This is a genomic window from Daejeonella sp. AP26 (genome assembly GCF_056680515.1).
Window position 1 is genome coordinate 2996941 of record NZ_CM155286.1, and the last position, 115343, is coordinate 3112283.

105 protein-coding genes, 4 tRNA genes, 6 rRNA genes and 1 pseudogene (2 of these 116 only partly in view) are annotated in these 115343 nt (G+C 42.1%); 41 read left to right on the forward strand and 75 right to left on the reverse strand.

All coding sequences use genetic code 11. The features are described 5' to 3' along the window. Nucleotides 1–373, reverse strand: the 5' portion of a protein-coding gene (locus tag AC1MCB_RS12785) for an SDR family NAD(P)-dependent oxidoreductase (RefSeq protein ID WP_479965113.1). Its footprint begins 329 nt before the window's first position; the window shows 373 of its 702 coding nt (coding positions 1–373); the start codon lies at nt 371–373; the stop codon falls past the left edge of the window. 155 nt (nt 374–528) lie between these two features. On the opposite strand from AC1MCB_RS12785, the gene AC1MCB_RS12790 reads away from it, so the two are divergent. From AC1MCB_RS12790 to msrA, 6 genes are all read left to right on the forward strand, one after another. After that, nucleotides 529–1263, forward strand: coding sequence for an MlaE family ABC transporter permease (locus tag AC1MCB_RS12790; protein ID WP_479965114.1), 735 nt, complete (start codon nt 529–531; stop codon nt 1261–1263). After that, entirely contained in the window at nt 1260–2012 is a 753-nt protein-coding gene (locus AC1MCB_RS12795) for an ABC transporter ATP-binding protein (RefSeq protein WP_479965115.1), read from the forward strand. Before AC1MCB_RS12790 ends, AC1MCB_RS12795 begins: the two co-directional genes overlap by 4 nt. 51 nt (nt 2013–2063) lie before the next feature. Further along, the gene (locus AC1MCB_RS12800; RefSeq protein ID WP_479965116.1) at nt 2064–2951 is read left to right on the forward strand and encodes a class I SAM-dependent methyltransferase; all 888 of its coding nucleotides are present in this window, start codon (nt 2064–2066) and stop codon (nt 2949–2951) included. Between the two features lie 95 nt (nt 2952–3046). Next, on the forward strand, nt 3047–4606 hold the full coding sequence (locus tag AC1MCB_RS12805; RefSeq protein ID WP_479965117.1) for an N-acyl-D-amino-acid deacylase family protein: 1560 nt from the start codon (nt 3047–3049) through the stop codon (nt 4604–4606). A gap of 16 nt (nt 4607–4622) precedes the next feature. Next, nucleotides 4623–5684, forward strand: coding sequence for a hypothetical protein (locus AC1MCB_RS12810; RefSeq protein WP_479965118.1), 1062 nt, complete (start codon nt 4623–4625; stop codon nt 5682–5684). Between the two features lie 85 nt (nt 5685–5769). Then, complete coding sequence (gene msrA / locus AC1MCB_RS12815) at nt 5770–6315, forward strand: peptide-methionine (S)-S-oxide reductase MsrA (RefSeq protein ID WP_479965119.1); 546 nt, start codon at nt 5770–5772, stop codon at nt 6313–6315. Nucleotides 6316–6384: 69 nt separating this feature from the next. Here the strand turns inward: msrA and AC1MCB_RS12820 are convergent, their stop codons facing one another. The 6 genes from AC1MCB_RS12820 to AC1MCB_RS12845 form a co-directional block, all read right to left on the reverse strand. Further along, on the reverse strand, nt 6385–8025 hold the full coding sequence (locus tag AC1MCB_RS12820) for a S8 family peptidase (RefSeq protein ID WP_479965120.1): 1641 nt from the start codon (nt 8023–8025) through the stop codon (nt 6385–6387). A gap of 171 nt (nt 8026–8196) precedes the next feature. Beyond that, nucleotides 8197–8308: ribosomal RNA gene (rrf, locus tag AC1MCB_RS12825) — 5S ribosomal RNA — on the reverse strand. A gap of 228 nt (nt 8309–8536) precedes the next feature. Beyond that, nucleotides 8537–11430 (reverse strand): 23S ribosomal RNA (locus AC1MCB_RS12830). A gap of 431 nt (nt 11431–11861) precedes the next feature. Beyond that, a tRNA-Ala gene (locus AC1MCB_RS12835) sits at nt 11862–11935 on the reverse strand. Between the two features lie 95 nt (nt 11936–12030). Continuing rightward, nucleotides 12031–12105 (reverse strand) — tRNA-Ile (locus tag AC1MCB_RS12840). Between the two features lie 174 nt (nt 12106–12279). Further along, nucleotides 12280–13801 (reverse strand): 16S ribosomal RNA (locus AC1MCB_RS12845). Together the 16S, 23S and 5S rRNA genes with 2 tRNA genes alongside form the textbook arrangement of a ribosomal RNA operon. Nucleotides 13802–15287: 1486 nt before the next feature. Between AC1MCB_RS12845 and AC1MCB_RS12850 the strand changes: the two genes are divergently transcribed. The 7 genes from AC1MCB_RS12850 (at nt 15288) to AC1MCB_RS12880 (ending at nt 22115) form a co-directional block, all read left to right on the forward strand. Then, complete coding sequence (locus AC1MCB_RS12850; protein WP_479965121.1) at nt 15288–16190, forward strand: outer membrane protein assembly factor BamD; 903 nt, start codon at nt 15288–15290, stop codon at nt 16188–16190. After that, complete coding sequence (locus AC1MCB_RS12855) at nt 16177–16503, forward strand: DNA-directed RNA polymerase subunit omega (RefSeq protein ID WP_479965122.1); 327 nt, start codon at nt 16177–16179, stop codon at nt 16501–16503. Before AC1MCB_RS12850 ends, AC1MCB_RS12855 begins: the two co-directional genes overlap by 14 nt. A 59-nt stretch (nt 16504–16562) precedes the next feature. Beyond that, a complete protein-coding gene (gene coaBC / locus AC1MCB_RS12860) occupies nt 16563–17762 on the forward strand; it encodes a bifunctional phosphopantothenoylcysteine decarboxylase/phosphopantothenate--cysteine ligase CoaBC (protein WP_479965123.1) in 1200 nt (399 codons plus the stop codon). Continuing rightward, complete coding sequence (gene porD / locus AC1MCB_RS12865; protein ID WP_479965124.1) at nt 17759–18658, forward strand: type IX secretion system protein PorD; 900 nt, start codon at nt 17759–17761, stop codon at nt 18656–18658. Before coaBC ends, porD begins: the two co-directional genes overlap by 4 nt. Before the next feature lie 59 nt (nt 18659–18717). Then, nucleotides 18718–20379, forward strand: coding sequence for a DNA repair protein RecN (gene recN / locus AC1MCB_RS12870; RefSeq protein ID WP_479965125.1), 1662 nt, complete (start codon nt 18718–18720; stop codon nt 20377–20379). A 36-nt stretch (nt 20380–20415) separates the two neighbouring features. After that, nucleotides 20416–21165, forward strand: coding sequence for a TonB family protein (locus AC1MCB_RS12875; protein WP_479965126.1), 750 nt, complete (start codon nt 20416–20418; stop codon nt 21163–21165). Nucleotides 21166–21299: 134 nt separating this feature from the next. Further along, a complete protein-coding gene (locus AC1MCB_RS12880) occupies nt 21300–22115 on the forward strand; it encodes an enoyl-ACP reductase FabI (RefSeq protein WP_479965127.1) in 816 nt (271 codons plus the stop codon). Between the two features lie 104 nt (nt 22116–22219). On the opposite strand, the gene AC1MCB_RS12885 is transcribed toward AC1MCB_RS12880, so the two are convergent. Further along, nucleotides 22220–24754: an ATP-dependent Clp protease ATP-binding subunit gene (locus tag AC1MCB_RS12885; RefSeq protein ID WP_479965128.1), complete on the reverse strand. Its 2535-nt coding sequence runs from the start codon at nt 24752–24754 to the stop codon at nt 22220–22222. Nucleotides 24755–24940: 186 nt separating this feature from the next. Here AC1MCB_RS12885 and ettA point away from each other — a divergent pair, with 186 nt between their 5' ends. Continuing rightward, nucleotides 24941–26623 carry an energy-dependent translational throttle protein EttA gene (ettA, locus tag AC1MCB_RS12890; RefSeq protein WP_479965129.1) on the forward strand — a complete coding sequence of 561 codons (1683 nt, stop codon included), beginning with the start codon at nt 24941–24943 and terminating at the stop codon, nt 26621–26623. A 247-nt stretch (nt 26624–26870) separates the two neighbouring features. On the opposite strand, the gene AC1MCB_RS12895 is transcribed toward ettA, so the two are convergent. Together AC1MCB_RS12895 and AC1MCB_RS12900 are read right to left on the reverse strand one after the other, a co-directional pair. Next, nucleotides 26871–27164, reverse strand: coding sequence for a hypothetical protein (locus AC1MCB_RS12895; protein ID WP_479965130.1), 294 nt, complete (start codon nt 27162–27164; stop codon nt 26871–26873). Between the two features lie 88 nt (nt 27165–27252). Beyond that, nucleotides 27253–28095: an alpha/beta fold hydrolase gene (locus tag AC1MCB_RS12900; protein WP_479965131.1), complete on the reverse strand. Its 843-nt coding sequence runs from the start codon at nt 28093–28095 to the stop codon at nt 27253–27255. A 113-nt stretch (nt 28096–28208) separates the two neighbouring features. On the opposite strand from AC1MCB_RS12900, the gene AC1MCB_RS12905 reads away from it, so the two are divergent. After that, nucleotides 28209–28682, forward strand: a complete 474-nt coding sequence (locus AC1MCB_RS12905) for a ribonuclease H-like YkuK family protein (RefSeq protein ID WP_479965132.1) — start codon at nt 28209–28211, stop codon at nt 28680–28682. A 33-nt stretch (nt 28683–28715) separates the two neighbouring features. Here AC1MCB_RS12905 and AC1MCB_RS12910 read toward each other — a convergent pair whose 3' ends face one another. The 3 genes from AC1MCB_RS12910 to mnmL form a co-directional block, all read right to left on the reverse strand. Further along, nucleotides 28716–29792: an outer membrane beta-barrel protein gene (locus AC1MCB_RS12910; protein WP_479965133.1), complete on the reverse strand. Its 1077-nt coding sequence runs from the start codon at nt 29790–29792 to the stop codon at nt 28716–28718. 43 nt (nt 29793–29835) lie between these two features. Beyond that, nucleotides 29836–31242 carry an ammonium transporter gene (locus AC1MCB_RS12915; protein WP_479965134.1) on the reverse strand — a complete coding sequence of 469 codons (1407 nt, stop codon included), beginning with the start codon at nt 31240–31242 and terminating at the stop codon, nt 29836–29838. Nucleotides 31243–31869: 627 nt separating this feature from the next. Beyond that, nucleotides 31870–32838 carry a tRNA modification radical SAM protein MnmL/YtqA gene (gene mnmL, locus AC1MCB_RS12920; protein WP_479965135.1) on the reverse strand — a complete coding sequence of 323 codons (969 nt, stop codon included), beginning with the start codon at nt 32836–32838 and terminating at the stop codon, nt 31870–31872. Between the two features lie 55 nt (nt 32839–32893). Here mnmL and corA point away from each other — a divergent pair, with 55 nt between their 5' ends. From corA to AC1MCB_RS12945, 5 genes are all read left to right on the forward strand, one after another. Further along, the gene (corA, locus tag AC1MCB_RS12925) at nt 32894–33847 is read left to right on the forward strand and encodes a magnesium/cobalt transporter CorA (RefSeq protein WP_479965136.1); all 954 of its coding nucleotides are present in this window, start codon (nt 32894–32896) and stop codon (nt 33845–33847) included. A gap of 87 nt (nt 33848–33934) precedes the next feature. Next, complete coding sequence (locus tag AC1MCB_RS12930) at nt 33935–37303, forward strand: methylmalonyl-CoA mutase family protein (protein ID WP_479965137.1); 3369 nt, start codon at nt 33935–33937, stop codon at nt 37301–37303. A 195-nt stretch (nt 37304–37498) separates the two neighbouring features. Continuing rightward, complete coding sequence (locus AC1MCB_RS12935; protein WP_479965138.1) at nt 37499–38629, forward strand: acyltransferase family protein; 1131 nt, start codon at nt 37499–37501, stop codon at nt 38627–38629. Nucleotides 38630–38656: 27 nt separating this feature from the next. Then, the gene (locus AC1MCB_RS12940; RefSeq protein WP_479965139.1) at nt 38657–39256 is read left to right on the forward strand and encodes a 3-keto-disaccharide hydrolase; all 600 of its coding nucleotides are present in this window, start codon (nt 38657–38659) and stop codon (nt 39254–39256) included. A 41-nt stretch (nt 39257–39297) separates the two neighbouring features. Next, complete coding sequence (locus tag AC1MCB_RS12945) at nt 39298–40665, forward strand: Gfo/Idh/MocA family protein (protein ID WP_479965140.1); 1368 nt, start codon at nt 39298–39300, stop codon at nt 40663–40665. Between the two features lie 69 nt (nt 40666–40734). On the opposite strand, the gene AC1MCB_RS12950 is transcribed toward AC1MCB_RS12945, so the two are convergent. The 7 genes from AC1MCB_RS12950 to AC1MCB_RS12980 form a co-directional block, all read right to left on the reverse strand. Then, complete coding sequence (locus AC1MCB_RS12950) at nt 40735–41715, reverse strand: acyl-ACP desaturase (RefSeq protein WP_479965141.1); 981 nt, start codon at nt 41713–41715, stop codon at nt 40735–40737. A gap of 199 nt (nt 41716–41914) precedes the next feature. Then, nucleotides 41915–44164: a helix-turn-helix domain-containing protein gene (locus AC1MCB_RS12955; RefSeq protein WP_479965142.1), complete on the reverse strand. Its 2250-nt coding sequence runs from the start codon at nt 44162–44164 to the stop codon at nt 41915–41917. A gap of 155 nt (nt 44165–44319) precedes the next feature. Next, nucleotides 44320–44431: ribosomal RNA gene (gene rrf, locus AC1MCB_RS12960) — 5S ribosomal RNA — on the reverse strand. A 228-nt stretch (nt 44432–44659) separates the two neighbouring features. Next, nucleotides 44660–47553, reverse strand: a 23S ribosomal RNA gene (locus tag AC1MCB_RS12965). A gap of 325 nt (nt 47554–47878) precedes the next feature. Continuing rightward, nucleotides 47879–47952: transfer RNA gene (locus AC1MCB_RS12970), tRNA-Ala, on the reverse strand. Between the two features lie 13 nt (nt 47953–47965). Next, nucleotides 47966–48043, reverse strand: a tRNA-Ile gene (locus tag AC1MCB_RS12975). Nucleotides 48044–48217: 174 nt separating this feature from the next. Continuing rightward, a 16S ribosomal RNA gene (locus tag AC1MCB_RS12980) occupies nt 48218–49739 on the reverse strand. A 1086-nt stretch (nt 49740–50825) separates the two neighbouring features. Here AC1MCB_RS12980 and AC1MCB_RS12985 point away from each other — a divergent pair. After that, nucleotides 50826–52190: a methyltransferase RsmF C-terminal domain-like protein gene (locus AC1MCB_RS12985; RefSeq protein WP_479965143.1), complete on the forward strand. Its 1365-nt coding sequence runs from the start codon at nt 50826–50828 to the stop codon at nt 52188–52190. Between the two features lie 8 nt (nt 52191–52198). Here the strand turns inward: AC1MCB_RS12985 and AC1MCB_RS12990 are convergent, their stop codons facing one another. From AC1MCB_RS12990 to AC1MCB_RS13000, 3 genes are read right to left on the reverse strand one after another with little or no spacing between them, the layout of a single operon-like run. Next, a complete protein-coding gene (locus tag AC1MCB_RS12990) occupies nt 52199–52558 on the reverse strand; it encodes a CoA-binding protein (RefSeq protein ID WP_479965144.1) in 360 nt (119 codons plus the stop codon). A 5-nt stretch (nt 52559–52563) separates the two neighbouring features. Further along, a complete protein-coding gene (locus AC1MCB_RS12995) occupies nt 52564–53028 on the reverse strand; it encodes a DinB family protein (RefSeq protein WP_479965145.1) in 465 nt (154 codons plus the stop codon). A gap of 12 nt (nt 53029–53040) precedes the next feature. Further along, on the reverse strand, nt 53041–54582 hold the full coding sequence (locus tag AC1MCB_RS13000) for an NAD(P)/FAD-dependent oxidoreductase (RefSeq protein WP_479965146.1): 1542 nt from the start codon (nt 54580–54582) through the stop codon (nt 53041–53043). Between the two features lie 91 nt (nt 54583–54673). Here AC1MCB_RS13000 and AC1MCB_RS13005 point away from each other — a divergent pair, with 91 nt between their 5' ends. The 5 genes from AC1MCB_RS13005 (at nt 54674) to AC1MCB_RS13025 (ending at nt 57826) form a co-directional block, all read left to right on the forward strand. Further along, nucleotides 54674–55252, forward strand: a complete 579-nt coding sequence (locus AC1MCB_RS13005) for a LemA family protein (RefSeq protein WP_479965147.1) — start codon at nt 54674–54676, stop codon at nt 55250–55252. 127 nt (nt 55253–55379) lie between these two features. Then, nucleotides 55380–55814, forward strand: coding sequence for a TPM domain-containing protein (locus AC1MCB_RS13010; RefSeq protein WP_479965148.1), 435 nt, complete (start codon nt 55380–55382; stop codon nt 55812–55814). A 29-nt stretch (nt 55815–55843) separates the two neighbouring features. Further along, nucleotides 55844–56632 (forward strand): TPM domain-containing protein, encoded by a 789-nt coding sequence (locus AC1MCB_RS13015; protein ID WP_479965149.1) that lies wholly within the window; start codon nt 55844–55846, stop codon nt 56630–56632. Between the two features lie 30 nt (nt 56633–56662). Further along, entirely contained in the window at nt 56663–57214 is a 552-nt protein-coding gene (locus tag AC1MCB_RS13020) for an NUDIX hydrolase (protein ID WP_479965150.1), read from the forward strand. A gap of 9 nt (nt 57215–57223) precedes the next feature. Next, nucleotides 57224–57826 (forward strand): hypothetical protein, encoded by a 603-nt coding sequence (locus AC1MCB_RS13025; protein ID WP_479965151.1) that lies wholly within the window; start codon nt 57224–57226, stop codon nt 57824–57826. Between the two features lie 5 nt (nt 57827–57831). On the opposite strand, the gene AC1MCB_RS13030 is transcribed toward AC1MCB_RS13025, so the two are convergent. The 6 genes from AC1MCB_RS13030 to AC1MCB_RS13055 all read right to left on the reverse strand — a co-directional run bounded on the left by AC1MCB_RS13030 (nt 57832) and on the right by AC1MCB_RS13055 (nt 63697). Then, nucleotides 57832–58299: a nuclear transport factor 2 family protein gene (locus tag AC1MCB_RS13030; protein ID WP_479965152.1), complete on the reverse strand. Its 468-nt coding sequence runs from the start codon at nt 58297–58299 to the stop codon at nt 57832–57834. 77 nt (nt 58300–58376) lie between these two features. After that, the gene (dnaA, locus tag AC1MCB_RS13035) at nt 58377–59804 is read right to left on the reverse strand and encodes a chromosomal replication initiator protein DnaA (protein WP_479965153.1); all 1428 of its coding nucleotides are present in this window, start codon (nt 59802–59804) and stop codon (nt 58377–58379) included. Between the two features lie 95 nt (nt 59805–59899). Continuing rightward, nucleotides 59900–60850, reverse strand: a complete 951-nt coding sequence (locus AC1MCB_RS13040) for a bifunctional metallophosphatase/5'-nucleotidase (RefSeq protein ID WP_479965154.1) — start codon at nt 60848–60850, stop codon at nt 59900–59902. Beyond that, nucleotides 60825–61598 carry a 5'-nucleotidase C-terminal domain-containing protein gene (locus AC1MCB_RS13045; protein ID WP_479965155.1) on the reverse strand — a complete coding sequence of 258 codons (774 nt, stop codon included), beginning with the start codon at nt 61596–61598 and terminating at the stop codon, nt 60825–60827. The genes AC1MCB_RS13040 and AC1MCB_RS13045 overlap by 26 nt, the downstream gene beginning before the upstream one ends. 12 nt (nt 61599–61610) lie before the next feature. Next, nucleotides 61611–63158, reverse strand: a complete 1548-nt coding sequence (locus AC1MCB_RS13050; RefSeq protein WP_479965156.1) for an acyl-CoA mutase large subunit family protein — start codon at nt 63156–63158, stop codon at nt 61611–61613. 5 nt (nt 63159–63163) lie between these two features. Then, nucleotides 63164–63697 (reverse strand): DUF7935 family protein, encoded by a 534-nt coding sequence (locus AC1MCB_RS13055; protein WP_479965157.1) that lies wholly within the window; start codon nt 63695–63697, stop codon nt 63164–63166. 94 nt (nt 63698–63791) lie between these two features. Between AC1MCB_RS13055 and AC1MCB_RS13060 the strand changes: the two genes are divergently transcribed. Next, complete coding sequence (locus AC1MCB_RS13060) at nt 63792–64145, forward strand: HesB/IscA family protein (protein ID WP_479965158.1); 354 nt, start codon at nt 63792–63794, stop codon at nt 64143–64145. A 30-nt stretch (nt 64146–64175) separates the two neighbouring features. Here the strand turns inward: AC1MCB_RS13060 and AC1MCB_RS13065 are convergent, their stop codons facing one another. Then, the gene (locus AC1MCB_RS13065; RefSeq protein ID WP_479965159.1) at nt 64176–65300 is read right to left on the reverse strand and encodes an acyloxyacyl hydrolase; all 1125 of its coding nucleotides are present in this window, start codon (nt 65298–65300) and stop codon (nt 64176–64178) included. A 132-nt stretch (nt 65301–65432) separates the two neighbouring features. On the opposite strand from AC1MCB_RS13065, the gene AC1MCB_RS13070 reads away from it, so the two are divergent. Beyond that, entirely contained in the window at nt 65433–66677 is a 1245-nt protein-coding gene (locus AC1MCB_RS13070) for an ABC transporter permease (protein ID WP_479965160.1), read from the forward strand. A 413-nt stretch (nt 66678–67090) separates the two neighbouring features. Further along, nucleotides 67091–68725 (forward strand): L-glutamate gamma-semialdehyde dehydrogenase, encoded by a 1635-nt coding sequence (gene pruA, locus AC1MCB_RS13075; protein ID WP_479965161.1) that lies wholly within the window; start codon nt 67091–67093, stop codon nt 68723–68725. A gap of 101 nt (nt 68726–68826) precedes the next feature. Here pruA and AC1MCB_RS13080 read toward each other — a convergent pair whose 3' ends face one another. The 4 genes from AC1MCB_RS13080 to AC1MCB_RS13095 all read right to left on the reverse strand — a co-directional run bounded on the left by AC1MCB_RS13080 (nt 68827) and on the right by AC1MCB_RS13095 (nt 72749). Beyond that, nucleotides 68827–69699, reverse strand: a complete 873-nt coding sequence (locus AC1MCB_RS13080) for a hypothetical protein (protein WP_479965162.1) — start codon at nt 69697–69699, stop codon at nt 68827–68829. Between the two features lie 347 nt (nt 69700–70046). Next, nucleotides 70047–70739, reverse strand: a complete 693-nt coding sequence (locus AC1MCB_RS13085; RefSeq protein WP_479965163.1) for a carbonic anhydrase — start codon at nt 70737–70739, stop codon at nt 70047–70049. A gap of 2 nt (nt 70740–70741) precedes the next feature. Then, nucleotides 70742–72349 carry a SulP family inorganic anion transporter gene (locus AC1MCB_RS13090; RefSeq protein ID WP_479965164.1) on the reverse strand — a complete coding sequence of 536 codons (1608 nt, stop codon included), beginning with the start codon at nt 72347–72349 and terminating at the stop codon, nt 70742–70744. A gap of 82 nt (nt 72350–72431) precedes the next feature. Then, nucleotides 72432–72749: a hypothetical protein gene (locus AC1MCB_RS13095; RefSeq protein ID WP_479965165.1), complete on the reverse strand. Its 318-nt coding sequence runs from the start codon at nt 72747–72749 to the stop codon at nt 72432–72434. 237 nt (nt 72750–72986) lie between these two features. On the opposite strand from AC1MCB_RS13095, the gene AC1MCB_RS13100 reads away from it, so the two are divergent. The 7 genes from AC1MCB_RS13100 to AC1MCB_RS13130 all read left to right on the forward strand — a co-directional run bounded on the left by AC1MCB_RS13100 (nt 72987) and on the right by AC1MCB_RS13130 (nt 82670). Further along, complete coding sequence (locus AC1MCB_RS13100) at nt 72987–74240, forward strand: porin (protein ID WP_479965166.1); 1254 nt, start codon at nt 72987–72989, stop codon at nt 74238–74240. Between the two features lie 65 nt (nt 74241–74305). After that, on the forward strand, nt 74306–75847 hold the full coding sequence (locus tag AC1MCB_RS13105; protein WP_479965167.1) for an acyl-CoA carboxylase subunit beta: 1542 nt from the start codon (nt 74306–74308) through the stop codon (nt 75845–75847). Nucleotides 75848–75892: 45 nt separating this feature from the next. Next, entirely contained in the window at nt 75893–76315 is a 423-nt protein-coding gene (locus AC1MCB_RS13110) for a GNAT family N-acetyltransferase (protein ID WP_479965168.1), read from the forward strand. A gap of 35 nt (nt 76316–76350) precedes the next feature. Beyond that, a complete protein-coding gene (locus tag AC1MCB_RS13115) occupies nt 76351–77457 on the forward strand; it encodes a M42 family metallopeptidase (protein ID WP_479965169.1) in 1107 nt (368 codons plus the stop codon). Nucleotides 77458–77509: 52 nt separating this feature from the next. Further along, complete coding sequence (locus AC1MCB_RS13120; RefSeq protein ID WP_479965170.1) at nt 77510–79930, forward strand: alpha/beta hydrolase family protein; 2421 nt, start codon at nt 77510–77512, stop codon at nt 79928–79930. 93 nt (nt 79931–80023) lie between these two features. Then, nucleotides 80024–81592 carry a helicase HerA-like domain-containing protein gene (locus AC1MCB_RS13125; protein WP_479965171.1) on the forward strand — a complete coding sequence of 523 codons (1569 nt, stop codon included), beginning with the start codon at nt 80024–80026 and terminating at the stop codon, nt 81590–81592. Between the two features lie 151 nt (nt 81593–81743). After that, complete coding sequence (locus AC1MCB_RS13130; RefSeq protein ID WP_479965172.1) at nt 81744–82670, forward strand: nucleotidyltransferase family protein; 927 nt, start codon at nt 81744–81746, stop codon at nt 82668–82670. Between the two features lie 93 nt (nt 82671–82763). Here AC1MCB_RS13130 and dnaK read toward each other — a convergent pair whose 3' ends face one another. The 30 genes from dnaK to rplC all read right to left on the reverse strand — a co-directional run bounded on the left by dnaK (nt 82764) and on the right by rplC (nt 99889). Beyond that, complete coding sequence (gene dnaK / locus AC1MCB_RS13135; RefSeq protein WP_479965173.1) at nt 82764–84686, reverse strand: molecular chaperone DnaK; 1923 nt, start codon at nt 84684–84686, stop codon at nt 82764–82766. A gap of 231 nt (nt 84687–84917) precedes the next feature. Beyond that, on the reverse strand, nt 84918–85448 hold the full coding sequence (gene rplQ, locus AC1MCB_RS13140; protein ID WP_479965174.1) for a 50S ribosomal protein L17: 531 nt from the start codon (nt 85446–85448) through the stop codon (nt 84918–84920). Between the two features lie 73 nt (nt 85449–85521). Further along, nucleotides 85522–86514: a DNA-directed RNA polymerase subunit alpha gene (locus tag AC1MCB_RS13145; RefSeq protein ID WP_479965175.1), complete on the reverse strand. Its 993-nt coding sequence runs from the start codon at nt 86512–86514 to the stop codon at nt 85522–85524. Nucleotides 86515–86584: 70 nt separating this feature from the next. Beyond that, nucleotides 86585–87193 (reverse strand): 30S ribosomal protein S4, encoded by a 609-nt coding sequence (gene rpsD / locus AC1MCB_RS13150; protein ID WP_479965176.1) that lies wholly within the window; start codon nt 87191–87193, stop codon nt 86585–86587. Between the two features lie 75 nt (nt 87194–87268). Continuing rightward, nucleotides 87269–87658, reverse strand: a complete 390-nt coding sequence (gene rpsK, locus AC1MCB_RS13155) for a 30S ribosomal protein S11 (RefSeq protein ID WP_479965177.1) — start codon at nt 87656–87658, stop codon at nt 87269–87271. 13 nt (nt 87659–87671) lie between these two features. Then, complete coding sequence (gene rpsM, locus AC1MCB_RS13160; protein ID WP_479965178.1) at nt 87672–88049, reverse strand: 30S ribosomal protein S13; 378 nt, start codon at nt 88047–88049, stop codon at nt 87672–87674. 81 nt (nt 88050–88130) lie between these two features. Beyond that, the gene (gene rpmJ / locus AC1MCB_RS13165; RefSeq protein ID WP_036678297.1) at nt 88131–88247 is read right to left on the reverse strand and encodes a 50S ribosomal protein L36; all 117 of its coding nucleotides are present in this window, start codon (nt 88245–88247) and stop codon (nt 88131–88133) included. A gap of 68 nt (nt 88248–88315) precedes the next feature. Further along, nucleotides 88316–88534, reverse strand: coding sequence for a translation initiation factor IF-1 (gene infA / locus AC1MCB_RS13170; protein ID WP_026897900.1), 219 nt, complete (start codon nt 88532–88534; stop codon nt 88316–88318). 93 nt (nt 88535–88627) lie between these two features. Then, a complete protein-coding gene (gene map / locus AC1MCB_RS13175) occupies nt 88628–89413 on the reverse strand; it encodes a type I methionyl aminopeptidase (RefSeq protein ID WP_479965179.1) in 786 nt (261 codons plus the stop codon). Between the two features lie 5 nt (nt 89414–89418). Then, complete coding sequence (gene secY / locus AC1MCB_RS13180; protein ID WP_479965180.1) at nt 89419–90744, reverse strand: preprotein translocase subunit SecY; 1326 nt, start codon at nt 90742–90744, stop codon at nt 89419–89421. Between the two features lie 3 nt (nt 90745–90747). Next, nucleotides 90748–91194: a 50S ribosomal protein L15 gene (gene rplO, locus AC1MCB_RS13185; RefSeq protein ID WP_479965181.1), complete on the reverse strand. Its 447-nt coding sequence runs from the start codon at nt 91192–91194 to the stop codon at nt 90748–90750. A gap of 2 nt (nt 91195–91196) precedes the next feature. Then, on the reverse strand, nt 91197–91376 hold the full coding sequence (gene rpmD, locus AC1MCB_RS13190; RefSeq protein ID WP_163402601.1) for a 50S ribosomal protein L30: 180 nt from the start codon (nt 91374–91376) through the stop codon (nt 91197–91199). Between the two features lie 5 nt (nt 91377–91381). After that, nucleotides 91382–91900, reverse strand: coding sequence for a 30S ribosomal protein S5 (gene rpsE / locus AC1MCB_RS13195; RefSeq protein WP_479965182.1), 519 nt, complete (start codon nt 91898–91900; stop codon nt 91382–91384). A 20-nt stretch (nt 91901–91920) separates the two neighbouring features. Beyond that, nucleotides 91921–92274: a 50S ribosomal protein L18 gene (gene rplR / locus AC1MCB_RS13200; RefSeq protein WP_479965183.1), complete on the reverse strand. Its 354-nt coding sequence runs from the start codon at nt 92272–92274 to the stop codon at nt 91921–91923. Between the two features lie 5 nt (nt 92275–92279). Beyond that, nucleotides 92280–92837, reverse strand: a complete 558-nt coding sequence (rplF, locus tag AC1MCB_RS13205; protein WP_479965184.1) for a 50S ribosomal protein L6 — start codon at nt 92835–92837, stop codon at nt 92280–92282. An 18-nt stretch (nt 92838–92855) separates the two neighbouring features. Further along, nucleotides 92856–93254 (reverse strand): 30S ribosomal protein S8, encoded by a 399-nt coding sequence (rpsH, locus tag AC1MCB_RS13210; protein ID WP_479965185.1) that lies wholly within the window; start codon nt 93252–93254, stop codon nt 92856–92858. Nucleotides 93255–93394: 140 nt separating this feature from the next. After that, complete coding sequence (gene rpsN, locus AC1MCB_RS13215; RefSeq protein WP_163402611.1) at nt 93395–93664, reverse strand: 30S ribosomal protein S14; 270 nt, start codon at nt 93662–93664, stop codon at nt 93395–93397. Next, nucleotides 93664–94233 (reverse strand): 50S ribosomal protein L5, encoded by a 570-nt coding sequence (gene rplE / locus AC1MCB_RS13220; protein ID WP_479965186.1) that lies wholly within the window; start codon nt 94231–94233, stop codon nt 93664–93666. The genes rpsN and rplE overlap by 1 nt, the downstream gene beginning before the upstream one ends. Continuing rightward, the gene (gene rplX, locus AC1MCB_RS13225) at nt 94233–94574 is read right to left on the reverse strand and encodes a 50S ribosomal protein L24 (protein ID WP_479965187.1); all 342 of its coding nucleotides are present in this window, start codon (nt 94572–94574) and stop codon (nt 94233–94235) included. Before rplX ends, rplE begins: the two co-directional genes overlap by 1 nt. A gap of 2 nt (nt 94575–94576) precedes the next feature. Beyond that, on the reverse strand, nt 94577–94945 hold the full coding sequence (gene rplN / locus AC1MCB_RS13230; RefSeq protein ID WP_010599900.1) for a 50S ribosomal protein L14: 369 nt from the start codon (nt 94943–94945) through the stop codon (nt 94577–94579). A gap of 1 nt (nt 94946) precedes the next feature. Further along, entirely contained in the window at nt 94947–95201 is a 255-nt protein-coding gene (gene rpsQ, locus AC1MCB_RS13235; protein WP_079702232.1) for a 30S ribosomal protein S17, read from the reverse strand. Nucleotides 95202–95215: 14 nt separating this feature from the next. Beyond that, complete coding sequence (gene rpmC, locus AC1MCB_RS13240; protein WP_479965188.1) at nt 95216–95443, reverse strand: 50S ribosomal protein L29; 228 nt, start codon at nt 95441–95443, stop codon at nt 95216–95218. A gap of 77 nt (nt 95444–95520) precedes the next feature. Then, nucleotides 95521–95943 carry a 50S ribosomal protein L16 gene (gene rplP, locus AC1MCB_RS13245; RefSeq protein WP_479965189.1) on the reverse strand — a complete coding sequence of 141 codons (423 nt, stop codon included), beginning with the start codon at nt 95941–95943 and terminating at the stop codon, nt 95521–95523. Between the two features lie 41 nt (nt 95944–95984). After that, nucleotides 95985–96878, reverse strand: a complete 894-nt coding sequence (rpsC, locus tag AC1MCB_RS13250; protein ID WP_479965190.1) for a 30S ribosomal protein S3 — start codon at nt 96876–96878, stop codon at nt 95985–95987. 3 nt (nt 96879–96881) lie between these two features. After that, the gene (gene rplV, locus AC1MCB_RS13255) at nt 96882–97244 is read right to left on the reverse strand and encodes a 50S ribosomal protein L22 (protein WP_479965191.1); all 363 of its coding nucleotides are present in this window, start codon (nt 97242–97244) and stop codon (nt 96882–96884) included. 3 nt (nt 97245–97247) lie between these two features. Beyond that, complete coding sequence (gene rpsS / locus AC1MCB_RS13260) at nt 97248–97514, reverse strand: 30S ribosomal protein S19 (RefSeq protein WP_479965192.1); 267 nt, start codon at nt 97512–97514, stop codon at nt 97248–97250. Then, nucleotides 97514–98338, reverse strand: a complete 825-nt coding sequence (gene rplB / locus AC1MCB_RS13265) for a 50S ribosomal protein L2 (RefSeq protein WP_479965193.1) — start codon at nt 98336–98338, stop codon at nt 97514–97516. Before rplB ends, rpsS begins: the two co-directional genes overlap by 1 nt. Before the next feature lie 7 nt (nt 98339–98345). After that, nucleotides 98346–98636, reverse strand: a complete 291-nt coding sequence (gene rplW, locus AC1MCB_RS13270; protein ID WP_479965194.1) for a 50S ribosomal protein L23 — start codon at nt 98634–98636, stop codon at nt 98346–98348. Nucleotide 98637: 1 nt separating this feature from the next. Next, nucleotides 98638–99267, reverse strand: a complete 630-nt coding sequence (gene rplD, locus AC1MCB_RS13275) for a 50S ribosomal protein L4 (RefSeq protein ID WP_479965195.1) — start codon at nt 99265–99267, stop codon at nt 98638–98640. Between the two features lie 4 nt (nt 99268–99271). Then, on the reverse strand, nt 99272–99889 hold the full coding sequence (gene rplC, locus AC1MCB_RS13280) for a 50S ribosomal protein L3 (RefSeq protein WP_479965196.1): 618 nt from the start codon (nt 99887–99889) through the stop codon (nt 99272–99274). A 448-nt stretch (nt 99890–100337) separates the two neighbouring features. Here rplC and AC1MCB_RS13285 point away from each other — a divergent pair, with 448 nt between their 5' ends. Continuing rightward, nucleotides 100338–100952: a hypothetical protein gene (locus AC1MCB_RS13285; RefSeq protein WP_479965197.1), complete on the forward strand. Its 615-nt coding sequence runs from the start codon at nt 100338–100340 to the stop codon at nt 100950–100952. Nucleotides 100953–101121: 169 nt separating this feature from the next. Beyond that, on the forward strand, nt 101122–101652 hold the full coding sequence (locus AC1MCB_RS13290) for a hypothetical protein (RefSeq protein WP_479965198.1): 531 nt from the start codon (nt 101122–101124) through the stop codon (nt 101650–101652). A 71-nt stretch (nt 101653–101723) separates the two neighbouring features. Here AC1MCB_RS13290 and AC1MCB_RS13295 read toward each other — a convergent pair whose 3' ends face one another. From AC1MCB_RS13295 to rpsL, 5 genes are all read right to left on the reverse strand, one after another. Then, complete coding sequence (locus AC1MCB_RS13295; RefSeq protein WP_479965199.1) at nt 101724–102983, reverse strand: NAD(P)-binding domain-containing protein; 1260 nt, start codon at nt 102981–102983, stop codon at nt 101724–101726. Between the two features lie 132 nt (nt 102984–103115). After that, on the reverse strand, nt 103116–103421 hold the full coding sequence (rpsJ, locus tag AC1MCB_RS13300; protein ID WP_002993539.1) for a 30S ribosomal protein S10: 306 nt from the start codon (nt 103419–103421) through the stop codon (nt 103116–103118). Between the two features lie 134 nt (nt 103422–103555). Beyond that, nucleotides 103556–105664 carry an elongation factor G gene (gene fusA / locus AC1MCB_RS13305; RefSeq protein WP_479965200.1) on the reverse strand — a complete coding sequence of 703 codons (2109 nt, stop codon included), beginning with the start codon at nt 105662–105664 and terminating at the stop codon, nt 103556–103558. 102 nt (nt 105665–105766) lie between these two features. Further along, on the reverse strand, nt 105767–106234 hold the full coding sequence (gene rpsG, locus AC1MCB_RS13310) for a 30S ribosomal protein S7 (RefSeq protein ID WP_163402644.1): 468 nt from the start codon (nt 106232–106234) through the stop codon (nt 105767–105769). A 15-nt stretch (nt 106235–106249) separates the two neighbouring features. Next, complete coding sequence (rpsL, locus tag AC1MCB_RS13315; protein WP_163402646.1) at nt 106250–106663, reverse strand: 30S ribosomal protein S12; 414 nt, start codon at nt 106661–106663, stop codon at nt 106250–106252. Between the two features lie 520 nt (nt 106664–107183). On the opposite strand from rpsL, the gene AC1MCB_RS13320 reads away from it, so the two are divergent. Continuing rightward, on the forward strand, nt 107184–108422 hold the full coding sequence (locus tag AC1MCB_RS13320; protein ID WP_479965201.1) for an exo-beta-N-acetylmuramidase NamZ family protein: 1239 nt from the start codon (nt 107184–107186) through the stop codon (nt 108420–108422). Nucleotides 108423–108471: 49 nt separating this feature from the next. Here AC1MCB_RS13320 and AC1MCB_RS13325 read toward each other — a convergent pair whose 3' ends face one another. The 3 genes from AC1MCB_RS13325 to AC1MCB_RS13335 form a co-directional block, all read right to left on the reverse strand. Next, complete coding sequence (locus tag AC1MCB_RS13325) at nt 108472–108993, reverse strand: Uma2 family endonuclease (RefSeq protein WP_479965202.1); 522 nt, start codon at nt 108991–108993, stop codon at nt 108472–108474. A gap of 239 nt (nt 108994–109232) precedes the next feature. After that, nucleotides 109233–110012 carry an NIPSNAP family protein gene (locus AC1MCB_RS13330; RefSeq protein WP_479965203.1) on the reverse strand — a complete coding sequence of 260 codons (780 nt, stop codon included), beginning with the start codon at nt 110010–110012 and terminating at the stop codon, nt 109233–109235. A gap of 188 nt (nt 110013–110200) precedes the next feature. Then, complete coding sequence (locus tag AC1MCB_RS13335) at nt 110201–110797, reverse strand: TMEM175 family protein (RefSeq protein ID WP_479965204.1); 597 nt, start codon at nt 110795–110797, stop codon at nt 110201–110203. A 105-nt stretch (nt 110798–110902) separates the two neighbouring features. On the opposite strand from AC1MCB_RS13335, the gene AC1MCB_RS13340 reads away from it, so the two are divergent. Together AC1MCB_RS13340 and AC1MCB_RS13345 are read left to right on the forward strand one after the other, a co-directional pair. Continuing rightward, nucleotides 110903–111541, forward strand: a complete 639-nt coding sequence (locus AC1MCB_RS13340; RefSeq protein ID WP_479965205.1) for a hypothetical protein — start codon at nt 110903–110905, stop codon at nt 111539–111541. 90 nt (nt 111542–111631) lie between these two features. Further along, nucleotides 111632–111910 (forward strand): hypothetical protein, encoded by a 279-nt coding sequence (locus AC1MCB_RS13345; protein ID WP_479965206.1) that lies wholly within the window; start codon nt 111632–111634, stop codon nt 111908–111910. A 51-nt stretch (nt 111911–111961) separates the two neighbouring features. Here AC1MCB_RS13345 and AC1MCB_RS13350 read toward each other — a convergent pair whose 3' ends face one another. The 3 genes and pseudogenes from AC1MCB_RS13350 to AC1MCB_RS13360 form a co-directional block, all read right to left on the reverse strand. Further along, nucleotides 111962–112318, reverse strand: coding sequence for an ArsC family reductase (locus tag AC1MCB_RS13350; RefSeq protein WP_479965207.1), 357 nt, complete (start codon nt 112316–112318; stop codon nt 111962–111964). A gap of 71 nt (nt 112319–112389) precedes the next feature. Further along, nucleotides 112390–114843: a TonB-dependent receptor gene (locus AC1MCB_RS13355; RefSeq protein WP_479965208.1), complete on the reverse strand. Its 2454-nt coding sequence runs from the start codon at nt 114841–114843 to the stop codon at nt 112390–112392. A gap of 129 nt (nt 114844–114972) precedes the next feature. Continuing rightward, nucleotides 114973–115343: pseudogene (locus tag AC1MCB_RS13360) on the reverse strand (aminoacyl-tRNA hydrolase) (its annotated part continues 7 nt past the right edge of the window); the annotation flags it as partial.

The window sequence follows — 115343 nt, forward strand, 5'->3', positions numbered from 1 at the left end:
TTTTACTGCCAAAGTATTTGCTCAAGAAGTGCGGCGCGTGAACATTGATTTGCATTTGTTTCTGCAGATCATCCTCACCTTCTTCCATTAATTTAGATGGGATGAATAATCCGGCATTGTTAATGAGTACATCTACAAAATCAAAGTTGGCAGCTACGAAGTTTGCAAATGACTGCACTTGTTCAGGATGATTAAAATCGGCTGTGTAAACGATAATAGTGAGATGAGGAAATTGGCTGCTCAATGCAGTTTTAATACTTTCAAGTTCGCCGGAATTACGGGCACACAAAGCCAGATTGTAATTGTTAGCAGCCAGGAGTTTAGCAATAGAAAGTCCCATGCCTTTTGTTGCACCAGTTATTATCGCATTCATGTGATAAATTTAAGAAAACAAGCATAGGTAGCAATTAATAAAATAGGATGCATGAATACTATACCCGATCAATGATGCTTTATTTTAGACCGACAGCGGGTCAGCCGAGTATTTTGTATTATTATTGCATATTTTCCCAGATAATTTAAGAATTAATGATATTTCATTCATTAGGTAGATATATTTTACTGCTTAAAGCAGTGTTCCGCCGCCCGGAAAAATGGAACATTTACCGAAAAGAGATCTTCAAAGAAATGGAGTCTATTGGTGTCGGGTCACTCGGCATCATCGCGATTATTTCAGTTTTCCTCGGAGCTGTAACGACCGTACAAACTGCATTTCAACTGGTAAGCGATCTGATCCCCAAATCGGTGATTGGAGGGATAGTCCGTGATTCAACAATACTGGAACTAAGTCCTACAATTTCAGCAATTGTACTGGCGGGAAAAGTTGGATCAAGCGTAGCATCTCAAATAGGAACCATGCGCGTCACGGAGCAAATTGACGCGCTCGAGATAATGGGAATTAACTCGCCGGGTTACCTTATCCTTCCTAAAATTATTGGTGCTGTTACTACCATCCCGTTATTGGTTATTATATCCATAGGCTTAAGTATTACCGGGGGTTATATTGCGGGTACAGCCTCTGGCGCTACAACATCTCAGGACTTTATCACTGGTCTTACTACAGGGTTTATTCCTTTCACTTTTACCGTATCAATGGTAAAGGCCATCATTTTTGCATTTATTATCACCTCCGTCTCAGCATACCAGGGTTTTTATACTAGTGGAGGTGCTTTAGAAGTAGGCCAGTCGAGTACAAAGGCAGTAGTGATTAGCTGTATTATGATTCTTTTTTCTGATTATGTAATTGCCCAGCTACTACTATGATAATAGTTAAAGACATTAATAAAACCTTTGGCGACAACCATGTACTGCGAGGGATTTCTTCTGAATTCAGGGACGGCGTTTGCAATCTGATCATTGGTGGTTCGGGCTCCGGAAAAACGACCCTACTAAAGTGTATGGTTGGCTTACACGAGCCTGAAATAGGATCTGTAATCTACGATAACCGGGATTTCACAAGGATGAAGTTTGAGGATCGTATTGAAATCAGGAAAGAGATTGGGATGCTGTTTCAAAGCTCTGCACTCTTTGATTCAATGACGGTTGAGGAGAACATCATGTTTCCGTTAAACATGTTTACAGAGCAAAACCGTAAGGAGAAGATAGAGCGGGTGAACTTCTGTTTAGAGCGTGTAAACCTGGAAGGAAAAAACAAACTTTTGCCTGCGGAGCTATCCGGAGGAATGAAAAAGAGAGTCGGGATTGCCCGGTCGATTGCAATGAATCCCAGATATTTATTTGTGGATGAACCCAATTCAGGACTAGATCCAAAAACTTCTATTGTTATTGATGAGCTGATTCAGGAATTAACCGAAGAGTACAACAGCACAACCGTTGTGGTTACTCATGATATGAACTCTGTAATGGGTATTGGCGAAAACATCATTTTCCTACACGAGGGCCAAAAATGGTGGCAAGGCTCCAATAAAGAAATCGCCCATACCGATAATAAAGAATTAAACGAATTTGTATTCGCGAGTAAGTTTATGGAGGCCGCTAAACAAAGATTGTAGTTTTTTAGATTTACTGATAACACAAAATAATATCACACACATTAGTACCTGATGATCCAACTTTTAACACCACGCCACTGGAAAGATTATGAACTAATTGATTGCGGTGATTTTGAAAAGCTCGAAAGATTTGGTAATGTTATTTTAATCCGGCCAGAGCCCCAGGCAGTATGGGGCAAGGCCTTGCCTGAAAGTGAATGGACAAAATTACATCACATCCGTTTTAAAGGGCGCTCTGCTACTTCGGGCGAATGGATTAAGAAAGACCAGAAAACACCTGATCGCTGGCATATTAATTACAACAATTCCGACATCTCCATAAAGTTCCGTCTTGCTTTAACTTCTTTTAAACACCTGGGTATTTTTCCTGAACAAGCAGTTAATTGGGATTACATCACAGAATGTATCAGCAAGTTTAAAACAAGCGAGCCGAAAATCTTGAACTTATTTGCTTATACAGGCGGAGCATCACTTGCCGCAAGGGCTGCAGGTGCAGATACTACACACGTAGACTCGATCAAGCAGGTAGTAACCTGGGCTAACGAAAACCAGGAGCTATCTAAACTAGAAAATATCCGCTGGGTGGTAGAAGATGCATTGAAATTTGTAAAGCGTGAGTTGAAACGCGGAAAGAAATACAATGGAATTATCTTAGATCCCCCAGCTTATGGTCATGGTCCGAATGGAGAAAAATGGAAACTCGAAGACAATATCAAAGAGATGATGCAGGACGTAGTGCAGCTTCTTGATGATAAAGAACATTTTCTAATTCTGAATACTTACTCTCTCGGCTTCTCTTCGGTCATTGTCGAAAACCTTATTCTATCTTCTTTTCCGAAAGCTGAAAACCTGGAGTGCGGTGAACTTTTTTTGCAGGCTAAGTCAGGCTGCAAATTACCGCTGGGGGTTTTCGGCAAATTCTGTAAAACCGCTGATTAGCAGGATAACGATATTCCACAGTTTTCCCTATCTGTGGATATCTTTAATTGCTATTATGCTCTAACTGAGTTAATTTCAGCAAAATTTATACATATTTGAAGCACCTTCTACTTTCACTTTTCTTTTTAACCCCTTGTTTTCTATTCGCGCAGAAGGCTGATATCCTGATAAAGAACGGCATGATCGTGGACGGGTCGGGCAACCCTTGGTTTTATGGAGATGTCGCAATCCGGAAAGGTAAAATTACTGGTATCGGGAACCTTACACACCTAAAGGCCAAACAAGTAATTGATGCTCAAAAGCAAATCATCGCACCTGGCTTTATAGATGTACACACTCACATTGAGGGAGACGAAAAGAAGACTCCAACAGCTGATAATTTCATCCATGACGGTGTTACAACCGTTATTACGGGTAACTGCGGGTCATCCAATGTAGACGTTAAAGACTATTTCAGGATGCTCGATAGCCTAAATGTTTCAATTAATGTTGCCACATTCATTGGCCATAATGATGTTAGAAAGGCAGTAATGGGTACGGCCAATCGAGAACCAGGTGCCGATGAATTAAAGAGAATGGAAACTCTTGTCGAAAAAGCGATGCGAAATGGTGCAGTAGGCTTTTCTACCGGTTTAATTTATATTCCCGGCACCTATGCGAAAACAGATGAGGTGATTGCTCTTGCCAAAGCTGCTTCAAAATACCATGGTACTTATACTTCACATATACGCAGTGAGAGCCAGCACGTTTTCGAGGCCATCAATGAAGCTTTAGACGTGGGACGGCAAGCTGACATGCCTGTGCAAATCTCTCATTTTAAAATTGGCAAACCCTATTGGGGTCGATCTGACAGTACTTTAAGCATGATTAAGAGAGCCAGGGAAGATGATTTGGACGTAACTATCGATCAATATCCTTATACAGCGAGCAGCACAAGCCTTAACTCGGTTATTCCATCATGGGTACTTTCAAATGGCCGGGATTCAATCAACTATCGGATTGAAGACCCCGCTATTCATAAAAAAATCGTTGAAGAAATGATTAGCGATATGGATAAACGCCAGCGGAGCAGTTTTGAGTATGCTATTGTTTCGAATTTCAAAAGCGATACCTCATATAACGGTAAAAGTATATCTGAAATCAATATTCTTCGCGGAAGAAATGCTACTATTCCGGATGAAATCGAAACTATTCTTGATCTGACTAAGGGTGGCGGCGCTTCTATGGTTTTTCATAGTATGGATGAAGCAGATGTAGAGAATATTATGAGTTATCCTTTCACAATGATTGCTTCCGACTCAGGAATCCGCGAATTCGGTAGTGGCATGCCTCATCCGCGTGGCTATGGAACCAACGCCCGGGTTCTGGCTAAGTATGTCCGCGAAAGAAAGGTTCTGGGACTGGAGGATGCGATCCGTCGAATGACCTCTTTACCAGCTCAAAAGTTTGGTTTTAAAAATAGAGGTCTTTTACGTGAAGGAATGGCCGCTGACATTATTATCTTTGATCCTGAAACAGTACAGGATCAGTCTACGTATGAAAAACCGCATGCATATTCTACCGGCATTCACTACGTTATAGTTAATGGAAAACTTACTTTAAAACAAATGCAACACACAGGTGTGCGTAATGGTAAAATCTTACGTGCCCGATAATTACCAAACAAAAAACATGATTAACGCAAAACATCTGGCCTTTACCCTGGCACTAGGCACTGCCTCCTTCGGACTATTTACAAACTGTACTGATGCCACCACTCAGGCTAATGGAAAAACCACTTCAGGAAATGACAGTCTTCGCGCCACCACTGCGTCGGTTGTAGAAGAGCCAAAAGAAGATGCTTATACTCCTGTAGATACCGCTAAGTACAATCAAAAATTATTGGCTATATCCAATGGCGATACCACTGGCAAATGGCCTGTAAAGAATCAGCCCTATCCTATTGCCGGTGCGATTTTACCTCATAAACGAATCGTAGTTTATTACGGGAATCTATATTCAAAAAAGATGGGTGCCTTAGGTGAGTATGCTCCAAAAGAGATGTGGAGTAAGTTAAACGCTGAAGTTAAACGCTGGGAGAAAGCAGATCCTTCAACCCCTGTACAAGTAGGGATACATTACATAGCCTCTGTAGCCAGTGGTACTCCAGGTAAGGACGGTATGTATATCAACCGCATGCCTGAGAAGCAAATCGACTCGGCAATAACGATTGCTAAAATGCATAACGCCATTGTATTCCTGGATCTACAAGTTGCTTTAAGCACTATACAAAAAGAATTGCCTCGTTATGAGAAATATTTAAAGATGCCGAATGTTCATTTAGGAGTAGATCCGGAATTCTCTATGAAAACAGGCGCCAAACCAGGTTCTAAGATTGGTACCTACGATGCAGCAGATCTTAACTACTGTACCGACTATCTGGCCAAGCTGGTTAAAGAAAATAATCTTCCGGCTAAGGTTTTCATTGTGCATCGCTTCACCCAGAAAATGGTTACCAATGCCAGTAAAATCAAATTACGTCCTGAAGTTCAGGTTGTAATGCACATGGACGGGTGGGGTGAGCCGGAACTTAAAAAGGGAACGTATCGCCACTTTATCTATTCTGAGCCCGTTCAATTCACTGGGTTTAAGTTGTTCTACAAAAACGATCTTAAGAAAGCTCCCAACCGTTTAATGACTCCCGAAGAGTTATTGAAATTAAAACCGCAACCGAGTTATATTCAATATCAGTAATCATATAAGCCGACTGATATCAGCCGGCTTTTTTTTGCAACATAATCATGTAAAACCAAAGTCAAAGACGATTCGTTTATTAGATATGAGATTAGAACAAGCAACATTTGGAGCAGGCTGTTTTTGGTGCACCGAAGCAGTTTTTCAAAACTTAAATGGAGTAATTAAAGTGGTATCGGGATACATGGGAGGCAGTAAGCCTGAGCCAACATATGACGAGATCTGTGGTGGAAATACAGGCCATGCGGAAGTTATACAGGTAGAATATGATGAGGATACGATCTCTTTCGACGAGTTGTTACTGGTATTCTTTAAGACCCACGACCCCACTTCCCTAAATCGCCAGGGAAACGATGTTGGTACACAATACCGTTCCGTAGTATTCTATCATAATCAGGAACAAAAGTTTAAAGCGCAGGATATGATTGATAGTTTGACAAAAGAGATGACATTCGAAAGGCCTATAATAACTGAGATATCCCCAGTATCACAATTCTATGAGGCGGAGAATTATCATCAGAATTACTTCAATCAAAACGCGAATAAACCGTATTGTGCCTTCGTTATTCAGCCTAAACTTGATAAATTTATTAAAGAGTTCAGAGATAAGGTCCAACCAGGACTCATATAAATCTTTCTATAAACTAAACAGAAAAGCCGTTTCAGATCTCTCTGAAGCGGCTTTTTTCCGGATCTCAGTCTATTTGCTTTTTGCTTCTGCACTTGAAGAAACAGCCCCCATCTTTTGGGCTAATTTCAAAGCCTCGTAAGCATTAATAACCCCTCCGGAAACGGAGAGTTCGCTGAAAGGTAGTTTCTTAGACGAGCCCTCTTCCTTCACCTTAACCTTGGTATCAACTTTAATAACAGACTTCATGATGGCATCCTTTACCTGCACTGCAGATAAAGCAGGATAATAAGACCGGATTAATGCGGCCAAACCAGCCACCACGGGTGAAGCCATACTCGTTCCGTCAATTGCCTTGTAGGTTGAATTCGGAAAAGTGGAATTGATTTTAACGCCTGGAGCAAACACATCAACAGATTTTTTACCATAGTTAGAGAAGTCCGCTAATAGCGACTCGTCGTTTTTCCAGCCAGATGCACCCACTTCCAACCAGGCCGAGGCTTTACCCATGTTAACACCCAAGCTGTCCACAAAATACCTGTTGGGGAAATTGTCTTCCTTATCGGTATTCAATGCATCATTCCCAGCCGCATGCACTAACAATACATCCTTATCCATGGCATACTTTACTGCCTCATCTACAACCTTCTTATCCCAGGAGTATGCCTTCCCAAAACTCATATTAATTACTTTAGCGCCATTATCAACTGCATATCGTATCGCGTTGGCTACATCCTTATCACGTTCGTCTCCGTCAGGCACTGCCCGTACAGTCATAATTCTTACATTATCCGCTACTCCGTTAATACCCACATCATTATTTCTGATGGCGCCAATTATGCCACTAACATGGGTTCCGTGCTCCGCATCGGGGCCGGTAACGTCTGCATTCCCGTATAAACGTTCATTACTGTTCGAGTAGTCGTCACCCACTGTGTCCCTTGAATTAAAATCAAGGTTTAAATGGTATTTAACCATGGCATCATAATACTTCAAGCCTTCCTCAACATCTTCCTTGAGCTTGCCAAAATCCGGGTTCTTCTTTAATTCGCTTTTTATTGCCTTGAGCACTTGTCCTTCAATATCATTGGCGGCTTTATATTTTTCGAAATCACTAAGAACAGGTTTGTCAATTTTCATTTTGGCAGTGATCTCTCCTATATATCTTTTAAAGATAGTCGTGTTAGCTAATCCCATCTGTGCTTCCTGTAATTTCTGCATGTAATCAGTTATGAGCTTTTGATACCGCAAAAATTCTTTCCTTTCCTTGTCACTAAAAGGAGTTGAATTAAGTGCTGTGGCATATTTGGGTTGTAGCTTCCGAATAAACCTTACAAGTTCAGTATTGTCATATTGTACACTTCCCTTTGCCGAGCCAATAAAGTTCCAGCCATAAATATCATCAACGTAACCGTTTTTATCTTCATCCTGATTATTACCCGGAATCTCCTTAGAATTTACCCAGATCACTTTCTTCAGATCCTCATGCTCTTCATCTATCCCTCCGTCTATTACCGCAACTATAACCGTCTTAGAGGTCTTTCCTTTCAATAATTCTTTATACGCTTTTTCTGTGCTGATTCCGAAGACCCCGTCAGTTTTTAAATCCAAATTCTGCCAATTGTCCTTAGGCTTTTCAATCTCCTGGGCAATTGAGGCGCAAGGCAGGATGGCCATCAATGCCAGGTAAACAAACTTGTTTATATAATTCATATTAGTGATAGTTAGTCGATTAAGAGTGATGAAGGTAGCTAATAATTATGCCAAGTGACAATGCTACAAATTATGGATCAAAAATATTACAGAATGATGGGATTGGAGTCCCAATAAAACTTTGTAACCAAAAAAAAACCCTCATCCGATTATGGACAAGGGTTTTATAAAATTGGGCACCGACCTACTCTCCCACCTTTTACGGCAGTACCATCGGCTCTGGCGGGCTTAACTTCTCTGTTCGGAATGGGAAGAGGTGGACACCGCCGATATAGGCACCTGAAGATTTTTGTCAGTAGTTAGTAGTTAGTATATAGTACTTAGATGAACTAGCGTACGGATACTGACCTTTACAGAGCGTGGTTAGTCCGTGTGAACGGTATCTAACTACTACGTACTCTGTACTAAGTACTCACATAATATCTTAACATACTGGAAAAAGTACTTGAATAAGAAAACAACAATATATACTACCTGCCTTATGCATGCCACTCCTCAAGGGAATGGGTGCATGAAGAAAGCTTCGGGTAATTAGTATTACTTGGCTATGATGTCACCACCTTTACACCTGTAACCTATCAACGTCGTAGTCTTCGACGACCCTCAATGGAAATCTCATCTCATGGCTAGTTTCGCACTTAGATGCTTTCAGCGCTTATCTATTCCCAACGTAGCTACTCTGCAGTACACCTGGCGGCATAACAGATTCACTAGCGGTTGGTCCAACCCGGTCCTCTCGTACTAAGGTCAGCCCCATTCAAATTTCCTACGCCCACAACAGATAGGGACCGAACTGTCTCGCGACGTTCTGAACCCAGCTCGCGTGCCACTTTAATCGGCGAACAGCCGAACCCTTGGGACCTTCTCCAGCCCCAGGATGTGACGAGCCGACATCGAGGTGCCAAACCTCCCCGTCGATATGAGCTCTTGGGGGAGATCAGCCTGTTATCCCCAGCGTACCTTTTATCCTTTGAGCGATGGCCCTTCCATGCAGAACCACCGGATCACTATATCCGTCTTTCGACCCTGATCGACTTGTCTGTCTCACAGTCAAGCAAGCTTATGCTATTGCACTCCTCGTACGGTTACCAAGCGTACTGAGCTTACCTTTGAAAGCCTCCGTTACCTTTTTGGAGGCGACCACCCCAGTCAAACTACCCACCAAACAATGTCCTCCACATAGTAGAGTTAGACACCGAATACAGAAAGGGCGGTATTTCAAGGTTGATTCCACGACTCCTAGCGAAGCCGCTTCACAATCTCCCGCCTATCCTACACATCCTGTATCCAATATCAATGTTAAGTTGTAGTGAAGGTGCATGGGGTCTTTCCGTCCCGTTGCGGGTAACCGGCGTCTTCACCGATACCACAATTTCACCGAGCTCATGGCTGAGACAGCGCCCAGATCGTTACACCATTCGTGCAGGTCGGAACTTACCCGACAAGGAATTTCGCTACCTTAGGACCGTTATAGTTACGGCCGCCGTTTACTGGGGCTTCAATTCAATGCGTCGCAGCTTGCGCCACTAACATCCCCTCTTAACCTTCCAGCACCGGGCAGGTGTCAGGCCTTATACCTCATCTTTCGATTTTGCAAAGCCATGTGTTTTTGTTAAACAGTCGCCTGGGCCTTTTCACTGCGGCTGACATTGCTGCCAGCGCCCCTTCTCCCGAAGTTACAGGGCCATTTTGCCGAGTTCCTTAGCCATGATTCACTCGAGCACCTTAGGATTCTCTCCTCGACTACCTGTGTCGGTTTACGGTACGGGTTTTTATAACCTGAAGCTTAGCGGGTTTTCTTGGAAGTCTGTTTACCTGCTCTATCCACTCACCCGAAGGCTCGCGGTACTATTGGGTTTCAGCTAGACCAGCGGATTTGCCTACCGGTCCAATACCTACGCCTTTTAACGATCTATTCCGTCAGATCGCGGCAGTGTCACTACTCCGTCACCACATCGCAGTTATAAAAAGTATGGGAATATTAACCCATTATCCATCGGCTTCCCCCTTCGGGTACACCTTAGGCCCCGACTAACCCTGATCCGATTAGCGTTGATCAGGAAACCTTAGTCTTTCGGTGGGCGGGTTTCTCTCCCGCCTTATCGTTACTTATGCCTACATTTGCTTTTCTGTCCTCTCCACCACGGCTAACGCCTGTAGCTTCACTGATGACAGAATGCTCCCCTACCACTCACGTACTATTTCAACGTAAATCCATAGCTTCGGTATACCACTTAATGCCCGTTTATTATCCATGCCCGATCGCTCGACTAGTGAGCTGTTACGCACTCTTTAAATGAATGGCTGCTTCCAAGCCAACATCCTAGCTGTCTGTGCAATCGGACCTCGTTAGTTCAACTTAGCGGTAATTTTGGGACCTTAGCTGATGGTCTGGGTTCTTTCCCTCTCGGCGCGTGACCTTAGCACCCCGCGCCTCACTGCCGTGTATATTTAATTAGCATTCGGAGTTTGTCTGGATTTGGTAGGATTTGACTCCCCCGCACCCAATCAGTAGCTCTACCTCTATTAAACTTAACCACGACGCTGTTCCTAAAAACATTTCGGGGAGTACGAGCTATTTCCCAGTTTGATTAGCCTTTCACCCCTACCCACAGATCATCCGGAAACTTTTCAACGTTTATCGGTTCGGTCCTCCAGTACGTGTTACCGCACCTTCAACCTGTCCATGGGTAGATCACAAGGTTTCGCGTCTACCCCCTCTGACTATACGCCCTATTCAGACTCGCTTTCGCTTCGGCTTCGTGTCTAAAACACTTAACCTTGCCAGAGAGGAGTAACTCGTAGGCTCATTATGCAAAAGGCACGCCGTCACAGAACAAGTCTGCTCCGACCGCTTGTAAGCACACGGTTTCAGGTTCTATTTCACTCCGTTATTCACGGTTCTTTTCACCTTTCCCTCACGGTACTAGTTCACTATCGGTCTCTCAGGAGTATTTAGCCTTACCGGATGGTGCCGGTAGATTCCCACAAGGCGTCTCCGACCTCGCGGTACTCAGGATCCTACTAGGTTATCATTGCTTACGCGTACGCAGCTGTCATGCTCTATGGCCAGGTTTCCCAACCTGTTCTGCTTCACTTTGATATACCATGTTGTAGTCCTACAACCCCAGTATTGCCGTAACAATGCTGGTTTGGGCTGTTTCCCTTTCGCTCGCCACTACTCAGGAAATCACTATTGTTTTCTCTTCCTCCGCTTACTTAGATGTTTCAGTTCAGCGGGTTTGCGCATATTTGCAACTAGTCTTCAACTAGTTAGGTTTCCCCATTCGGAAATCTTCGGATCAATTCATATTTGCTAATACCCGAAGCTTATCGCAGCTTATCACGTCCTTCATCGCCTCTGAGAGCCTAGGCATCCCCCGTGTGCCCTTTCTTACTTTCTTCTATCTTATACGCTTTTGCTCGTATAGATATGCTTTTATAAATGAGATCATATCTGATCAAAGATTTAGGAACAAGGATCAAAGACAAGTCTTTGCTCTTTGCTCTTTACTCCTGATTTCAACATGTCCCTACTGTTGTCTTCTCTTTCAATTACTTTTTTTCCAATATGTCAAAGAACGTTCTTGATGAGTACTGAGTAGTTAGTATTAAGTACAGAGATAAATCTCTCGTCTCATTTCTAATGTCTCACCTCTTATCAAACGTGGAGATTTGCGGAGTCGAACCGTATCCTATATAGTAGCTTTACTATAAGGCCAGCCCCTGTGGCTGAATTCCTGTTGTTAAAATGTCAAGTATTAACCCTCGCGGTTAATGGTACTGTGTACTTCAATTCGCTCATTAGCTCATTTGCTAATTTACTCATTGTTTAGTGGAGAATAACGGATTCGAACCGTTGACCCCCTGCGTGCAAGGCAGGTGCTCTAGCCAGCTGAGCTAATCCCCCAATTGATTGAGTAGTAAGTATCTAGTAGTTATTATTTAGTAATTTAGATCGTATGCTCTAAGTACTATGTACTTTATACTAAGTACTTCCCTCTGTAGTCCCGAGCAGATTTGAACTGCTGACCCCTACATTATCAGTGTAGTGCTCTAACCAAACTGAGCTACGGGACTGTGTAGTTAAAGAGTGAGTATCAGTTAGAGATTATTAAATCACATGATCCTGTTCTCATCTCATCCCCGGTCTCAAAATGGAGCACCCTGATGGCTCATCTTTTGGGTTGTCTTTTAATGTCTTTAATTAAAGAATATCAGTAGCATAACGAGTGTAGTCGGCACACTCTCTAGAAAGGAGGTATTCCAGCCGCACCTTCCGGTACGGCTACCTTGTTACGACTTAGCCCCAATTATCGGTTTTACCCTAGGACGCTCCTTGCGGTAACATACTTCAGGTACCCCCAACTTTCATGGCTTGACGGGCGGTGTGTACAAGGCCCGGGAACGTATTCACCGCAGCATTGCTGATCTGCGATTACTAGCGAATCCAACTTCATGAGGTCGAGTTGCAGACCTCAATCCGAACTGTGAACAGCTTTTTGAGATTGGCATCCTGTTACCAGGTAGCTGCCCTCTGTACTGCCCATTGTAGCACGTGTGTAGCCCCGGACGTAAGGGCCATGATGACTTGACGTCGTCCCCTCCTTCCTCTCTGTTTGCACAGGCAGTCTGTTTAGAGTCCCCACCATTACATGCTGGCAACTAAACATAGGGGTTGCGCTCGTTGCGGGACTTAACCCAACACCTCACGGCACGAGCTGACGACAGCCATGCAGCACCTAGTTTCCTGTCCTTGCGGACTGTTCCATCTCTGGAACATTCAGTAACTTTCAAGCCCGGGTAAGGTTCCTCGCGTATCATCGAATTAAACCACATGCTCCTCCGCTTGTGCGGGCCCCCGTCAATTCCTTTGAGTTTCACCCTTGCGGGCGTACTCCCCAGGTGGAATACTTAACGCTTTCGCTTAGACGCTAACTGTATATCGCTAACATCGAGTATTCATCGTTTAGGGCGTGGACTACCAGGGTATCTAATCCTGTTTGATCCCCACGCTTTCGTGCCTCAGCGTCAATTGCACCTTAGTAAGCTGCCTTCGCAATTGGTGTTCTGTGACATATCTATGCATTTCACCGCTACTTGTCACATTCCGCCTACCTCAAGTGTATTCAAGCTCATCAGTATCAAAGGCACTGCGATGGTTGAGCCACCGTCTTTCACCCCTGACTTAATAAGCCGCCTACGCACCCTTTAAACCCAATAAATCCGGATAACGCTTGGATCCTCCGTATTACCGCGGCTGCTGGCACGGAGTTAGCCGATCCTTATTCTTACAGTACATTCAGCTCTCTTCACGAAGAAAGGTTTATTCCCGTATAAAAGCAGTTTACAACCCATAGGGCCGTCTTCCTGCACGCGGCATGGCTGGTTCAGAGTTGCCTCCATTGACCAATATTCCTTACTGCTGCCTCCCGTAGGAGTCTGGTCCGTGTCTCAGTACCAGTGTGGGGGGTCATCCTCTCAGATCCCCTAGTCATCGTCGCCTTGGTGAGCCGTTACCTCACCAACTAGCTAATGACACGCATGCCCATCTTAATCCTATAAATATTTGATCATTGAATGATGCCATTCTTTGATTTTATGCGGTGTTAATCTCTCTTTCGAGAGGCTATCCCCCTGATTAAGGTAGGTTGCATACGCGTTACGCACCCGTGCGCCACTTTCCCAGAGAGCAAGCTCCCTGGTATCGTTCGACTTGCATGTATTAGGCCTGCCGCTAGCGTTCATCCTGAGCCAGGATCAAACTCTCCATTGTAAAAATGATGTTTGTCTTGACTCTATTCGTATCTCAAATAGAATCTGCTCTTCATCTTCCTGCCGAAGCATTCCAAATCGAGCGTGTTGTATCTATATTAGTCTACCGACTATAAAAAAACGAGTTTCTTATTTACTCGTTACGCTACTTGACATTTCTTTAAAGAACTTCTCGCCGGCGCCTCGCGGTTTGGCTGATATTTTTGATCGGTCGTGCAAGCATTGCTGCTCTCATTTCCCGTTTAAAATCTTGTTGTTGTCCTGTCCGGCATCGCGCCTTTCAGTGTTTGTTTTTTAGACTTGCTGTGTCTCTCCCTGTTTGGGATTGCAAAGGTAGAAAAGATTTTGTTATCTGCAAATTATTTGTGAAAATAATTCGGAGCCCTTTCTGTGTGAAAATCTGCACCAGCTTATTCACCAGTGCCATTTTTACTCCTTTACCTAACCTGTCTGAGAACGTCCGCTTTCCTTCGATTGCGGAGTGCAAAGGTAACAGCTTTTTCCATCCTGCCAAACTTTATTTGAAAATAATTTCCGGCTCCCTTTCCCTGCTGCTGAAAGACTTTCAATTCGGCCTAAACCGCCTCTCTAACTCTTTCTTTTAACCTCTAACTTCTCTAAGAACAATTCCGCTTTGCTTCCTTAGCGGGTTGCAAAAGTAGAAACATTTCCCAATCCGCGCAACTATTGTTTTAAAAAAGTCTCCCCGCTAAGGTAACCCCCTGAAAACGAGATCGAAAAAGTTTGATGCTTCGGCTTTTGCGCTCTGAATAACAACCGGTTCGACGAAAAGTTTAGCCGGTAACGCAACTTCCTCGTAGTTCACCATATACTGACTATATCCTTACAGGGTGCTTACAGGCTTTTGATCGAAGGATGACATAGTAAGCACATAGTAAGCACATAGTAAGTACATAGTAAGCATATAGTAAGTGGCGAGTCAAATAGATGCTTGGTATGAGGGCGGATAGAAGCTAGTTCAATAAACGCTCTTTAATCTTGAATCGAGAAATTCAGCAGAACGTTAAAATGTGTTAAACTGAAAACAGTTCTATTACATACTATTAATTTAGCCTTACTATAGAGGGGCTGCTATATGGAGCTGGCCTGACTCTACCTATACATATATGCTATACAGTAATATCCTGGGGGAATAGCGATCGCCGACAAACAGCACTTGCGTGGCATGCAGGAAACAGTGGTTTAAAGCTGCTTTAGCATTATGAAGGAATCAGCAATACGAGCAATAGGAAGCTGACTGGATAATAAGATCACCGGAAAGGTTATTGAAGCTGTAAGGCGGTGAAGAGTCAGTCAATCGTATATTATTTAACTAAACTAGATATGGAAATGCCAGCAGCATAAAAATCCACCCGAAGAACGACTATTACCCAGAAATAACTCCTTATTATATAGGAGTAAAAAAAGCCGGCTTCATGAGCCTTAATTATAATTGAAATTTTATCAAATAACCTTACCTTTGCAGGATGTTTAAAAATAAGCGCTTAATAGCTGTAAGCATATTCCTATTATTATCTGTCACCCTGATCAGCTGTAAAAGCAAATTTGAGAAGTTACGTTTAAGTAACGACACTGGTAAAAAGTACCAGGAAGCTCTCAGATTATATAACAACAAGAGTTACACCAAGGCTCTGATATTGTTTGATGATCTTGTTCAAAAGTACAGAGGAAGGTCTGAAGCAGAAGATCTGTCGTATTACTACGCCTATACCAACTACAAGCTGAAGGACTATACAACGTCAAGGTATCATTTCAAAATGTTTGCCGACAACTATCCTAATAGCCCGAAAGCAGAAGAGTGCAGATTCATGGCGGCCTATTGTTATTACCTGGAGTCACCAATTTACTCTCTCGATCAGGATAACACTTTGAAAGCGATTGAGTCTTTGCAGTTGTTCATTAACCTGCACCCAAAAAGCGAGCGTGTAGCCGAAGCAAGTAAGCTGATTGATAATCTTCGCGACAAGCTGGAGACCAAATCATTTGAAAATGCCAAGCTATTTTTAGATATTGGTGACTATAAGTCAGCTGTTATCGCATTCAGAAATTCGATGCGCGATTATCCGGATACAAAGTATGCCGAGCAAATGGAGTTCATGAGCATTCAGGCTCAATACCTTTATGCTAAAAACAGTTTTGAGAATAAACAAGTTGAGCGATATAACGAGGCGATAGCAATGTTCACCGAGTTTTCAGAAAAATATCCTTCAAGTAAATTTTTGAAACAAGCTCAGGCGCTTAAGAAGGACTCTGAAAGAAATATTGTTGTGGTTCAGAAGATAATGGCTTCCCAGCAACCCAAGCAGGAAAAAGATAAAGAAGAAGAAAAGAAAGAAGAAATTAAAAACGATACAAATGAGCAATCTTAAAAACACAACACCAACCAGCACCATCACTCGTGACGTTCGTCAGTTGGATCTGAAAACTGATAACATTTACGAATCGATCGTGATTATGTCGAAGCGTGCAAATCAGATTGCAAATAATGTGAAGGAAGAACTTCATGGCAAGCTTGCTGAATTTGCATCTTCAAATGATAACCTGGAGGAAGTATTTGAAAACCGCGAGCAAATCGAAATTTCAAAACACTACGAACGGATGCCTAAGCCAACCTTAATAGCTGTTGACGAATTTTTAAGCGACAAAATATACTACCGTAATCCCGCTAAAGAGCAGATTTAATATATAGAGCATGGGGCAAAGGGTTTGTGTTATGCGCTATGCTCCTTGCCCTGTGCCTTATGCTTAAAAATAAAAACATCCTTCTTGGCATTTGCGGCAGTATTGCTGCTTATAAAGCTGCTGCGCTAACCCGTTTATTCATTAAAGCTGGGGCTAATGTCAAGATTGTAATGACCAGGGAGGCTGCCAGCTTCATCACTCCCCTAACCCTGGCAACTCTATCCAAAAACCCCGTTTTAGTCGAATATTTCAAACCTGACACAGGCGAATGGAATAATCATGTAGACCTTGGTCTATGGGCAGACCTGATGATCATCGCTCCGGCAAGCGCCAACACCTTGGCTAAACTTGCTAACGGAATATGCGACAATCTCCTTTCCGCAGTTTACCTTTCGGCAAGATGTCCGGTTTACCTGGCGCCTGCAATGGATCTGGATATGTGGAAACACCCTTCCACTAAAAGTAATATTCGTAAGCTCATTGATTACGGTAATATTCTGATAAATCCTACCTACGGCGAACTTGCCAGTGGCTTAACGGGGGAAGGAAGAATGGCCGAACCCGAGACTATGATAGATTTTCTGGAAACCACATTGAGTGCGGGCAAGCCATTAGTAGGTAAAAAAGCACTTGTTACAGCAGGTCCCACTTACGAGGCTATCGATCCGGTTCGGTTTATTGGTAATCATTCCTCCGGAAAAATGGGCTTTGCCATAGCTGAAGAACTATCAGCATTGGGCGCATCGGTAACACTCATAGCCGGGCCCGTTTCTATCAACCTCGATAACGTACACATTAAACGTATTGATGTGACTTCGACTGAGGAAATGTTGGAGGCTGTTCAGCAGAACTTCCAAGGAAGTGATATTATGGTTATGAGTGCGGCTGTAGCCGATTATAAGGTAGAGAATCCCGCAGAAAACAAGATCAAAAAATCTACTCCTCTTCTGGATCTTCAACTATCCAAGACAACCGATATCCTGGCTACCATAGGTCAGCAGAAAAGAAACGACCAGCTATTAGTAGGGTTTGCTTTAGAAACCAATAATGAAGAGGATAACGCGATAAAAAAACTTACCTCTAAGAATCTCGATTTTATAGTACTTAACTCGTTACGGGATGAAGGTGCAGGATTCAAAGGAGATCAGAATAAGATCACGATTATTGACCGGCAGCTAAACAAGCAAAGCTTTGAATTGAAATCTAAATCAGAAGTAGCTGCCGACATCTGCCAAAAAATTGTAGATTTAATTCGATGAAAAACCTGCTCTTGCTTTTTGCCGGCTTGTTATTAACAAGCAGTCTATATGCTCAGGACCTTAACGCAAGGGTGCAGATCCTTTCCCCGCAAATACAGAATCCCAATCAACGGATCTTCACAGTACTAGAAACTGCCATTCGTGATTTCCTGAACAATAGAAAGTGGTCGGCTAATTCGCTGCAGGCGCAGGAACGCATTGACTGCAACATGATCATTACCATCAGCAATTGGGACGGCTCTGGCAGTTTTAAGGCAGAAGCCCAGATACAATCAAGCCGGCCAGTTTATGGAACCAGTTACAATACAACTGTTCTAAACATCAACGACAAGGACTTTGATTTTAACTATTCGGAGGGCCAGCCGATGGATTACACCGATCAGAGTTATACAAACAATTTAACTTCGCTGCTGGCCTTTTATGCTTATGTAATTACCGGCCTTGATTACGATACGTTTTCGAAGAATAGCGGTACACCTTATTTTACCAAAGCACAGCTAGTGGTTAATAACGCGCAGAACGCTCCTAATAAAGGGTGGAAAGCTTTTGAAAACCTACGCAACCGCTTCTGGTTGGTGGAAAACCTGCTCAGCCGTACATACGCCCCAGTGCGTGAGAGCTATTATGAGTATCACCGCGAGGGATTGGATGTGATGTCGGGAAACAAGCAAAAAGGCGAAAAGGCCATCCAGGGTATCTTGCCCAAACTCCAGAAATTAGATAAGCAAAAACAAGGTTCGATGCTGCCGCAGCTATTCTTTACTGCAAAGGCAGATGAGATGGTGCAGATTCTAAGTAGTGCTGCTCCACAGGATCGCATAAAGGCATATAATCTTTTAGCGGAGATTGATCCCGCAAACGTTTCTAAATACGAAGCGTTGAAAAAAGCAAAGTAATCTCCGTCCTATTCCTACATGGCAAATCTGTATTTTTGCCCCAACCTATTTTTGACTACATGCTTAACAGACTGGTTATACGCAATTATGCGCTCATAGATAATCTTGATATTTCTTTTTCTAAAGATCTGAATATCCTTACCGGCGAGACGGGTGCTGGTAAATCTATTATTCTCGGCGCATTATCCTTGCTTCTTGGGCAGCGTGCAGAAAGCAAGTATTTCTATAATCAACAAAAGAAATGTGTTATCGAAGGCACCTTCCAGGTTGGCGAGTTTCATCTTAGCGATTTCTTCAGCGAAAATGATCTGGATTATGATACCGAAACGGTTCTACGTCGTGAGATTTCATCAGACGGTAAGTCACGTGCTTTTGTAAATGATACGCCGGTTAACCTCACTACCCTCCGTCAGCTGGGGGAGCGATTAATCGATATCCATTCTCAGCACGCAACTATAGAAATTAACGACGAGTCGTTTCAATTGAATGTCCTCGATATTGTAGCAGGACATCAACCATTGCTGGAAAAATATAAGGATACTTTCAAGGCTCATCAAAAAGCAACCACAAGCCTTAAAAATCTTTTAGCCGAAAGTCAGCAATCAAAGGCTGATCAAAACTACTTTCAGTTTCAGTTTGATGAATTAGAGAGCGCCCGCCTCAGCTCCGGCGAACAGGAATTGATGGAACAGGAGCTCGATGTGCTTACTCATGCTGAAGAGATAAAGCGGAACCTAGCGCAGGTAACCTATTTATTAAACGATAGTGAGCAGTCGGTAGTTTCACAGCTAAAAGAAGTTCTTAATAGTTTACAGCAGACCGAAAAATACAGTCCGGCAATTGCAGAATTCTCTGAACGCTTAAAAAGCAGTCTGATCGAAATCAAAGATATCGCCGCCGAAACTGAGAGTATTGAACAGCAAACCGGTATTAATGAAGCGCGGACTGCCGAGCTCACCGAACGTTTAGATACACTCTATAACTTACAAAAAAAGCACCGCGTCAGTTCAGTGAATGAATTATTGGACCTTCAAGAGACTCTCTCAGAGAAACTGAACTCTATTCTATTTGCTGATGAGGATATTGAAAGATTGAAAGCTGAGATCACAGCTTTTAAATCTGAACTATTAATGTTAGCGGCTGACTTAACAAAGGGCCGCCAAAAAGTGATCCCTCAACTGGAAAAACAGGTTCAGGAGATACTGCAGGAAGTTGGAATGCCACAGGCGATGATAATAATACACCGGGAGGAACTGACTGACGACCAACTAAGACCAACAGGCCGCGACCAGGTGCAGTACCTGTTTAGCGCCAATAAAGGCCAGGCTCCTCTGCCCATGAATAAAGTCGCCTCGGGCGGCGAGCTGTCAAGACTAATGCTTAGTATCAAGTCACTAATAGCACGTTATACTTCCTTACCGACCATAATCTTTGATGAGATCGATACCGGTATTTCTGGTGAAGTGGCTTTAAAGGTGGGTAACATTATGGAAAACCTCGCTGAAAATATGCAGGTGATTGCTATTACCCATCTACCACAGATAGCCAGTAAAGGAACTTCTCATTACCAGGTCTACAAAGACGAACAACCGGACCGGACTTTAAGCAATATCAAGATTCTGAATGAGAGCGAGCGCACTATGGAAATTGCAAAGATGCTTAGTGGTGAGAATCCCGGGGAGTTCGCTTTACAAAACGCTCGTGAGTTGATGGGATTGTAATTATGGAATTAACGGAATAACGGCATCATAACGTTTATGAGCAGATCCCTTTTCCTTAGCCTTTCCCTGACCATTTGTCTATTGTCAATTTCCGGTTACGGTAAGCCGCTTTCATTAAACGATTCTATAGAAGTTGTATTTAAGGATACCATGCACGTGCGTGGTAAAATCGTAGACGAAAAAGGTAAGCCTTTAAGGGCTATCGCTGTTTCCACTGGTGGATATTCTAGAGGTTTAGTTAGCACAAGTACTAACTCAGACGGCAATTTCCTTTTAAAAAACGTTCAACCTAATGACACGCTTTTTTTCAATCTTGGTAACAGCTTTGCGAAGATCTATCCCGAGGGGAGCCGGATCTTAAATGTAGTCTTGCGCGAGGAACTTCTCAATTTGTCTGAAGCCACCGTTAGAGCGAAAAGGCATGTACCTAAAGAATTAAAGAACTCAATAGAAAAGTTCGAGAATTTTGCTGGATTCCCTAACTACGGGTATGAGCCCGAATACCCAGGCGGTATTGATAAATTTCACAAAAACCTTAATGCAAAAGTCGTTTATCCGGATAAAGCACGAATGGCAAACATCGAAGGTATGGTAGAGATCGAGTTCACACTTGATAGCCTAGGGCAAACCACAAACTTTAGAACCATCCATGGATTAGGCTATGGTTGCGAAGAAGCGGTAATAGAAGTTCTAAAAGAAACGAAATGGAAACGGGGTATCAAGAATGGCTACCCCTACGCCCCCTCGATGTCATTGAAAGTTTTGTTTAAACTGGAAGATCTATAATCAGGCTAACAAAGAAGACAAATCTTACTTCTTAGTATTAGTCAAATCCTTCCTGTCGTTTCTCACGCTGCATTTAAATTTTTTCAGGCTAATCAATTAGATTACCTAATTTAGCGCACTTAAATTCAAATACTATGGCTTATAACTTACTGAAAGGTAAAAGAGGAATTATATTCGGAGCTCTTAATGAACAATCAATAGCATGGAAAACAGCACAACGTTGTTTTGAAGAGGGTGCAGAGTTAGTACTGACTAACGCGCCAATTGCGTTACGTATGGGTGAAATTGATAAATTGGCCAAAGAATGTAATGCCCCTGTTATCCCTGCCGATGTAACCAGTATGGATGATCTTAACAATCTGTTCACCAAAGCCCAGGAACATTTCGGAGGTAAGGTTGACTTTATCCTGCACTCTATCGGGATGAGTATCAATGTCCGTAAAGGCGTTCATTACACCGAGAACAACTACGATTATACCATGAAAGGTATGGACATATCCGCACTTAGCTTACACCGCGTTTTGCAGGTAGCGATGAAGCAGGATGCCATTAGCGAATGGGGTTCGGTAGTTGCCTTAAGTTATATAGCAGCTCAGCGTGTTTTCCCTGACTATAATGATATGGCGGATAACAAAGCTCTGCTGGAAAGCATTGCACGCAACTTTGGTTATCAATATGGTGTTAAGAATAAAGTGCGTATCAATACCGTTTCTCAATCACCAACAATGACCACAGCAGGCTCGGGCGTTAAAGGATTTTCGGGCTTTGTGAGTTATGCAAATAAAATGTCTCCACTTGGAAACGCCGATGCAAATCAGTGCGCTGATTACTGTGTCACACTATTCTCTGATCTGACCAAGATGGTGACCATGCAGAATTTATTTCATGATGGCGGATTCTCCTACACCGGAGTAAGTCAGGCTGTTATTGATCAAATGGAGAAAGAATAGATTTGGCAAAAAAACCTCGGACAAATAGGTTGATTGTATTTAATACCAAATAAAAAAGGAGCCCTAAAGCTCCTTTTTTATTTGGTATTCGATTTTAGAATCGATTACTCGTCTTCCTTCTTTTCCTCTTTCTTTTTCTTACCCTTCGACTTACCAATAATGCGAATCTCTTCCTTCTCTTTATCGTAATCTACTTCCATTACATCACCTTCAACCAATTCGCCTTTAAGTATCTCTTCAGCAATCGGATCTTCCAGGTGTTTCTGGATCGCACGTTTTAATGGACGGGCACCAAAGTTCGCATCATATCCTTTATCAGCGATAAACTCTTTAGCGGCATCGGTTAACTTGATATCATAACCAAGTCCTTTAATTCTTTCGAACAATGATTTCAATTCGATATCAATAATCTTGAAGATCTCTTCTTTTCCTAAAGAATTGAATACGATCACATCATCCACCCGGTTCAAGAACTCAGGGGCGAATGCACGCTTTAAAGCATTTTCAATCACTCCGCGGGAATAAGTATCAGCCTGAGTTGACTTGGCAACTGTAGAGAAACCAACTCCCTGACCAAAGTCTTTCAACTGACGGGCTCCAATATTAGAGGTCATGATCACGATCGTGTTCCTGAAATCTACTTTTCGACCCAAACTATCAGTTAACTGACCTTCGTCCAATACTTGGAGAAGTATATTAAATACATCAGGGTGAGCTTTTTCTATCTCATCAAGTAAGATAACTGAATACGGCTTGCGGCGAACTTTCTCTGTCAGCTGACCACCTTCTTCGTATCCAACATAGCCCGGAGGCGCACCTACCAGACGTGAGACCGCAAACTTCTCCATGTATTCACTCATATCCACCTGGATCAAGGAATCCTCACTATCGAACATAAAGCGCGCAAGTTCTTTTGCTAACTCTGTTTTACCGACACCTGTAGGTCCAAGGAATATAAATGATCCAATGGGCTTTTTAGGATCTTTCAAGCCGGCCCTTGTTCTCTGGATCGCTTTCGTTAATTTCTTAACAGCATCCTCCTGACCAATGATCCGGGTATTGATCGAATCGAACATACCAAGCAACTTCATGCTGTCTGTCTGACCAACACGTTGTACCGGGATACCGGTCATCATAGAAACTACCTCCGCAACATTATCTTCTGTAACCGTATAACGCTTAGTTTTAGTTTCAGCTTCCCATTCAGTTTTTGCTCTCTCCAGTTCTTCAAGTAGATGTTTTTCAGTATCACGAAGCTTCGCGGCTTCCTCATATTTCTGACTTCTAACCACCTTGTTCTTTTCAACCTTGATCTCTTCAATCTTTCTCTCGATATCAATAATTGTTTCAGGAACGTGAATATTTGTCAAGTGAACTCTTGAACCTGATTCATCCAATGCATCAATAGCCTTGTCAGGCAGGAACCGGTCTGTAATATATCTCGAAGTTAAACTCACACAAGCCTGAATAGCTTCATCCGTATAAGTTACTCCATGATGCTCTTCATATTTATCTTTTATCCTTGTCAGGATCTCAATAGTCTCATCCGGCGTGGCTGGTTCAACCATTACTTTTTGGAAACGACGATCTAATGCACCATCCTTTTCAATATACTGGCGATACTCATCCAGTGTTGTTGCTCCGATACATTGAATTTCTCCCCTGGCCAATGCCGGCTTGAACATATTAGAAGCATCTAAGGAACCCGACGCCCCACCAGCGCCAACTATAGTATGAATCTCATCAATAAATAGAATTACGTCAGGTGATTTTTCAAGCTCGTTCATCACAGCTTTCATCCGCTCTTCAAACTGTCCGCGGTATTTAGTACCCGCAACCAATGAAGCCAGATCAAGTGTAACAACGCGCTTATTAAATAATACCCTGGACACTTTACGTTGAATGATACGCAATGCAAGTCCCTCTGCAATCGCAGATTTACCAACACCTGGTTCACCAATTAAAATAGGGTTATTCTTTTTACGTCTCGACAAAATCTGCGATACGCGCTCGATCTCTTTTTCACGACCAACAATCGGATCTAACTTACCATCTTCAGCAGCCCTTGTAAGATCGCGACCAAAATTATCAAGAACGGGGGTTTTTGATTTTATGTCTGAAACTTTCTTCGGCTGACTAAAGCTTTCCTCTTCGCGAAAATCATCATCACCCGCAGCAGAGCCCGGCGCTTCATCGCGAAAACCTTCTTTATTATTCTCTACTTCAGATTTAAACACGTCATAGTTAATATTGTATTGCAACAATATTTGCGAAGCGATATTATCCTCATCCCTTAAAATGGACAAGAGTAAATGCTCGGTGCCAATTACATCACTCTTAAATATCTTGGCTTCCAGGTAAGTAATCTTTAATACTTTTTCTGCTTGCTTTGTTAATGGGATGTTTCCCAAGTTTACAGTTGTGCTCGACGTACCTTTAACAGCATCTTCTATAGAACGTCTTAAACGTGATGTGTCAACGCCCGCACCCTTCAAAATCTTTATGGCCATACCATCCCCTTCGCGGATGAGGCCTAAAAGTAAATGCTCCGTGCCAATGTAGTCGTGCCCTAATCGCAAGGCTTCTTCCCTGCTATATGATATCACGTCTTTGACGCGCGGTGAAAATTTTGCTTCCATTTATAACCTTTCTTGCTCTTTAACGCCCTAATCTATCATTTTATGGTCAACCGATTAGCGCTTGTAGTAACAAAGTTATCAACAATTACGCCATTTACCCGCAAATGGTTTCCACTAATTTTCAGATATTTAAGTTGACACCTTTTTGACTTATTTGGCGATATTTGCCCAATTCAAAACGATAATATGGCAGACGAAAAGATCATTTTTTCTATGGCCGGGGTAAACAAGATATACCCGCCACAAAAACAAGTACTCAAAAATATATACCTGTCATTCTTCTACGGCGCCAAGATTGGCGTCATAGGATTAAACGGTTCAGGTAAGTCTTCTGTTTTAAAAATTATTGCTGGTCTTGATAAATCTTACCAGGGCGAGGTAGTGTTTGCGCCGGGCTATTCTGTGGGCTATTTGGCTCAGGAGCCCGAATTGAATCCCGAAAAGACGGTTAAAGAAATTGTTGAAGAAGGTGTCGCTCCCGTAAAAGCAGTGTTGCAGGAGTACGAAGACATCAATGAAAAGTTTGGTTTACCCGAAGTTTATGAGAACGCAGATGAGATGGATAAACTTCTTGCCCGCCAAGGGGAATTGCAGGATCAGATAGATGCTGTCGGCGCATGGGAACTGGATTCTAAACTTGAAAGAGCGATGGACGCATTGCGTTGCCCTGATCCCGATACTAAAATTGCCACTTTGTCAGGAGGCGAGCGCCGTCGAGTAGCACTTTGTCGGTTATTGCTGCAAGAACCCGATGTCTTACTGCTGGATGAGCCGACTAATCACCTGGATGCTGAAAGTATCGATTGGCTTGAACAACATTTGAAACAATATAAGGGAACCGTTATAGCGGTAACTCACGACAGGTACTTTTTAGATAATGTTGCCGGCTGGATACTTGAGCTTGATCGCGGCGAAGGCATCCCATGGAAAGGAAATTATTCTTCATGGCTTGATCAAAAATCAAAGCGCCTGGCTTCCGAAGAAAAGACAGAAAGCAAACGGCAGAAAACTTTAGAGCGCGAATTAGAGTGGGTACGAATGGCTCCAAAGGCACGGCATGCAAAATCAAAGGCTCGTTTATCTAATTATGAGAAACTGGCTTCCGAAGAAACGAAAGACCGCGAAGACAAATTAGAGCTGTTTATACCTCCGGGACCGCGCTTAGGTAATATTGTAATAGAAGCTCAGAATGTATCGAAGGCTTATGGGAATAAAGTGCTTTTTGAAAATCTAAGTTTTTCCCTTCCGCCAGCAGGTATAGTGGGGATTATCGGTCCGAACGGTGCAGGTAAAACCACTTTGTTCCGCCTGATCACCGGACAGGAAACTGCTGATTCCGGAACCTTCCGTGTAGGGGAAACAGTCGCGTTAGGTTATGTAGATCAAATGCATGATGACCTCGACCCGAACAAATCGGTCTGGGAAAATATTACCGATGGCCAGGAAACGATTCTCTTGGGAAACAAACCGATCAATTCAAGAGCCTACGTTTCAAAATTCAATTTCAATGGTGCTGATCAGCAAAAGAAAGTTGGCGTTTTATCAGGGGGTGAACGTAACCGCGTCCATTTATCTATCACATTGAAGAAAAGCTCCAATGTCCTTTTACTGGATGAGCCGACGAACGACATCGATGTTAATACATTGAGGGCTTTAGAGGAAGGGCTTGAAAACTTTGGTGGTTGTGCAGTCATTATCTCACACGACCGTTGGTTTTTAGACCGCATCTGTACACATATTCTGGCCTTTGAAGGCGACTCGCAAGTTTACTTTTTTGAAGGCAACTACTCTGAATATGAAGAAAACCGTAAGAAACGTACCGGGGATATTACTCCTCATCGAATACGTTACAAAAAGTTAGTTGAGTAAAACTAAAGAGCCGTCCCTTATCAAAAAAAGGACGGCTTTTTTAGTGTAAGATTTTGCCCTATTCCGATTTCAGGCTAGCTTTTTTCTTGCGATTGATCTTCACAAATACCCAAAATAGGCTTGATTCAATTCTTGCTCAGTTCTCACTCCTCTTCTGAAGTTAAGACGGGCTTTTGCTAAGCATAAACTGAAGCAGATCTGATCAGAGCTGATGAGTTGATTTAACATACCGTACATATGACGGGGATTACTTAGACAATTGAATATGATCGCTAGAGCTCGTTTGCGATACAGAGTTCATCTTCTTGAGCATATCATTCATTTCCTTCTGCAGTACGGTCATTTGCTTTCTCATCAAACGCATTTGCTTTTTCATGTCAAGCATCAAAGCTTTATAGTTTTTTTGAGAACTGTTCATTACATAATGCATAGGCCTGCTTACCTGAAATTTACGACCAGTTTCTTTCAAGCCTTCAATATCTTTAATCCTGCTACTCCATAGCAACATTAATTCTTGCTGCAATTCTGAGAAATTACTCATGATTTTTTTGTTTGAGATAAGAATAACAAACGGCCGAAGGCAAGGTTTTATTCTATTAAGGAGGAATAGAGTTTGAGAATAAGCTTAATTATAAATTTTCTGCCAGCCAGTTTTCACATTCAGTCAGCAAGCCAGGGACCTCGTCAAATTTAGCGTCGTGGCCCAGGTTTTCATAGGTAACCAACTTATTTTTAACGCCAAACTGATCAAGCCTGCCCTTTAATTCCTGAGACTGTTGGTAGGGTACAATAACATCTAATTTACCATGAAGTAACAGAGTAGGTTTAGAAGTTGAGGTTACGTGGCTAATTGGGCTGGCTTGTTGGTAGACGGAAGGGATATTTTCGGCAACATCTCCCAGAAACGCCCTTACGACCAGTTTCTGTTGAATACTTGCATTCGACATATTAACTAAACTGGTGGGTCCAGCCAGCGACACCACTGTTTTAACGTATCCACCAGTATTGTAGGTATAGGTATATAATAACGCAAGGTGACCACCGGCACTCGCTCCTACCAGTGCAACCTCATCGGCCGATATCTTCCATTCGGAGGCCTTGGTTTGGATGAATTCGATTGCTTCGCCAAGGTCTGAGACTTGCGCGGGATGAATGTTATTTTCTGCAGTGCCGGTTAGCCGATAGTTAACTGATGCAGTTGCATATCCTTTATCCCGAAACTGTTTAGCGATGGAGGACATTTCTGCTTTATCGCCGCTAAACCAAAAGCCGCCATGGATGAAGATGACCCCTTTTGTTTGAGAACTCCGGTTTGCAGGTAAGTATACGTCGACGGTTTGAGCTGAGTGACTCCCATATTTCAGGTCTAAGAGATCTGCACGCTTGGGTATGATAACGTCGACTGTATCTTTTTTACAACCTGCAACCAGAAAACAAACTATTAGGAAGTACTTGATGGTAACTTTTGTCATAGTTAAGCGCTGAATGTTAACTTGTTAACAAATAAATAACGAAAAGTTTATTTGCAATATTCTATCTTTAAGCATTCAGAATTAATATTTGTTTTTGCTAGAAATACCAAATTATGTCCTGGAAAAAATTTAGCGGTGAAATCATTCACACTCCCATCCTTGAGGAAGTCGAATCAGCTATCGAGAGGGAATATTTTGCAGGAAATAAATTAAAGGTTTGTATAGGAACTGACTCGCAGGTTAAAGGTAATACTATTGATTTCGCCACTGTTATCGTGTTTCTGCGCCAGCAAAAAGGCGGCTTTATGTTTATTCAACAGGAGCGCAGTATACAAAAAATGAGTATTAGGGAACGCATGCTAGCTGAAGTGCAAAAATCAATTGAATGTGCTTATGCTTTATGCGACCTATTGGATTTATACGATGTAGATCTGGAAGTTCATGCAGATATAAACACAAATCCCATGTTTAAGTCAAACCAGGCATTGCATGAGGCAATGGGTTATATCTTAAGTATGGGATTTGTGTTTAAAGCTAAGCCTGAGGCGTTTGCCAGTTCTGCTTGTGCCAATAAAATGGTGCAGTAATCTTATTGAATATTTATGCGGTTCTTTAAAACCCTAAAATTTATAATAAGCTCCAAAGAGAAAACTTGGCGCACTTCCGGCACTTCCGGACGATTTTGTAAAGATATCAGAGCTCGCGTTATCCACTCTAACTTCAGGAATTAAAACCAGGTTACTCAACCGGATATTTCCCGAGAGCGTAGCAGAGAAAACATCTCCTCCTGTGGTGCCTGCAAAAGGACTGGTAATTCCATCCGAATCAGAGAAATATTCAGTTCTTAGCGTTACACCAAATGCTGGTTTCGGATCATAGTTGAAATATACTGCAGATCCCCACCAATTTTGAGAACCCATCCAATCGCCGGCGATAGAGTCGCGGCTCTGGGAAGTGGCAACCGTTCCATTATAGCCTAAGCTAAACTTTTCTGATACCGCCCCTGTCAGCACCAAATCAAACTGATTGTTGCGGCTATCCTTATTCATCTTACCCGCCAGCGCATTTAAATAAAGCTTGACCTTATGCTCCGCCATTGCCAGGCTGTACTGACCAATAACATACTTCCGAGAGAAGCTCGCAGATTTAAAATCCGACGGGTTTACAAATCCAAGCATGAAACCACTTTTACCTGCAGTGACGTCGGCTTTCAATCCGGTATGGAAGAAAGGACCATAAGAAAACATGTAACTCATGCTGTAATTCCGGTTAGCAGGGGCATCAACCAGCTCATATCCGATATGAGTGGCCCAACTTCCGCCGGTAAATTTCACGTTTTCCCAAGGCGAATAGCTAAGATAAAGCTGTTTGATGGCCAGCATGCTCTCCTCATCATTGTAGGAAAAATCTCTCGCCCTTTTACCAAATCCAATATCACCTACCACCCCCACTTTCCCCATCGTATGCTCCAGTTTAACTGAGAGCATACCTAACTCAAAAGAGTTGTGCGAGTTGGTGAAGCTTGTGTAATTATCGAAGTTATTTTCCGAGGGTGCCGGATCGAGAAAGCTATACCGATAATATGCGTCCGCAAAACCTGATATAATGGGCTTTGCCACTTGTATTGAGTCCTGAGCGAAAGCGCATGAGGATCCCGTGACTGCTAGAATAGCAGCCGTAATTTTTCTGTTAAACATAACTTAGGTCTTTTAAGAGAGTTAATTAATAGATGCGCTCTGGCTACATGAACATTTCTTTATCGAATTTTTGAGCGTCTTTTTCTTCACTTACACCGTTGTGAGTAACCAGCAAGGTCCCTTGAACATATTTTTCATTGTGCTGGCTTTCATCAAGACCCATCTCTTCATCTTCAGAAGATACACGGATTGGCTGAATGAAATTTATGAGTTTGAATATGGCGAAGGATACTGTGAAACTATAGAGAACTACGATGGCCGCGCCTTTTAACTGAATCAGGAAGAATGCAGGGTCACCATAAAATAATCCGTCTGGTCCGGCAAGGTTTACTGTTTTAGTAGCAAATACGCCCGTTAAGATCATTCCAACGATACCACCTATTCCATGGCAAGGGAACACATCCAGCGTATCATCCAGGGAAGTTTTAGCTTTTAAGGAGATGGCAATATTTGATATTATAGCTGCTACAAAACCAATGAATATACTTTGAGGTATTGCGATGAAACCAGCTCCAGGTGTGATAGCTACAAGTCCTACTACCGCTCCAATACAAAAGCCAAGTACGGAAGGTTTCTTTCCTCTTATTACATCGAAAAACATCCATGATAAACCAGCTGAAGCGGCGGCGGCATTTGTTGCTGCGAAGGCTGAAACTGCTAAAGCATTTGCACCCAATGCCGATCCTGCATTAAAACCGAACCAGCCAAACCAGAGCAGACCGGTACCGATTAATACATACGGAATGTTAGCAGGTGGAATTTCTCTTTTTTCCATATGCACCTTGCGACGCTTTAATACTAAGGCACCTGCCAGGGCCGCGCAACCGGCAGAAATGTGAACCACTGTTCCTCCGGCAAAGTCAAAAACCCCCATTGCAAATAAGAATCCGTCAGGATGCCATGTCCAATGGGCCAGAGGAAAATAAACAAACAATCCAAACAGCGCGATAAACACAATGTAGGAAGTGAAACGAATCCGCTCTGCTACTGCACCAACTACTAAACCAGGAGTAATTATGGCGAACATTAACTGGAAAGTTGCAAATAAAGCCAACGGTATAGTTGGGGCAAGGCTCCATGGAGCGCCGGAACTAACGTCTTTGAAAAAAGCAAAAGTTAAAGGATTTCCAATAAAGCCGCCAATGGACTCACCGAAAGCCATGCTAAATCCTACGGTTACCCACAGGATGGTGGTAACGCCCGCGGCCACCACACTCTTTATCATGGTGGAAATCACATTTTTACGGTTTACCATTCCTCCGTAAAAGAATGCCAGACCTGGCGTCATTAAGAATACCAATGCCGTGGCTACAATAACCCATGCAATATCGGCCCCCACATACTTTCCGTCATCGACAAAAACAGGAAGCGAGGGGACAAACATCGCAGCGATTGCAATACCTGCCAAAATGGTGAACGGCGCAATTTGTCTGAAAGTAAGCTTTTTCATTTCCCTATCTTTTTAATTGAATTTAGTTTAACGACCTATTCGTTATGTCAAATTTAATAAAAGACAGGTATTTTTTTATAAAAATCATTAAAACAAGTAAACTTTTGTTAAAAATGCAATAAAATTTAGGTAATATTTAAAATAACATCAATTTAAAAGACAATTAATAACTAGTTTTTGCAATAATCGCAGAAAATAATAAGCAATAATTCTTTATAACCAAGTTATTTAGGGGATTTCAGTGAAATTATTAAATAAATGACCAAATTTTAGATCTAAAAACCTATAAATCCCAAAAAAAACAGAAGGTTAAATTGAAAGAACGGCTCCCGATTTAAAAAAAGTCGGTAATTTCTCTTAAAAAGAGGCAAGTGCATCAGTTCTTCGTGTTTTTGCAACGAATGAATTAAACGCATTAAAACCTTTTCTATTGAGTATGACGTTCGCCAAATACGGGTATTAATGTCGCTCGATAATACTTGGAAAATTAGTGGATCGTTTAGAGATGACCAGCTAATAGCGGCAGAAAAGTGAAAACCTGAGATGAAAAAGAAAACCAGAACTTTCTAGGCACGAAAGATCCTCCTGACTGGAAGATCAGGTAGGGAAATGCTTTACGAAAAGGGGTTATTGAAAAATACTTAGAGTAGAGGGCGCATACCTGCTTCCCTGCATCACTCCCATTCGCTCGAGCCTTTTATCTATATAGCTTTGAATTTCTGACTTCTTCATACCCCAGTTCGGCGCAATCAGCAAGTCATAATCAGACAGGCCAAAAATGCGTTGAAGAACAATGTCAGGTCTTAGCAATGGAATAAAGTCAGCGAGGAAGTCAGTATATTCATCGATAGTGAATAGCTTAAATGGATCTTTTGCAAACTTCGCTCCCATAATAGAGCCCTTAACCACATGCAGATGATGGAGTTTCACGAATTTAACCTGTGGAAAACGGTTAATCTCATGGGCATAGCGGAGCATCATTTCATGAGTTTCCCAGGGAAAACCAAAAATTGTGTGCAAACAGATATCGATCTTACTACTGTTCGCCAGGTTTAAGGCAATCTCAAGTTCCTGGTGGGTACATCCGCGATTAATCTTAAGAAGGGTTTCATCATATATGGATTCCATGCCCATCTCAAGATCCACATCAAAACGATCTGCGTAGCTTTCGAGCAAAGCGACTTTCTCGAAATCGATACAGTCGGGTCGGGTTCCAACGGATAAGCCGACTACATTTTCTGTATTTATACTTAAGGCCTCATCATAAAGCATCTTTAAATAATGCGTGGGGGCATAGGTATTCGTATTCGGCTGGAAATAAATAATGAACTTTTCGGCTTTATAATTTTTGAAGGCACGTTCCATACCCTGCTCAATCTGTTCACGAATGGTAGGTAACTTACGTGACAACTCGGGAGTGAAAGAATCTACGTTACAATAGGTACAACCCCCGTACCCTTTGCTTCCGTCGCGGTTCGGGCAGGTAAAGCCAGCATCGGCAATGATCTTATATACCTTTTTACCATCGTACTTATTTCGCAAATATGCGCCGTAATGATTGTAATTCTTATGCCCGAAATCTAATGGAGTGCTCAAATCTTTTATTTTTGCAAATATACGATTTCCACCCCGTACCAATTAAGCCCATTCTATGATCCGGATATACTATAAAAAGGAAAGAAGACTTGCAAAAGAAACTGATCTAGAACTGCTGCGAAGTATCCCCCTGGAAAGTTTGATTTGGGTGGATCTGCAAAATCCGACAGTTGAAGAAAAGGTGACGGTGGAAACCTATTTCGATATCAAGTACTCCTCTCATGAAGAAGCTTTAGAAATTGAGAGTTCCTCACGTTTTAATGAGGTGGAAGAAGAACTGATCATCAACTCAAATTTTTTATCTGTTAGAGATGGGGGCTTTAACTACTACCCCGTTTCAATTGTTCTTGAAAAGGGAATATTGTTCACTTACCGGGATAATGACCTGAAGACCTTTGGTGACTCCGTTAAAAGGATCCGGTCAAACCCCGGCGGTTATGAAAACGGTTATCATATACTTTTAACAATATTGGAAACAGGCATTGACCAGGATGCAGATATCATTGAAGGGCTTGCAAAGGAGATTGCTGATTTGAATCAGCAGCTCACCATCACTCAAAAGCGCGCAGATGAAAAAATACTTCATACGATCTCTCAGTACCAAAACAATAATATGATGATGAGGGAAAACATAATTGATAAGCAGCGTCTTGTATCCTCATTAATGAAAAGCGGATTATTCCCCGAAGATTATACCAGTGTTCTGCGGATCATGATTAAAGATATTGGCTCTTTGATTGAACACAATAAGTTCGCGTTTGAGCGGCTGGAGTATCTGCAAAACAATTTTATGGGCCTTGTTAATATTGAACAGAATCGGGTTATTAAAATTTTTACGGTAGCCACGGTCGCATTTATGCCGCCCACACTTATCGCCAGTATATATGGTATGAACTTTAGATTTATGCCTGAATTGTTGTGGAATTATGGTTATGCCGCTGCTATTATCCTGATGATCTTATCATCGGCAACCACTTTACTCTATTTTAAAAAGAAAAACTGGCTTTAATTCCCAAATGAATGGCTAATTGACAAATTAGCAAATTAACACATTAACAATTAAGGGTACATTTGTTATAGATTTTTCAAGCACGCTATGGATATTGTTGAAGTATATAAACCTAAAAATAAAATACGATTTGTTACGGCAGCCGCCTTATTTGACGGTCACGATGCGACAATCAATATTATGCGCCGCATCTTGCAATCATCTGGCGCCGAAGTCATACACCTTGGTCATAACCGGTCGGTTGATGAGGTTGTAAACTGCGCAATCCAGGAAGACGTGCAGGGTATAGCCATGACTTCATACCAGGGGGGCCATATTGAGTACTTTAAATATATGTACGACCTGTTGCAGGAGCGTGGCGCCGGACATATAAAGATATTCGCTGGCGGTGGCGGGGTAATCCTTCCGTATGAAATAGAAGAACTGAAAGAATACGGTATTTCTCAGATCTACTCTCCGGACGATGGTCGTAAAATGGGCTTGCAGGGTATGATCAATGACATGATGATGCAGTGCGACTTTCTGACCAGAACTAAGCTGAACGGTGAGTTCAAAGGAATTCTAAATAAAGAAACTAAAGCGATTGCGTCTGCTATAACTGTTGCTGAAAATCATCCGAAAGAAGCAGAGCAATTTTTAAGCGAGATAAAAAAGCTTATACAGGGAAAAATGATACCTGTGTTAGGTATTACAGGTACCGGAGGCGCAGGTAAATCATCTCTGGTTGATGAGCTGGTCCGTCGTTTTTTGGTAGAAACTGATAAAACGCTGGCTATTATTTCCGTGGATCCCTCCAAAAGAAAAACAGGAGGAGCTTTACTTGGAGACAGGATACGCATGAACTCAATTAACAATCCGCGGGTTTACATGCGTTCCTTGGCGACGAGACAAGCTAATCTGGCCCTTTCAAAATATGTACAGGAATCTATTGATATCTGCAAAGCGGGTGGCTTCGATCTTATTATAGTAGAAACATCAGGTATAGGGCAATCGGACACCGAAATAACAGAGCATTGCGATGTATCCTTATATGTAATGACTCCCGAGTTCGGGGCAGCTACTCAACTTGAAAAGATTGACATGCTTGATTTTGCTGACCTGGTAGCCATCAATAAGTTCGATAAACGGGGTGCACTTGACGGGATCAGGGATGTCCGGAAACAATTCAAAAGGAACCATCAACTATTTGATGCGAAGGATGAGGATCTTCCGGTGTTTGGCACCATGGCATCCCAATTTAATGATCCGGGTATGAATAACCTGTTCTCGGCAATCATGAGAACCATTACCGATAAAACAGGTGTAGATTTCAAGGCTCAGATGGAGTTGTCTGTTAATCAGTCTGAAAAGATTTACATCATCCCGCCTGATCGTACAAGGTATCTTTCTGAAATCGCCGAAGCAAGTCAGGATTATGATGAATGGGTGAACAAACAATGTAAGATCTCCCGGCAGATGTACCAGATTAGAGGAGTCCTTGATCTGGCTGAAGAAAGTAAGGATCTTTCCCTCGGAGAAGGTTTGAGTGAGACCTACAAACATCTTGAAGAAAACCTGGATGGAGAATGCAGACGCATGCTTCGTGAATGGCCAGAAACCAAGAAGCGCTATAAAGAGGATAATTTCATATTTAAAGTCCGGGATAAAGAGATTAAACAATCGCTTTATTACGAATCGCTGTCAAAGTTGCGCATTCCGAAGATTTCCTTACCAAGATATGAAGACTGGGGAGATATTTTACGCTGGCTTTTAACAGAAAACGTCCCCGGTGAGTTCCCTTATGCTGCCGGCGTTTTTCCTCTTAAACGCGAAGGTGAAGATCCTACCAGGATGTTTGCAGGAGAAGGCGGTCCGGAACGTACTAACAAACGATTCCATTATGTGTCTTTAGGTCAACCGGCACATCGCCTGTCCACGGCTTTTGATTCAGTTACCTTATATGGCGAAGATCCGCACATCCGTCCAGACATTTACGGTAAGATCGGAAATTCTGGAGTGAGCATTGCCACGCTGGATGACGCAAAGAAACTGTACTCAGGCTTCGACCTTTGCCATGCTTCTACGTCAGTGTCAATGACTATTAACGGGCCTGCACCCATGCTGCTTGGCTTCTTTATGAATGCGGCCATTGATCAGCAATGCGAAAAGTATATTAAGGAAAATGGTCTGGAGAAAGAGGTTGATGCAAAGATCAACGATATCTACCGCGCCAGAGGTGCTAAGCGTCCTTACTACCAGGGTGAACTTCCACAGGGTAATGATGGTTTAGGCCTGATGCTTTTAGGAGTTACCGGTGACCAGGTTTTGCCGAAAGATGTTTACGGAAAAATCAAAGCTTACGCTATAGCGAGTGTTCGTGGAACAGTGCAGGCCGATATTTTGAAAGAAGACCAGGCTCAGAATACTTGCATATTTTCTACAGAGTTCGCTTTGCGGATGATGGGTGACATTCAGAAGTACTTTATCGACAACAAGGTGCGAAACTTCTATTCGGTTTCTATATCCGGGTATCATATTGCCGAGGCTGGAGCTAATCCGATTTCGCAATTAGCGTTTACTTTGAGCAATGGCTTCACTTTCGTGGAATATTATTTAAGTCGCGGAATGAACATTGATGACTTCGCTCCTAACCTATCGTTCTTCTTTTCAAACGGTACGGATCCTGAGTATTCGGTGATAGGTCGTGTGGCAAGAAGGATTTGGGCAAAGGCTATAAAAAACAAGTACAAAGGGAATGACCGGTCACAGAAACTAAAATATCATATTCAAACCTCCGGCAGGTCCTTGCATGCCCAGGAGATTGATTTCAATGATATAAGAACTACTCTGCAGGCCCTCTATGCAATTTACGATAACTGTAATTCGCTGCATACCAATGCCTACGATGAAGCCATCACCACGCCAACCGAAGAGTCCGTTCGTAGGGCAATGGCTATCCAGCTGATCATTAACAGAGAGTTGGGTTTAGCTAAAAATGAAAATCCATTACAGGGATCTTTTATCATTGAAGATCTGACTGACCTGGTTGAAGAAGCCGTGCTGACAGAGTTCAAGCGCATTAATGATCGGGGAGGCGTGCTGGGCGCTATGGAAACCATGTACCAACGAGGAAAGATCCAGGAGGAATCGTTGTACTATGAAACCTTGAAACATACTGGCGAATATCCGATTATCGGGGTCAACACTTTCTTAAATAAAAACGGATCCCCAACTATTGTTCCTTCTGAAGTCATCAGGGCAACCGAAGAAGAAAAGCAGTTTCAGATTGCAGCTCTAGAAGCATTCCAGAATAGAAATAAAGAGGTTTCATCACAGTTTTTAAAGGATTTGCAACAAAAGGCTGTTTTGGGTCAAAACATTTTTGACAGCTTGATGGAAGTATGTAAAGTTTGCTCTTTAGGGCAGATCTCTAACGCCTTATACCAGGTTGGCGGGCAGTATAGAAGGAATATGTAAAACGAACCTAGTCTGACACAAATAAGCCGGTAACCCACAAGTACCGGCTTTTGCTTTTAAAGAATTTATTATTAATTTTTAATAGAGCTAGCATCTCCTATTTTCTAAATAACTTAATAAAACATTGTGCTTATTATAACTTTTATGTAAGCTTGTTTTAAGAACTATGGGTTAACTCATTATGCGTATTTCAAGATGACAGCCTCCACTCGATTTTTGTCGTTGGATGTGTTCCGGGGAATGACTATTTGCTTCATGATCATCGTGAATACTCCCGGCAGTGGAGCTACTCCCTTTGCGCCTCTTCTACATGCCACATGGCATGGATTTACACCTACTGATCTTGTCTTCCCTTCATTTTTATTTGCCGTCGGAAATGCAATGAGTTTCTCAATGCTTAAAAACAAGGGCTTGGGAGATAAAATCTTGATCAAAGTAGTCAGACGAACGATCCTTATTTTTTTATTAGGATATCTGATGTACTGGTTTCCCTTTTTCCGTACTGATAGTACGGGGAGCCTTTCTCTTTCGCCAATTAGTGACACGCGGATAATGGGTGTACTGCAAAGAATAGCCTTATGCTATTTTTTTAGTTCAATAATGATCCACTATTTATCTATTAAAAAAGTCCTCCTGCTTTCCGGTGGTTTGCTGCTCCTATATTGGATCTTATTGTTGCTGTTGGGGGCTCCGGGAGATCCTTTCAGTATGCAGGGGAATGCCGGTGAGTATCTCGACAAATTCCTATTAGGATCAAGTCACCTTTATCATGGTGAGGGGGTGGCTTTTGACCCCGAAGGCATATTAAGTACGATGCCCGCTATTGTTAATGTGGTGATAGGATACTATGCAGGGAAGTTTTTGCAGGAAAGAGGCAAAAGTTATGAAACTCTGACAAAGCTTCTTCTGATAGGATGCTTATTCATTTTTATCGCTTTATGCTGGAATATGGCCTTTCCCATTAATAAGAAACTCTGGACAAGTTCGTTTGTACTCTTAACCACCGGTCTAGACCTCATCATTATCTCCGGATTTGTTTATTTACTAGAAATGAACACACAAAAGATATGGAAATGGACCTGCTTTTTTACCGTATTTGGTAAAAACCCTTTGTTTATATATCTTCTGTCCGAATTACTGATTGTTGTCCTTTACATGATAAATGTAGCACCTGATACAAATTTGGTTACCTGGATAAATGCTAATATTTATCAAGTGGTGGCCCCTGGTCCTTTTGGTTCCTTGCTATTCGCACTTTCTTTCATGACGGTATGCTGGCTTATTGGATTAATTCTCGACAGAAACAAGATTTATATAAGAGTTTAAGTAACTAATAACAAAAACAAGAATGCTATGAAGTATCTATTATTACTAATATCCCTTTTTGTAATTTCCGCAAAACCGGATGGTGCTGATTTTAAAAAGCTCTTTAACGGAAAAGATCTTACCGGCTGGACCGTTCACGGTACAGAAAAGTGGTATGTAGAAAAAGGTGAACTTGTTTGCGAGAGCGGACCAGATAAACAGTATGGCTATCTTTCTACAGATAAGAAATACAAAAACTTCGTCCTTGACCTTAAGTTCAAACTGGAGGCTAACGGAAACAGCGGAGTGTTTATTCGTTCAGGAATAGAAGGCACTAAAATCAGCGGCTGGCAGGTTGAAGTAGCTCCACCGGGAAGTAGTACTGGTGGTATTTACGAATCCTATGGACGAGGATGGCTTATTAAACCCACTGCAGAAGCTGAAAAGAATCTTAAACCCGACAGCTGGAATACCATGCGAATCCGGATGGTAAATGATCAGGTGACAACCTGGCTTAATGGTAAAAAGATGATTCAGTTAAAAGATGATAAGCTTGGGCAGGGTGATGGCTTTATTGCGTTGCAAATCCATGATGGCGGTGGAATAAAAGTTCGGTGGAAAGACATCCAGGTTAAAGAACTCAGGTAGTATATTATTCACACAATTTTACCAATTAACTTTAAGCATACATGAAAGAAGATTCTCAAGACTCCCGAAGAAGTTTTATAAGAAAGCTGGCTGCAACCACCGCTGCAGTCGCAGTTGGATCCAATGTTTTTGCATCAGAAGAAGCTCAGTCAACCTATCACGAATTAATAAAAATAAAACCTGGCTTTAGTGCCAATGATCAGATTAACATTGCGTTAATCGGTGCCGGCGGTATGGGTGTTCAGGATGCCCTGACTGGGTTGCAAGTGCCGGGAGCCAAACTGGTGGCAGTATGTGATCTGTATGATGGTCGTTTAAAGGAGGCCCAAACACGATGGGGGTCTGATCTTTATACAACAAGAGCCTACAAAGAGATTTTAAGCCGTCCGGATGTTGATGCGGTGATCGTGGCAACACCAGACCATTGGCACCAGCAGATCTCCATAGATGCAATGAAAGCTGGAAAGCATGTGTATTGCGAGAAGCCGATGGTTCATTCTATAAATGAGGGACCGGATGTTATCAAAACACAGAAACAAACCGGCAAAGTATTCCAGGTTGGAAGCCAGGGTGTGTCATCTTTAGGAAATGAAAAAGCCAAGCAATTGCTGGAGGATGGCGCTATCGGAAAACTAATTTATGCCGAGGGCTTTTGGGCACGTCACTCTCCCCTTGGCGCATGGCAATACCCAATTCCAGCGGATGCATCGCCGCAAACCGTTGACTGGGACACCTTTGTTAGTAATACCAATAAGAAGCCCTTCGATGCTACCCGCTTTTTCAGATGGAGGAATTACAAAGATTATGGAACCGGTATGGCAGGAGACCTTTTTGTGCATCTTTTCTCAAGCCTGCATTTTATAACTGATTCCTTTGGTCCTAATAAGGTATATGCTTCTGGAGGTTTAAGATATTGGAAAGACGGCCGGGAAGTTCCCGACGTCCTATTAGGTACGTTTGATTATCCTGAGAGCAAAGCTCACCCGGCATTCAATCTTTCGCTAAGATGTAATTTCGTGGATGGCACAAGCGGCACTACCTATCTAAAGCTGGTCGGAACAGAAGGGTCTATGGATGTTACCTGGGACAGTGTGACTTTGAAAAGGAACAAAAGCTTTGCATCTGACGACCCGTTCTATATCGAGCAGATGAGAAAAGCAGGAGCTGAAGCCTCCGGAAGAAAACGGATTCTCCCACCTGAAGAATATACCTTTGCAGCAGAGAAAGGTTATTTAGGTGGACCTTACGATCATTTTGTCAACTTCTATGATGCCATCAGAAACGGTGGAAAGGTAGCTGAGGACGCCGTGTTCGGCTATCGCGCTGCTGCACCTGCGTTGTTGTGTAACGACAGCTACAATAAGGAAACTGCCATATTATGGAATCCTAAGAAAATGCAATTGGTATAGTAATTAATAACACTCGAAATTATCAGCAATAAAAAAAGCGGACTTTTTTTCAAAGTCCGCTTTTTTTGTTTAACCGGCTATCCAGGTAAACTTATATTCTAATGACGGAGTTTTCATTCGTTCGGCAACTCGCAGCAGACGATTTGGCAGCTGTAAAACATAATCACGGGCTTTCTCACCGCTTTCATTCAGGTCACCAAGGCTCTCCACATTCCAGTCAATAATCAATTGCTTCATGATGTCTACATAGTCAACTGCGGTATATACTCCTAAACGCTGGGCAGCATCGGTAAAGTGACCGAAAGTTTGTCCGATGTTCAGACCAACCTCACGTAAGAAGTGAGCCGGCATAACAATTTTTTGGCGCATCATATCTTCGAAGGCTATCATCGCTTCATTTGGATCAACACGGAAGATTTCTCCCATAAAATCTTTGTAGGCCTTAGCATGACGGGCTTCATCTGAAGCAATTACACCACACATTTTAGATAACAGCGTGTCACCTGCCTTTTTAGCAAGAGATGCTACACGACGATGAGATATATTGGTAGCTAATTCCTGAAAACTTGTGTAAATAAAGTTACGGTATGGATCGTGACCCGTGCCTATATCGAAGCCGTCAGCAATTAAATACTGGGTAGATACTTCCATCTGACGCATGTTTACCCGTCCTGAAAGGTATAAGTATTTATTTAAAAGATCTCCGTGACGGTTTTCTTCAGCGGTCCATAAGCGTACCCATTTCATCCAACCCTGGCTCTCGTCTTTCGAGATCCCCTCAACCATAGTTAGCCATGATTCATAAGTTGGAAGTGCTTCTTCAGTAATGGTATCACCAATCAGAACGGCCATCAAGTCATATGAGATATCGCGAGCATTTTCCTGAAGTTCTCTAACTCCCTGGAAAAAGTTGTCTTGAGTCGAGTCAGGTAGAAAATCTGCAGGCTGCCAATTGGTATCAATAGGTTTTAAGTATTCATCCATTGTTTCGAGCATGAATTTTTCAACATGCTTCATTACTTCGCCACGGGCTCCAAAACTAATATCCATCGTTTGATTTTAAAAGGCCAAATATAAGAATTAACGGTGGGTTGAATGAAGATTTTTGTAATAAAGCTGATTCGGACTTACAATTAAAAGTTCGCAACAATAGCGCAAAATTTCAGTTAACCGCGTGAGAACCAAAACTCTGAAAAATAATAAATAGCCTGGGGGAAGTTGCTTCCCGTAATCTTGAAAACTATAGATATTAAAAAACTACGTCCTTATCATCCTTCTCGCCACCGTTATAAAGCTTTGATACGAGTCGGATTTCTCCGTAACTAATGTCATTTCCCAGTTGTTGTTTTAATGCATTAAGATCGCTATCCGGGAAAGAGTTAAGGGCTGTTTCAATTAATTTCACTCTGTCAGCATCTACTAACTCAGAAAGTTTAATGTCGCCATTTATCACGTAATGTGCCAAATGTCCCTGAATTGTCCCTACCGTAAAGCCCCGTAATTCGGCAATTTGCTGTGGTGTTTTACCGGATTGATAATGCTCGAACGAGGTAAGCTTAGTATCTGTTTTCGGTGTTTTGGACTCTTTATCCTTTTTAATTTTACTCTCGCTCTTATTAGAAGAACTTGCTTTTTTCCCAGAGTAAGTATCCACTTTAAATGATGGAACAATAAAACGTCTGCGTGCTTTGTAATATTCGTCCACCGTAAATGTCGCTTTAATTCCAGTTATCATATGCTGTTTCAATGCCAGAGCTGCAAATAGATCATTTAACGCATCATCAAAGTTTTGCGCTCTCGTTTTACTATCTGTTTCTACAGAACATTTCTTTATGCAAGTGATTACATCCTCTGTTTTTACGCTAAAGTAGGTTGATGCAGCCGCAATTCTCTTTTGAAGTTCCTCTGGCAAAAGATCGGTCATAGCAAACAAGTTCCTCAGTTGCGCCTGGAACTTTCTTGCTGTAACCTGTACCTCATCCAGGAGATGGCGAAGGCTTAGAATAAAATCTTCGGACTCCAGATTAAAAGATCCTGAATTAGCTTGAAAAAGATGTTCCAGGTTTGCTGCCTGACTTATCCCTATTTCGAAATCAAAAAGTTGAACGAGTAACTGCTCCTGAAACCTTTTCTTTTCCCCTGATAAAGATCTCGCAGTTTCTTCAACGGCTGGCTTACTATTACTGTGCGATACTATATTCTGATCATTGGAGAGACTGCCAGGATTAATAGGGCTCATAAGAACTAACCCCTCCAGGGAAGTGCAGCGACTCAATGCAACATAAACTTGCCCAGGCGCAAATGCTTTACCCGCGTCAATAATTGCACGCTCAAAAGTTAAACCCTGACTTTTATGTATGGTGATCGCCCAGGCAAGACGGAGAGGAAATTGCAGGAATGTGCCGACAACTTTCTCCTCGATCAACTGGGTTGTCGCATCCATGTCGTACTTCATGTTTTCCCACAAATATTGACTCACAGTTATCGGCTCACTTTCATTTGGACACTGTACCTGTATAGTATCTTTATTAATCGCGGTTATTGAACCTATTTTGCCATTATAGAATCGCTTATCTTTTTCAAGGTCATTCTTTATAAACATCACCTTTGCTCCTATCTTAAACTCCAACTTGGAGTCAATGGGGTAGATATTTTCAGGATACTCTCCCTTGATCAAAGCGCTGAACGTCTCGGTCTTCCCGTTCAGCATCGTTAATTCCTTCGTATTAATTTCATCCGCTATATAATTGTGGGTGCTTAGTGTGATATAATTATCCTCTTTAGCAGCTACAAACTTTGGATCATACCGGTCGTTAAGTAGAGCATATCCTTCCGGCGATAGATTGTTATTCCGGACCTCGTTTAAAACTTTGATGAAGTTCTCGTTTTTCTGCCTGTAAATCTTATCGAGCTCGATATAAACAGGAGGCTGTTGCATCATCACCCGGCTATGGAAAAAGTACCGGCTTTTATAAAAGGAAGAGAGTTCACTCCAAACAAGTTCATTGGCAACCGGCGACAGCTGGTACATATCACCAATTAATAATACCTGGACCCCACCAAAGGGTTCATTGGGTCTATGTCTGAAATGCCGTAACAAAACGTCAATAGCGTCCATGGTGTCGCAGCGAACCATGCTGATTTCATCAATAATAAGCAATTCCAGTTCCTGAAAGATCTTACGCCGGGTGGTATTGATCTTTACCCTTCCAATTAATTCATTTTTACCGGCTACTGCGTTGCTCACCTGGCCCTTCTGCTTTTCCGGCAGATATGGATGAAAAGGTAATTGAAAAAATGAATGAATTGTAGAGCCACCCGCATTTATAGCAGCTACACCGGTAGGCGCCACAACCGCAGTTTGTTTGTGAGTATGTTGCCTGATCTCTTTTAGGAACGTCGTCTTACCGGTCCCCGCTTTCCCTGTTAAAAAAACGGCCCGATTGGTACGATTAATAAAGTCAGTAGCTAGTTGAAAGGGCAGGGTAAATGATTCCATCTTGAGCAAGGGCTAATTTACAATTTAAGCTTTTGTTGCCAACTTATCCTACTTAGAAGATAATTGGGCGGTGTGATATGAAAACTGAGCCAATTCAGTGAAAAAGTAAAGGCAAAAAAAAACCCTCATCCGATTATGGACAAGGGTTTTATAAAATTGGGCACCGACCTACTCTCCCACCTTTTACGGCAGTACCATCGGCTCTGGCGGGCTTAACTTCTCTGTTCGGAATGGGAAGAGGTGGACACCGCCGATATAGGCACCTGAAGATCTTTGTCAGTAATTAGTAGTTAGTATACAGTACTTAGATGAACTAGCGTACGGATACTGACCTTTACAGAGCGTGGTTAGTCCGTGTGACCGGTATCTAACTACTACGTACTCTGTACTAAGTACTCACATAATATCTTAACATACTGGAAAAAGTACTTGAATAAGAAAACAACAATATATACTACCTGCCTTATGCATGCCACTCCTCAAGGAAATGGGTGCATGAAGAAAGCTTCGGGTAATTAGTATTACTTGGCTATGATGTCACCACCTTTACACCTGTAACCTATCAACGTCGTAGTCTTCGACGACCCTCAATGGAAATCTCATCTCATGGCTAGTTTCGCACTTAGATGCTTTCAGCGCTTATCTATTCCCAACGTAGCTACTCTGCAGTACACCTGGCGGCATAACAGATTCACTAGCGGTTGGTCCAACCCGGTCCTCTCGTACTAAGGTCAGCCCCATTCAAATTTCCTACGCCCACAACAGATAGGGACCGAACTGTCTCGCGACGTTCTGAACCCAGCTCGCGTGCCACTTTAATCGGCGAACAGCCGAACCCTTGGGACCTTCTCCAGCCCCAGGATGTGACGAGCCGACATCGAGGTGCCAAACCTCCCCGTCGATATGAGCTCTTGGGGGAGATCAGCCTGTTATCCCCAGCGTACCTTTTATCCTTTGAGCGATGGCCCTTCCATGCAGAACCACCGGATCACTATATCCGCCTTTCGACCCTGATCGACTTGTCTGTCTCACAGTCAAGCAAGCTTATGCTATTGCACTCCTCGTACGGTTACCAAGCGTACTGAGCTTACCTTTGAAAGCCTCCGTTACCTTTTTGGAGGCGACCACCCCAGTCAAACTACCCACCAAACAATGTCCTCCACATAGTAGAGTTAGACACCGAATACAGAAAGGGCGGTATTTCAAGGTTGATTCCACGACTCCTAGCGAAGCCGCTTCACAATCTCCCGCCTATCCTACACATCCTGTATCCAATATCAATGTTAAGTTGTAGTGAAGGTGCATGGGGTCTTTCCGTCCCGTTGCGGGTAACCGGCGTCTTCACCGATACCACAATTTCACCGAGCTCATGGCTGAGACAGCGCCCAGATCGTTACACCATTCGTGCAGGTCGGAACTTACCCGACAAGGAATTTCGCTACCTTAGGACCGTTATAGTTACGGCCGCCGTTTACTGGGGCTTCAATTCAATGCGTCGCAGCTTGCGCCACTAACATCCCCTCTTAACCTTCCAGCACCGGGCAGGTGTCAGGCCTTATACCTCATCTTTCGATTTTGCAAAGCCATGTGTTTTTGTTAAACAGTCGCCTGGGCCTTTTCACTGCGGCTGACATTGCTGCCAGCGCCCCTTCTCCCGAAGTTACAGGGCCATTTTGCCGAGTTCCTTAGCCATGATTCACTCGAGCACCTTAGGATTCTCTCCTCGACTACCTGTGTCGGTTTACGGTACGGGTTTTTATAACCTGAAGCTTAGCGGGTTTTCTTGGAAGTCTGTTTACCTGCTCTATCCACTCACCCGAAGGCTCGCGGTACTATTGGGTTTCAGCTAGACCAGCGGATTTGCCTACCGGTCCAATACCTACGCCTTTTAACGATCTATTCCGTCAGATCGCGGCAGTGTCACTACTCCGTCACCACATCGCAGTTATAAAAAGTATGGGAATATTAACCCATTATCCATCGGCTTCCCCCTTCGGGTACACCTTAGGCCCCGACTAACCCTGATCCGATTAGCGTTGATCAGGAAACCTTAGTCTTTCGGTGGGCGGGTTTCTCTCCCGCCTTATCGTTACTTATGCCTACATTTGCTTTTCTGTCCTCTCCACCACGGCTAACGCCTGTAGCTTCACTGATGACAGAATGCTCCCCTACCACTCACGTACTATTTCAACGTAAATCCATAGCTTCGGTATACCACTTAATGCCCGTTTATTATCCATGCCCGATCGCTCGACTAGTGAGCTGTTACGCACTCTTTAAATGAATGGCTGCTTCCAAGCCAACATCCTAGCTGTCTGTGCAATCGGACCTCGTTAGTTCAACTTAGCGGTAATTTTGGGACCTTAGCTGATGGTCTGGGTTCTTTCCCTCTCGGCGCGTGACCTTAGCACCCCGCGCCTCACTGCCGTGTATATTTAATTAGCATTCGGAGTTTGTCTGGATTTGGTAGGATTTGACTCCCCCGCACCCAATCAGTAGCTCTACCTCTATTAAACTTAACCACGACGCTGTTCCTAAAAACATTTCGGGGAGTACGAGCTATTTCCCAGTTTGATTAGCCTTTCACCCCTACCCACAGATCATCCGGAAACTTTTCAACGTTTATCGGTTCGGTCCTCCAGTACGTGTTACCGCACCTTCAACCTGTCCATGGGTAGATCACAAGGTTTCGCGTCTACCCCCTCTGACTATACGCCCTATTCAGACTCGCTTTCGCTTCGGCTTCGTGTCTAAAACACTTAACCTTGCCAGAGAGGAGTAACTCGTAGGCTCATTATGCAAAAGGCACGCCGTCACAGAACAAGTCTGCTCCGACCGCTTGTAAGCACACGGTTTCAGGTTCTATTTCACTCCGTTATTCACGGTTCTTTTCACCTTTCCCTCACGGTACTAGTTCACTATCGGTCTCTCAGGAGTATTTAGCCTTACCGGATGGTGCCGGTAGATTCCCACAAGGCGTCTCCGACCTCGCGGTACTCAGGATCCTACTAGGTTATCATTGCTTACGCGTACGCAGCTGTCATGCTCTATGGCCAGGTTTCCCAACCTGTTCTGCTTCACTTTGATATACCATGTTGTAGTCCTACAACCCCAGTATTGCCGTAACAATGCTGGTTTGGGCTGTTTCCCTTTCGCTCGCCACTACTCAGGAAATCACTATTGTTTTCTCTTCCTCCGCTTACTTAGATGTTTCAGTTCAGCGGGTTTGCGCATATTTGCAACTAGTCTTCAACTAGTTAGGTTTCCCCATTCGGAAATCTTCGGATCAATTCATATTTGCTAATACCCGAAGCTTATCGCAGCTTATCACGTCCTTCATCGCCTCTGAGAGCCTAGGCATCCCCCGTGTGCCCTTTCTTACTTTCTTCTATCTTATACGCTTTTGCTCGTATAGATATGCTTTTATAAATGAGATCAACTTACTCTTAGTTGTTTGCACAACTTAAAGGGTTGTCCCTACTGTTGTCTTCTCTTTCAATTACTTTTTTTCCAATATGTCAAAGAACGTTCTTCAATTAGCTAATGAGCAAATGTGCTGATTAGTCAATCGAAACGCGGATAATCACGGTGTCGAACCGTTTAAAGACCCCTGATGGTCAATTTCCTGTTGTTAAAATGTCAAGTATTAACCCTCGCGGTTAATGGTACTGTGTACTTCAATTTGCTCATTTGCTAATTCACTCATTGTATTAGTGGAGAATAACGGATTCGAACCGTTGACCCCCTGCGTGCAAGGCAGGTGCTCTAGCCAGCTGAGCTAATCCCCCGAAAAATTAAACCTGGTAGTCCCGAGCAGATTTGAACTGCTGACCCCTACATTATCAGTGTAGTGCTCTAACCAAACTGAGCTACGGGACTGTGTAGTTAAAGAGTGAGTATCAGTTAGAGATTATTAAATCACATGATCCTGTTCTCATCTCATCCCCGGTCTCAAAATGGAGCACCCTGATGGCTCATCTTTTGGGTTGTCTTTTAATGTCTTTAATTAAAGAATATCAGTAGCATAACGAGTGTAGTCGGCACACTCTCTAGAAAGGAGGTATTCCAGCCGCACCTTCCGGTACGGCTACCTTGTTACGACTTAGCCCCAATTATCGGTTTTACCCTAGGACGCTCCTTGCGGTAACATACTTCAGGTACCCCCAACTTTCATGGCTTGACGGGCGGTGTGTACAAGGCCCGGGAACGTATTCACCGCAGCATTGCTGATCTGCGATTACTAGCGAATCCAACTTCATGAGGTCGAGTTGCAGACCTCAATCCGAACTGTGAACAGCTTTTTGAGATTGGCATCCTGTTACCAGGTAGCTGCCCTCTGTACTGCCCATTGTAGCACGTGTGTAGCCCCGGACGTAAGGGCCATGATGACTTGACGTCGTCCCCTCCTTCCTCTCTGTTTGCACAGGCAGTCTGTTTAGAGTCCCCACCATTACATGCTGGCAACTAAACATAGGGGTTGCGCTCGTTGCGGGACTTAACCCAACACCTCACGGCACGAGCTGACGACAGCCATGCAGCACCTAGTTTCCTGTCCTTGCGGACTGTTCCATCTCTGGAACATTCAGTAACTTTCAAGCCCGGGTAAGGTTCCTCGCGTATCATCGAATTAAACCACATGCTCCTCCGCTTGTGCGGGCCCCCGTCAATTCCTTTGAGTTTCACCCTTGCGGGCGTACTCCCCAGGTGGAATACTTAACGCTTTCGCTTAGACGCTAACTGTATATCGCTAACATCGAGTATTCATCGTTTAGGGCGTGGACTACCAGGGTATCTAATCCTGTTTGATCCCCACGCTTTCGTGCCTCAGCGTCAATTGCACCTTAGTAAGCTGCCTTCGCAATTGGTGTTCTGTGACATATCTATGCATTTCACCGCTACTTGTCACATTCCGCCTACCTCAAGTGTATTCAAGCTCATCAGTATCAAAGGCACTGCGATGGTTGAGCCACCGTCTTTCACCCCTGACTTAATAAGCCGCCTACGCACCCTTTAAACCCAATAAATCCGGATAACGCTTGGATCCTCCGTATTACCGCGGCTGCTGGCACGGAGTTAGCCGATCCTTATTCTTACAGTACATTCAGCTCTCTTCACGAAGAAAGGTTTATTCCCGTATAAAAGCAGTTTACAACCCATAGGGCCGTCTTCCTGCACGCGGCATGGCTGGTTCAGAGTTGCCTCCATTGACCAATATTCCTTACTGCTGCCTCCCGTAGGAGTCTGGTCCGTGTCTCAGTACCAGTGTGGGGGGTCATCCTCTCAGATCCCCTAGTCATCGTCGCCTTGGTGAGCCGTTACCTCACCAACTAGCTAATGACACGCATGCCCATCTTAATCCTATAAATATTTGATCATTGAATGATGCCATTCTTTGATTTTATGCGGTGTTAATCTCTCTTTCGAGAGGCTATCCCCCTGATTAAGGTAGGTTGCATACGCGTTACGCACCCGTGCGCCACTTTCCCAGAGAGCAAGCTCCCTGGTATCGTTCGACTTGCATGTATTAGGCCTGCCGCTAGCGTTCATCCTGAGCCAGGATCAAACTCTCCATTGTAAAAATGATGCTTGTCTTGACTCTATTCGTATCTCAAATAGAATCTGCTCTTCATCTTCCTGCCGAAGCATTCCAAATCGAGCGTGTTGTATCTATATTAGTCTACCGACTATAAAAAAACGAGTTTCTTATTTACTCGTTACGCTACTTGACATTTCTTTAAAGAACTTCTCGCCGGCGCCTCGCGGTTTGGCTGATATTTTTGATCGGTCGTGCAAGCATTGCTGCTCTCATTTCCCGTTTAAATCTTGTTGTTGTCCTGTCCGGCATCGCGCCTTTCAGTGTTTGTTTTTTAGACTTGCTGTGTCTCTCCCTGTTTGGGATTGCAAAGGTAGAAAAGATTTTGTTATCTGCAAATTATTTGTGAAAATAATTTGGAGCCCTTTCTATGTGAAAATCTGCACCAGCTTATTCGCCAGTGCCATTTTTACTCCTTTACCTAACCTGTCTGAGAACGTCCGCTTTCCTTCGATTGCGGAGTGCAAAGGTAACAGCTTTTTCCTCTCTGCCAAACTTTATTTGAAAATAATTTCTGGCTCCCTTTCCCTGCTGCTGAAAGACTTTCAATTCGGCCTAAACCTCCTCTCTAACTCTTTCTTTTAACCTCTAACTTCTCTAAGAACAATTCCGCTTTGCTTCCTTAGCGGGTTGCAAAAGTAGAAACATTTCCCAATCCGCGCAACTATTGTTTTAAAAAAGTCTCCCCGCTAAGGTAACCCCCTGAAAACGAGATCGAAAAAGTTTGATGCTTCGGCTTTTGCGCTCTGAATAACAACTGGTTCGACGAAAAGTTTAGCCGGTAACGCAACTTCCTCGTAGTTCACCATATACTGACTATATCCTTACAGGGTGCTTACAGGCTTTTGATCGAAGGATGATATAGTAAGCACATAGTAAGTATATAATAAGCATATAGTATGTGGCGATCCAGATGGACGGCAGATTCCCTTCTGGTTACTTGATAGAATTAATAAATACAATAACACGTGAAATAGAGATTGAGCATTGATTCTAATGGATAACGTGAATAAGCTTTTAGCCTTAATCCGTAAACTTTTGATACCGATACTGTATTTTTGAACCATTATGAGTTCAAAACTTCCACCTCCCTTTATCAGATCCTTAAAAGAGAATTTCGGTTTAGAAGACGAACTATTAGTAGACTCTATAGATAAAGGTGAATTTGTTACCTCCGTCAGGTTGAATCCCTTTAAAACTTCAGATCGATTTATTGATGAGGAAGTAGTTCCCTGGTGCACAAGCGGGCGTTATTTAGAAGAAAGACCAAATTTCACAACTGACCCGCTTTTTCACGCAGGTTGCTACTATGTTCAGGAAGCATCATCTATGTTTCTGGAGCAGGCGTGTAAAACAACTCTGAAAGATGGTAAACCCATCCGCGTTCTTGACCTCTGCGCAGCGCCTGGCGGGAAAAGCACTTTAGTCAGTTCTCTGCTTTCTCCTGATAGCCTATTAGTATCAAACGAAATCATTAAAACACGGGTACCCATCCTTACCGACAATCTTAACAAATGGGGCCCCACAAACATATTTGTCTCAAATAACGACCCGCGCGATTTTAAACGACTTCCTGGTTACTTTGATGCTATCGTAGTGGATGCGCCTTGCTCCGGGTCGGGTATGTTTAGGAAGGACCCCGCGGCCATATCCCATTGGTCTGAAAGTGCTGTTCAACTATGCAGCGAAAGGCAGCAACGTATTCTGGCGGATGTTTATTCATCCTTAAAAGAAAACGGAACACTGATCTATTCAACCTGCTCTTATTCCAGGCAGGAGAATGAAGATATTGCCGACTGGTTATGCGGAGAATTTAATATGTCTACTATAAGGATACCATTAATTGATAACTGGGGAATCCAGGAAACGGTCTCTGAGAAGAAAGGGGCTTATGGATATCGGTTTTACCCTCATAAACTTAAAGGAGAAGGCCTTTATATGGCATGCTTCAGGAAGAATGATAAAGCGGAAGAAACGAAGACGAAACGAGCGTATCAGCCTAAAGCTAATCCTAAAGATGAAGAGTTGATGCAAAAGTGGCTTAAGCCTGCTTCTGATTTCATTGTCCAGGCTCTGAATGATGAACAGTTTGCAATTCATTCAGGGCATTTTGCAGACCTGGAGATCTTGAAAACGAAACTCTATCTAAAGAAGTCGGGTACCCGGATTGGAAAAGTTATGGGCAAAGATATTATACCTCATCATGAACTGGCACTAAGCCTGATTAATAATCCGGGAACACCGAAGCTAAATTTAACGGCTGAACAAGCTGTGGAGTATTTAAAAAGGAACGAAGTAAAAGCAACCGCGGATTTTCAGGGGTGGGCTTTAGTATGCTATAACGACCATCCTCTCGGCTGGGCTAAAGTATTATATAACCGCATCAACAACTATTTCCCTAAAGAATTACGAATTGTTAACCAGAGACTCTAACGGCTTGGTTAATATTGGCCGGTGGAAAGAAGTACCAGAGTACAGGCATCCATTGTTTCTATACCATTTTTCTCCGCAAGTTCTTCTAACTCCTGGTTTTCAGTTCCCGGATTAAAGATAATACGCTTGGGTTTCGTCTTTACAATATAGTCGAAATACTCAGTTTGATGCTGAGGTCCTACATATAGCGTGATCGTATCTACATCCTGATGTATCTCTCCGGCTCTTTCTATCGGCACGCCGGCTACTTCACCGGTTTTAATTCCTACGTTGACTATATCATGGCCATGGGCTGTTAAGCGATGAGCGGCTAAGCTCGCGTAGCGACCCGGGTTATTTGTAGCTCCTATTATTAATGTCTTCTTCATCTTTATTAAAATTTTTGCAGCAGCGATATTTGTCCTGAATGATATGCCAAGTGCTGAATTATACCATTAACCAACTCCGAATAAGGACCGATTGTTACATCTAACTCTGCTCCCGAATCCACAACCATCTTGTTCCATTGATCACCATTAAAATCTCTGATGTACTCAAGCAAGTTTTGATGCACAATTTTGAAATCCGCAAGCATCGTCTGCCATCTCTCCAGGTCGGTACCTGAAACTGTCGGCCAGTCTCCACGTAAGGGCTCTGAAGCCGGCTTACCCTGAAGCCGTCCAAGGGCTTCATCCGTCCATACAGTTAGATGCAGAACCAGTTCGGCAATTGAGTGGGCACCTGGAATCCAGTGGCTAAATACCTTTTCGGGGTTAGAAGCCTCAACGATTTCCAACGAGCTTTTACCATGCCAGGGTTGTCCGTGGTAGGCATTGCTAAATTCCTTTGATAAATCCATACGCTATATAACTTACCTTATGATCGCATCGGCACAATTCATTCCGTCAATGGCTGCAGAAACTATGCCACCGGCATAACCCGCTCCTTCACCACAAGGGAACAACCCCTTTACCTGGGGATGCTGTAAAGTCACTTTATCGCGGGGTATTCTGACAGGTGATGAAGTTCGTGACTCCACTCCTACCAGAATTGCTTCGTTAGTATAATACCCTTTCATTTTTCTGCCAAACAGAGGTAAAGCCTTTCTTAAGCGCTCATATATAAATGCCGGTAAAACCTGATCGAGCTGTGCGCTCTTTGTTCCCGGCAAATATGAATTAACCGGCAAACTGTCTGATAGTTTTCCATTCACAAAATCAATCATCCGCTGTGCCGGGGCTACCAATTTGCCACCACCTGCAATGAAAGCAAGCCTTTCAATTTCGTGCTGATATTTAAGTAGCTTAAAGGGATCGGTATCATCACCGGGAACATCTTCTAAGCCAACCTGTACTACGGTACCGGAATTGGCAAAAGGATTGTTTCGCTTGGAAGGAGACCAACCGTTTACTACGATCTCTTCCTGCTGGGTAGAACAGGGTGCAATAATACCTCCCGGACACATGCAAAAAGAAAAGACTCCACGACCATCAACCTGTTCGACCAAACTGTAATAAGAAGGTGGCAGATACGGTCCGCGGTCGGCCATGTGGTATTGTGCCTGATCGATAATATCCTGCGGATGCTCGATACGAACACCCAGAGCAAACGGCTTCGATTCAATGAGAGTATTCTGCTCGTGCAGTAAATACAGAATATCATGAGCGGAATGTCCGGTAGCCAAAATCACTGAATCGGCTAAAAACTCAGAACCTCCTTCTGTTTCCACCCCTTTAAATACGCCAGACTCAATTTTGAATCCGGAGACCTTACAATTAAAATGAACTTCTCCACCGGCGCGTAATATACTTTCGCGGATGGATGTAATTATTTGAGGCAGCTTATTAGTTCCAATATGGGGTCTGGCATCGATTAAGATATCGGGAGTAGCACCGTGGGCGACAAAATACTTCAGAACCTGGTTTACATCACCACGCTTGTTTGAGCGAGTATATAGTTTACCGTCAGAGTACGTTCCCGCCCCGCCCTCACCGAAACAGTAGTTTGATTCCGGATTTACCAGCCCCTCCTTATTAATAGCAGCCAAATCACGTCGGCGTTCCTTAACATCCTTACCACGCTCAAGTATGATCGGCTTTAAGCCTAATTCCAAACAGCGGAGAGCAGCAAACAATCCGGCGGGACCAGCACCAACAATTAAAACCGGCTTACTCTTATCTACTTCAGGATAGTCAATAGAAAATACTTCGGGAACATGAACTTCGGAAATATAGACCTTAACTTTAATACGATAAACAACTTTTCGCCCGCGAGCATCAATTGATCGTTTTAAAACCTCAACATGATTTACTTGTTCTGCCTTTAATTTGAATGTTTCTGCGGCAGCAGCGCGGATCGCGTCTCCGTCGTTTATTTGCTCTGGCAGTAAAACCAGTTCGACTTCTCTAACCATATAATGTTGCCGGGTTTTTATCCCGGATTTGTAACAAAGGTATGAAAATTGCTATCTAAGCCGTAAATTGTCCCCAAATTAAACCTAAATCATGAAAAGAATCCTTTACATCTTCATAGCATTTATTGCTGCAACATCATTAAGTTCGTGTGGCTACAACAGTATGGTCCAACTTGATGAACAAGTAACATCACAATGGGGACAAGTTGAGAACGTGTACCAGAGACGTGCAGACCTTATTCCCAATTTAGTGAATTCTGTTAAAGGAGCTGCCAATTTTGAGAAAGAAACATTAACCCAGGTTATTGAAGCAAGAGCAAAGGCTACTTCTGTTCAGGTGGATCCTACCAAATTAACCCCTGAGGCGATTGCTAAATTTCAGGCAAGCCAGGGTGAGTTAAGTTCCGCACTTGGACGTTTGATGGTGGTGGTAGAAAAGTATCCCGAGTTAAAAGCTAATCAAAACTTCCTTGAATTGCAGTCACAGTTAGAAGGCACTGAAAACCGTATTTCTGTTGAACGAATGAAATTTAACGAAGTTACTCAGCAGTACAACACCAAGATCCGTAGTTTCCCTAATAATATCACAGCCGGCATGTTCGGCTTTGAGAAAAAAGGGTATTTCCAGGCCGAAGCCGGAGCTAACAAAGCTCCAAAAGTGGAGTTTTAAGACATCAGTGTTTAATATAGCTCAACTTTAACGAGCTATTAATCCAATATTAAAACCCGGGTAAAGGCTCTATCAATAGTATCAGAAACCTGCTCCCGGGTTTATAATTTTAATGCCTTAAAGATCAATGAAGATATTTAGTGAAGATGAACAGCAGCGTATTACGGAAGCAGTGGAAGCCGCTGAGCGTTTTACTTCCGGAGAAATCAGGATCTGTATAGAAAAGACCTGCAGTGAACCTGTATTGGACAGAGCGGCCAATTACTTTAGAAAGCTTGAAATGGATCAAACGACTCAACGGAATGGCGTTTTGATTTACATAGCTGTTACTGACCACAAGTTTGCCATCATTGGCGATGCCGGGATTAACCGCGTGGTGCCACATGATTTTTGGAACGACACCAAAGAAGCTATGCTTGCTCACTTTAAAGCGGGAAACCTCATGCAGGGAATTATCACCGGAGTTGACATGGCGGGTAAAGCATTACAAACTTTCTTCCCCTACCTGGACGACGATAAAAACGAACTCCCGGATGACATTTCTTTTATGGACGGTAAATAAGTCCGTCACTATTTAATAGCCAATTCCTAATGATTATAAAACGTTCCATCTTTTCCCTTCTTTTCATATTTACTGCCTTTGTTACACAAGCGCAAACTTTTCCTGAAAAACCAAACCGTCTTGTAAATGACTATACAAATACTTTATCACAAGCAGAAATAAATCAGCTCGAGCAGAAGCTGGTAGCTTTTGACGATTCCACAAGCACACAGATCGCTGTTGTACTCATCAAATCATTAGAAGGCTACGATGTAGCCGATTACGCTGTCCGGTTAGCCGAAAACTGGGGAATTGGCGGAAGTAAGAATAATAACGGAGTTCTGCTACTGGCAGCTATCGGCGATCGCAAAGTAACTATACAAACCGGCTATGGTGTAGAAGGAGCCTTGCCGGACGCCATTGCCCGCCGGATCATAGAAAACGAGGTCACCCCAAATTTCCGGACAGGTAATTATTTTGGAGGACTCGATCAGGGAACCTCAGCAATTATTTCCTACACCAAGGGTGAATACAGTGATGCCCGTAAAAAACCAAAAGAAAGTAAAGGGCCATCAGGCTTTATCATCTTCCTGATAATTATTGCTGTTATCTTCCTGATCTCAAAGAAAGGTGGTGGCGGAGGCAGCCAGGTGATCGGCGGTCGCGGTGCTGCCAGCCCCTTCTGGTGGATGCTGATGGGTTCGGGTATGGGTCGCAGTAGTGGCGGCGGTTTCGGTGGTTTTTCTGGCGGCGGTGGCGGATTTGGTGGCGGTGGTGGCGGCTTCGGCGGTTTTGGTGGCGGAAGCTTTGGCGGTGGTGGTGCCAGTGGAAGCTGGTAAATTACTTTATACTCTAGATTTACAATTGCAATGCTGGAACTAAACTGGAAGCTTCTATCTTCAGAATATCTATTTAAGGATCACTGGGCAACTTTAAGGGCAGATACCTGCGAAATGCCTAACGGTAATATTATCAAGCCCTACTATGTTTTAGAGTATCCGGATTGGGTAAATGTTGTTGCTGTTACCGAGGATAACGAAATTATCGTTATTAAACAGTATCGACATGCAGCGGGCGAAGTTATACTCGAAATACCCGGCGGCTGTATTGATAAAGACGAAACGCCCGAGCAAGCGGTTCGCCGCGAGCTGCTTGAAGAGACCGGATATGCTTTTAAAGACATTGAATTACTGTCTATTTTATATGCTAATCCGGCCACAGGAAATAATAAAACCCATTGCTTTCTGGCAACCGGCGGAAAAAAAGTTCAGGAACAGGAACTTGATGGCGGTGAGGAAATCGTAGTTGAATTAGTAAGCATCCAAAAGCTTAAGGAGCTTCTGCTCGAGAATCAATTCGGACAAGCCCTGCACTCGAGCGGTATTTTCTATGCATTAATGCGATTAAAACAGATCAGTTAAAAATGTGATATGAATAATACGCTACGACTTGTAAAGTATCATGCTGTATTTCTCACAATTTTTTCTTTCGCAGTTTTATTGACTTTCTACCTGTTTGATGGCGGGGATTTAGATACACCGTTACCTCTTGTTCTCTTTTACCTCTTTTCTGCCCTGCTACTATATATCCCTTTAGTGCTTGTTATTACTATTCTTAATTTTTTTATCCTGGCCATTGGGCTTTCTTACTTCTGCGAATTAAAACAGCAAGTGCTGATTTGCTTACTACCGATAGTTCTGTTTTCAATATGGTATATATTTAGCAATGATTCATCCGTATTATACTTTTTAGCTTTAAGTGATTTTCAGTTTTATTCCATTATTACAATCTGGATAACTCTTCTAATCGTAGGCTTCAGCGTCTATTCACGAATCATCAAATACTTGGCAATTAGCTTTGTTCCTGTAATCTTTATTTCCGGATGGTATGCCTGCCAGAAGTACAATATAACTTCGAATGGATTGAGAATTACCGACTTTCAATTTAAGGTCGTTATCAGTATTTGGGCTCTTCTCAACAGTTCCATGCTTGGCAGATATCATCAGCGATGTTTGGCAAGTTTTAGAAAGTAAGATTCTTACATCTGATTACAGTTTTCTTTTCTTCTCGTATCAATAATATGGACAATCTTCCAGCCCGAATTGCTTTTTACAAGCTGAAAGGAGTTTACTCCGCAATGGCTGAACTTAGCGCCAACGTAAAACTTGTAACTGGTCCACACGCTTGCCAGATTATCATCAATTAAAACATGGTCAAAAGTAATACGCTCATCCCAGATTTCGGGATGCGGAGTGCCGAGGGATTTTAAGAAACCGGAAGGCTCATCTGTCTTTACCTGGGTTTCTCCCTGACGGCCTAAGATGGTTTGCATGATCATGCCCTTGGAGAATGTTTGGCTCACCATGGAACTGTCTCCCTTTCGCATACCGTCAAACAATTGACTGATGACTTTCTTTACGGCATCTCTTTCCGCAGTTCCGGTTTGCGCGAAAGAGGCAAAACTGCTTGTTAGAAAAAGCAGTGACAGTATAAACAATCGTTTCATATTTAAACATACAAAAGATCCCGTTAAGCTTTGGCCTAACGGGATCATTTGTTGTGTTATTAGAATTAAAGTAAACCTTAACTCATTTTAAGTTTCTTTTGAATATCTGCCACGTAGCCTTTGAATTTTTTGTCTGTATCAATCAGATCGTCAACTGTCTGGCAAGCATAAATTACGGTTGAGTGATCTCTCCCACCAAAAAAAGCGCCTATAGACTTAAGAGATGTTTTGGTGTGAAGTTTAGCAAGATACATAGAGATCTGGCGAGCCTGAACGATTTCGCGTTTGCGGGTTTTTGACTTAACCATCTCAATCGGAACTTCAAAATACTCGCAAACAAGTTTTTGAATAAACTCCATTGAAATCTCTTTTGAAGAGTTCTTAATGAAGTTCTTCAACATAGATTTGGCAAGATTCAGATCTATCTCCTTTTTGTTCAACGTTGATTGAGCAAGCAATGAAACCATTGCGCCTTCCAGTTCCCGAACATTGTTATCAATGTTATGAGCGACGTATTCAATCACTTCGCCAGGAAGCTCTATGCCATCAGAATACATCTTCTTTTTCAGAATGGCCATACGGGTTTCCAGATCAGGAACCTGGAGATCGGCTGAAAGGCCCCACTTAAATCTTGACAATAAGCGCTCCTCTAAACCTGACAGGTCCTTTGGTGCTTTATCTGAAGTAATGATGAGTTGCTTTCCTGATTGATGAAGATGATTGAATATGTGAAAAAAGATATCCTGGGTCTTTTCCTTGCCGGCGAAGTTATGCACATCATCCATGATCAGTACATCCATGGCCTGGTAGAAGTTCACAAAATCATTGATGTTGTTATTCTTCAGAGCGTCTACAAATTGCTGGGTAAACTTTTCGCATGACACGTATAAAACAAGTTTATCAGTCAGGTTGCGTTTTATCTCATTACCAATAGCCTGCACCAAATGCGTTTTCCCTAAGCCCACTCCTCCATAAACCATTAACGGATTAAAAGAAGTTCCGCCGGGTTTTCCTGCTACCGCATAACCTGCAGAGCGAGCCAGACGGTTACAGTCACCTTCAATGAAATTTTCAAACGTGTAGTTCTGATTCAACTGCGGATCAACCTGCAGTTTTTTCAATCCTGGTATCACAAAAGGATTCTTAATATCCTTATTTAAAGAAACCGGCATTGGCATACTTTGATTCTTTCCCTCAGCGCCATTTCCGTTGGATGGCATGTTGGTAGTATAAGGTATACTGTTTGATGATTTTTCGACAACGATATTATATTCCAATCTTCCCTCTTCTCCCAACTGCTTCTTTACGGTCTTTCTAAGTAGACCAACGTAATGCTCTTCGAGCCATTCGTAGAAGAATAAACTTGGCACCTGAATGGTCAAAACATTCCCTTCTAATCTTAAGGCTTTGATCGGCTCGAACCAGGTTTTGAAGCTCTGCGCCGGTATGTTGTCCTTGATGATTTGAAGACAGTTAACCCAAACGTTTGTACAAGTTTTTTCCATATACATTTATAATAATCTGATTTACAACTAGTGGTGAAAGAAATGTTGATAACTTTCAGAACTCCGAATATTCACAAAAATATCCGCTTAAAAAACTATATTTTGAAAATAGGTTTAACCTCTTCAACCTCAGATGAATAGGTTATTTTTTGATTGCTCGAACGTTGAAAAATGAAATCGATCCGGCCCAAATTAATCCCCGCAAAACCTACCTGATTTATTAACGTTTCTTTGCCTTTCAAATTACGTATCGACTCAGGTTTATCTAGAAAAGTATGGGTATGTCCGCCAATAATAAGATCAATATAATTGGTACTTTTTGCAAGCACAATATCTGAGACTTTCTGATCAGAATAATGGTAACCTAAGTGTGAAAGACAGATCACAATATCACAATTTTTCTCTTCTTTCAGTACCTTCTCATATTTCAGAGCCTGGGCTATTGGGTCACGGTAAATAGTATTTCCGTACTGGATTTTATTAACCAGACCAGTGAGCTCAATCCCCAAACCGAACACTCCGATTTTTAGACCGTCCTTCTTAAAAATCTTAAAAGGCTGGGTTTTATCATGAAGCAAAGTATCCGAAAAGTCGTAATTGGCATTTAGTATAGCGAAGTTAGCATGTGGTAGTTGCTCATGAAAGCCTTCTATTCCATTGTCGAAGTCATGGTTACCCATAATTGCGGCATCATAACCCATCATGCTCATCATTTTCAGCTCCAGCTCGCCCCCGTAAAAATTAAAGTAAGGCGTTCCCTGGAAGATATCACCGGCATCAAAAAGCAATACATTCGGGTTTTCCTGTCGTATTTTACTGATCAGTGCAGATCTTGCCGCAACCCCACCTCTGCCTTGGTTACGCGAGCCGTCCATCGGGAATGGATCAATGCGGCTGTGCACATCATTGGTGTGTAGAATAACCAATTTCACTAAATCATCTTTTGCATATAAGCTGTCGGTTTTTATACCCAGCGCTAAGAGAGCTGTAGCCGCAGCCGTATTTTTAATGAAGTCTCTTCTATTCAACACTGATCCTGCCATCATTAACCGGGTTTAAATGTTTGCCTTCTTTGCTGTGTCGCTCCATATATATTAATAATGCATCGCGTAATTTGATCTCGTAAGTTTTCCTGTCTTTGGATTTGAAAAATATTGCTCCTCCATCACCTCCATTAGCCATATAATCCGAGGTTAATAGAGTGTAGCTCTTGTTTTGATCCAGCGGCTGACCATTAATCGTCACATTTAAAGCCTTTTTATCCTTGATAATAAACCTGGCTCCGGAGATTGGATCTCCTCCCGATGCAGCAACGTAGTCGAAAAAGCTCTGCATATCTGCGCCGCTAAACTTTACTGTAGTAATTAAATTTTCAAAAGGCATCAGCTCAAAAACTTTGAACAAAGCGATATCTCCTTTTGGCAGAGGGATTCGCAAACCGCCGTAGTTCGTATACGCGACATCAAAGGGAATGTTCTTCAGTTTTCCGGTTGCATACATTGCATCTGCCATGAAATTATTTAAAGGTCCCTCCGGTCTGCCTTTAACAATCTCAATGTCTGAAACAGCGACCACCCTCTTCATTTGTGAATCAAGTTTTAACTTGTAAGGGAGGTAATAGGCCAATATACTCGAATCTTTAGGCTGATCAGCAGTAATTGGATAAAGAGCTTTTTCAGCATTGCTTAATCCCATCCGCGCCTTACATGCTGGAAAAAAGAGCAGCAAGCTAAAAGTTAACCAAACAAAGCCCTTCGCTGTTGAAGTAACCTTACTTCTACAATAGTTAAACATGATGTTGTTGAATTAGTATTCGCCGAATTCTTTCCTGAATGTATCGGCTATCTCACCCAGGGTGGCATAAGCTTCTACCGCGGACAAGATATATGGCATGGTGTTATTATTATCACGGACGGCCCCGCTTAAGGCAGCCAAAGCCCTTTCAACATCCTGAGCGTTGCGCTCTGATTTCAATTTCAACAATTTATCAGTCTGGAGCTGCCGAATGGAGTCATCAATGCGAAAAACCTCAGGGTGTACGCCTTGCTTGTCTGTGTATTTATTTACACCAACGAGGATACGTTCATTATTTTCCAGGTCGGTTTGGTATTCATAAGCCGCATCCCCAATTTCTTTCTGAATGTAGCCTGCTTCAATAGCAGCAACCGAACCACCCATTGCGTCAATGTTTTCAATATACTTCCAGGCGGCAGCCTCTATTTCATCCGTTAGTGTTTCAACGAAGAAAGATCCCGCCAAAGGATCAACCGTATCGGTAACTCCACTTTCGAAAGCGATGATCTGCTGAGTACGCAAGGCTATCTTAGCGGCAGCTTCGGTAGGCAAAGACAGTGCTTCATCATAGCCGTTTGTATGCAGCGACTGGGTACCGCCCAACACCGCAGCCAGTGCCTGGTTAGTAACTCTGATGATGTTATTCATGGGCTGCTGGGCAGTTAAGGTTGAACCGCCGGTCTGAGTGTGGAACCGCAGCTTTTGCGCACCCCATTCTGTGGCACCTAAGTCTTTGGTGATCGAGGCCCACATGCGGCGAGCCGCCCTGAATTTTGCAATTTCTTCAAAGAAATTATTATGGCAATTAAAAAAGAAAGATAACCGCTTGGCGAAAACATTGATATCTAAACCGGTTTCAATAGCTGCTTTTAAATAAGACTTTCCGTTTGCTAGTGTAAAAGCCAGTTCCTGAACAGCCGTTGAACCTGCCTCGCGAATATGGTACCCCGAAATGGAGATTGTATTCCATTTAGGGACTTGCTTACTGCAAAACTCAAATACATCAGTAATTAAACGCATCGACGCTTTCGGCGGGTAAATGTAGGTGCCACGAGCTGCGTACTCTTTCAAGATGTCGTTCTGTACAGTACCGGAAATTTCCGCAAGGTCTGCACCCTGTTTTTTAGCCAGGGCAATGTACATCGCCAATAATATCGGTGCTGTAGCATTAATGGTCATAGAGGTAGTTACTTTTTGAAGGTCGATGCCATCAAACAGAATCTCCATATCCTTTAATGAATCTATTGCCACGCCAACCTTGCCAACTTCACCTTCCGACATCTCGTGATCGGAATCATACCCAATTTGAGTGGGAAGATCAAATGCTACAGAAAGGCCGGTAGTACCCTGGTTAAGCAGGTAATGATATCGCTTATTAGATTCCTCTGCAGTTGAGAACCCGGCATACTGACGCATGGTCCATAACCGGCCACGGTACATATCCTTTTGAATACCCCGCGTAAACGGGAACTGTCCCGGCAACTCGGTCATAGGCGTTGCCTGGCAATAAACTTCCTTTATTTCTATCCCCGACGTAGTGGTATGTTTTGGATGATTCATGTCTGCTACATTGAATGCTGAACCTCACGCTTTACTATTCGCAAAGCCAGATCATATGGGTTTTCTTCCTGAAGGTTCGCCAGATGAGCCAATACTATTTTGCTCAGCTCTATAGCTGATGCATTTTCCGGTAATCCGCTAACAGCGTTATGAATCATACTAATCGTTTCCTCTTTCATCTTACGCACTACATTCCATGAGGTATCGGTAACATAGATCTGCTGCGAAATATTATGCTGGTACTCTGCTCTGATATCCGATAGAATTACGTTCTGCATTTCGCGGGCAGACAGGCCGGCAACATGCAGACGAACAAGCATATTTGCAGGGTTAATCCGCTCTAAGAATAGGGTAATTCTTTCGTAAGCCTGTAATTTAAGCGGGAGTGTATGAGCGAGATTAGCTTTTTTTATTTCACGGCTATTGTTAATGGTATCCTGTGTTAAATATTCTCTAATTACATACCAGGCTGCAAAGAAAACGATCAAACCGGCGATAGTATACTTGATGATATCTAAGAAAAAAGCTAAATCGATCATTTTATAATTTGTTATCCATGGGTCACAAACCCATTGGGGCAAACAAAAGTCTGCATTTTACCTTATATTTGACCTAACATTTTTGGAAAGATTTATGAGTACTAACGTTGCTTCATTAACCGCTCCGGTTACTTTAACCGAAGGAGCAAAAAAAGAGATCAGGAAACTAATTTCCCAACAGGAATTAAGTGAAGACTACGGTTTACGCCTTGGTGTAGAGGGCGGTGGCTGTGCCGGCATGAACTATATTCTGGGCTTCGATCAGCAAAAAGAAGGCGACCAGGAATATCTGATCGACGATATCAAAGTTTTTATGCATAAAGCTCACGGTCTTTACCTGGTGGGCATGCAGGTCGATTTCCAGGATGGTTTAAACGCCCGTGGTTTTACGTTTAGTAATCCTAATGCCAGCAGTACCTGCGGTTGCGGCACATCTTTCGCCGTCTAATCTTAATAAATGCTTTTTATTTAAGAGTCCCTATATCTTAAACACCAGGCCGTAATTTATAAAATCGGCCTGGCTTCCATGAAAGTAGGTTTTAGCCTGAACTCCTATATGAGGGCTGACATAATACACCAGGCCTGTTGTCCAGAACCAATTGATATTTTTATAGTAGCTATTATAGTGTAGGTACTTCCCTACCTGCGCGTTTAGTGCCAGGCGCCATATTGTTGTTTCGGCACCCAAACTCAAACCGGTTCGCCATTTATCCAAAGAAGTACCGTAGTACTGAAAGGTTTGTATAGCCGCTGACGGATTAAAAGGAGTATAGTAATACACGGCGTCAAAGCCTGACTTCAACGATAAAACATCGTTAAGGTAAACGTTGTAGCCTCCATATACCCCGCTTTTCAATAGTCCATCGTGACCTTCATAAACTCCGCGACGACCAATCCCCATATTTAATTCAAATGTATTTTTTCTAAGCTGTGTAAATTTAGTCTGATGCTCCTCTTTCTGTACAGGATCTGTTTTAAATCGTAAACCTGTCGACAGGCTTAGCATATTTAGACCGCTGTTGGGAACCTTATAACCTCCGTTGGAATAATGCAAGAACCCGGCTCCGGCAGTTAAGTCGACCTTGGGGGATACGGAAAATCTTACCATCAGATCAGCTTTCAAGATTTCATTTATATGGCTGCTGATAAAGCGATTCCTTTTATCTGTAAAGAAAGTTTTAGAAAGATACGATAACCCAACGCCGGGTCTGAGTGTTATTGAAGTCGCACCTTTTTTGAAAAGCTTGAAATCCATTTGTCCAACAAAGCCAATCGCCTGACCAAAAGAATTTGCAGAAGTATCCTTGTGGCCTTTTAAGTATTGAAGATCACGAAAAACCAGGCCTACGCCGGCAGACTGGGCTCTGGTTAGCCCTACCCACCTATCAGTTAGCTGAGTAAGATCTGCTTTGTAGGAAAAGTCAAGCCCATATAACTTGTCTTGTAAAGCACCGCCCGCACCGCCGATGGCATGCGTTCCAAATACTACCTGTGCTTCAAATGAATTGCCTGGAAATGACTCCTGAGCTTTGACCTGGTACCCGCTTAAAACTGTTAACGCGAGTGTAATAAAATAAATAATACGTAAACAGGTTTTCTGCATTGAGTCATAAAATTATAGCCGCGAAGATGAAAAATATTAATGCAAACGCTTACGCATCAACCAGAATAATTTTAAAGCGTAACAAATTCAGGTCTTGCATAGTCAAACAACATTATATTTTTATATTCGGCTATGGCAACAACAATGAGTTATTCTGAAAATGTAAAGGTGGCTTTACAGTCCGTAAAGAGTAACAAGCTCAGAACATTTTTAACAGCCATTATTATTGCAATAGGTTTAACAGCCCTGGTTGGTATATTAACTTCCATCGATGCCATTGAAGGCTCGCTGAATAGTGCCTTTTCAAGCATGGGCGCTAACTCATTCACCATACGAAATCGGGGTACAGGTATCCGGATCGGCGGAAGTGGTCAAAGGCCCAAGCGATTTGAAGCCATCAGTTACCAGGAAGCGATGGACTTCAAAGAATCTTTTAATTTTCCGGCAACCGTATCGGTAAACGCCTTTGCGAGTTTTGCAGCCACAGCAAAATATGGCAACACTAAAACCAATCCTAATCTAAGCGTATTAGGTGGCGATGAAAATTACCTGTTAACAGGCGGCTATAAATTAAACGGGGGCAGAAACTTCTCGCAGGCTGAAATAGAGTTTGCAAGCAATGTAGTCATCATCGGTTCAGAAGTGAAAACCAAGTTATTCAAGGACACAGATCCGATCAACCGCATAATTTCTGTAGGAAGTAATAAATTCAAAGTCATTGGAGTACTTGGCGAAAAAGGATCAAGCGTGGGGTTCGGCGGAGATAAGATCTGTATCGTCCCTCTTGGTAAAGCCCGGCAGATCATGACGATGGATAATCCATCTTATACGATTTCTGTGATGACAGACGATGCAGCGCAGATGGAGGCAGCCATCGGAGAATCGACCGCTCTTTTCAGAAATATTCGAGGTTTAAGTGCCGGAAAAGATGACAACTTCGAGATCACCAAAAGTGATGCGATTGCACAAACACTGGTCGATAACCTGAAGTTCGTTCGTATAGGTGGAATAACGATCGGCGCCATTACACTTATCGGAGCAGCCATTGCTCTAATGAACATCATGATCGTATCAGTTACGGAGCGAACGAGAGAGATTGGTATTCGAAAAGCTATTGGTGCAACGCCTGTAGTTATCAGAAGACAATTTTTAATTGAAGCCACAGTAATATGCCTGATGGGAGGAGTTACCGGCGTTCTTTTAGGTATACTTATTGGCAACATTCTATCAATGGTAATGGGCGGATCGTTTATTATGCCATGGATGTGGACGTTTTTAGGACTGTCGTTATGCGTACTTGTAGGACTGTTATCCGGATTCTACCCTGCTATGAAAGCCTCCAAACTTGATCCTGTAGAATCCCTGCGCTACGAATAGAAACAATGAAACTTCTTGTAGAAAAACTACCCTGCCGGGTGGTTTTTTTGTCATATGAGAATACCTGGAACCCAGTTCTGATTATAGTATTCCACCAAACTAGCAGAACGGCATTTAAACGAACTCCGAAAGGATGATATTTTTATAGAACATCAATCAAGTAAGATGCAAACACTGAAAGGCTGACACGACATCACGATCAACAGCAATGATAGCCTAGTTCTGCGGCAATTAGATTCATAGATAAACTTATCCAACGACCAACAAGTCAACCTGGATCAAGATTGTGATCGGTATACAAGCAATCCTGAAGTCAAAATTAGCTTTAAGACCGGGTTGTAAGCTTCCCCTGTCAGTAATATTAGAAATACTTTTTTTCTAATCCCTATCTTTGCGCAACAAGAAACCAAATTATGCTAAAAGGATTTTTTAACGTACCGACACCGGTAAATGAAACTATATTAAGCTACGCTCCTGGCACTAAAGAACGTGCATTACTTAAAGAAGCCTTGGCTGAAGCTCGTGCTAAACAAATTGATGTGCCGATGTACATCAACGGTAAAGAAGTAAGAAATGAAAACAAGGTTGCCTTACGTCCGCCCCACGATCATCAGCATATTCTAGGATATTATAACCAGGGGGATAAAAGTCATATTGAAGCTGCAATCAAAGCAGCGTTAGAGGCAAAGTCTGCATGGGAAAATTTAGCATGGGAACATCGTGCAGCCATATTTTTGAAAGCCGCCGATCTGATCGCAGGTCCCTATCGGTATAAGTTAAATGCCGCCACTATGTTGGGGCAGTCAAAAAATGCATTTCAGGCAGAAATAGATGCGGCTTGCGAACTGATTGACTTTTTACGTTTCAACGTAAAATACATGACCGACATCTATCAGCAGCAACCTCCCGTTTCTCCGCGTGGCACATGGAACCGTGTGGAACAGCGACCACTGGAAGGTTTTGTGTTTGCTCTTACTCCTTTCAACTTCACTGCAATCGCAGGTAACCTTCCAACTTCCGCAGCCATGATGGGCAACGTAGTAGTATGGAAACCATCTAACACACAGATTTATTCGGCCAATGTACTGATGGAAGTTTTTCGTGAAGCAGGCTTACCAGATGGTGTCATCAATCTTGTTTATGTATCTGGTCCGGATGCTGGTGAAGTAATCTTCAATCATCCGGATTTTGCCGGTATTCACTTTACAGGATCTACAGCTGTTTTCCAGGATATCTGGAAGACGATTGGCAACAACATTCATAAATACAAAACCTACCCGCGTATTGTGGGCGAGACTGGTGGTAAGGACTTTATTTTCGTGCACGGATCTGCAGATGCTGCAGCTTCTGCTACCGCGATACTGCGTGGTTCTTTTGAGTACCAGGGACAGAAATGTTCGGCAGCCTCGCGAGTATATGTGGCTAAATCCATTTGGCCAGCCATCAAAGAGCAGCTAGTTCGTGATCTTGCCACACTGAAGATGGGACCTACAGAAGATTTCAGCAATTTCGTGAATGCGGTGATCGACGAGAAATCCTTCGATAAACTGGCTAAGTATATTGATGCGGCAAAGCAAGAAGCAGAAATTGAGATCATTGCCGGTGGAAACTTTGATAAAGCGAAAGGTTATTTCATCGAACCAACTGTTATCCTAACCAAAGACCCTTATTACGTAACCATGTGTGAGGAGTTATTCGGTCCGGTAGTAACTGTATTTATATACGAGGATGCTGACTTTGAGAAAACCCTTGACATCGTTGACAAAACATCCATTTATGCATTAACCGGTGCTGTTTTAGCACAGGATCGTTATGCTCTGGAAACTGCAACTAAAGCATTGCGTAATGCCGCCGGTAACTTCTACATCAATGATAAGTGTACTGGTGCAGTTGTAGGCCAGCAACCTTTTGGTGGCGCGCGCGGTTCCGGAACAAACGACAAAGCCGGATCGATGATTAATTTATTGCGCTGGGTTTCTCCCCGGGCGATTAAAGAAACCTTTGATCCGCCGAAAGATTATCGTTACCCGTTCTTAGAGCAGGAATAACCGGAGATTATTAATAGCTAAAACGAAACCCCGACATATTGCTATGTCGGGGTTTTATCTTAATATACTTTCTGAGCTTTAATAGTTATTTTATCTATGGATCATGAGTGTTGAATACGATAACTGATGAGCTTGTTCAAGGGGTCATAAAAAACAAATAAATCGCCATCGCTCCAGAAGTTCAAGCTTGTAAAGTTTTCAGAGTCATAGGGATAGTCATCCAATTGAAGATTATGATTGATAGCTTTTATATCCTTTTTACTTCTAAGCTGACATAAAAATCTCATCGTTTCACTGCCTGAACCTGGTATTTCTGAATCCTGAATCCATTCAGGAATCCCAGCATTACCTAAATCCTCCCCCGTTCCATACAATTCTTCGAAATTGGTTCCTGCCGAAAATCTTACAGGCTGATATTCAATAAATGAATCTTTTGATACAGGGTTATGGGAATCTCTTTGAAATTCTATCCCACAGCTAACTAACTGAGGACTTAATGGATCATTTAAAGACAAATACAATGAATTGAAGTTAAGGAATATTGGACATACCAGGTGGATTACGTCGGTACCAATCCAACTGAATTCAGCGTTATCATTTTTGATAAATCCTAAATATACAAATGGTTGATCTTGTATTGCTTCCGGCATCTTGAAGTGATGAGGCGGCTTTCCACCCAGCTGGTGAACGCCTTGATTATCCGGAAACAAACTGTAATAAGAGTAAAGGGGAATATCTCTGTAAGGAAAGCCTCTTTCAGAAAAATGTAAGGGCCTGTCACCCGCCGATTGTCCATATTCGATATCTTCGACTGCTTGGAGGACATCATTTTCAAATGTCAACTTCGTTGCTGCACATAATTGCATCGCAATACTTTCAGGCACGCCGTGGGTATTTAAATAGTGCTTGCATGAAAATGTATCATTTAACACCAGACCCCAACCGGCTAGGTATTGGATTTTTCTTTCTGACATATTTTTGCTTTTTCGATTGATTCTGAAATTGGACAAATATTGAAGCATAGCTTGACAAGCTACAAAACTTTCTCAAGCTTCCGGACGCTGGCAACAAAGGTTCAGTTTTGAAGCTTTTTCAGTCAAGTATAGGACTCATTCGTCCATCCTTAGATCAGGAGCCTTTTGATCTTAGGATGGTCGAACCAGTCCCAAACTAGTCCGGAAGACGACCAGTATTTTAGGTTAATAGAAATCGACTGATTTTACCGGCAGGGCCATCAGATTAGCACATGGAGATGAACAGGCTTAAAACAAAAAAAGACTGCCTTTTTGGGACAGTCTTCATAAAATAGTTTTGATAATGACTAATCGAGGGCAAAGATCTTACCCAGATTTTCAGACCCGCTGCAGGACACTTTTAAGTCTTTTACATAGCCGCTTTTAAGTTGCACCAGCCAGCCATGGATCTGCAGATCCGGGCGCTCTTTCCAGGCGTTTTGCACAATCGTGGTTTTACAAAGATTAAAAACCTGTTCGATGACGTTCAACTCGACCAGGCGGTTTACGCGTTCTTTAGGATCACTGATCAAATCTACCTCATGACTATGCAGCCGATACACATCTTTGATATGGCGCAACCAGTTATCAATCAGCCCAAACTGCCTATTAGAAAGTGCAGCGGCAACTCCGCCACAATCTTCGTGTCCGGCAACAATTATATGCTTCACTTTTAACACGTTAACCGCATAATCCAGTACACTCAGCATATTCATATCCGAATGGACACAGACATTGGCAATGTTCCGGTGAACGAATACTTGTCCGGGGCGGGTATTTGTGACCTGGTTGGCCGGCACGCGGCTATCGGAACAGCCGATCCACAAGATATCCGGGTGTTGGCCTTCGGACAGCTTCTTGAAAAAATCGGGATCGCTGGCGAGTTCCTTATCTACCCAATCCCTGTTTCCCTGAAGTAATTCTTCATAACTTCTTTGTTGATCTAGTTTATCTTGATTGCCTATAACCGGCAGTATTTTCTTTTCCGTCTGATTTGACATAACTAATTTTGGTTTTCGGGTTTATAAATCATTTCCTTTAAAGGAGGTACTACGTACCGCTCCTCAATATTTTCTAGCTGCACTATTATGGCTTTGGTATAGGCATTATGTTTAAAATCGTTGATCACCTCCAATACATCCTGGTCTATGAATCTGGAGTTAGTACCGTCAATGATTACATCTGATTCCTTCGGCAAGTGGGTTAAGGTATACTGGATTGCTGCTTTGTTTAGGAAAGATACTTCCTCAGCTAATTTTATCCGGATTAACTTCTTATTGCCGTTCGTTTCAATCCTATAAAAGCACGGATTTCTCATGTTCGTTCTAAGAATATAGAACACGCCTACCATCATCCCAATAGCTACTCCTTTTAAAAGGTCGGTAAATACTACTGCCAGAAGGGTGACAAGGAAAGGAACGAACTGATCGCGGCCGTTAGCCCACATCTTTTTAAACAAGTCTAGTTTTGCCAGCTTGTATCCGGTAAATAACAAGATCGCTGCAAGACAGGAGAGCGGAATTAAATTGATAAGGCCCGGAATGAATAACAGCGAAAGCAACAGCCACATTCCATGAAAGATCGCGCTCATCTTAGTACGTGCTCCGGAGGTAGCATTTGCTGATGATCGAACGATTACCGAGGTCATTGGCAGACCGCCTAACATACCGCTAGCCATATTACCTACACCCTGGGCTACTAATTCTCTATTTGTTGGCGACACCCTTTTTATCGGGTCAAGCTTATCAACAGCCTCAATACCCAATAAAGTTTCTAAACTGGCCACCACCGCTATAGTGAATGCTACAATCCAAACTTCCTGATTCCCTAATTGGGAAAAGTCGGGGGTGATGATCAGGTTTTTAAACTCGGTGAAAGAGTCGATCACCGGGATTGCAACAAACTGCTCGGGATTTAACGCAAGTGGCGTATTTTGAAAGATCAAACTAAACACTACGCCGATAATTACTACCAACAAAGGGGCCGGTACAACACTGAGCTTTTTAAATTTCGGCCAATAGATTAAGATCAGCAAACAGAGGGAACTAATAATTAGTGCACCAACGCTGATCAGATTCAAGGCTGAACTAATAGCTGTAAAGGTGTTTTCCTTGCCTGCCTGGAGGAAACTTTCATCACCTACAAAATCGGCGTCATACCCTAATGCATGCGGAAGTTGCTTTAATATTAAAATAACCCCTATGGCAGCAAGCATTCCCGTAATTACAGCGGACGGGAAGTAATTTGCTATCGTACCCGCTTTTACGAATCCGAGGACTATTTGAAATAAGCCGGCTAAAACCACTGCGAGCAGAAACGTCTGGTATGAGCCAAGGGTGGCAATAGCACCCAATACAATAACCGTTAAACCGGCAGCCGGGCCGCTGACACTTAGCTGGGCCCCGCTTAGGCAAGACACAACAATTCCTCCAACAATTCCGGTAAGAATTCCGGCAAATAATGGGGCACCTGATGCCAGGGCAATTCCTAAACATAAGGGCAATGCAACTAGAAATACCACGATACTTGCGGGCAAATCCTTTTTAAGGTTCTTCTTCAGAAAGTACTTGCGCACGTTCAAAATAGAAGCACTTTCACTATTTTTATTCATACTGAACGTCTAAAACTGTAAATAAAAATTTCAATAAAATTGCCTTCCCACTAATGCAGGTCAGCTTTTGAGTAAACTTTTATTACGCGTTTGGAGGGGGAGTTGGTACTGCGGGGTAGAAGCTTTGAACATGGTTGTTCATATAGCTGAAAGCTGTAGAATTACCGTCTTCTAATAGAGGGCGGGGAATATTATATTGATGAAAGGTTTGAATTTCTTCCAGTTTGGCTTCAGACCCTTTGGGGGTTTGATGTTCAATTTCTACCTGCATGATTACGGAATACACAGACTTACCATCGAGGTTTCCGAAAAAGAGGGGCGCTACAGAGATAACCATCTTCGCAAAAAAGATGAAGATAAATACATTACTGAATGACCTTTTTGCGACTTCTTTGAACATTTTTCGACAGGAGTTCGTTATGCCTACTTTTGGCAAAAGTAATTAAAAACTAAACCCAGGAAACATTGAAACATTTTTTTTACACTAAAGTGCATCAACGAATTAAAAAAGATCTTCTTTGTTCTTCAAAATTTTAATAACTGAAACCTTATTGCTAACCCTACCGATGCGAATGCAGCAAAACCTGAATGAATTTGATAATTAAGGTTATTTTTACAGCAAATTAACATGTATTCAATGTTTAAACCTTACACATTCACGCTGGTCGCTCTATCTGTGCTATTCAGTTCCAGGGCTTTCGCTCAGAGTAATAACGACCCCTCAGATTACAATCCTCATGATCTGAAGATCACGGGTTACTTCCAGTTTCAATATCAGAAAGCAGCAAGACCTGGCATTTCGACATTTGCTGGAAGCGACTTCTCCGGGGAAAACGATAGTCGCTTTCTTATCCGGAGGGGGCGGTTTAAATTTGACCGGGTTGACAAGTACACTAATATCGTTTTTCAAATTGATGCGACCCAGGATGGAGTGCAATTACGGGACGCGTTCATACAGCTAAAAGATCCGTTTTTTAACACCTTTACGCTAACCGCAGGACAATTTACCAAGCCATTCGGCTATATTTTATCATACTCATCTTCAGACCGCGAATTTCCGGAACGGCCAAGGTTTTATCAGACAACAATGCCCAGCGAACGTGACCTTGGAGCCATGTTAGGCATCAGGCTTCCCAAATATAAATTCGTCAATTACGAGATTGGAGTTTTCAATGGTTCCGGAACTAATGCCCGCGATTACGATAATCGTAAGGATATCTCTACATCCCTAAAGTTTAAATTCGACTCAGTGGCCAATGTCTTAGACCTGGGCTTTGGCGCCTCTTATTATCATGGATATGTTCGGCAAAATACCAACACAGTTTTCAACAATGGACTTGCGGCCGGAATCAGAGGATTTATTCCTGAAACAAATGCCTCATTTGAGGGACAGTATGCTAAACGCCGGTACAGAGGTGTAAATCTGCAGTTGGCTTATCACGGGAACTGGGGAAAAACTTCCATTAAATCTGAATATATAACAGGCTCTCAACCCGGTGTCGCGCCATCTGATGATGTAAAGCCAGCCCGGGCAAGCAGAAGTTTTAACGAACAGCCGGAAACAGATATCTACAACAGGAAGTTTAATGGCTTCTTTGTTTGGCTGGTGCAGGAGATCCCAAAAACGCAGTTTCAGGTTATTGCTAACTATGACATTTATGACGCTAATAAATTTGTGAAGGCTACCGATATTGGAGTTCCTCTAAGTAACACGACAGCGGCAGATGTGAAGTTTGAGAACTTTGGCGCTGGCTTAGTATATTATGCAACCAAACAGATTAAGCTGGTAGTATATTATGATCATCCGATAAATGAAAATACAACTTTGCCTGATTTCGCGGACGATATCCGGGATGATGTATTTACCGCCAGACTTCAATACCGTTTCTAAACTTCTGTTGACCGAATTTAGTACTTTTATCGCCGGCACTTTGCCTGCGATTAACCAGATATACTGTGGACAAAAAGATTGAACTATTACAAGCCAAGCGTGAAGAGGCATCATTGGGCGGTGGGATTAAACGGATAGAAAGCCAGCATAAAAAAGGAAAGTTAACGGCAAGAGAGCGTTTGCACTTTCTGCTGGATGAAGGTTCATTCGAAGAGATCGGGATGCTGGTCACCCATCGGTCAACAGATTTCGGAATGGAAAAAGAACGTTATCCAGGCGATGGCGTGGTAACAGGTTACGGCACTGTTAACGGCAGGCTGGTGTATGTATTCTCTCAAGATTTCACGGTGTTTGGCGGTTCTTTATCTGAAACTCACGCGGAAAAGATTTGTAAGATTATGGATCTGGCAATTAAAAATGGTGCTCCTGTTGTTGGTTTAAATGACTCGGGCGGAGCGCGGATTCAGGAAGGGGTAGTATCACTGGGCGGTTACGCCGATATATTTTACCGTAACACCATGGCTTCTGGTGTGGTTCCGCAAATATCGGCTATCATGGGTCCCTGTGCAGGCGGAGCAGTGTATTCGCCAGCTATTACTGACTTTGTCCTGATGGTTGAAAATACATCGTATATGTTTGTAACAGGCCCAAACGTGGTTAAGACAGTGACCCATGAGGAAGTTTCATCTGAAGAGTTAGGCGGCGCCTCCACACACGCTACCAAGTCAGGGGTTACACATTTTGCCTGTGCTAATGAGATCGTAGCTATCAAGCATGTTAAGCAGTTATTGAGTTACATGCCTCAGAACTGCGAGGAACAGACTCCAGCAGAGGTTTACCAGGCTGGGGAGGAATTGCGTCCTCAGTTGAACAGCATCATGCCTGAGAATAATTCTCAGCCATATGATATTAGAGATGTTATCGGGGAAGTTATTGACTCGAATTCTTTCTTAGAAGTTCATAAGGATTTTGCTGAAAATATTGTAGTCGGCTTTGCCCGTCTGGCAGGCCGAAGCATTGGCATTGTTGCTAATCAGCCTGCTTTTCTGGCCGGCGTTCTGGATATACATTCATCAACTAAAGCCGCAAGATTCGTTCGGTTCTGCGATAGTTTTAATATTCCCCTGCTTGTGTTTGAAGATGTACCGGGCTTTTTACCGGGTACCGATCAGGAATGGAATGCGATCATTACCAATGGGGCCAAATTACTTTACGCTTTCTGCGAAGCTACAGTTCCCCGAATCACGGTGATTACCCGCAAAGCTTATGGAGGTGCATATGATGTAATGAATTCTAAGCACATTGGCGCTGACATGAATTACGCGTGGCCTACAGCTGAAATTGCCGTGATGGGTGCAAAAGGAGCTGCCGAAATCATCTTTAAACGCGAAATAGTTGCAGCTGAAGATCCTAATGAGAAGTGGCTGGAAAAAGAAAAGGAGTATTCGGATATTTTTGCGAATCCCTACCGTGCCGCTGAACGAGGCTTTATTGATGAAGTGATTGAGCCTGCAGAAACCCGGCAGAAACTTATCAAGGCTTTCAAGATGCTGGAGAATAAGGTTGTCAATAATCCGAGGAAGAAACACGGGAATATTCCTTTGTAGTTTAAAAAAAAAATTGAAAGAAATTCAACGTATCCGCAAACTTTAATGCCCCCCCTGCCTCATATAGAACAAATACGGGTGGAACTTGCCTTACGGATCAGGCATAAGGCGATGTATCCGAACGAGAGCCCGGAAGTGGTGGAACTTCCGGATGATGGAGAAGGAATTCATTTTGGTTTGTTCGACAACAATCAACTAATAAGCGTAGTATCCTGGTTTCGGAGAAGTGAGTCAGAGGCACAGTTCAGGAAGTTTGGAACGCTTGAGCAGTTTAGAAACTTGGGCTATGGGGCACATTTGATGAAATATATTATCGATTTCAGCAAGACGGAAGGAGTACAAATTTTATGGTGCAATGCACGGACAGATGCCTTGAACTTTTATAAAAGACTGGGTTTTAAGGAAACTGAAACTGCATTTAGTAAAAATGGAATAGATTACAAAATCATACAATTAGAATTACAATAACTTCAAAAAATAATTACAAACAGAATATTCAGGAAATGGCAAAAGAAAAAGAGCAAAAACATATTCCGGTAGTAACTACCCAATCCTTATCGTTTTTTGAAAAATACATCAACAACGCTTCGCCGACCGGCTATGAGTGGGAAGGACAACGTTTATGGTTAGATTATTTGAAACCGTATGTTGACGAGCACTATATTGATAATTACGGAACAGCGGTAGCCGTAATTAATCCGGACGCTCCGTACCGGGTTGTTATTGAAGCGCATGCTGATGAAATTTCCTGGTACGTTAACTATATCACTAAAGAAGGATTGATCTATGTGATTCGTAACGGTGGCTCTGACCACCAGATTGCGCCATCTAAACGGGTTAATATACATACTGATAGCGGAATTGTGAAAGCTGTCTTCGGCTGGCCTGCTATCCACACCCGTAACGGGGAAAAGGAGGAGGCTCCAACTTTAAAAAACATTTTCCTGGACTGTGGTTGCACCTCAGCAGAAGAGGTTGAAAAGCTGGGCGTACACGTTGGCTGTGTAATTACTTATGAAGATGAGTTCATGGTTCTGAATGACCGCTACTATGTTGGTCGCGCTTTGGATAACCGTGCCGGTGGTTTTATGATCGCTGAGGTTGCCCGTCTACTTAAGGAAAACAAGAAAAAGCTTCCATTCGGCTTGTATATCGTTAATTCAGTTCAGGAAGAGATAGGTTTACGCGGTGCAGAGATGATTGCCCATCGGATTAAGCCACATGTAGCAATTGTTACAGATGTAACTCATGACACGCAGACCCCTATGATTAACAAGGTCACCCAAGGCGATCTGGCATGCGGAAAGGGCCCGGTAGTATCTTATGCCCCGGCAGTACAGACCAACCTTAATAAGCTATTGATCGAAACAGCTCAAAAGAATAAAATCCCTTTTCAGCGGCAGGCCTCTTCGCGTTCTACAGGCACAGATACTGATGCTTTTGCTTATTCGAATGATGGTGTCGTTTCAGCTTTGATTTCACTTCCTCTGCGCTATATGCACACGACGGTTGAAATGATTCATAAAGAAGACGTTGATAACGTGATCAGCCTGATTTATCAATCGCTGTTAAATATTACTGTTGACCACGATTTCAGACCATTTAAATAAAAATAAGAACGGGGTGGCAGGGTTAGCTTGCCACCCTTAAAGTTTATTAATAATGAATTTTCTAAAAAAAGCAGGACTACTCGTTTTTTTGTTACCTGCATTAAACGCGGTTTCACAGGATGGGCCTTTATATCAGAAACCACCCCAATCTATAATAGATCTGGCAGATGCACCAACTACTCCCACCGTCCGCATCAGTTCTGATGGTAAATGGATGCTATTACTTGAGAGCCCTGGATTACCTTCTATTAAAGAAGTATCTCAACCAGAACTTCGGCTGGCGGGTTTAAGAATTAATCCTGCCAATAATGGAAAGAGCCGCGGTACCACATTCAATGGCATACGGCTTAAATCCGTTGAAAAAAACGAAGATTATTCTTTTTCAGGATTACCTCAAAATCCGCAGATTGATGATGTTACCTGGTCTCCGGACGAGGAAAAGATTGCGTTTACAAATAGCACAGATTCTGGCATTGAGTTGTGGATTGCTGACCTGGAGACCAGGGCTGCTAAGAGGCTAAGCTCAGTCTTCCTTAATACGGCGTATGGGAATAGTTTCATCTGGGCTCGCAATAGCAAAAGCATTTTGGCAAAGGTTATCAGCGAAGCAAGAGGAAAAGCCCCGGCGTCCTCAACGACGCCTACAGGACCGATAGTGCAGGAGAGTACAGGGAAAGCTGCGCCTTCACGCACTTACCAGGACTTGCTTAAAAATCCTTATGAGGAGTTGCTATTCGACTACTATTTCACGGCCACCTTAAAAACTGTAAGCTTGAATGGCGTTGTCACCAACTTCAGTGAACCAGGAGTATTTCGCTCATTTGAGTTTTCGCCTAATGGCGATTATTTACTTGTCGAAGCTATCAAACGTCCTTACTCTTACCTGGTGCCGGCTTACCTCTTCCCTTATACAACAGAACTTTACAGTGACAAAGGAAAGTTGGTAAAGACATTATTTAATGCGCCACTTGCTGAGAACCTACCGTCAGGGTTTGATGCTGTTGCGACAGGGCCAAGAGAGTTTGGCTGGCGTACGGATAAGGCTGCCACTTTATATTGGGTGGAAGCAATGGATGGTGGTGATCCTAATATCAGGGTTCCGCTTAGAGATATTATCTACACATTGGCCGCTCCATTCAATTCTGCACCGTTAAAACTTGCAGATTGTTACATGAGATTTAACAAGATTAACTGGGGAAATGACCAGCTGGCTATTGTTACCGAGCGTTGGTGGAAAACGAGGGCAGAACGCCGCGTTTTTATAAAACCGGGAAATGAAAGATATCGGGTCAACTTGTTTGATTTCTATTATGAGAATGCTTATGCTGATCCCGGTGTTTTTATCACAAAGAAAAACGAATACAACTTACCGGTCCTGCTGACTGAAAATCAAAATATATTTACTATCAGCGAAGGTGCGTCACCACAGGGAAACCGCCCCTTTATTTTCAAATTCAATACTAAAGCCAAAATAACTGATACTATATTTCGTTCCAAAGCTCCATATTACGAACGGCCCGTATTTTTCAGCAATAAAAAGTTTTTGATTACCAGTCGCGAAACTGTCGATTCGGTTCCTAACTATTACTATGTGGGACTTCCTGACCAAAATCATCTGGCCCTAACATCGTTCGCTGATCCATATCCACAACTTAGAGGTGTTCAAAAACAACTGCTCAACTATAAACGAAACGGCGGACTAAATCTAACCGGTACTTTGTATCTGCCCAAGGATTATGACCCTAAAAAGGGAAGACTACCTGTTTTGGTCTGGGCATACCCTCGTGAATTTAAGACTGTAGCAGCCGCTGGTCAGGTAAAAGGATCGCCTTATCAATTTACACGCATTAGTTGGGGATCGCCTGTCTATTGGGTTACCCGGGGATATGCTGTTCTGGATAATGCAGATATGCCTATAGTTGGCGAAAGCAATAAGAATCCAAATGACACTTTTGTTGATCAGATTAAATTTAACGCGCAAGCAGCAATAGATCATCTTGTAAAGATGGGCGTCGCAGATCCGAAGAGAATTGCCGTAGGTGGCCATTCCTATGGAGCTTTTATGACAGCAAATCTACTAGCCCATACAGACTTGTTTGCTGCTGGCATCGCGCGTAGCGGTGCGTATAACCGGAGCCTCACTCCTTTTGGTTTCCAGGCGGAGGAACGCAGTTACTGGGAAGTGCCGGAAGTTTACAATAAAATGTCTCCTTTTTCTTTTGCTAATAAGATTAAAGAGCCTTTATTGCTGATACACGGCGAAGCGGACAATAATTCGGGAACTTTCCCGATGCAAAGCGAACGTTTCTTTAATGCTCTTAAAGGCCATGGTGCAACAAGCCGGCTGGTTCTTTTACCGGCCGAGTCACATGGGTACAGAGCTAGAGAATCAGTTTTACATATGCTTTGGGAAATGGATCAATGGCTTGAAAGATATGTCAAAAAAGCTTCTGCAGAGACTTCAACAAAGTAAACATCTGATACAGCAAGAGAGGCAATTCGAAAATGAATTGCCTCTCTTGTTTTATAATTTTATGTAAATTCAGCACATCTTAAGATTCTCTGCATGGAAAGAGCCACCTTGTTTACTGAAAAAATAAATGCTACTTATACAACTAAAACCCCCGCTATCTATTTAGGATCGGGCATTTTAGATGGCAATATTATAGCACCTGCCGAAGTTAACTTGTCATTAAAAATGATGAACCGGCATGGACTAATCGCCGGAGCAACAGGTACCGGAAAGACACGTACACTTCAGTTAATTGCTGAGCAGCTATCGGATGCAGGAGTTCCAGTGTTTATGCTGGATGTAAAAGGTGATCTGTCAGGATTAAACCAGCCTGGCTCAACAAACCCAAAAATAGAAGAGAGGGCAACTGCTATCGGAAAGCCATTCGTACCCTCCGGGTTTCCCATAGAACTATATTCATTGTCAGGAAAGCTAGGTTCGCAAATGCGGGCTACTGTCCTCGAGTTTGGGCCTGTCCTCCTATCCAAAGTTTTGGGTCTTAATGAAACACAGGCTGGCGTTATGGCGGTTATTTTTAAATATGCTGATGATAACGAACTCGCCCTGGTTGATTTAAATGACTTGAAAAAGGTGATCTCTTATCTGGCTGACGGCTCTGGTGCTGCTGAGATTAAAGAAACATACGGTACTATTTCGACATCCACTTCGGGAACAATACTGAGGAAAATAGTCGCCATTGAACAGCAAGGACTTTCTCAACTATTTGGCGAACGTTCTTTTGATATACAAGATCTCTTCAGCAGGATAGATGGGAAAGGTGTTATCAGTCTGCTAAACATCTCCGATGTGCAGAATCAGCCCGTACTTTATTCTACATTCCTTTTAAGTTTACTGGCTGAAATATTTTACAGCATGCCAGAAGCAGGCGATCTGGATAAACCTAAACTGGTGTTCTTTTTTGATGAGGCTCATCTTTTGTTTAAAGATTCATCAAAGGCTTTCCTGGAACAAATAGAAACGGTTATCCGGCTAATCAGATCTAAGGGGATTGGCGTATTCTTTTGTACCCAGTCACCTATGGATGTACCTGAAAGCGTATTAGCTCAGCTTGGGAACCGTGTTCAGCATGCTCTGAGAGCCTTCACCCCAAATGATGTTGAAGCTTTAAGAAAAACTGCAAATACATATCCAAAATCTGATTTTTATGAAATAGACCGCGTACTTACTTCATTAGGAACCGGTCAGGCTTTAATCACAGTATTGAATGAAAAGGGAATTCCTACAGAAGTGGTAGCTACACATTTGATACCACCTCGTTCGGTAATGGGGCCGATGTCTGTGGCAGATTGCGATACTCTGCTTCAAACAAGCGAGCTATATTCTAAGTATAAAGAATCTGTGGATCCCGAGAGTGCTTACGAAATATTAACCAAACGAGTCAATGAAAAAATGGCCGAAGAGGAAACAGTGAAGGCACAGGAAGAAGAGCTGAAAAAACAAAAAGAAGAAGAACGACCCCGAAGAGGAGAAAAAAGCACGATGGAAAAAGTGATGAATGCTCCGATAACCAGGCAAATTGGCACAGCTATAGTACGTGGTTTGTTTGGAATGCTTACTGGCAAGGAACCGCGGAGCAGAAGTGGCGGCGTGTTTGGCTTTTAGATCAGTAACACGCACTCTTTATTCTTAAAGATCTTAAACATTGGGACAAATTCCTTGTTTAAAATCTGATTCTTATTTTAGCAGAATAGACCCTCATGCTAACATAAAAAATTACATGAGGGTTTGTTATTTACTTTAAAATCAAAAATTAATGAAACCCACCCTACTTATTTTAGCTGCCGGGATGGCAAGCCGTTACGGAAGTATGAAACAAACTGATGCCTTTGGCCCGAACGGTGAAACAATAATTGACTATTCAATCTACGATGCTATTCGTGCAGGCTTTGGCAAAGTGACTTTTATAATACGTGAAGAATTTCTGGATAGCTTTAAATCAATATTTGAACCGAAACTGCAAGGTAAAATTGAAACGGATTATGTGTTTCAGAGCTATGACTTAACTCCCTTTGGCATTGACAAAACAATTGAAAGACAGAAGCCCTGGGGTACTGGTCACGCTGTATTAGCTGCCCGTAACCAGATAAATGAGCCGTTTTGTGTGATTAACGCGGACGATTTTTATGGATATGATGCCTTTGAGAAAATGGCTAGGTTCCTGACAAATGAAGTTCGGGATGACTATTACTCCTTGATGGGGTATGAAGTTGATAAAACATTGTCTGAATATGGTTCTGTATCCAGAGGGATCTGTAAAGTAAATGCAGAGGGAAACCTTGAAGAGATTAACGAGCGTACGAAAGTCTACATGAAGGACGGTGTGATTGTTTATGAAGATGATAATGGCAACACCACGCCTCTACATGAGGATGCCAGAGCGTCAATGAACTTTTGGGGATTCACTCCAGCGATCTTCGCTCAAAGTGAAAAAATGTTTAAGAAGTTTGTCGAAGAGAATGAAAATAGTCCTAAAGCAGAGTTTTTTATTCCTTTAATGGCTGAAGGGCTAGTTAAAAGTGGTGAAGCTAATTTTAAAGTTATTCCGACTTCCTCTAAATGGTTTGGAGTGACTTATAAAGAAGACAAGCCAATTGTAATGCATAGTCTTGCAGAGCTGGTTTCTAATGGCTCGTATCCGGAAGATCTGTGGAAGCAGACTGAAAACTTAAATGTCAGATAGATTGCAGAAGAATTGAACTTTCTTGGGAACCTTTATAAAAAGAAAAACCCCGGTCAAGTTGACCGGGGTTTTTCTTTTGGAATCTTTACTCTATTACTTTTTATCGTCTTCTTTTACTTCCTCGAAGTCAACATCAGTAACTGAATCGCCCGCATCCTGATGAGCCTGGCCGTCTGGCTGAGCTTGTTCAGCACCGCCTGCTGGAGCACCTTCCTGAGTAGCTTTATACATCTCTTCAGATGCAACATTCCAAGCTTCTTGTAGCTGCGTTTGAGCAGATTCAATAGCATCAAAGTTTTTGGAAGCATGAGCTTCTTTCAGCTTAGCTAAACCTTCTTCGATTGGTTGCTTTTTATCAGCAGAGATCTTATCACCGTATTCCTTCAACTGCTTCTCAGTAGAAAAGATCAGAGCATCAGCTGCGTTTAGCTTTTCAACTTCCTCTTTTGCTTTTTTATCTGATTCAGCGTTCGCTTCAGCTTCATCTTTCATTCTCTTGATTTCTTCGTCAGTTAAACCTGAAGAAGCTTCAATACGAATCTTCTGTTCCTTATTTGTTGCTTTATCTTTGGCAGCAACATGCAGGATGCCATTAGCATCTATATCAAAGGTTACTTCAATTTGAGGAATACCGCGTGGCGCAGGTGGAATACCATCTAAGTGGAACCTACCGATTGTACGGTTTTGGTTTGCCATTGGACGCTCACCTTGTAAGATATGAATCTCCACCGAAGGCTGATTATCGGACGCAGTAGAGAAAGTCTCAGATTTCTTACTTGGGATGGTCGTATTAGATTCAATCAGTTTAGTCATAACACCACCCATCGTTTCGATACCTAATGAAAGCGGAGTAACATCTAATAATAGTACATCCTTAACTTCACCAGTTAATACGCCACCCTGAATAGCGGCACCGATAGCAACCACTTCATCAGGGTTTACTCCTTTTGACGGGTCTTTGCCAAAGAACGCTTTAACAGCTTCCTGGATTGCTGGAATACGAGTAGAACCACCTACTAAAATAATTTCATCGATATCAGAAGTCTTCAAACCTGCATTCTTCAAAGCAGTTCTACAAGGTTCAATAGTACGTTTAACCAGGCTGTCAACTAATTGCTCAAATTTAGCACGGGTTAATGTTTTAACAAGGTGTTTAGGCATTCCATCACCTGCAGATATATACGGCAAGTTGATTTCGGTCTGGGTAGTGCTTGACAACTCTATTTTAGCTTTCTCAGCGGCTTCTTTCAAACGCTGTAATGCCATTGGATCTTTTCTAAGATCAATGCCTTCATCGCTTTTAAATTCATCTGCTAACCAATCGATAATAGTTGCATCAAAGTCGTCACCACCAAGGTGAGTATCACCATCAGTAGATTTCACTTCAAAAACACCATCGCCTAGCTCCAGAATGGACACGTCATGTGTACCACCACCGCAGTCAAAGACCGCGATCATCATATCTTTATGAGCTTTGTCTAAACCGTAAGCTAGTGCAGCAGCGGTGGGCTCGTTGATAATCCGGCTAACCTTTAAACCCGCAATTTCACCAGCTTCCTTCGTGGCCTGACGTTGAGCATCGTTGAAATAAGCAGGAACAGTAATTACTGCTTCATTTACCTCATGTCCTAAGAAATCTTCTGCAGTTTTCTTCATTTTCTGCAATATCATCGCAGAAATTTCCTGTGGGGTATACTTGCGGTCATCAATTGCCACCCGGGGTGTGTTGTTATCGCCTTTAACAACTGTATAGGGAACGCGTTCCATTTCTTTTGTAACTTCATTGAAGTTATTACCCATGAAGCGCTTAATAGAAGAGATCGTTTTCGTAGGGTTAGTAATCGCCTGACGTTTTGCAGGATCACCCACCTTGCGTTCCCCGTTGTCTACGAAAGCGACAATCGATGGAGTAGTACGCTTACCCTCACTGTTGGAAATAACTACAGGCTCATTACCTTCCATTACTGCCACACATGAGTTTGTGGTTCCTAAGTCAATACCAATGATTTTTGACATGTTAATATATACTTTAGTTTTTAAAATTTAATTCGATAGCTACTACCTTGTATCAAGGGATGTGCCAACTGGCATTAGACACGTCATGACAGGAATTTGACAACATCTACGTCAGGTAAGACTTATGTAAAAATGACAGGATGTCATAAAAAACAAATATTCAGCTTTACCAAAACCTCGTAAAACAAAAAACCCGCTTATTTAAGCGGGTTGAAGTATTCTTTAGAAAGATTACTCTCCTTTCTTCTCCTCAGATTCTGCTTCAGATGAAGCTTCAACTTTCGTTTCAGACGTTACTTCTTCCTTCTCAGCTTTTGGAGCATCTGTTGTTGTCTTCTTTGCTTTTGCACCACGACGACGAGTTGTTTTCTTTTCAGCAGCGACTTCGCCGGTAGTATAAAGTTCATTGTAATCAACAAGTTCGATCATCGCCATAGAAGCATTATCACCTAAACGATTACCCAGTTTAAGAATACGAGTATAACCGCCAGGACGAGTTGCTACCTTTTCTGCAATATCTCTAAACAACATTGCTACTACTTCTTTATCCTTCAAGTAACTGAAAGCCGTACGACGTGAATGTGTAGTATCAGTTTTAGACTTAGTGATTAGTGGCTCTACATATGTACGTAATGCCTTTGCTTTCGCAAGCGTAGTTGTGATACGCTTGTGAAGGATAAGCGAAGAAGCCATGTTAGATAGCATCGAACGACGATGACTGTCTGTACGACTTAAGTGATTAATTTTTTTACCGTGTCTCATTTGTTTGTTTTGTTGTGCACGTGCATACCGTCAGTCGACCTTTGCAGGGACCGGGAATTATGCCGTTCGCTTATTATTCTTCGTCTAATTTAAATTTCGAAAGATTCATCCCAAAAGACAATCCCTTTGATTTAACTAAATCCTGAATTTCCGTTAAAGATTTTTTACCAAAATTTCTGAATTTCAACATATCTGCTACATCATATGATACTAGATCAGCTAATGAGCGGATGTCTGCCGCTTTCAAGCAATTTAATGCACGTACAGAAAGGTCAAGATCAACTAATTCCATTTTAAGTATTTTACGCATGTGTAAAATTTCCTCGTCGACTTCCTTAGTTTCTTCTTTAGCCTGAGATTCAAACATGATGTTCTCATCCGAGAATAACATGAAGTGATGAATCAGGATTTTAGCAGCCTCTTTTAAAGCTTCTTCCGGATGTATGGAACCGTCAGTTGTGATATCAAGAATTAACTTCTCGTAATCCGTCTTTTGCTCAACCCTGAAGTTTTCAATGGTATACTTAACGTTCTTTATCGGGGTATAAATAGAGTCAATTGCGATAACACCTACAGGTGCATCAGCATTCTTGTTCTCCTCCGCTGGAATGTAACCACGACCCTTGTTTACTGTAAGTTCAATTTCCAGAGTAACAGAGGTTTCCATATTACAAATTACCATATCAGAATTTAATACGGTAAAGTTATTTGAGAACCTTGAAATGTCACCGGCTTTGAACTGATCCTGACCATTAATGATCACGAATATTTTTTCAGAATCTCCAGTATCTCCAATTTTCTGTAAACGTACCTGCTTTAAATTTAAGATGATCTCAGTTACATCCTCAACCACACCTTTGATAGTCGAGAACTCGTGAGAAACACCTGAAAGCCGAACAGAAGTTATCGCAAAACCTTCCAGAGAAGATAATAGGATCCGACGTAAAGCGTTACCGATAGTAACACCAAACCCAGGCTCTAATGGTCTGAATTCAAAAGTGCCGTCGAAATCCGTAGATTTCTGCATGATAACTTTATCAGGTTTCTGAAATGCTAAAATTGCCATTTAATTATTGCTAATTGTAATTGTTAAATTTATTTGTAACAGGCCTTTCCCATAAAAGGAAAGATACCGATTACTTAGAGTACAATTCGACGATAAGATTTTCCTTGATATTTTCAGGAATCTCCTCGCGACTTGGATAATTCAGGAACTTACCGGTTAAGGTATTAGCATCCCACTCTAACCAACTATATTTATTTATTGTACGGCCAGCTACAGATGTAGTAATAGCTTCCAATGATTTCGAACGTTCACGAACAGCAACAACGTCCCCGGCACGTAGTGCGTAAGATGCGATATTCACAATTTCGCCATTAACAGTAATGTGCTTATGACCCACGAGCTGACGGGCAGCAGAACGGGTTGGAGCAATCCCTAAACGGTAAACTGTATTATCTAAACGAGCTTCTAAGAATTTCAATAGAAACTCTCCGGTGATGCCAGATTTTGCCGATGCTTTATCAAATAGGTTTTCAAAGTAGCGTTCCAATACACCATAAGTATATTTAACTTTTTGCTTTTCCATTAACTGCACAGCAAATTCTGATTGCTTTCCTCTTTTTCTGGAGGTCCCGTGCATTCCCGGCGGGTAATTTTTTCTTTCTAATGCCTTATCAGGACCGAAAATTGGTTCTCTGAATCTACGGGCAATTTTGGACTTCGGTCCGGTATATCTAGCCATGGTAATTTGCTTTTAAAGTATCATCCCAACCTGATGTTGAGAGAATCTTAGCTTTAAAACTGATTAATTGAAATATTAAACTCTTCTTCTTTTTGGAGGACGACAACCGTTATGCGGAAGTGGGGTAATATCCTGAATGGTTGTTACCTCAATACCTGAAGTTTGTAAAGTACGAATAGCTGATTCACGACCAGATCCAGGACCTTTTACATAAACCTGCACTTTACGCAAGCCCAGATCGTGTGCTACTTTAGCACAATCACCAGCAGCTTGACCAGCAGCGTATGGAGTGTTCTTCTTAGAACCTTTGAAACCCATCTTACCAGCAGACGACCATGATATGGTTTGACCCTGAGTGTTGGTTAAGGTAATAATGATATTATTGAATGTAGCGTTTACATGAGCTTCGCCGATGGGCTCTACAATTACAACACGCTTTTTGGTTACTTTTTTAGTCTTAGCCATTATCTATCAATTCTTATTTAGTAGCCTTTTTCTTGTTTGCAACAGTTTTACGCTTACCCTTACGTGTCCGTGAGTTGTTCTTGGTACGCTGACCACGAACTGGTAATCCTTTACGGTGACGTAAACCGCGGTAACATCCAATGTCCATTAAACGTTTAATGTTTAATTGAACCTCAGAACGTAAGGCCCCTTCTACTTTAATTTCGTCGTTAATTAAACCACGAATTGCTGCTAACTGATCATCGGTCCATTCTTCTACCTTCACATCATAACTGATACCTGCGGTGTTCAAAATGCGCTGTGCAGTTGCCTTGCCGATACCGAAAATGTAAGTAAGTCCGATCTCTCCTCTTTTGTTTCTTGGTAAATCAATACCTGCTATCCTTGCCATATTTTTATTTAGCGATTTAAGATTTACGATCCGGATTCACTTATTACAAATCGTTTCCGTAAACCCATGATCAAAGTTTTCTTAACCCTGACGTTGTTTATACTTCGGGTTTTTCTTGTTGATCACATAAAGTACACCCTTACGGCGAATGATCTTACAATCAGCACTACGCTTTTTTATTGATGCTCTAACTTTCATCTGTTTGTTATTATTCTTTATCTGCCTGACAAACCATTATGACTCAAACCGAATCACTACTGCCTGCCTTATTTATACCTGTATGTAATTCTACCTTTACTCAAATCATAAGGTGACATTTCCAGTTTCACCTTGTCCCCTGGTAAGATCTTAATGTAATGCATCCGCATTTTACCTGAAATGTGAGCGATGATCTCATGTCCATTTTCTAACTCTACGCGAAACATCGCATTAGATAATGCTTCTCTTATAATTCCGTCTTGCTCAATCGAAGCCTGTTTGGCCATATATTTTACTGGTCTTTACTCTATTAACCCGTTGCCTGCCAGATGCAAAGCCATCCGTACGGGGACGCAAAATTAAATAAAAATATTCACTTTTTATTTAATTTGTTCCAAAACTTCTTCAACATAACTAAACGTTGTTAGAATGTCTGGTTTCCCTTTCTTAATCGCAACAGTATGCTCATAATGGGCTGATGGTTTGCCATCTGTAGTGCTTACAGTCCATCCATCGCTCCAAAACTTTACCCCTGGCCTTCCGGCATTGATCATAGGTTCAATAGCTATAACCATTCCTTCTTCCAATTTCACTCCCGAGCCACGTTTTCCATAATTAGGCACTTCCGGCTTTTCATGAAGCTTATGTCCTACCCCGTGTCCAACGAGTTCTTTAACTACTCCAAAACCATTGCTCTCAGCATGCTGCTGAACTGCAAAGGCGATGTCGCCAATGCGCATACCAACAATCGCTTTCTCAACTCCCAGATCTAAACACTCTTTAGTAACCTGTAAAAGCTTCAAAGTTTCTGGGTTAACTTCACCGATAGTGAAAGTATATGCAGAATCTCCTACAAACTTATTCAGGACGGCACCACAATCAACCGAGACTATATCTCCGTCCTTAAGAACATAGGAGCTTGGGAACCCGTGTACAACCTGATCGTTAAGCGAAATGCAAAGAGAGTAAGGAAATCCGTTATAGTTCAAAAACGCTGGAACTCCACCATGATCCCTAATAAAGGTCTCAGCAAGCTTGTTCAACTCTATAGTTTGAATCCCAGCCTTAATCACTTTAGCAACTTCACCAAGTGTTCTCGAAACAAGTAAAGAACTTTTTCTTATGAGTTCTATCTCTTCGATAGACTTATAAATAATTTTTGACATGACCCTTATATTACCGGTCCACCGGCAGCAACCTGAGTACGGCCTTTCACTCTCCCTGTCTTCATCAATCCATCATAATGACGCATTAACAAATGGCTTTCGACCTGTTGTAATGTATCCAATACAACACCCACTAAAATTAAAAGCGATGTGCCTCCGTAAAATTGAGCAAATTGACTATTAACACCCATAACAGTTGCAAGCGAAGGAAGTATAGCTACAAAAGCAATTGCAATAGAACCAGGTAACGTAATCTTAGAAATTACCCCATCCATATACTCACCAGTTGCTTTACCTGGTTTAATCCCAGGAATAAATCCACCATTTTTCTTCATATCGTCAGACATTTGCACCGGGTTAACGGTTATTGCTGTGTAGAAGAACGTAAAGGCAATGATCATTATAGCAAACGTAAGATTATACGTCAAAGAAGTATAATCACTAAAGGAAGCTAGAAACGATGATTGGGCTTCGGGAAAGAACTGGCCTATTGTTGCAGGAACAAACATAATCGCTTGCGCAAAAATGATCGGCATAACCCCGGCAGCAGTAACTTTTAATGGAATGTACTGACGTACCCCACCATATTGCTTATTCCCCACAATTTTCTTCGCGTATTGCACAGGAATCTTTCTTACACCTTGCACAATCAAAATGGTAAACATAACCACCAGGAATAAAGCTGCCATCTCTACAATAATTGTAATCAAGCCACCTTGCCCGCCCATACGGGAAGTTACCTCTGCAGCAGCACCAAATGGAAGCTGAGCAATGATACCAACCATAATGATCAAAGAAATACCATTTCCAATTCCCTTATCCGTTATCTTCTCACCTAACCACATAACAAAGAGGGTTCCGGCAGTTAAAATAACCATGGAACAAATTGTAAATAGTGGCTCAGACATCAAGCGAGCGTCAGCACTGATCTGAGACCGTACATAACCTATCGCCTGAAGAGCAGTAATACCAATGGTCAAATAACGAGTAAACTGCGTGATTTTTTTCCGACCACTGTCTCCTTCTTTCTGTAGCTTCTGAAAATATGGAACAGTAGTTCCTAAAAGTTGTACTACAATAGATGCGGAAATATAAGGCATTACACCCAACGCAAATATTGATGCCCTGGAGAATGACCCACCTGCAAACATGTTCAACAAACCAAGCAAACCGTCTTTTGCCTCGGCCTGCAAAGTTGCATGATTTACACCAGGCAACACAATAAATGAACCTATCCTGTAGATTAAAAGACAAAAGAGCGTGAATAAAATTCGCGATCTTAAGTCTTCAATTTTCCAGATGTTCTGTAATGTTGTGAACAGCTTCTTCATGTATTACAATTTAACTATCGCACCACCAACAGCCTCTATTGCTTTCTGAGCAGTAGCTGAAAACGCATGAGCGGTAACATCTAATTTAACTTTCAATTCTCCACGTCCCAGTACTTTAACCAGGTCGTTTTTAGAAGCTAAACCATGCTCTCTGAAAGTATCGAAATCGATCGTAGTCAGGTTATACTTCTCAGACAAAGCCTGAAGAGCATCTAAGTTAATTGATACATATTCAGTACGGTTAATAGGATTGAAACCTACTTTAGGTACACGACGTTGCAAAGGCATTTGACCACCTTCAAAACCTACTTTGCTTTTATATCCTGAACGGGATCCAGCACCCTTGTGCCCCCGGGTAGATGTACCACCACGGCCCGAACCGGTACCACGGCCAATACGTTTTCTATTTTTTGTTGAACCTTCTGCAGGTTGTAAATTACTTAAGTTCATGACTAGATACTTTCTACTGCTACTAAATGATTGACTTTTCTAACCATGCCGATAATGGCCGGATTAGCTTCAACCTCCACAGAGTGGTTGATTTTCCTTAAACCTAACGCTTGCATGGTTCTTTTCTGGCGTTCGCTTCTATCGATAACGCTTTTGATTTGAGTTATTTTAATCTTGGCCATGATGATTATCCGTTAAATACTTTGTTTAAATCCACACCACGGTTCTGAGCTACCGTATAAGCGTCACGTAATTGTGATAATGCTAATACAGTTGCTTTAACCACGTTATGCGGGTTAGAGGATCCTTTTGATTTTGCAAGTACATTATGTACACCAGCACTTTCCAATACCGCACGCATCGCACCACCTGCTATAACACCGGTACCTGGAGCTGCTGGCTTAATAAATACAAAACCACCAGAGTATTTACCATACTGCTCATGAGGAATTGTACCGTTAATTACCGGAACCTTTACCAGATTTTTCTTTGCATCATCAATTCCTTTAGCAATTGCTTCAGTAACCTCTTTTGCTTTCCCAAGTCCGTAACCAACCACACCGTTTTCATCACCTACCACAACGATAGCTGAAAAACTGAAGGTACGCCCACCCTTGGTAACTTTGGCAACACGCTGGATGCTCACTAAGCGATCTTTCAATTCAATTTCGCTAGTCTTTACTCTTTTTATATTGATTGTTGACATCTTCTTGTTTTAAACGGTGCTTAGAATATTAAACCAGCTTCACGTGCGCCTTCTGCTAATGACTTAACACGACCGTGATACAAATAACCATTTCTGTCGAATACAACCTGGTTAACGCCGGCCGCTATTGCTTTCTCAGCTACAGCCTTACCTACTGCTTTAGATTGCTCAGACTTATTTCCGTTTGCAGTAAAATCTTTTGATAAAGATGATGCTGAAACGATGGTTTTGCCGCTTAAATCGTCAATAACTTGAGCGTAAATTCCTTTGTTACTTCTGTAAACAGATAAACGTGGGCGCTCAGCAGAACCGGTTAATCTTTTTCTGATTCCTTTTTTAATTCGCTCTCTGCGAGATAATTTAATTCCTGCCATTATGATTATTTTTTAGCAGCTGATTTACCAGCTTTTCTTCTTAATATTTCACCAACAAACTTCACACCCTTACCTTTGTACGGCTCTGGAGCACGTAACGAACGTATTTTAGCTGCTACTTGACCTAACAATTGCTTGTCGATGCTTTCTAATATAATTATCGGGTTCTTACCTTTTTCTGCGGTAGTCGTTACATTAATCTCTTTAGGTAACTGAAACACATAATGGTGAGAGTATCCTAATACAAGGTCTAATGTATTACCCTGGTTTGTTGCGCGGTAACCAACACCAACTAACTCTTGCTGAGTTTTGTATCCTTCAGTAACACCAATAACCATGTTATTGATTAACGAACGATACAAACCATGCAATGCTTTATGGCGTTTCTGCTCTGACGGACGGTCAACTGTTAAAGTGCCGTCTTCCTGAGCGATTGACATTTCAGGATCTATTTGTTGGGTTAACTCGCCTTTAGGGCCTTTAACGGTAACAATATTGTCATCTGAAACACTTATAGTAACTCCACTTGGAATACTGATCGGGGCTTTTCCTATTCTTGACATCTTCTTATTATCCTCCTGTTAATAAACGTAACATAACACTTCGCCACCGATGTTCAAATTCTTGGCTTCCTTATCAGTCATTACACCTTTAGAAGTAGAAATGATGGCGATTCCTAAACCATTTAATACACGTGGCATGTTATCAACACCAGCATACTTTCTTAAACCTGGTTTACTGATACGGGATATGGTACGTATAGCAGGGATTTTAGTTATTGGGTGATACTTCAGTGCAATTTTAATTGTTCCCTGCGCATCAGTGTCCTCAAACTTATAATTTGTGATGTAACCTTTATCAAAAAGAACTTTTGTCATTTCTTTTTTGAGGTTTGATGCAGGAATTTCAACAACCCTGTGGTTGGCCTTAATGGCATTCCTTACTCTAGTAAGATAATCTGCTATTGGATCTGTATTCATTTTATTGCTTTATGATGGTGGTTTCCTTCCCCAACCTATTCAGGGACGACCTTCCATCGGTTAATTTTTTCTTGAAATGCAAAAGTAGAAATTCAAAACCGACTTATTCTGTTTTGAACTTCAACTTTTAATCTTATTGCTTACCAGCTTGCTTTTTTAACGCCTGGGATTTTACCAGCCAAAGCCATTTCACGGAAAGTAACACGTGAAATACCAAACTGACGCATATACCCACGTGGCCGGCCGGTTAATTTACAACGGTTGTGCAAACGTACCGGAGAGGCATTCTTCGGTAATTTATCTAATCCTTCGTAATCACCTGCCAATTTCATTGCAGCACGTTTATCCGCATATTTGGCAACTAATCGGGCACGCTTAACTTCACGTGCTTTTACACCTTCTTTAGCCATTATATATTTGTATTTGGAGTTTGATTTTTAAATGGTAAACCAAATTGCTTCAACAATTCTAATGCTTCAACATCAGTTTTAGCGTTGGTTACAAAAGTTATATCCATACCCATGATCTTGTTGATCTGGTCGATGTTGATTTCAGGGAAGATGATCTGCTCAGTTATACCTAAAGTATAATTTCCACGGCCATCAAAACCTTTGTCATTAATTCCTTTGAAGTCACGGATTCGCGGTAGTGCTACAGCGATCAAACGATCAAGGAATTCGTACATATTGTTATCGCGTAATGTTACACGCACACCAACCGGCATACCTTTACGCAATTTGAAGTTAGATATATCCTTTTTTGATTTAGTTGAGATAGCTTGCTGACCAGTGATAGTTGTCATCTCTTTGATAGAGTTGTCAATCAATTTCTTATCAGTAACAGCAGCACCAACACCCTGGTTGATTGCAATTTTCTGCAACTTAGGAACCTGCATAACGCTCTTATACTGGAATTTCTCCTTTAAAGCGCTAACGATTTCCTCTTTATATTTTGATTTTAATCTTGGTACGTAAGCCATTACTTAATTTCCTCCCCAGACTTTTTAGTGATGCGGACGGATTTACCTTCAGCATTTTTTTGTTTACTTACACGGGATGGTTTACCTGATTTTGCATCAATCACCATCACATTTGAAATATGCAGGGCAGCTTCTTTCTTAACGATTCCACCGTTAGGTGTAGCAGCGCTTGGCTTTGTATGCTTAGATACCATATTAGCACCTTCTACAATAACTCTGTCCTTAGCTAATAATACTTCTAAAACCTTTCCCTGAGTTCCTTTTGAATCACCGGCCATAATCTGAACCAGGTCACCTTTACGGATCTTGAATTTAGGTTGTTGTTTTTGTTTCTTTTCCATTATTACAATACCTCCGGTGCTAATGATACAATTTTCATGAATTGCTTTTCACGCAATTCTCTGGCAACCGGGCCGAAGATACGTGTTCCACGCGGCTCGTCCTGTGCATTTAATAATACCGCTGCGTTATCGTCAAAGCGGATGTATGATCCGTCTTTACGCCTGATCTCTTTCTTTGTTCTCACAACAACTGCTTTAGAGACAGTTCCTTTTTTAATGTTACCTGATGGCAGCGCACTTTTTACAGTGACAACTACTTTGTCACCTATGGATGCGTAACGCTTACCGGTACCACCTAAAACACGGATCACTAAAACTTCTTTAGCTCCGCTGTTGTCAGCAACATTCAGTCTTGATTCCTGTTGTACCATGTTACTTAGCTCTTTCTAAAATTTCCACTAATCTCCAATTCTTGGTCTTACTCAGCGGACGAGTTTCCATAATTAACACCGTGTCGCCTATTCCGCAGGTGTTAGTCTCGTCATGAGCCATAAATTTGGTAGTTTTCTTAACGAACTTACCATAAATCGGGTGCTTCACTTTCCGCTCTACCGCAACTACAATAGATTTCTCCATCTTGTTGCTTACCACTAACCCGGTCCTTGTTTTTCTTAATTGTCTTTCCATTTTGGACTTTTGATTTATTCAGAAGCGGACTCTGGCTCTGCAGTTGCCTGGGCAGCCGCTTTGCGCTTAGTCAATTCTGTGTTTAAACGTGCTACATCTTTTCTAACTTTAGTAATCCGAGTTGGATTTTCAATAGTAGAAACAGTATGCGCAAATTTTAATTTAGTGAGATTAGCTTTCTCTTCATTAATTCTGGCTACTACCTCTTCAGTTGTAAGCGCTAAAATTTCTGAGTTTTTCATTTTTCTTTATTTATGTTGGGATTGTAAGTTGCAGATGTAATTCAACTTACAACTCTCAACTTATAACTTACAACTAGTTATACTTCAACGTAATCTCTACGTGTCACAAATCTTGTTTGAACCGGTAATTTCTGAGCCGCTAAACGTAATGCTTCTTTAGCAACTTCTAAAGGAACTCCCTCAGCTTCAAAAATCATTCTTCCTGGTCTAACTACTGCTACCCAATATTCCGGAGCACCCTTACCTTTACCCATCCGTACTTCGGCTGGTTTCTTGGTTACTGGCTTGTCAGGAAATATACGGATCCACACCTGGCCTTCACGTTTCATGAAACGGGTGACCGCGATACGGGCTGCTTCAATCTGACGACTGGTGATCCAGGCAGGCTCTAATGATTTGATTCCGAAAGAACCGAATGCAAGTTCAGCACCACGGGTAGCTAAACCTTTCATTTTGCCCTTCTGCATCTTTCTGAACTTCGTTCTCTTTGGCTGTAACATTATCTTATTTTTTTATCGTTATACGATGTCTGAATCATTAATTATTTCTTCGGTCTGAAACCACCGCCAGCGTTACCGCCGCCACGATTTTGTCCAGGGCCTCCGCCACGGTTTGCACCACCACCGGCGCCGCCACCACGATTTTGTCCACCACCTGCACCGCCACGGTTCTGACCACCGCCACGGTTATCACCGCTACGTCTGTCAGCACCTGCGCCACCACGTCTGTCGCCACCGCCGAAACCAGCCGGAGCACCATCTCTACCTTTAACACCAGTTGTTTGACCGATATTTGGAGAAAGATCACGTTTGCCGTATACTTCACCTTTACAGATCCATACTTTAACTCCAATCTTACCGTAGGTAGTCAAAGCCTCAGCTAAAGCGTAGTCAATGTCAGCACGGAATGTATGCAATGGAGTTCTGCCGTCTTTGTATTGCTCGGTACGCGCCATCTCGGCACCACCTAAACGACCTGAACACATAATTTTGATCCCTTCAGCTCCCATACGCATGGTTGATGCGATAGAAGTTTTCATCGCACGACGGAAAGAGATACGTGCTTCCAATTGCTTGGCTACACCTTCTGCTACCAGCTGCGCGTCTAATTCTGGGCGTTTGATCTCAAAAATATTGATCTGAACATCCTTCTTAGTCAGTTTCTTTAACTCTTCCTTGATCTTATCTACTTCCTGACCACCTTTCCCGATTACAATACCCGGACGGGCAGTGTGAACAGTGATGGTGATACGCTTCAAAGTACGCTCGATAACTACTTTCGATATACCGCCTTTTGAAATACGTGCAGAAAGGTATTTTCTGATTTTTTCGTCTTCAACTAATTTCTCGGAGTAGTCATTGCCACCGAACCAATTAGAATCCCATCCTTTGATGATACCTAATCTGGCACCTATTGGATTTGCTTTTTGTCCCATTCCTTAGTTAGCTTTTGGTTCAACATTCTTACTATCAACTATCAACGTAACGTGGTTAGAACGCTTGCGAATTCTGTGACCACGACCTTGAGGAGCTGGTCTTAATCTTTTCAACTGACGCCCACCGTCTACCATGATTGTTTTAACAAACAATTCATTGTCTTCCGGACGTTGGCCTTCGTTCTTAGATTCCCAGTTTTTGATTGCCGACAATAATAATTTCTCAACTCTTATTGCAGCTTCCTTATTGGTATACTTTAAAATGTATAACGCTTTCTCAACTCTTTCGCCGCGGATCAGGTCTACAACCAATCTCATCTTACGTGGTGAGGTAGGGCAATTATTTAATTTTGCTATTGCTTCCATTGCTTATTTTTTCTTATCAGAGTGACCTCTAAATGTCCGGGTTGGAGAGAATTCACCTAATTTATGACCGACCATGTTTTCAGTGACATAAACCGGAATAAATTTATTCCCGTTATGTACCGCGAAAGTATGTCCTACGAAATCCGGAGATATCATTGACCGGCGTGACCAGGTTTTGATCACTGATTTTTTGTTGCCTTCATTCATCGCAGATACTTTCTTCTCTACGTTATGATCTATGTAAGGTCCTTTTCTTATTGAACGAGCCATTATTTCTTCCTTCTCTCTATAATGTAACGATCGGATGATTTCTTTTTGTCGCGGGTTTTGAAACCTTTCGATAACAAACCTTTTCTTGAACGAGGGTGACCACCTGATGATCTACCTTCACCACCACCCATAGGGTGATCGACAGGGTTCATTGCAACACCTCTTACTCTTGGTCTTCTACCCAACCAACGATTTCTACCTGCTTTACCTAACACTTCGTTAGCTTTCTCAGAGTTTGAAACAGTTCCGATAGTTGCGATACAAGTTGCCAGGATCATGCGAGTTTCGCCTGAAGGCATCTTGATGATTGCATACTTACCGTCGCGGGCTGATAGCTGCGCATAAGTTCCTGCACTACGTGCAATGATTGCGCCCTGACCAGGATTCAATTCGATGTTATGAATAATAGAACCTAAAGGGATATTCTTTAATGGTAACGCATTACCAATTTCCGGAGCGGAAGCTTCGCCAGAAACAATTTTCTGACCTACTGTTAATCCTTCAGGAGCAATGATGTAACGTTTCTCGCCATCGGCATAATTTACCAGGGCAATACGTGCGCTACGATTCGGATCGTACTCAATAGTGGCAACAGTTGCGGGGATATCGTTTTTATCGCGTTTAAAATCAATCAATCGGTATGACTTTTTATGTCCCCCACCGAGATAACGCATAGTCATTTTACCGGAGTGGTTTCTACCACCTGACTTCTTAATTGAAGTAACCAACGACTTTTCAGGAACGTTAGTGGTTACATCAGAAAATACTCCTCCTACTCTGAAACGAGTACCAGGGGTAACCGGTTTGAATCTTCTTACTGCCATGTCTTAATTAAATAGTGCTGTAAAAGTCAATTGTTTCTCCATCCTTCAATGTAACAACCGCTTTTTTGTACTTAGCAGCACGGCCAGATGTAATACCGGCTTTCGTGTTACGGGATTTTACTTTACCTACAACTACCATAGTATTGATAGCTTCGATAGTTACGCCATACATTTTTTCGATCGCTTGTTTGATCTCTAATTTGTTGGCTCTGTGATCAGCTTTAAAAGTAAAGCGGTTTAACTTCTCAGTTAATAATGACGCTTTCTCTGTTAAGATCGGTTTCTTTAAAATTTCCATCTTACTTGGCGTATGCCTCCTCCAATGTTTTAACAGTTTCTGTAGTCAGCAACAAAGTTCCGGCGTTCAATACATCATAAGTATTTAACTGAGCAGCGGTTACTACTTTAGCTTTCTTCAAGTTTCTGCTTGATAAGTAAACATTATTATTTGCCTCAGGCAATACCAAAAGTGTTTTAGCGTCAGTCAGATTAAGATCTGCTACTAATTTCACATAGTTTTTCGTTGAAATCGAGTCGAAACTGAATTCTTCTAAAACTAAGATATTGTTATCCTGTGCTTTATAGGTCAAGGCCGACTTACGAGCTAAAGATTTCAGCTTTTTGTTCAGCTTGAAGCTATAATCACGTGGCTGAGGACCGAATACACGACCACCACCATTGAACAATGGAGACTTGATCGATCCGGCACGGGCACCACCTGTACCTTTTTGCTTATATAATTTGCGGGTTGAACCAGCAATTTCATTACGTTGTTTAGACTTGTGCGTTCCCTGGCGCTGATTGGCTAAGTATTGCTTAACATCTAAGTAGATTGCGTGATCATTCGGTGTAACCGCGAAGATCGCATCAGGAAGTTGCACCTTGGCACCTGTTTCTTTGCCTGATATGTTTATTACGTTAACTTCCATCTCCTTATTTATCAACAATTACGTAAGATCCTTTAGCTCCCGGGATAGAACCGCTAACTACGATTAAATTTTGTTCCGGATATACTTTCAGAACTTCAAGGTTTTGGATCTTCACACGATCACCACCCATACGACCAGCCATGCGCATTCCTTTAAATACCCGTGATGGCCATGAAGCAGCTCCAATCGAACCCGGCGCTCTTAAGCGGTTATGCTGACCGTGAGTTTGACCACCCACACCACCAAAACCATGGCGCTTAACAACACCCTGAAAACCTTTACCTTTTGATGTACCAACTACATCTACGAAATCGCCTTCGGCAAAAATTTCTACAGTAACGGTGTCACCAAGGCTTTTCTCATCTTCAAACGTCTTAAACTCCACAAGCTTGCGCTTTGGAGTAGTGTTTGCTTTTGCGAAATGTCCTTTAAGTGGTCCGGATGTGTTTTTCTCTTTCTTTTCGTCGAAAGCTAACTGAACAGCTGTGTAGCCGTCCTGATCAACGGTGCGTAGTTGAGTAACTACACATGGCCCAGCTTCGATCACCGTACAGGGGATGTTTTTCCCGTCAGCGTCGAAAATGCTGGTCATTCCTACTTTTTTTCCAATAATTCCTGACATTTTCTAATAATTCTTTTTGTGCCCATCGAAGCAGTAGGGCTTCGTTCAAGGCAGAGTAAACCCCTTTAAGGGAGGGCAAAGATAGAAAAGTCTTATTAATTATCAAACAGTTAGCGAGTTATTTTAAAAATAATCATTGCAACAACTTGATTGCCGAAGTAAATCCTTATTTTAAAAAAGGAAATCAGAGTTCGATATACATATTTAACAGCCCAAAACACTCTGATCAATTGCTGCCATCCAGGGCAATAGTTCTCGGCGGACGAACACCAGAACAATAAGCGAATAGCAATTTACTGTAGATCGACCACCCTTTTAATATTCAGCCAGGTGATAATCTTCGTGTTTACCAATCTTTATAATTATTATATGGCATAAATTTAACACCAAAACAATAAAATGGACTCTACAAGGGTTTAATGTCTAACTTATCAATGTTCGATTTATTATGTTAAAAAAATTATTTACGTTTTTATTTTTCTCGGCGTTAACTATCGCTACTTCGGCAACATCATTACAGGCGCAGGACACGACTGCGACGGTCGACAAGAGCCTTTCCGGCCAATATCGGGAGATTATTCAAAAGTCAAAAAATAATGCACAGGGATTTAAGATTGTCAATCCAGCGCGATTATCCAGTTTTCAAAGAAATTTTGCCGACTCGTTGCGCCAAACCCGAAATAAACTTACGCAGGCACAACAGCAGATTGCCACCCAAAAGAAAACAATCAGTACACTAAAGGCCGACGTATCGGGTAAGGAACAAAGCTTAACTGAATCTAAATCAATGGTAGATGAGATTAGCCTGCTGGGAATGTCCGTCAATAAATCAACCTATAATTGGATTATGTGGGGTTTGCTGATTGTACTTGCGGCTGCCTTTGCCTTTGTTGTTTTACAATCTACAAGTTTGCGCAAAGAAGCCCGCTATAGAACTAATCTCTATTCGGACCTGGCTGAAGAATTCCAAGCCTTTAAAACCAAAGCTAACGACAAGGAAAAGAAGCTAGCCCGGGAACTTCAGACTGAAAAGAATCGTGTTGACGAATTACTCAAACGATAATTTATCTCGTAACAATAGATCAATTTACAAATTGCCTATTAATTTATACAGCTTTCTTCAACTCGTGTAATTCGAGGATCTCATTTTATGCCTCTCCGCAACTTGAGAGCTATTATTTAATTTTTGGTAGAGTACTTGCACTGGGGTGTGAAACCAACAAATTAAATATATGAAATCTATACACGGATTATTACTGGGCGCTTCAATGACAGTTGCCCTGATGGCTTGTAACAATGATGGCACTACAGATACCGCAGCTGATGCTGATATGGATATGGCCACCGCAACGACGACCGAATCAACAGTTGAGCCAGGCACCTATGTTGATCTCAACACTGGAAAAGAAATTTATATTGTCAGGGATGAAAGCACCGGTTACGCAACTGATTCTATCGCTAAAGTACCAGTTGATTTTTATGTTAATACTTCAACTAACGATACACTCTTCAGAACAGGTATGGTAGTAAACAATATGCTGATCGAAGAAGAAGGAAAGTGGATGCTTGATGAAACGAAAGTTAAAATAGATGGCGATGAGATTAAAATCAAGGACGGCGATTCAAAGGTTAAAATTGATGGCGAAGAGTCAAAGGTAAAAGACGGTGACTACAAGAAGAAGGTTGATGGCGATGATGTAAAGATCAAAGACGGTGATTCTAAAATTAAAATAGAAGACGGTGAAGTGAAAAAGAAGAACTAAGCAAGTCTCTTATTAAAAAATGTCTCTCTATAAACGGGAGACTTTTTTTTGCGTTTAAAAATAAACAGAGGTTATTCTATCTGCAGTTTACGGATCAATTCCGCGCTTCGCTGCCTTCCCTGAAGGAGCCTTTCTGCGAAGAACTCTTTAGTTTGGTCAAAGTGCTGTTTATAACCATCCAGATCACCATAGTAGATTATAGATGACCATTCACGAACCGCTGAATGAAATTCAAGGTCATCGTTCCGAATACTTTTATCGTAAAGTGCTGTCTCAATTGATTCTTCTAACAGATCCTCGTTCTTAAATAGGTATTCAGCTATGCCAAGCCGAAGCCTGAAGGGTGGTGTCTGACAAATCAGGTTATCATAGGGGTTAACTCCCAGATGATACCAGGCATCAACCATACTTAACAGGCTCAAATGCGAGTTCGGTTTAGCCTGTCCAGGCTGGCCCGATAACGAAAACTCCTTCATAATTTTATCGTCCAGCATTAGCGGCGTGCGACTCTCCTGAAATACAAAGTCCCGGGCCTTATATATTCGTTCACGTAACTCAGATTCCTCCTCTTTGATCATCATCTTAAAGAGGTCTGATTCCGATTGCGCATATCGTTTAACCTGCTGTCGAGCGTAAGGATTAAGTATTGCCAGGCCACTGTAGATATGCGATTTATAGCTGAAGATCCGCAGGGTAGTCAAAATCTTAACGTTGTCAATGCCACCCACGTACGAAGCATTCTCCCAGGGGAAAAAACCTGCTCCTTTCCATGCAGTACCCATGCTTTCAAATCCTAAGTGCGTTACCGCCTGGGTATCTGCAACAATTCTGTCGTGCTCATGAAAATCAGCAATCTCGACCATCAGAGAGCCCAGCGAAGCCAGAACATCGGTCATACGCTGATAAGCCTCAGCGCTTGTTCTATGCGGAATAACAATTAGTTTCTGACCTTCCGGATCAAGACCCGGACCATGAAGTGAGTGGCAAGTAACAATATGAATGTCGGAGGGCAGATATTTCTCAAAAGCGGCTATCTCCGGATGCTTAACAGAGGTTTGTCCGGCTACAATCGCACCGAACTTGGTTGATGCGCCATACTGCTCTACAACCCGCGCAATCTTTTCGGCCTCCACAGAATAAATGATTATATCACAACGGCGGGAAACATCTTTTCCATCCGGTAACACAGTGATTCCAAAAGAGGAGAGCTCAGCGTCAAGCTTGTCCCGCAGCTCGGGAAGATCAGCACCAAAAGTTGCATAGCCCGCTCTAGCAAATGCTTTAGCGTAGAGGATGCCCATATCACCCAAACCAATGATACCTATATTCATTTTGCTAAGTTAACAGGGTGCAATGGTTTGTAAACACTTATTAAAAGATTAATTGATGTTGCCAAACGGCGTATAAACGAAAAGAGCTGTCATATTTAATATGACAGCTCTTAACCTTAAATATCGAACAAACTAAACTTTGATCTCTACTTCTACCCCACTTGGCAATTCAAGTTTCATTAGGGCATCAACAGTCTTAGAATTAGAACTATAAATATCTAATAAACGCTTGTAAGCACATAACTGAAATTGCTCACGTGCTTTTTTGTTCACGTGCGGTGAACGTAAAACAGTGTAGATCTTCTTTTCAGTTGGCAATGGAATTGGTCCACTAACTACCGCACCCGTAGGCTTAACGGTTTTTACGATTTTCTCAGCAGATTTATCTACCAAATTGTAATCGTAAGATTTTAATTTAATTCTGATACGTTGGCTCATCTTCTTTGTTTTTACCTTTCAATAAGAGCTATTATTTATTGAAAGTGGATTTATCTATATTGAATGATCTAAAGATTTTTAAAAGATTACACTGATAGAATCGGTGCAATCCTCTAAAAATCCGTGTAATCTTACTAAGCGTTTTGCGCTTTTTTACCTTTTACTTTGGCAATAACTTCTTCCTGAACGTTTCTAGGTGCTTCAGCATAGTGATCAAATTCCATGGTAGAAGTTGCACGTCCTGAAGTGATTGTACGTAACTGAGTTACATATCCAAACATTTCTGAAAGTGGAACAGTAGCTTTAATTACCTGGGCACCTGCACGTGAATCCATACCTAAAAGCTGGCCACGACGACGGTTCATGTCACCGATAACATCACCCATGTTTTCTTCAGGAGTTAATATCTCGATTTTCATGATTGGCTCCATCAACACCGGCTTACATTTCGGTAAAGCTTCGCGGAAAGCCGAACGGGCACAAATCTCGAAAGATAAAGCATCTGAATCGACTGCGTGGAATGAACCATCAATCAAACGAACTTTCATATCCTGTAAAGGATAGCCTGCTAACACACCATTCACCATGGCGGCAGCAAAACCTTTTTCAATAGATGGAATAAATTCACGTGGAATAGAACCACCTGAAATTTCGTTCACAAATTGCAGACCTGCTTTACCTTCATCATTTGGAGAAATGATGATCTGGATATCAGCAAATTTACCGCGACCACCAGTTTGCTTCTTGTACGTTTCACGGTGCTGAGTAGTGCCGGTGATTGCTTCTTTATAAGATACTTGTGGTGCACCCTGATTTACTTCAACTTTAAATTCACGCTTCAAACGATCCATTAAAATATCAAGGTGAAGCTCGCCCATTCCTGAAATAACAGTCTGACCAGTTTCTTCATCCGTTTTAACGTGGAAAGTAGGATCTTCTTCAGATAACTTTCCTAAAGCCATACCTAACTTATCAACGTCAGCCTGAGTTTTTGGCTCAATAGCTAAACCGATAACCGGCTCAGGGAAATTCATTGATTCTAAAACGATCGGATGCTTCTCATCACAAAGAGTATCTCCTGTTTTAATATCCTTAAATCCAACCACCGCAGCAATATCGCCTGCTCCAACATTCGGAATAGGGTTTTGCTTGTTAGCATGCATTTGGAAGATACGAGAAATACGCTCTTTGTTTCCTGATCTCATATTGTATATATATGAACCAGCATCCAGATTACCTGAGTAAACACGGATGAAACACAAACGACCAACAAAAGGATCTGTTGCAATTTTAAAAGCTAAAGCTGCAAACGGCTCTTTTTCCGATGGCTGACGTATTATCTCAGCACCTGTATCAGGATGAGTTCCTACAATACCCTCAACATCCATAGGTGAAGGCAATAACTCCATCACATAATCAAGCATGGTTTGAACACCTTTATTCTTGAAAGATGATCCGCATACCATTGGAACGATCTTCGCATCTAAAACAGCCTGGCGTAAAGCATCTAAAACTTCGCGTTCAGTGATTGTTTCCGGAGCATCAAAGAATTTTTCCATCAAAGACTCATCATATTCAGCAACAGATTCAAGAAGTTTCTCTCTCCACTCAGTTGCTTCTTCAATCATATCCTCAGGAATTGGAACTTCGGTAAAGGTCATCCCTTTATCATGCTCATTCCAAACAATACCACGGAAGTTAATCAAATCAACTACTCCTTTGAAAGTTTCTTCAGACCCGATAGGCAATTGCAATGGAACTGCATTAGAACCTAGCATGTCCTTAACTTGCTTAACAACTTTTAAGAAGTCGGCACCAGAACGGTCCATCTTGTTAACGAAACCTATACGGGCAACGTTGTAGTTATTAGCTAATCGCCAGTTGGTCTCAGACTGAGGCTCAACACCATCAACCGCAGAAAACAAGAAAACTAATCCATCCAATACACGTAATGAACGATTCACCTCTACGGTAAAATCCACGTGCCCTGGAGTATCAATTATGTTGATGTGATATTTCTTATTCCTGTAGTTCCAGTCAACCGTAGTAGCTGCCGAGGTAATCGTGATACCCCGTTCCTGCTCCTGTGCCATCCAGTCCATCGTAGCAGCACCTTCATGTACTTCCCCAAGTTTGTGGCTCACACCAGAGTAGAAAAGAATACGCTCGGTAGTTGTGGTTTTACCCGCATCAATGTGAGCTGCGATCCCTATATTTCTTGTGTATTTTAAATCTCTTGACATTATGTTTATGATTTCTCTATTTTAGAATGATTCCATAGATTTTAAAAGATTACACCGATTTAAAAATCAGTGTAATCGCCTATATCGGTGTAATCCTCTTTATTAGAATCTAAAGTGTGAGAAGGCTTTGTTTGCTTCAGCCATTTTGTGGGTATCTTCTTTCTTCTTAACTGCGGCACCTTCACCTTTAGAAGCAGAAATAATTTCACCGGCCAATTTCTCCATCATGGTTTTTTCACCACGACGACGTGAATAGCTAATTAACCATTTCATTCCTAAAGCAATTTTACGCTCCGGACGAACTTCAGTTGGAACCTGGAAGTTTGCACCACCCACACGACGAGATTTAACCTCAACCGCTGGCATTACATTATTCAAAGCTTTTTTCCAGGCCTCTAATCCGTTTTCACTAGTTTTTTTCTCTACAAGCTCAACAGCGTCATAGAAGATTGAGTACGCGATGGATTTTTTACCATCATACATCATATTATTTACAAACCGGGTCACCATTATGTCGTTAAACTTTGGATCTGGCAGTAAGATTCTCTTTTTTGGTTTTGACTTTCTCATGTTGCTTTCCTCCGTTTATTTCTTTTTACCCTTTGTTGGAGCTGCTGCTACCTGACCTGGTTTTGGTTTTTTAGTTCCGTATTTAGAACGACGTTGGTTACGACCGGCAACACCTGAAGTATCCAATGCACCACGGATGATGTGATAACGCACACCTGGTAAATCTTTTACACGTCCGCCGCGGATCAACACGATCGAGTGTTCCTGCAAGTTGTGACCTTCTCCAGGAATATAAGCATTCACTTCTTTTCCGTTGGTTAAGCGCACACGTGCAACTTTACGCATTGCTGAGTTTGGTTTTTTAGGGGTAGTGGTATACACACGGGTGCACACTCCTCTTCGCTGTGGACAGCTGTCCAACGCTGGGGATTTACTCTTATCCTCCAGAGCTACTCTACCTTTTCTAACTAATTGTTGGATAGTAGGCATTTTTTCCTTTTAGTGATTTGATATTTTTGTCCCTTAATTTAAGGTTTGCAAAAGTAGGAAGTTTATTTTGATAATCAAGGGGTTGAAGAGAAAAAAGTTGAGAGAAAGGTGGGGAGGCCAGGCACGAAAGACATTTCATTTAAATCGACAGATCGATTTTGTTCTACTCAAAAACATTGTCGGGCAAAAAAACCTTCTTTAATCGACCACACAATTGAATCTTCGAATTCCAAGATAATAATTCCCGGGATGTACCTGCCAAAATAAAAATTCACTTTAGGCTAAAGTTCACTTAATGACTAATAGTAGTTTGCTAGTAAAAATTTACTAGCAAACTACTAGCAAACTACTAGGAAAATACTAGGAAACCCTTACTAAGCCTTCGTCAGTCCCTCGCTCGATTGGAAGCAAAATATGGTGTATGCAGAAAGGAATTTTAATGCGGATTTATTAATTCCTAGATTCGCTTTTACTGTTTACAAAACCCGGAAAGAAACAGAGGTATCAAAACAAAATTTGAATGAAAAACTCAACTGCATTGCTCATTATTGGATTTCTTGTTTTAGCTCAAACCAATTTACTGGCGGCCGATCTTTTTAAAGATTCAGACAAGGTTGTCCGCAATAAAAAAAGCATTATCACTGGCGCGGATCAAACTGAAAAATACCTTGACTACCTGAAAGGAAAGCGCGTGGCCATGGTTGCCAACCAAACTTCGATTATTGGCAATAAATTGAGTGTGGACAGTTTACTGAGCCTTGGAGTCAATATTGTAAAAGTCTTCGGTCCGGAACATGGTTTTAGAGGCAACGCCAGTAACGGAGCGAAAGTGGGCAACGAGGTAGATCCAAAAACCGGGATTCCCATCATCTCTCTTTACGGCAAAAACGAAAAACCTACCAAGCAGCAACTGGCGGATGTCGATCTGGTCATCTTTGATATCCAGGATGTGGGATGCCGCTTCTATACTAACATCAATACCCTGGAATATGCAATGGAAGCCTGTGTGGAGAGCAACAAGGAACTGATGATCTTTGACAGGCCTAATCCAAACGGCTACCTGATCGATGGGCCTGTACTTGAAGATAAATACCGCTCTGCGATAGGCATTCATAATATTCCGATGACGCACGCAATGACTATAGGAGAGTTTGCCAGGATGCTTAATGGCGAAGGTTATATTGAGAAAGGAAAGTGCAAACTGAATATCATCGAGGTAGCCAATTACAACCACTCGATGGAGTATGATCTTCCCGTCCATCCATCTCCCAACCTGAACACCCAGCAATCTATTTTGCTGTACCCGAGCCTCGGCTGGTTCGAAGGAACGATTATCAACGAAGGCAGAGGAACACAATCGCCATTTACTATTCTTGGAGCGCCCGGATTGAAAGGCCAGTATAAATTTTCGTATAAGCCCGTGTCTATTCCGGGAATGAGTGAATTCCCGCAGCACAAAGGTCAGCAATCTTATGGAATTGATCTGCGTGAATACGACACGAATATCCTGAGAAAATCAGGGCAGGTGAACCTGGGCTGGCTGATAGAACTTTACAAAGCTTACCCTGAAAAGGATAAATTCTTTCCGGTTAACCCCAAAACAGGAATAGCAACATTTGATCTTCGTTCAGGAACAGCAAAATTGAGGGAGCAAATTACAGCAGGTGTAGCTGAAGCCGAAATTCGAAAAAGCTGGGAACCGGGTTTAAAGGCATTCAAAACCATGCGGGCCAAATATCTACTGTATCCGGACAAATAGGCGCGGACAGAAATACATAACTAACAAGAACCATTAGTATTGATTGGGCTTAATCTTTAAAAATCTCTCCCAGGTTCAGCTCCAGTCCCGGAAAAAGACCCGATCGAACAGTTTCAGTTAGGGAGTATAACTTTGAAGCCTGGTATCGGCCATCTTCGTTAAGCGTGTAAAGGAGGAATGTTTTATCCGCCAGGCTTGCGATCCAATACTCTCTAACACCAAATTCCTGATAAACGTTGTATTTGTTAAGAAGCTCCATTTTATTATTGCCCGGAGAAATAATCTCAACCACAATGTCTGGAGCACCGATACAACCCCTGTCATCCAGCTTAGCTAAATCGCAGATGACACAGATATCGGGCTGCAAAACCGTATAAATATCTTTATCATCCTTGCTATCTTTCGGGAAGCGAACATCGAAGGGAGCTGCATAAACTTTACAAGATTTGTTTTCTAAGTAGCTGAATAATATTTTCAAAATATTGCCTGAAACCTCCTGATGAATACGAGACGGTGCCAGGCTCATTTTATAAACCTGCCCTTTGATCAGTTCTACGCGATCATCAAACAACTAGTTAAGATAGTGAGCATAACTGGATTTTAATGATAAGTCAATGTCTTCGAATCAGAGCCTTTTCGTCTCCGCTATCTGCACTATATGGTCTCGCTATCGCCATTTCAGGGGCGTTGATCAATATAAATATAACATTAATCGTTTAGATCCTGGCGTACCACTGCTGAGTGCAAAGAATCTATTTAATTTATTGAATCAAAGATTGCCCCCGGAGCTATATTGGTATGTCTATAAAATTATATGCCTGAGTAATCGGTAGGACGCAAGAAAAGCACATCAATTTTTGAAACATTGTTCTGGTATTTTTTCATTGCAGAAAGCGTCTTCCATTCCGCATCGTTACCAAAAGTTTTCCAGTGCTGATCTCTGGATGCCATATCTTCAAACGTTGTCATGTACATTAAGTTGGGCATGTGGCCTCCTGAAATCACGCTCCCGTAGAAAACAGCATTGAATCCCAGGCGATCAAATAATTTGATCTCACCGCCTTCGTTGAACATGTGCACTTTATTTTTAAAGATCTCCTCAGTCGAACTTTCATAGCTTCGTAACTCGTAAATTCTTTTCCCGGGTACATTATTCAATGATGGCACTTTAAGGGTTGGCATATCAGAAAAGGCCTTGAGAAGGATAGATTCTATCCGTTTGTAAGGTGGCTGATCGTGTTTAGCATCCAGGTAACTCTTTCCTAGCGCCTTAAACTTCTGATCTTTTTCCAGTTTTTCCGGCAACTCAATAAACTGCTTGACCGATTTAAAAGGTGTTAGCACGTAAATGCGTTTATCTGCCAGGGTATCGTTCCCGATTGGCTTAAATACACCCACTGTTTTAATACCGATATGCTTTAAAGCGGGTAACAACGCATCCTTAAGGTATTGGTCAAGCTGACTTTCCTGAGCTGCGTTTTCAAAATGGTAAATTTTTATCTCATAGACAGAACTGTTTTTGGATTGGCTAAAAACTTCCGGGGTAACTCCGAGTAACATAAGCAGGATCGATAAAAGTCTGAATTTCATAAACTATTGTATTTGATATAAAGTAAACTAAATAAAAGCAAATTTTACAGTCGGTAAAGTTTTTTAAGCTGAAGAGTTTCAGTAACTACCTGAAGTCCACCTAATTATTTAAGAGACTTTGAAAGGCAAAGCAGTAGATTTATCCTCAAAGAAAATGCCTCCGCATTGAACGATTAGTCAGAAGGGGTTTATTCTGTTTGTTTATAATCATGCAACAACTTAGTTTCAATGCGCCTGTCTGGTAAAAACCAGATGAAAGCAACCAGGATGTAGAGCCCAAAACTAATCCATGAATTTAACAAAGCGACAACCAGGGCAGTTACGTATATGGCAACTGATATTTTCCCCTTATTACCTTTTCCCACAGCTGTAGCCAGTTCGGAGGTTTTGCCATGATGTTTGATCAATATGTTAGAAAGAATAGAATAGGCCAACGCACACATTAATAATACGACTCCGTATAAAAAAACAGGCCATTTTGCAAAATGGTTTTCTCCCATCCAGCCGGTAACAAAAGGAATTAATGATAACCAGAACAGTAGGTGAAGATTGGCCCAAAGTGTGATGCCGTTGATAGAATGTACTGCTTGCAGCATGTGATGGTGGTTATTCCAATAGATCCCGATATAAACAAAACTCAGGCAATAACTAATGAAAACCGGGATAAGTGGTTTTAAAGCGGCCAGTTCTATTCCATGCGGGACCTTCATCTCCAGCACCATAATTGTGATAATAATAGCAATAACTCCATCGCTAAAAGCTTCTAATCGTCCTTTACCTATCATTTTTAAATATATAACATTAATGAAATTAATGAGCTGATATATCAAACCTTATAAAAAATTTCAAGTTGTCTCTCAGACAAAGAAATTCATCTTAATTGTAGAATTATGGGATTATCGGGCTTTTTTAAGAAGATAGGACAAGAATTAAGAGTGCTTAGCGGCGACAAGGCAAAAAATAAACAGTACTCAAATAAACAGGTTTATACGGATGCGGGCGAGGCTAGAAAGGCTTTTGAGGTTTCTAGACATAAGCTTTTTGATGTGAACGGCTGGTCAGATATGAAAGGCATTAACTCAAAGTTTACTTTATATGATCAGGCTGGCAGGCCTACTGCAGGTGTTCCGAGGGCGGGCTTCTTTATCAAGATAAATTTACCTGGAGCTAAAATAGAAAACTGGGTACAAATTTATAAGGTGAGCAACGAAGACGATTCGGCAGAATTTATTGTTCATCCAAGCGAAAAACCAGAGGAGAAAACAGATCCCAATGCAGAAGTAAAACACTTTTTTGCTAAGGAAGCCAGCAGTATTTTCCGGGTGGTAAGAAGAGATAACGTAATTGAGGCGTTTGAGATTGGGAGAAATGAATACATAAATAACCAGGGTGATCAATCAGGGAGCCGGCAGGTTTTAAATACCTTAATCGCTGAAGGCGGGTGGGCGGGATTCCAAGAAATTCAGTGGGACAAACTCACTAAATACCTGGTACATTCTGACAAGGTAAAAACTTCCTCAAAACAATAAACTTTACAGATATTATCTGATCTAATTTATGGATTGCACAAGGAAGGTGCATCTAACTGAAAAGATCGTTTCACCGATAAATTTATTGTTATGAACAAAAGCATTTTCACTCTAGTCTTTGTTGTTATTCTTTCGTCAATAGTTTTTCCGGCGAAAGCCTCACTAACGCGCATGCTTGCCTCCTCCTCCACTTTAACAGCCACAAGCCGCAATTCGAACTCAGGTATAGATCGTAAGAAAAAACGGAAGCTTAAAAAGAAAGTGCGTCAGGCCGGCAAAGTATATAAACTGGTTAAAACAGATAGAAAGGATAAAAAGAAAGCGAGAAAAGTTCAAAGAAAGATTCGCAGGATTATTAACATTTGGTAATTGACAAAGAAACACGAGGTCAGAGAACCCTTTCAGGACTTCGTGTATCTTTCAGATAATCCCGGGTGTTAATAACTCTGAATACTTACTTTCGTCAAAACCCAACAGTAAGCCATTTGAAGTTTCAAGCACCGGACGTTTGATTATGCTTGGCTTCTCCTGCAATAGAACAAACGCTGTTTTATCGGATACAACTGCATTCTGAGTTTCAGCATCTAATTTCTTCCAGGTAGTACCCCGCTTATTGATCAGCGCCTCCCAGCCGACTTTCTTTGACCATTCCTCAAGTTTACTTTCGCTGATTCCGAGTTTCTTAAAATCATGAAATTCAAAGTTTACTTTATTGGCTTTCAACCAGTCGAGTGCTTTCTTTACCGTGTTACAGTTCGGGATACCGTATATCTTCATAGAACAAAAATAGAAAAGCTCCGGATGATTTAACCGGAGCTTTCTATAATCTGAAGTAAGACTCAACTAATCTATTGAGTTCCGCCTGAGCCACCGCTTTTCACATCATCATTCTTTATTCCGCGGGTATTCTTTTTGATCTCTGACTTCAATTTGCCAAAACGGTAATTCATACTTACATTCATTCGTCGGTAATAATTTTGGTAATCATTAGTTTGAGAAAAGTTTACTCCTTCAGAGCTATTTCTCCATGACCGGTATTTCTGGAATGGATTGCTTACAGAGCCTGAAAAACTTAGCTTGTCTTTAATTATATCCTTGTTAACAGAGGCCGACAAATAGTTATACGCATTAGATTTTCCCTGAAGCGTAATCCACGGACTGTTAAATGAGAAATTAAGTCCCGTGCGCCAACCTTTTTCAAATTTATATCCGGCATACGCGTACATATAACCTTGCATCCCTTCGTTCTTCAACAACTCTTGTCCTAACTGGCCTTCAATCCATACATAATACAGGTTACCGCTCATGTTTATGTTGAACTTAGAAGTCACCGGATAATTGAGATTGAAGTTAGACCCCAGCTTACGGTCTTTACCTATATTAAAAAATGTACTAGAGGTAATGTTGCTGGTTTGATCAAAAGTAGTTACGTATTGAATGGTATTATTTGCAAACGAATAATTCATCCCCAGGTTAATGGAACCCTTCTTGAATTTGCTGTAAGACAGTTCAAAGCTATTACTCAGTACCGGGCGCAGGTCAGGATTTCCTGAGTTTTGAAAGTTAGGCATGCGGTTAACATAAGGGTTTAGCTGCCAGATGCCCGGACGCTCAATTCGTTGGGTATAGCCCAGGTTCAGACTACTCATGTCCTTAAACTTCCGGTTTATTGACACCGACGGTATCACATTAAAATAATCCTTATCCAGGGTCGATGAAGTTGATTGAAAGTCAGCATTGATCATTGTTTTTTCAACCCTTACCCCGCCTTTGAATCCCCAATCCTTCAGGTTATATTGGTACGCATTATAGATTCCGAATATATCCTGGTGATTTTCAAATTTATTAGTCCTTGACGGGATATCAATGTAGGAGTTGCTCGCTGCATCAAACTCAGAGTAACCAAAGTCACTTCTGTTATTCCTCAGAATTCCCTTTATCCCACCCTCAATATTTAACTTTTTAACAGGATGCACATAGTCCATCTGGATGGTTTGCTCGATGGATTCGCCATCGTTCCTCTGGCGGTAGTTTGGATCATTGTAATTGATCCGTTCACTGATATCCAGTTGGTTGTCGTTGTCATTCCCCCAGCTGGTATATTTGTAGGAAAAAGTTAAAAGCTGCTCCTTTTTACGCTTAAAACCCAATTGATAATTTATTCCTAAATCTAAACCACCATGCCCACCCTCGCCTACATTTTCCAGACGATAGCGATTTAGCACTTCCTTTTCAAAATCATAAATCGTAGTAATTTGCGACGAGGAATTTTTATTGCGACCACCGTTATAACCTACCTCCCCGGTGATCAGGTTTAAGGAATCGATTTCATAGCTTAACTCAGAGCTAACATAAGCCCAATTACTTTTATAGACATTATTACCGGCCTGGATAAGATTAGTCAAATCAGAAGGCAAAGCACCCGAGGTAAGCCGATTTGCCATGTTACTTGTGCCCGGATTGCTGTTGTTAGAAGCAGAGCCATAAGCGGAAAAGCCAAACTTACCCTCCTTTACAGTTACTGACGCGTTGACCCCTGGTCCTCCTGCCGGAAAACCCCGGCGCAGACCCAGGCTTCCGTTATAGCCGGCGTCCACTTTCTTGTTCGTGACAATATTGATAATGCCTGCCAAACCCTCACTGTCATATTTGGACGGCGGCGTTGTGATCACTTCAATCTTTTGTATATCAGCTGCAGGCATACTTCTGAAAACCTCTTTAGGATCACGGGCGACCATAGCGGACGGACGGCCATTAATCAGCACTTTATAATTTCCGCTTCCTTTAAGTTTAATATTATCATCCGCATCCAGAGAGATTAATGGCACCTTGCGCAGCATCTCCAGAACAGTATTTACTTTGCTCTCTGGATCAGCCTGTACATCATAGGCAATCCGGTCAACTTCTTGCTTGATAAGTGGGCGATCAGCGACAATCGACACTTCCTTTAATGAAACGTTAGACGTACTAAGTTTCAACTCGCCGAGATCAACGGCAAGCCTCAGACTGTCGGTCAGATCAACTGCAATAGTTCGGGAAGTGAATCCAACGGATAAAAGCACGACGGTATAGTTTCCGGCAGGAATATTTTCAAATAAGAAAGCGCCTTTATCATTAGTAAGAGCACTTTTAACAGGCTTATCACCGCTTTTAAGACTTACAGTTACATAATCCTGTGGCTTAGTATTGACCGAATCAATAACTATTCCCTTAACAGAAAAGCCGGGAAGCTTAACTTGTGCATTCAAGTAACCGCTGAGTAAAACACTAAAAAGGATAAAAAGTAAAAATTTAATTTTCATAGGTTAGGTAACTAAATATTTAGTTACAATAATAATGAAAAGGAAATATCTAAATGTTAAAAATTGTTAACTTAATAAAAATATTACAAACCAATATTCTGCAACCAATCGAAGTATCTGGCTAAGACTTTATCCACAAGGCCGGGGAAAAACCGACGGTTTTAAGCATAAGAATACCCGCGGCTCAGGGAGTCGCTGCTGCTTATTAAAGCGGGTCATGGTTAACTCTGCTCCTACACTGACAAAGCTGTAGATCATCTCGATTGAACGGTCGATTAAGGCAGGTAACTCTAATTGCTCATCATCATCAAAGCCACTTAACACATAGTCAACTTGACTGCCTTTAGGATAGTTGTCGCTAATTCCAAAGCGTAAACGGGGGTAGTTGACTCCTCCAACAACCCCTTCAATACTTTTCAAACCATTGTGACCTGCTGCGCTACCTTTTGGCTTAAGCCTGATCGTGCCAAATGGCAGAGAAAACAATAAAGAGTCACTGA

Bases quoted from the DNA above. Each gene is read 5' to 3' on its own strand.
- AC1MCB_RS13145 (WP_479965175.1), bottom strand. From the start codon at position 86,514: ATGGCAATTTTAGCATTTCAGAAACCTGATAAAGTTATCATGCAGAAA.
- AC1MCB_RS13120 (WP_479965170.1), top strand. From the start codon at position 77,510: ATGAATTTTCTAAAAAAAGCAGGACTACTCGTTTTTTTGTTACCTGCA.
- AC1MCB_RS13115 (WP_479965169.1), top strand. From the start codon at position 76,351: ATGGCAAAAGAAAAAGAGCAAAAACATATTCCGGTAGTAACTACCCAA.
- AC1MCB_RS12850 (WP_479965121.1), top strand. From the start codon at position 15,288: ATGTTTAAAAATAAGCGCTTAATAGCTGTAAGCATATTCCTATTATTA.
- dnaK (WP_479965173.1), bottom strand. From the start codon at position 84,686: ATGTCAAAAATCATTGGTATTGACTTAGGAACCACAAACTCATGTGTG.
- AC1MCB_RS12940 (WP_479965139.1), top strand. From the start codon at position 38,657: ATGAAGTATCTATTATTACTAATATCCCTTTTTGTAATTTCCGCAAAA.
- AC1MCB_RS12935 (WP_479965138.1), top strand. From the start codon at position 37,499: ATGACAGCCTCCACTCGATTTTTGTCGTTGGATGTGTTCCGGGGAATG.
- AC1MCB_RS13015 (WP_479965149.1), top strand. From the start codon at position 55,844: ATGATTATAAAACGTTCCATCTTTTCCCTTCTTTTCATATTTACTGCC.
- AC1MCB_RS12995 (WP_479965145.1), bottom strand. From the start codon at position 53,028: ATGGATTTATCAAAGGAATTTAGCAATGCCTACCACGGACAACCCTGG.
- corA (WP_479965136.1), top strand. From the start codon at position 32,894: ATGATCCGGATATACTATAAAAAGGAAAGAAGACTTGCAAAAGAAACT.
- AC1MCB_RS12790 (WP_479965114.1), top strand. From the start codon at position 529: ATGATATTTCATTCATTAGGTAGATATATTTTACTGCTTAAAGCAGTG.
- rpsD (WP_479965176.1), bottom strand. From the start codon at position 87,193: ATGGCTAGATATACCGGACCGAAGTCCAAAATTGCCCGTAGATTCAGA.
- AC1MCB_RS12985 (WP_479965143.1), top strand. From the start codon at position 50,826: ATGAGTTCAAAACTTCCACCTCCCTTTATCAGATCCTTAAAAGAGAAT.
- AC1MCB_RS13055 (WP_479965157.1), bottom strand. From the start codon at position 63,697: ATGATCGATTTAGCTTTTTTCTTAGATATCATCAAGTATACTATCGCC.
- AC1MCB_RS13285 (WP_479965197.1), top strand. From the start codon at position 100,338: ATGTTAAAAAAATTATTTACGTTTTTATTTTTCTCGGCGTTAACTATC.
- rplD (WP_479965195.1), bottom strand. From the start codon at position 99,267: ATGGAAGTTAACGTAATAAACATATCAGGCAAAGAAACAGGTGCCAAG.
- AC1MCB_RS12875 (WP_479965126.1), top strand. From the start codon at position 20,416: ATGAGCAGATCCCTTTTCCTTAGCCTTTCCCTGACCATTTGTCTATTG.
- AC1MCB_RS13085 (WP_479965163.1), bottom strand. From the start codon at position 70,739: ATGTCAAATCAGACGGAAAAGAAAATACTGCCGGTTATAGGCAATCAA.
- fusA (WP_479965200.1), bottom strand. From the start codon at position 105,664: ATGTCAAGAGATTTAAAATACACAAGAAATATAGGGATCGCAGCTCAC.
- AC1MCB_RS12915 (WP_479965134.1), bottom strand. From the start codon at position 31,242: ATGAAAAAGCTTACTTTCAGACAAATTGCGCCGTTCACCATTTTGGCA.
- AC1MCB_RS12900 (WP_479965131.1), bottom strand. From the start codon at position 28,095: ATGACAAAAGTTACCATCAAGTACTTCCTAATAGTTTGTTTTCTGGTT.
- AC1MCB_RS12795 (WP_479965115.1), top strand. From the start codon at position 1,260: ATGATAATAGTTAAAGACATTAATAAAACCTTTGGCGACAACCATGTA.
- AC1MCB_RS12880 (WP_479965127.1), top strand. From the start codon at position 21,300: ATGGCTTATAACTTACTGAAAGGTAAAAGAGGAATTATATTCGGAGCT.
- AC1MCB_RS13070 (WP_479965160.1), top strand. From the start codon at position 65,433: ATGGCAACAACAATGAGTTATTCTGAAAATGTAAAGGTGGCTTTACAG.
- AC1MCB_RS13000 (WP_479965146.1), bottom strand. From the start codon at position 54,582: ATGGTTAGAGAAGTCGAACTGGTTTTACTGCCAGAGCAAATAAACGAC.
- rplE (WP_479965186.1), bottom strand. From the start codon at position 94,233: ATGGCTTACGTACCAAGATTAAAATCAAAATATAAAGAGGAAATCGTT.
- AC1MCB_RS12910 (WP_479965133.1), bottom strand. From the start codon at position 29,792: ATGTTTAACAGAAAAATTACGGCTGCTATTCTAGCAGTCACGGGATCC.
- AC1MCB_RS13110 (WP_479965168.1), top strand. From the start codon at position 75,893: ATGCCCCCCCTGCCTCATATAGAACAAATACGGGTGGAACTTGCCTTA.
- rpsJ (WP_002993539.1), bottom strand. From the start codon at position 103,421: ATGAGCCAACGTATCAGAATTAAATTAAAATCTTACGATTACAATTTG.
- rplN (WP_010599900.1), bottom strand. From the start codon at position 94,945: ATGGTACAACAGGAATCAAGACTGAATGTTGCTGACAACAGCGGAGCT.
- rpsC (WP_479965190.1), bottom strand. From the start codon at position 96,878: ATGGGACAAAAAGCAAATCCAATAGGTGCCAGATTAGGTATCATCAAA.
- rpsM (WP_479965178.1), bottom strand. From the start codon at position 88,049: ATGGCAAGGATAGCAGGTATTGATTTACCAAGAAACAAAAGAGGAGAG.
- infA (WP_026897900.1), bottom strand. From the start codon at position 88,534: ATGGCCAAACAGGCTTCGATTGAGCAAGACGGAATTATAAGAGAAGCA.
- porD (WP_479965124.1), top strand. From the start codon at position 17,759: ATGAAAAACCTGCTCTTGCTTTTTGCCGGCTTGTTATTAACAAGCAGT.
- rpsK (WP_479965177.1), bottom strand. From the start codon at position 87,658: ATGGCTAAGACTAAAAAAGTAACCAAAAAGCGTGTTGTAATTGTAGAG.
- rpsG (WP_163402644.1), bottom strand. From the start codon at position 106,234: ATGAGAAAGTCAAAACCAAAAAAGAGAATCTTACTGCCAGATCCAAAG.
- AC1MCB_RS12820 (WP_479965120.1), bottom strand. From the start codon at position 8,025: ATGAATTATATAAACAAGTTTGTTTACCTGGCATTGATGGCCATCCTG.
- AC1MCB_RS13350 (WP_479965207.1), bottom strand. From the start codon at position 112,318: ATGAAGATATACGGTATCCCGAACTGTAACACGGTAAAGAAAGCACTC.
- AC1MCB_RS12810 (WP_479965118.1), top strand. From the start codon at position 4,623: ATGATTAACGCAAAACATCTGGCCTTTACCCTGGCACTAGGCACTGCC.
- AC1MCB_RS13060 (WP_479965158.1), top strand. From the start codon at position 63,792: ATGAGTACTAACGTTGCTTCATTAACCGCTCCGGTTACTTTAACCGAA.
- rplO (WP_479965181.1), bottom strand. From the start codon at position 91,194: ATGAACTTAAGTAATTTACAACCTGCAGAAGGTTCAACAAAAAATAGA.
- AC1MCB_RS12990 (WP_479965144.1), bottom strand. From the start codon at position 52,558: ATGAAGAAGACATTAATAATAGGAGCTACAAATAACCCGGGTCGCTAC.
- AC1MCB_RS13340 (WP_479965205.1), top strand. From the start codon at position 110,903: ATGGGATTATCGGGCTTTTTTAAGAAGATAGGACAAGAATTAAGAGTG.
- rpsQ (WP_079702232.1), bottom strand. From the start codon at position 95,201: ATGGAAAGACAATTAAGAAAAACAAGGACCGGGTTAGTGGTAAGCAAC.
- rplP (WP_479965189.1), bottom strand. From the start codon at position 95,943: ATGTTACAGCCAAAGAGAACGAAGTTCAGAAAGATGCAGAAGGGCAAA.
- AC1MCB_RS13295 (WP_479965199.1), bottom strand. From the start codon at position 102,983: ATGAATATAGGTATCATTGGTTTGGGTGATATGGGCATCCTCTACGCT.
- AC1MCB_RS13290 (WP_479965198.1), top strand. From the start codon at position 101,122: ATGAAATCTATACACGGATTATTACTGGGCGCTTCAATGACAGTTGCC.
- AC1MCB_RS12930 (WP_479965137.1), top strand. From the start codon at position 33,935: ATGGATATTGTTGAAGTATATAAACCTAAAAATAAAATACGATTTGTT.
- AC1MCB_RS13005 (WP_479965147.1), top strand. From the start codon at position 54,674: ATGAAAAGAATCCTTTACATCTTCATAGCATTTATTGCTGCAACATCA.
- rpmC (WP_479965188.1), bottom strand. From the start codon at position 95,443: ATGAAAAACTCAGAAATTTTAGCGCTTACAACTGAAGAGGTAGTAGCC.
- AC1MCB_RS12855 (WP_479965122.1), top strand. From the start codon at position 16,177: ATGAGCAATCTTAAAAACACAACACCAACCAGCACCATCACTCGTGAC.
- AC1MCB_RS13080 (WP_479965162.1), bottom strand. From the start codon at position 69,699: ATGTCAGAAAGAAAAATCCAATACCTAGCCGGTTGGGGTCTGGTGTTA.
- recN (WP_479965125.1), top strand. From the start codon at position 18,718: ATGCTTAACAGACTGGTTATACGCAATTATGCGCTCATAGATAATCTT.
- AC1MCB_RS13130 (WP_479965172.1), top strand. From the start codon at position 81,744: ATGAAACCCACCCTACTTATTTTAGCTGCCGGGATGGCAAGCCGTTAC.
- coaBC (WP_479965123.1), top strand. From the start codon at position 16,563: ATGCTTAAAAATAAAAACATCCTTCTTGGCATTTGCGGCAGTATTGCT.
- rplX (WP_479965187.1), bottom strand. From the start codon at position 94,574: ATGGAAAAGAAACAAAAACAACAACCTAAATTCAAGATCCGTAAAGGT.
- AC1MCB_RS13065 (WP_479965159.1), bottom strand. From the start codon at position 65,300: ATGCAGAAAACCTGTTTACGTATTATTTATTTTATTACACTCGCGTTA.
- AC1MCB_RS13045 (WP_479965155.1), bottom strand. From the start codon at position 61,598: ATGTTTAACTATTGTAGAAGTAAGGTTACTTCAACAGCGAAGGGCTTT.
- ettA (WP_479965129.1), top strand. From the start codon at position 24,941: ATGGCAGACGAAAAGATCATTTTTTCTATGGCCGGGGTAAACAAGATA.
- AC1MCB_RS13345 (WP_479965206.1), top strand. From the start codon at position 111,632: ATGAACAAAAGCATTTTCACTCTAGTCTTTGTTGTTATTCTTTCGTCA.
- rpmD (WP_163402601.1), bottom strand. From the start codon at position 91,376: ATGGCCAAGATTAAAATAACTCAAATCAAAAGCGTTATCGATAGAAGC.
- dnaA (WP_479965153.1), bottom strand. From the start codon at position 59,804: ATGGAAAAAACTTGTACAAACGTTTGGGTTAACTGTCTTCAAATCATC.
- AC1MCB_RS13330 (WP_479965203.1), bottom strand. From the start codon at position 110,012: ATGAAATTCAGACTTTTATCGATCCTGCTTATGTTACTCGGAGTTACC.
- AC1MCB_RS13335 (WP_479965204.1), bottom strand. From the start codon at position 110,797: ATGATAGGTAAAGGACGATTAGAAGCTTTTAGCGATGGAGTTATTGCT.
- rplW (WP_479965194.1), bottom strand. From the start codon at position 98,636: ATGGAAATTTTAAAGAAACCGATCTTAACAGAGAAAGCGTCATTATTA.
- AC1MCB_RS12945 (WP_479965140.1), top strand. From the start codon at position 39,298: ATGAAAGAAGATTCTCAAGACTCCCGAAGAAGTTTTATAAGAAAGCTG.
- AC1MCB_RS12955 (WP_479965142.1), bottom strand. From the start codon at position 44,164: ATGGAATCATTTACCCTGCCCTTTCAACTAGCTACTGACTTTATTAAT.
- AC1MCB_RS13320 (WP_479965201.1), top strand. From the start codon at position 107,184: ATGAAAAACTCAACTGCATTGCTCATTATTGGATTTCTTGTTTTAGCT.
- AC1MCB_RS13125 (WP_479965171.1), top strand. From the start codon at position 80,024: ATGGAAAGAGCCACCTTGTTTACTGAAAAAATAAATGCTACTTATACA.
- rplV (WP_479965191.1), bottom strand. From the start codon at position 97,244: ATGGAAGCAATAGCAAAATTAAATAATTGCCCTACCTCACCACGTAAG.
- msrA (WP_479965119.1), top strand. From the start codon at position 5,770: ATGAGATTAGAACAAGCAACATTTGGAGCAGGCTGTTTTTGGTGCACC.
- AC1MCB_RS13040 (WP_479965154.1), bottom strand. From the start codon at position 60,850: ATGATGGCAGGATCAGTGTTGAATAGAAGAGACTTCATTAAAAATACG.
- AC1MCB_RS13355 (WP_479965208.1), bottom strand. From the start codon at position 114,843: ATGAAAATTAAATTTTTACTTTTTATCCTTTTTAGTGTTTTACTCAGC.
- rplF (WP_479965184.1), bottom strand. From the start codon at position 92,837: ATGTCAAGAATAGGAAAAGCCCCGATCAGTATTCCAAGTGGAGTTACT.
- AC1MCB_RS13010 (WP_479965148.1), top strand. From the start codon at position 55,380: ATGAAGATATTTAGTGAAGATGAACAGCAGCGTATTACGGAAGCAGTG.
- AC1MCB_RS13095 (WP_479965165.1), bottom strand. From the start codon at position 72,749: ATGTTCAAAGAAGTCGCAAAAAGGTCATTCAGTAATGTATTTATCTTC.
- AC1MCB_RS12950 (WP_479965141.1), bottom strand. From the start codon at position 41,715: ATGGATATTAGTTTTGGAGCCCGTGGCGAAGTAATGAAGCATGTTGAA.
- rplC (WP_479965196.1), bottom strand. From the start codon at position 99,889: ATGTCAGGAATTATTGGAAAAAAAGTAGGAATGACCAGCATTTTCGAC.
- AC1MCB_RS12800 (WP_479965116.1), top strand. From the start codon at position 2,064: ATGATCCAACTTTTAACACCACGCCACTGGAAAGATTATGAACTAATT.
- rplB (WP_479965193.1), bottom strand. From the start codon at position 98,338: ATGGCAGTAAGAAGATTCAAACCGGTTACCCCTGGTACTCGTTTCAGA.
- AC1MCB_RS13020 (WP_479965150.1), top strand. From the start codon at position 56,663: ATGCTGGAACTAAACTGGAAGCTTCTATCTTCAGAATATCTATTTAAG.
- AC1MCB_RS12905 (WP_479965132.1), top strand. From the start codon at position 28,209: ATGTCCTGGAAAAAATTTAGCGGTGAAATCATTCACACTCCCATCCTT.
- rpsN (WP_163402611.1), bottom strand. From the start codon at position 93,664: ATGGCTAAAGAAGGTGTAAAAGCACGTGAAGTTAAGCGTGCCCGATTA.
- rpsH (WP_479965185.1), bottom strand. From the start codon at position 93,254: ATGAATACAGATCCAATAGCAGATTATCTTACTAGAGTAAGGAATGCC.
- rpsS (WP_479965192.1), bottom strand. From the start codon at position 97,514: ATGGCTCGTTCAATAAGAAAAGGACCTTACATAGATCATAACGTAGAG.
- pruA (WP_479965161.1), top strand. From the start codon at position 67,091: ATGCTAAAAGGATTTTTTAACGTACCGACACCGGTAAATGAAACTATA.
- rpsE (WP_479965182.1), bottom strand. From the start codon at position 91,900: ATGTCAACAATCAATATAAAAAGAGTAAAGACTAGCGAAATTGAATTG.
- AC1MCB_RS13030 (WP_479965152.1), bottom strand. From the start codon at position 58,299: ATGAAACGATTGTTTATACTGTCACTGCTTTTTCTAACAAGCAGTTTT.
- rplR (WP_479965183.1), bottom strand. From the start codon at position 92,274: ATGGCAGGAATTAAATTATCTCGCAGAGAGCGAATTAAAAAAGGAATC.
- AC1MCB_RS13090 (WP_479965164.1), bottom strand. From the start codon at position 72,349: ATGAATAAAAATAGTGAAAGTGCTTCTATTTTGAACGTGCGCAAGTAC.
- map (WP_479965179.1), bottom strand. From the start codon at position 89,413: ATGTCAAAAATTATTTATAAGTCTATCGAAGAGATAGAACTCATAAGA.
- AC1MCB_RS13025 (WP_479965151.1), top strand. From the start codon at position 57,224: ATGAATAATACGCTACGACTTGTAAAGTATCATGCTGTATTTCTCACA.
- rpsL (WP_163402646.1), bottom strand. From the start codon at position 106,663: ATGCCTACTATCCAACAATTAGTTAGAAAAGGTAGAGTAGCTCTGGAG.
- AC1MCB_RS13050 (WP_479965156.1), bottom strand. From the start codon at position 63,158: ATGAATCATCCAAAACATACCACTACGTCGGGGATAGAAATAAAGGAA.
- rplQ (WP_479965174.1), bottom strand. From the start codon at position 85,448: ATGAGACACGGTAAAAAAATTAATCACTTAAGTCGTACAGACAGTCAT.
- AC1MCB_RS12885 (WP_479965128.1), bottom strand. From the start codon at position 24,754: ATGGAAGCAAAATTTTCACCGCGCGTCAAAGACGTGATATCATATAGC.
- secY (WP_479965180.1), bottom strand. From the start codon at position 90,744: ATGAAGAAGCTGTTCACAACATTACAGAACATCTGGAAAATTGAAGAC.
- rpmJ (WP_036678297.1), bottom strand. From the start codon at position 88,247: ATGAAAGTTAGAGCATCAATAAAAAAGCGTAGTGCTGATTGTAAGATC.
- AC1MCB_RS12895 (WP_479965130.1), bottom strand. From the start codon at position 27,164: ATGAGTAATTTCTCAGAATTGCAGCAAGAATTAATGTTGCTATGGAGT.
- AC1MCB_RS13100 (WP_479965166.1), top strand. From the start codon at position 72,987: ATGTTTAAACCTTACACATTCACGCTGGTCGCTCTATCTGTGCTATTC.